Origin of the sequence: Pedobacter sp. R20-19 (genome assembly GCF_000708265.2) — a bacterium.
Lineage (GTDB): Bacteria > Bacteroidota > Bacteroidia > Sphingobacteriales > Sphingobacteriaceae > Pedobacter.
The window spans coordinates 1-115,343 of the sequence record NZ_JCKI01000001.1; the positions used below are offsets into that span (position 1 = coordinate 1).

Consider the following 115,343-nt stretch of genomic DNA (forward strand, 5'->3'; position numbering starts at 1 on the left):
CGTTCCTTCCGAACCGGGCTGCAAAGGTAATGATCTTTTTCGCTTCAGCAAATTTTATTTGAAATAAATTTTGCCACTTTTCTCACCTCAACACATCATTAACACGCTTTTCAGCACCAGCCCTTTCCTCCGAAGCGGGTTGCAAAGGTAGCAAAAATTAATACCCCTGCAAACGCATCGGCCCTATTTTATTCTTTAAAATCATAAGACCCTGTAAATCATCACGAAAAAAAATCAAATAAATAAAACATTTTCAAAGGATGGGTGTTTGCAGGGATTTTTAATAAGGTAAAGGGGGAAGATTTGCCTAAATGATTTTAAACCATATAGGCATAGAGAACATATAGGCGATAGGAATTTATTGGTGAAAAGAGGTTTAGAGAGCATGATGCAGATTAAAATCTTATAGTGGATAATAGATCATATCGGGAAATATTCAAAATGGGAAGTATGAGCTATTAATATTAAAAACATGAAGACCATACAACTTATTGCTATAAATAGATAAATTAGCAATATGCTACTAATACCATCATGGGGAAGAGACCTATTTGGTCTGCTATTTCCAAATTTATGCAACGCATGTGGCGCAAGCTTATTCCTTGGTGAAAAGTTAATTTGCACGAAATGCCTTTTTGATCTTCCATTAACAGATTATCATTTGTATCAGAAAAATAAAGTTATGAAGCAATTATGGGGCAGGGTACCTTTAAATGCAGCAATGGCGCTATTGTATTTCAGAAAAGGTGCAAAGGCACAACGGCTTATACATAGTTTAAAATATAATGGGAAAACAGATGTAGGAATACTACTTGGCAGTATGATTGGGGAAAGAATAAAGTTAAACTCGATCTATTCCGATATTGATTTCATTGTTCCTGTTCCTTTACATCATCAAAAGTTACGATCAAGAGGCTATAACCAAAGTAGTTTCATTGCTGAAGGCATTGCGCAAACCATAAACATTCCTTTTAAAGAAGAAATTTTAATCCGCACTATTTCAACAGAAAGTCAAACCAGGAAAAACAGGTTTAGCAGATATGAAAATATGAAAGCTGTTTTCAAAGCTCCTGAAACCGACCAAATCACTGGCAAACATATTTTATTAGTAGATGATGTTATTACTACTGGCGCTACCTTAGAAGCATGTGCAAATGCACTCTTGGTACAAGGAGCATTAAAAGTTAGTATAGCAGCGCTAGCATTCGCAGAATAATACTTATTTATTTCCCCCATAATGCACAATGCTAGCACTGTTGATCTCAATCTGAAATCATAACGAAAAATAAGAGATATTGGATGATCAATCAGTAATCCCATAAGAAAAGAGGAAATTCATTCCGATCATATTTTTTTCACTTTTTAAAAACAATCAGGATTCATATACGTTATTATATCGAGAGCGTTAATTTAGATGGTAAGGGTCGATACTTCTTTTAGGATATCGGCCCTTTACTTTATAAACAGGTTTTAAGATTAAAAATTTTCGATTCAAATAAAAAAAGAGCCTTACAAATAAATGTAAAGCTCTATATTTTCAACTTTTTAAAGTTTATATATTATTTATAAAGCGGAAATGCACTTACCAGGTTAATCACTTCAGCTTTCACTGCATTTAAATTTGCTTCATCTTCAGGGTTAGTCAATACCTGATCAATTAAATCTACGATCTTTTCCATTTCGGTTTCCTTCAAGCCTCGGGTAGTGATAGCTGCAGTACCTACACGGATCCCCGAAGTTACGAATGGAGATTTATCATCAAAAGGAACCATGTTTTTGTTTACCGTAATCTCTGCTTTCTCTAATGCATTTTCGGCAACTTTACCGGTTATATTTTTATTTCTTAAATCGATTAACATTAAATGGTTATCTGTACCGCCAGAAATAATGCCATAACCTTTTGCCACAAAAGCTTTGGCCATAGCCTGTGCATTGGCAGCAACCTGTTTAATGTAAACATCATATTCATCCGATAAAGCTTCACCAAATGCAATGGCCTTAGCCGCAATGATGTGCTCTAACGGACCACCCTGCGTACCAGGAAAAACAGCCATATCCAATAAGTTGCTCATCATGCGGATTTCGCCCTTTGGTGTTTTTAATCCCCATGGATTTTCGAAATCCTTACCCATCATGATCATTCCGCCACGAGGACCACGTAAAGTTTTATGCGTAGTAGTGGTTACAATATGACAGTGCGGAAGAGGATTAGCCAGTAAGCCCTTAGCAATTAAGCCAGCTGGATGAGAAATATCCGCCAAAACTAAAGCACCAATTTGATCAGCAACCGAACGAATAAAAGCATAATCCCACTCACGGGAATAGGCAGAAGCACCGCAAATAATTAATTTTGGTTTTTCAGCTAAAGCAACTTCTTCTAATTTTTTATAATCGATTAATCCAGTTTCCTTTTCTACGCCATAAAATAAGGGTTGATAAAGTTTGCCAGAAAAATTCACAGGTGAACCATGTGTTAAGTGTCCACCATGCGATAGATCAAAACCTAAAATTTTATCGCCTGCTTGCAAAACAGCAAGCATTACTGCTGCATTTGCCTGCGCACCAGAGTGCGGCTGAACATTAACCCATGCAGCGCCAAATAATTCTTTTGCTCTATCGATAGCGATTTGCTCCACCACATCAACCACCTGGCAACCGCCATAATAGCGTTTCCCTGGTAAACCTTCAGCATATTTGTTGGTTAGTACCGAACCAGCAGCTTCCATTACCTGCTTGCTGACAAAGTTTTCTGATGCAATAAGTTCTAAACCATGTTCCTGGCGGTTTAATTCCTTATCAATAAGTTCAAAGATTTTGGTATCACGTGTCATCCTGTATAGGTTTGTGTTTTTTTGGCAAAAGTAAGAAAATTAATCTTTAACACACAGATGAATATGTCAGAATTACAGGATAAATGTTTAATCATAAAAAGATAAAACTGCTGCAATAAAAACTTATTTGTGGTTAGAAATATAAAGAAAATAAGAAAGTTTAAACACGAAGTCTTGCAAAAAAGCCTATTTTTTTACTTATAAATGCTCCACCCGAAAGCTATAAATAGAATTATGGCAGTCTGGAAAAGTCGCTGTACTCAGCATCCAATCTTGATACTTGATTCTTGATACCCACTGCTCGATACTTGCTACTCGATACTTGCTACTTGATACTCACTACACCCTACCTCATATTAAGTCCCTAAAGAATTCGCTTCACTCAGTACCCAATCTTGCTACTTGATACTCCCTACTCGATACTTGCTACTCACTACACCCTACCTGATACTAAGTTCCCTAAAGAATTCGCTTCACTCAGTACCCAATCTTGCTACTCGATACTTGATACTCACTACACCCTACCTGATACTAAGTTCCCTAAAGAATTCGCTTCACTCAGTACCCAATCTTGCTACTCGATACTTGATACTCACTACTCAATACTTGCTACTCACTACACCCCAACCCTACCTCATATTAAGTCCCTAAAGAAATCGCTTCACTCAGTACCCAATCTTGATACTTGATACTCACTACTCGATACTTGCTACTCACTACTCGCTCCCCCCAACCCTACCTAATGCTAAAATTATTAAAGCCACTGCCAATAGTAATCTCCACCAACTGTTGCTGCAGCATTTCCAGAATAGCCAGAAAATTATAAACAAAATGAACTTTGTTTTCAGAATGTTTTAATACCAGGGCAAAATCAATTTGTTCATTAATGTTCAATAAATTTGCCATAACGTACTTCTGCTCCTCAATCGTATAGGGATATTGCACTACCGTATGTTTAACCTCTTCGCTGCGCAGTTCATATCTTTGCATCAGGCGATGATAAACTGTAAGCAACTTATAAAGATCAAGCGATAAAAGTTCATCCTGATGGGTGGAAGCTTCAGCAGCAAGACTAAGATCGTATTCAATGTTTCCTCTGCATTCTTGTTTCAGCCTGGCATCTTCCAAAACCTTCATTTCTTCAGCGGCAGACTTAAATTGTTTATAGGCAATCAATCGGGCAATCAAATCTTCTTCAGGATTAATTTCCTGACCAGATTCATCCAATTCCATCCTTGGCAATAACATCCTGGATTTGATACGCATAAGCGTGGCTGCAACCAGAATGAATTCACTGGCAACCTCTACATTTACCGCCAGGAGCTGATGGATATAAGCTAAAAAATCATTGGTAATTTTCGCAATCTCCACATCCTGAATATTTAATTCATCCCTTTCGATAAAAAATAATAAAAGATCGAATGGTCCTTCGAATACGGGAAGTTTTATCTCAAAAATCTCTGATTGCATTTGTAAAAACAAACATAATGAATTTTATATTAAAGCTTTAGCCATGTCGTTCAGGTTTAAAAAATTAAGTTAATCTGGCTTTCAGTGTATTGATTATTTTTTTACATGAATATTAAAACAAAAATACCTTACTTTGTATCTTGTTTTTACTAAAAAAATTGAATGCAAGTTAAAGCTGGCCCCCTATTATCTAAAATTAACTATCCTGCTGATTTAAAGCAGTATGGCGAGTCTGACTTAGAACAAATAAGCCAGGAATTACGTCAGTATATTATTGACGTGGTAAGCGTAAATGGTGGTCACTTTGGCTCCAGCTTAGGTGTTGTTGAATTAACAGTTGCTTTGCATTATGCCTTAAACACCCCTTATGATAAACTGGTTTGGGATGTTGGACACCAGGCATACGGCCACAAAATCCTGACTGGCCGCCGTGAATTGTTTCATACCAATAGAATTTATAAAGGCATTAGCGGTTTTCCAAAGATTTCAGAAAGTGAATATGACACCTTTGGTGTCGGCCACTCTTCTACGTCAATTTCTGCCGCTTTAGGCATGGCCGTGGCTTCGCAGCTAAAAGGAGAGACCAACAGACAACATGTTGCCGTAATTGGTGATGGTGCCATGACGGCCGGATTAGCCTTTGAAGGTTTAAACCATGCCGGGATTGAAAACAGCAATGTACTAGTCATTTTAAACGACAATTGCATGTCGATTGATCCCAACGTTGGTGCGCTCAAAGAATATCTAACCAGCATTACCATATCAAAATCTTATAACCGTTTTCGAGATGACATTTCAAATGTGCTCGTCGGCTTATCCAAGCTTGGCCCTAACGCACATAAATATGTAAAGAAAATTGAGAAAAGCATCAAAGGAACACTGCTAAAGCAGAGTAACTTGTTTGAAGCATTAAACTTCAGGTATTTTGGCCCTGTTGATGGGCATGATGTCACACGTTTAGCGCAAACCATAAAAGATTTATCAGCCATCCCAGGCCCTAAGTTATTACACTGTATTACGGTAAAGGGTAAAGGCTTTGCCTTGGCAGAAAAAGACCAAACCATCTGGCATGCACCAGGTCTTTTTGATAAGATTACCGGAGAGATCAAAAAAAGTGTTCCCGATAAACCGCAGCCACCAAAATATCAGGATGTGTTTGGTCACACCATGGTAGAACTGGCTATGGCAAATGAAAAAATTGTGGGGATTACACCTGCTATGCCATCGGGTTCATCCTTAAATATTATGATGAAAGCCATGCCCAGGCGTGCTTTCGATGTGGGCATTGCAGAACAGCATGCTGTTACCTTTTCTGCTGGTTTAGCAACTCAGGGATTGGTTCCCTTCTGTAACATCTATTCAAGCTTTATGCAAAGGGCATATGACCAGGTGATTCATGACGTCGCCATTCAAAAACTAAACGTCGTATTTTGTCTGGATCGGGCAGGTTTAGCCGGAGCAGATGGTGCCACACACCATGGCGCTTATGATATTGCCTATATGCGTTGCATCCCAAATCTCGTAATTTCTTCTCCTATGAATGAAGAAGAATTGCGAAACCTGATGTATACCGCCCAGCAAGATAACATGGGTCCATTCGTGATCCGCTATCCCCGTGGCAATGGAGTAATGCCAGATTGGAAGCGCCCGTTTAAAGCTTTAGAAATTGGTAAGGGTCGTAAAATATGTGATGGCGAAGAAGTAGCCTTACTAACCATTGGCCATGTAGGTAATTTTGCGGTAGAAGCACGCTCAGAATTAAACAGTGAGGGTATCTATCCGGCTCATTATGATTTACGTTTTGTAAAACCGCTGGATGAGCAAATGCTTCATGAGATTTTCTCTAAATATAAACACATCATCACCGTAGAAGATGGATCATTACCAGGCGGTGTCGGTTCTGCAATTCTGGAATTTATGGCAGATCATCAATACACTTCAAATGTCATTCGCCTGGGTATTCCCGATCAGTTTATAGATCATGGTGAACAACCAGAATTATGGGCAGAATGTGGTTATGATAAAAATGCAATAGTAACTGCGGTAAGAAAAGTTGCTGTAAAACGGACGACGAATACTATGGCAGGATAAAATAGTGGAGCAAAAGGCTTTATCCTCAATTAGCGTATTAAAATTAAATAAGCAAAAGAGCTCGATCTATGATAGACCGAGCTCTTTTTATAATATTTTATCTTTAATTGATCATGCCCCAAGAAAAGACTAATGATGATCTAAGCCAAATTAAAAAGCATTCTCTTCGCCTTTAACCATGTTAATCACGGTCATGAAAATAATTCGAACATCAAGTGCAGCAGTCCAGTTCTCCAGGTACCAAATATCATGTTCCACACGTTTCACCATTTTATAATCTTCTTTCGTTTCTCCACGGTAGCCATTTACCTGTGCCCAACCCGTAATGCCGGGTTTTAAAAAATGGCGCACCATAAACTGATCAACAATACCTTTGTATTGTTCAGTGTGGCTCAACATGTGTGGACGTGGCCCTACTACACTCATGTGCCCCATAAACACATTAAAGAATTGAGGCAACTCATCCAGACTGGATTTTCTTAAAAACTTACCAATTGGCGTAATCCGGTCATCATCTTTACTGGCCTGCCTTTTATCACTATCCGCATTCATCCGCATACTACGGAATTTAAAGCAATAAAACGGTTCATCATCGCGGCCGCTTCTCAATTGCTTAAACAATACAGGCCCTTTGCTTTGCCATTTAATCAACAGTGCTATAATAGGATATAACCAGCTCAACACGAATAAAATCACCATCCCACTGAAAACAACATCAATCAAACGTTTTTTGAAACGATTATGAATTTTCTCTAAAGGCTCTGAGCGCAGCGAAATCACCGGGAATTCATTCCCTAAATAACTTACCGTATAAGGAGATAATAAGGCACCACTAATATCCGGAATAAACTTTAACCGTACACACTGACGTTCAGCTTCCTGGGTCAGAATCAGCATATCACTCATCCGCTCTGGCGCGATGGTTACATAAATATCTTTAATTCCCTTTTCTACAGCCAACTCAAATTGTTTACCAACAGCGCCGCTTAGCTGACCATCTCTTTCCAGATAGTGATCAGGAACATCTGGAATAAAACCATGAAACTCGATGTATTTCTGTTTTTCAAAATAAGAGGCCAACTGCTCACCTGTAGCGTTGTTTCCCATAATAGCAACAGACTTTACGCCTCTTAAATGGTTAAACAACAAAAACTGAAAGGAAGTACCAATAAAACGATTAACCAAGAACAGAATACCTAAAGTACCATAAAATACGACGAGAAAAGACCTCGAAAAATCATTCTGTTTAGAAAAGAATAAATAAATGGAGAACAGAATGGCGTGTAAAAATACACTTCGCCAGGTCCCCCTATATATTCGCTCAATCCGTCTTGATCCATATTCCGTATAAAGGCCAAAAGAGGTTGTAGAAACAATCCACAGCAAACTACATACCACCACATAATGCCATTGTAATTCAGAATCGACTGTTTTACCTAAATAACTGGTGAATTGATAAGAAAAGAAATAAACAGCCAAAACCATTAATAGGTCAGTTACAGGCAATATGAATTTAAGGAGGTAAAGGTACCGTGTTTGCATAAAAACTTGTGCGTTAACAATAAAGTGCTACAAATGTTTTACCCATAGCAATAATAATGCCCTAATACAAACTCAATGTCAGGTTTATCTTGAAAACCTATTTAATCGATATGATTAGTTCACAGCAAAGTTACACTTTTTAGCTGAAACAAAATGAAAAGTATGATTGATACCTCATTTAGTAGAGCTATTTACCCGAATGGTAGAAGAAGAGCCATCATGAAGATAAGCTCTTTTGTGATTATATTATGAATATTGATGACCAAATTTGGTCATCATTTCTTTAGACACATCTTTTATTTCCTGTTCTTCCAATTTTGGATAAATCAACAATACCTGTTCATCATCCAACACAATAAAATGCTCAAGGCCTCTGATCACCGCTACTTTTCCTTTAGGTAAGTTAATCATGCAGTCATGCGTATCATGTAAATGAATATGTTCCGAATTACATACATTCTGATGTTCGTCCTGTTGAGCAATGGCGTGCAATGAGGCCCATGTGCCCAAATCAGACCAGCCAATATCCGCTGAAATGGTATAAATATTATCTGCCTTTTCCAAAATAGCATAGTCAATGGAAATATCTGTGCTTGTTGGATATTGATCAAGTATAATTTCGCCTCATCCGGGGTATTGTAAATCTCATTCCCCGATTTAAACAAAGTATCAATTTCAGGGGCATACTTTTCAAATGCCTTTTGCAAATTAGCCGCTTTCCAGATAAAGATCCCGGCATTCCAAAGGTAATTCCCACGCGCTATATATTCCTGCGCTTTTTCCAATACTGGTTTTTCCTTAAAAGCATTTACCTTATGAATACCATTACTTAATTCTTGATACTCTCTACCTGATACTTGATACTCACTGCTTGATACTTGATACTCACTACTCGATACTTCATACTCACCACCCGATTCTTGATACTCACTACTTGATACTTGATACTCACTACTGGATACCTCATATTCAATATATCCATAACTTGTATCCGGCCGGGTAGGGCTAATCCCTAACGTAAGTAAAGCATCATGTTCGGCAGCAAAATCCAATGCCTGATTAATCTTTTCGATAAAAATAGCCTTCTTTAAAATCAAATGATCTGATGGCGCAACTACAATATTCGCATCCGGGTTCTTTTGAAGAATTTTATAAGTGGCATAAGCAATACAAGGGCTGTAGTGTTTCGGCTAGGCTCTAATAAACTGTTATCTTGCAATACCTTCGGCAACTGCTCCTTTACCAAATCGGCATATCCAGCGTTAGTTAAAATTAGAATATTCTCATTCAAACAAACTTTCAGGAAACGTTTGTAAGTGAGTTGAAGAAGAGATGCTCCTGTTCCTAAAATATCAATAAATTGTTTCGGAAAATGATTGTGGCTCTTTGGCCAAAAGCGCGAACCCACTCCACCGGCCATAATGAGGACAAAAATATTATTTGACTTTTTCATTATGCAGATTTAATATAATCCAATACTCTCACAATCTTCAAACCAATCAGATAATGCCTCTTTTAAGGTAAACTGCAAATGATAGGGAGATTTGCTTAATTTTTCTCCGGAAATGTTCGTAGAAATCATAAGTTTCTTTACCCGATCAGGATGAATACCGGCAATCTTTTTTCCTAATAATCTTCCTCCAGTATAGGCTGTTCCGGCCGCTGACTTCAATGCCCACCCTGGCACCAAGACTTTCGGTGCTTTTACGCCCGTAGCTTCTGCCATCGTTTCACAGATTCTTTCAATCGTTGGTGCCGGAAAATAAGTGAGGTTGAAGGTATTTACGCCGGGTAATTCTTTTTGTGCCGTTTCAAATAAAATCCTCACCACATCCTTCACGTATACCGAAGCCTTGATCGTATCTTTTCTCCCAGGATAGAAAAAGAAACCTTTTTTCATAGATTCATATAACCTGGTGAAATTCCCACCTTCCTGTTTACCAAATACCACACCTGGACGAACAATAACCAATTTTCTTTTGGACGGGTCTTCAGCTTGCCACAATTTATGAATATATTCTGCAGTGAGTTTAGATATACCATATGGTGTATTGGGCATAGGCAAAGTATCTTCCGTTTTATATTCTTCTGATGCACCATAAGGCGCAATAGAACTGGTAAAAACAATCGTTTCAATATTGTTTTTCCTGGCAAAATCGCAAACATTTTGCGCACCATAAATATTCGCTTCAAAATATTCATGATCAGGATGACCAGGTGTGGTATGCACAGCTGCAAGGTTATAAATAATGCTATTAGCTGCATCAGGTATATTGACGGAGATGTTTTTTCGAATATCAAGTTCGGTAAAACCATCACTAACTTTTTTCCTGATGTCATAACTATAAACTTGATCAGGTAAAGCTAAGGTTTCATTAATGTAACGTTTTAGGTGTGTTCCAATGAAACCGGAACCTCCAAATATGATATGATTCATTTTTTTTAATTTACTTTATCCCAATATCTTTTATGCATAGAAAAACTCTTTCGTTGTTTTACTGAAAGTTTATCATGCATCATCCCCAATTTATATCCTAAAAATTTTGCACCTATAGATAGTAGCATCTTAGGCAATACTGATGGATTGTTTTTTAAAACATATTTTAATTCAGATTTTAAATATTTCAGACCTTCTCCCCCTGCTGTACCAAACTCATCCAGTAACCATTTATTAGTCGAGTGGAATACACCAATATCAAAGTAACGCTTAAATTCTTCCTTAGTAGTATAATCGTGAGAATGATAAACTTCTGCTTCTGCAACGTAAGCAATATTCCAATCTTTAATCAGCAGTTGGCCACCTACAATTACATCTTCCGCAAAAATGGTATGACTAGGGAATCCCCCAACCTCTTGCAATGCGGTTCTCCGGTATGCTGCATACGAGTTTGAACACGAAGCTGTCTTAATACCCAATTCATTCTTGTCGTTAATTGTTTTTACTCTGGAGACTGGAGTATAATTGAATAACCGGGCATGAGTCTCTAAGGTCTTAGCACCAATATGAGGTAACTGTCTGCCATAAGCAAGCCCTACTTTCTCATCATTAAAAGCATCAACCAAGTACCTAAATGAGGTAGCATCTTTTAAAATACAATCTTGAGTAAGGTAAATCAAAATATCAGAATCATGTGCTGCGTCTGCAAGTAACTGTCTTGCATAACCATGGTCAAAATTTTCTTTTTTAATGTTCAAAATTTGAAAACCAAAATCATTAGCAAGTTTTATAGTGTCATCGGTAGATCCCGAATCCAAAATTATTTTATTAGTGATATCTATACTTTGTATAGATATACTTTCTAAAACTGCTCGCCACATTTTTCCCGCATTATAAGTGGGTATAAGTATCGATATACTATGTTTCATTAACTCATTTTTTTTAGAAGTTTCCAAGTTTTTTCCGCAGTAATATCCCAATTGAAATTCCTTGAATGTGTTAAACCCAAATCAGAATATTTCTTAATCAAAGAGTCATTATTTACATAATTTAAAATCGCGTTTTCAATTTCTATGATACTAAATGGATCAACTTGAATTCCAGCATTTCCAACAACTTCTGGTAATGAAGTTTGATTTCCTACAATAACTGGACAACCACAAGCCATAGCCTCAAGAGGCGGCAATCCAAATCCTTCATAACTAGATAAATAACAAAAACACAATGCATTTGCATATAAGGCTGCCATTTCATTTTCTTCTACATATCCAGTAAAATGGACATTTTCCATTTTTTCTCCAAATTCAACATTATTGAATATTAGCGAATTCCCTTGTTTCCCCGCTATTACCAATCCGATATCACTTGGCAACTTATCTTTTATGTTATTCCATGCTTGAACAAGTCTAATTAAATTCTTTCGCGGTTCTATTGAGCCAAGTGCTAGTATATAGCGTTGATAGGGTAAATCAACTTTCTTATCTTGGTGTGATAAAAATGAATGATCAACACCATTGTGAACTACTGAAATCTTTGATTCGGAAATTCTTAACTTTTTGATAATTCTATCTTTCGTAAAATCAGATATAGTTAAAATATGTTTAGCATTATTAGCTAGTTTAGGCAATAAGAAATTATACCAAGACGTAAATTTTTTATTGAACCATTCTGGGTGATCTATCGTTACAATATCATGTAAAACCACTATTTGATTTTTATACAAGACAGGCCCTGTATTACTCGGACTAAACAATAAGCTTCCATTTAGTTTCCTAGGTAAAAATAATTGTTCCCAAATGTGCCCTTTAATTCCTCTTGAAAATTTCTGCGATGGAGATATCTGCTCAACTTTTTCTGGAAAACGTCTTAACAATTCGTATGTGTATCGTTGAACACCCGTGAAATTAGCATTCATACATCTTGTATTACAACTTATACTCATTATATTAATTTTATTTTAAAGTACTCGATTTCAGATTTCTTATTATTATATAATAAATAACTATTGATGGTAAAGAATAAATTGATAATAAGTAAAAATTCATAAAAATACCTGCAATATTCATAAATACGAATATTATAAAAAAGAATTGCAAATAGCTCTCTTTCCCATACGGTAACGAGTTGATAATTATTTTATATCTTCTAACTATATATCCAGTAAAAAGAGCAGATATGAATGGTAGTAAAACCACTCCAAACCAACCAAAGCTTGTATATCCCCACAATGAAACTGGGATTCTCAATCCTCCTGATGAAATCTCGGATATATCATTTGTATCATTCAAAATATACAATGTCCACGATGAAGGATTATACTTATAATTGAACGGAATAAGGCCACCCCAGTATGTCAAGCCGTATGTAAGTTCATATTTACCGTTTTCAAACCTTGCTAAAAAGTTTAATTGGTCAGTGATGTCTGGCGATCCGAAAGCAATGGCTTCAAAAAAATTGCTTCCTAGTTGATAATCTGAAAAGCCATTTTGGCTACTAAACATCGTTATGATATAATAGAGTGCGCTTCCAGAAACAACGGTCAATAGCAAGAATATAACATAGATAACGAAGGGAGTATTTCGTTTTTTAAGTGATATTACTATGGACATCGCTAGTAAAATCCCTGCAAGCATAGTGCTACGATTCAGACTAGCAACTATTAGTAAAACGCCCAAAACAAGAAAAACAATGTCTTTAATTTTTCTACGACTGATTACTTCCAAACATACTAGTGGTAAGCCTATTTCAACAAATTGACGAGAGGTACGATAGATATATGCTACACGATGGTATGGAGCTTGATACGCGCCTTTAAAAAATTTTGCAGCAAATGGGTCAGCTGCAAAAATAGGCAGAAAACCCATGATTAGATAACTTATGATTATGCCTACAATTCCAGACAAATATACATAGTAAATAATTTTCTTTAATCTATTCTGAACTTCGACATTACTTAAGGTAGTAGCAAAAAGGTTGAATTTTAAAAAAACATCCAAGAATTTTATACGGTATACTTTTGAACCAATATAAAGTCCTATAACATAACTTAACGCTCCAACTGTATTTATTAATGTATAAAGACTTAATATACTTTTCGATTGATATTGAGAAAAATCTACCACGCAAATCGGCACGAGGTAAGCAACAAAACATGCACCAATGCCAAAATGATTTACTATGTTACGTTTGTCAAACCAGATCAAATATGTACCTAGTAGAAAAATTGTTAAAGCAAGAAAATTTAAAACCGAAAAACTCAAATCGATAAATTTAGTGTAATGTTAATATAATATTATTATAATTGCTAACCATCTTATCTATATTAAATTTATTTAATACCTTGGTTCTTGCTTCCTTTCTTATGGAACTCAAAGAACCATAGTTTTCTATTATTTCTTTCAACTTAACTATTAAAGAAGTTAAATTACCTGGTTCAAAAATATAGCCATCATATCCATCGGTGACAATTTCTGAAGAACCACCGGTATTTGATACTAGAACAATCTTTTCATAGGCCATACCTTCGTAAATAGTAGTACCGAGGGGTTCACCAACTCCAGGAAGAGTGCAATTTGTAACTAAATCAATGCCATTATAGACTGTATGGATGTCATCTGTATGATTTAAGACTTGCACAAGGCCAGGATTGAGATTTTCAATCTTGGCAGTTATTGCATTCCTTAACAAATTATCATTTTCATATCTACCAATTAACAGTAATCTGATATGCGAATAATGAGGTAAAAGGGATAAAAATGCATCTATAATCATTAGATGCCCTTTATGTGGAATGATACTTCCAATAATACCAATAACAATGTGTTGGCTGCTAAAGTTAAATTGTTTTCTAAATGATAGCCTTTTTGTTTCATCGTGTTGGAATAATTTGGTATCTAAACCGTTGTAGAGAACAACAATATTCTTTGACTTATTGGCATATTTATTTTTTACGGCTTCAGAAACAGTAATTGTTCTATCGAAAAATTTGATACATAGTTTTGAAATGTATTCTGCGAATTTACCTGATCTATAATTTAAATCATGATTTGACCAAATAAAGCGTTTCTTCGTAAAAAACAATTTCAAAAGAATTACTAATGGTAAAACAAAAAATGAAGCGTTTACATTATTAGCATGAACAATGTTGATTTTTTCTTTATTAAGTATTCTGAAAGTTGAATAATTAATCTTGCAAAGTCTAAGAAAAGTATCAAAAATAATTTTGATTCTTGACGATCTCTTTGCCATCCAATTCAGCGGGCGTAAACTTTCCAGTTCAATAACCTTTATATTACTAGATCTCAGTAAATCTGAAAAGTTTCCAGGAGGACAAATTACAATAGGCTTAACAAACTTATTCCCATCAATTAATCTCTTCATTACTAATTCTGCACCGGAGTGATTTTCATAGCAAAATAAGTACAAAACTTTTATCTGACTGTCGATCATATTTAATTTCTATTTTTGAGGAATTTAGCAGGAATCCCTGACACTATAGTATAATTCATAACGTCCTTAGTTACAACGGAACCTGCTGCGACAATGGCACCATTACCAATAGATACTCCAGGTAAGATTGTAACACCACAACCAATCCATACATCGTTACCAATAGTTACTCCAGTTTTTCTAATATCCCATGCTTGATCACGAATAGGTTTATCTAGTGCTATGGAATGATTACTACATATGATATTCACATATTGTGAGATAAGGCTATTATCACCAATTTTAAGTGTGCCGCCCGAGGCTCTTATATTATTAAATTCGCCGATAGATACATTATTTCCAATAACTATAGCTGATCTTGGATTTAGTGATTTTGCATGTTCATTTGTACAAAGAATGAGATTGTTATACCCAACTGTAAAATTTCTTCCTACAATAATATCTTCAAGATTATCGTATTTAATAAACGATGAAGAGTGGATGTAAGACCGGTTCTTTGACTGGAATTTAAGAATATAATACAGACGTTTTAGCCAAGTAAGAAAGTGTCTTACCAAGAATATAATATACATCGACTATAATTTAAATTTTGTAAAAAGTTTAACAAAGGACTTATAATAGGAGAGATGCCTTGCTAGAGAAACATTAGTGAAAAAGAAAATCAATGCTGATTTCTTTTCTTTGACTGCTAAAATAGATAATTCTTCTAGAAGGACATTATTAAGTGCCTTAAGATAGTGATGGTGATCAAGCCATTTACTTAAGATGTGTTTTTTCGAAGCTATCATTTTTTTATAATTACCAGATATATTTGTTGAATGTAACCGATAGTTTGCAACGTTCACATTTAAGTATTTGAATTCATAAACTGCAGATATTTTTAGCCACATATCCCAATCTTCAATATAGCTTTGTTCATCATATAGACCAACGATGGCAAAGACTTCCGTTTTTAACATCGCAGTTAAAGCGGGTACATAGCAATTTAACAACAAAGAATCAAAAGAACAGTTGGAAATATCCTTTTCAGGCAATCTTCCTATCACATTATCATTTTCATCAACAATATCTGCCATACTAAAAATAAATCCGAGACTAGGATTCTTTTCAAAAAAGTCTACTTGATTCTCGATCCGATCTAGTTTCATATAATCATCTGAAGCTATTATGATTAAATACTTCCCAGTAACGTAATTTTTAATGCCTTTATTAATAGTCGCAGCCAATCCTATGTTTTTTTGACTATCTAATAGGAAGCGATTGCCTAAATTTAGTTCTTGTAGTATGCTTAGGGAATTATCGGAAGATCCATCATCTATTACTATTAATTCTATATTTTTATATGTCTGATTGATGATACTATTGATGCATCTCGTGATATATTTTGCATGGTTATAACATGGAACTATTACTGATACTAATGGCTTTTCTATAGAGTTTTCCATATTCGAGAAATTGATTATATCTGCTTAACGTTTAATCCTATTCATTATCAAAGACCTGATACCGATTCTCTTGTTTAATTCATAGTATGAAAGATACAGAGCAACAACCAAGATTACTAAAGAAACAATATAACTAATAAGATTCTGTTTTAACAGCATAAGTATAAGTACAGTTAAGACTAAAACTATTGCTTTTATAAAAATCTTTATGAAACTATTTTTGAGATGAAAGTTATAAAGTTTCCGTGTTAGAACTAAGACAGCAAAAAAGTAGATTATGTAACTAATCAATACTGACATTGCAAGCCCATTTAGCCCTCCGATTGTATATCCGGCAATATTACACGTTAGAATAAGAACACTTCCTGTAACTCCCTCAAATAAGAAAAATGTTTTTTTATCACCTTTAGCAAATGATATGTATCCCATTGCAAATGAAGCTGCTTTGAAAAGTAAGCCGAACGACACCCAATAAATAAAAGTAGTTATATCTAAAAACTGTTTAGAGAGTAAAATTTTAATTAACAATGGTGCGCTAAGTATCATAATAATCAATAAAGGCAAAATAATCAATACAACTATTTCTGCCTGTTGGTTTACAACCTCATTAATTTTCTTCTCATCATCACAAACTGCTGACAAGCGGGGAAAATAGTCTACAGCCATTGCTGTAAATATGACCCCCACATATTGGTTAGTTATACTTACACCTGCCCCATATAGTCCAACTTCTGCTATTGACCCAAATTTCCCTATATAAGAGTTTATTAAATAATTTACTACTGATCCAATTAGTGTCGAAACCATCATAGCTATACCAAGCTTTGCCATGCCAGTTCCTTCGCTTAAAAAACTATTGAATGAAATTTTTTGCGGTTCAAATTTGATTTTTCTAGAATAAAATTTGCTAGCACAATAAGAAAAGAAAGCAGCTGCTATTAGGGCGGGTATTATCCCTTTCTCACCGTAAAGGTAGTAAAATGGTAATGAGAGTATTAGTCCTCCTAACGAACCTACAAGTGATGCACGAGCCATATCTTTAAGATTCTGCATCCCTTGTAATAGTGTAATATTGCCACTATTCAAAATAGTGAATGTTACAGCCAGCGATAGCCAAATAAATGACATTGTATAAGATCCATTACCAAAAGTATATTTACTAAGCCAATAAGATCCAATAACCATCGTGAATAGGCCCAACGCCGCACAAAAATATATTAGAATATTAAATATTTTAACAGTTTTTCCCAAACCTTGAACATCTCCACTATTGTTAGCCTGGGAAATATCTCGGACTGCACTAAAGTTTATTCCTAAACTTGCGAATTGAACAATAAGTGTGAGACTAGCATTCAATAATGTATTGATGCCCATTCCGGCTGTTCCTAATAAAATTGCAACGATCTTTCCCCTAGCTATTGAAGTTAATATTTGAATAATTTGAACACCACCAAATAAAGTTGTCGTTTTAATGATTTGCCGATATGAAGATTTGCTATCGCTCATTAATGTTTGAATTTATTTTTCAAAATACTGATTGTCGTACAATACATGTTAAAGAAATGAATATTTTTAAGCATAATGTTCAATTTAAGCACCTCAATTAAATTATTGGGTTGAATCGTCTTAAAATAAATTAAATTCGTTTGGAATGTTGAGCTAATCTTCCAATTTGCATCTCTATAATCAATTAATGTCATACGATGTTTATTTGCTAACAGAATTAACTTAATCCGAACCAAATCGTAGAACATGTTCCTGTGTATTTTGTTGATTTCACTACTCCCGAAACCATTCTCTAACGCAAACTTTCTTAATTCAATACCTGTTTGCAAAATATCAAGTAAATTTAGACTCCATTTTTGAGTTATCGCATTCGGATTATTTTGTCTGTAGAAGAAAACTCCAGTGCTAAAGACAACTGTTTCGCTATGAAAATAAAACATACGTGTTGTATATTCATCGCTATTTAAACCAAATTCGAAAAAGCCAATTTTTTTCACAATTTCAATTTTCCACAGTACAAATCCATGGATTTGCCAATCTAGCGAAGCTACGAAGGCTTCTCTACCATTTATGGTTTCACTATCGTTCCTTGACGCAGTAGCTATTACGATTGAAGTATCCCCTCCATAAAAATATGACAAGACTGGTACAACTGCATCAGCGCTGAATTTTTTTGCCTGAATAAAGTTTTTTTCTAATAAATCTTCACTGAAAAGATCATCCTGGGAAGAATACATAAAGTATTCTCCTCTGGCATAAACCAGACCAAAATTTATTGCTTTAGAAGCAGTACCACCATTGGGCTTCGTCAATACCTTTATACGGTCATCTAATGCGGCATATCTTTCTAAAATATCTAAACTGTTATCCGTAGAACTATCATTAACAAAAATAATCTCAAAATTATGATACGTTTGCTTTAATAAAGATTTAATTGTTTCTTCAAGAAATAGGCTTCCATTATAAACTGGAATAAGTACCGTAATACCAACTTTATTTTCAACTAGCATGAAATTTATTTAATGCATCTATTACTATATCCAATTCCTCGGTAGTAATAACATTGCTTAGAGGTAGGCTCAAAACCTCGTTGTGTATTTGATCAGTAATAGGTAATTTCAGATGCAAGAATTCCTTATAGGCAGCTTGCCTATGCGGTGGAATTGGATAATGTATGACTGTTTGAATGTTAAGGTCATCTAAATACTGCTTCAACTCGGTTCTATATTTACATCTAATAACGTATAAATGCCATACATGTGAATCTTTATTAGCAGAAATTATGGGTTTGATAATATTGTTATTGTTGATATTTTTTGAGTAGTAATTTGCGACATCCCGACGAAGATTTGTTACTTCATCAAGTTTTGCCAATTTTACATTTAATAACGCAGCTTGAATTTCATCCAATCGGCTATTAACACCCTTGTATAAATTTTCATATTTAACATGTGATCCATAATTAAGCAATGCTTTTATAGTGTTAGCTAACTCTTCATCATTAGTTGTCACTGCACCGGCATCTCCTAAGGCACCCAAGTTTTTTCCTGGATAAAAACTAAATCCCGAAGCATCACCGAAGCTTCCAGCCTTATTTCCTTCTGTATCCATTGCTCCATGCGCCTGCGCACAGTCTTCAATAACTTTTAAATTGTTATTTTTAGCAAACTCCACTAGAGATTTCATATCACAAAGTTGCCCATAAAGATGAACAGGCAAAATAGCAACTGTTTTATTTGTGATCCTATTTTTTAAATTTTCAATATCCAAGTTATAAGTGTCAAGCTTAGGTTCAACAAACACTGGCACTAAATTATTTGCAGAAATAGCAAGTACACTGGCAATATATGTATTAGCAGGAACTAATACTTCATCTCCATCTTTGAAGATTCCTAACTCTTTGTAGGCACGTATAATTAATATTAAAGCATCTAATCCATTAGCTACCCCAATAGCGTATCGAGTTCCGCAATACTTCGCAAAGTTAGATTCAAATGAAGCTAACTCGGCTCCCATTATGTACCATCCCGAATCTAAAACTCTTTCAAATGCTTGAGTAAAATCTTCCCTATAGCATTCATTTATTTTTTTAAGGTCTAAGAATTTGATCATCTATTAATTCGTTATTTAAATATTTATACTTTTTGCCTTTGTTTCTATCAATTAGATCTAATCCAATTATTTCGCTATTCTTTGTGATATATCCTCTATGTATTGCTGGATTACCATACCAAACGGTATAAGGTGGGATATTCTTTGTGACTACGCTACCTGCACCAATGAAAGCATATGCCCCTATCTCTATACCTGCTATGACAGTACAATTAGCCCCAACTGATGCATGATGTCTTACATTTGTCTCCATAAATTGACTTGGATAAACTTTAGACCTCGGTATTAAATCGTTAGTAAATGTAACATTAGGGCCAATGAATACATTATCCTCTAGCGAAATTCCATCCCAGATCTGAACACCAGATTTTATAGTGACATTATTACCAATAACAACATCATTTTCGATAAAACATTGGGCGTTAATATTACAATTCTCTCCAATAATAGCATTAGATAGTATTACAGTAAACTGCCATACGTAAGTATTTTCCCCTACAGTTTCAGACTGGACATCAGATAGGGGATGTATAAATTTAGCCATTTTTATAGTTTAAAAAATCATCATAATTTCTAATATAGTCCAACTCAGAATAGGGCATAGATGCAAGTACAAGCAATACTGCACCTGATGAGAAATTGACTAAATCTCTCCATATGCCTGGTGTTACATACAAACCAAAATTAGGTCTATTCAAATTAATAGTTCTCTTATTTATACCATCATCAATGACTACATCAAAGCTTCCACTAGCAGCCACTATAAGTTGTTCCAATTCGTAGTGTGCATGCCCTCCCCTAATTTCACCGCCAGGCACATCATAAAGGTAATAAACTCGTTTTATATCAAACGGAATGTTAAGATTACATTGAACCGGAGTTAGGTTTCCGGCTCTGTTAAAAATCTTTTGAAGACCGATAACATTACAGTTGTAAATACTACTTATTTTCTTCATACCTTTTAAAATCACGGATGTAATCACTTTCATTATAATCGGTGGAAGCAACAATAAATGCTAAAGAATTCGTTGAAAAGTTATCCATATGCCTCCACAGTCCAGCCGGTACGTATAGCCCATAATAACTTCTATTCAAGGAATAGGTTCTAGTTGTCTTACCATCGTTGAATACTATATCGAAGCTACCGGAAAGGGCAATGATAAACTCTTGATTGGTTTTATAACTATGCCCTCCTCGTGTTTCACCCCCAGGTACGTCATAGATCCAGTAAGTCCTTCTTATAGTAAATGGAATATGATTATTTTCTTCTAAGAAAGATAAATTACCACGCTCATCGAGTATTCTTGGAAGCTGTATTATCTTTATTTCATCTAGACTCATCATCGTAGCATTTAACTTACCTACCTAACAACTTACTCAACCAAGACTTTTTAGCTTCATTCTCACCATATGAACCATAACCATAACCATAACCATAATACTTACTTACGATACCATTAACTATAATTCCTAAGTTATTCATTTTCTTGTTTCGATAAAGATCTTCTAAAATACTCAATTGATTTTTTTGCGTTACTTTTTGTCGTACAAGATACAAGGTTACATCTGCATATTGTGATAATAGCTGAGCGTCACTAATAACTCCTATAGGTGGAGCATCCATTAAAATATAATCAAATTCATGCTTTAGCTTTTCGATAAGGATACCTGTTTTTTCATTCATCAATGTTTCGGCAGGATTTGGAGGCAATGGTCCTGATGAAATAATAAAAAGTTTATCATTCATTGACAATGGTTTTATAATATCCGCATGGCTCATATCTGCAGTAATAATATAGTTAGAAAATCCAGTATTATTACTTACCCCAACTTTAGCTGATAATCCCGGCTTCCTTAAATCGAGTTCCATTAGGAGTACCTTTTTACCAGCTAGAGCTAAAATATTGCCTAAATTAATCGCAGTAAATGATTTACCTTCGCCAGACATACTGGAAGTAAGCAAGATAATTTTCTCATTCTCATTTTTTAGATAGAACGATAAATTAGTTCTTAATGCTCGAAATTGTTCAGATATAGCAGATCTTCCCTTGTTTGCTACTACTAAATTATCACTATCCTCATTATGACTTATTTCACCTATAATAGGAACGGATGTGTGATTGACTATATCTTCTTTACTAGAAACGGAAACATTAAATATTCCAACCAAAATTATAAAGATGCCTGGAATTACTATTCCTAAAATTAAACTTGCCAAGTAAACGATATTTTTCTTGGGAGTTATTGGCATCACTTCAGACTTAGGCGGGTCTATAGTCTTTGCGATAGCGATGTTAGAAGTTTTTGAAATAGCCGTTTCTTCAGCTTTTTGCATGAGGAAAATATAAAGCTCTTGTTTAATTTGCTGGTTTCTAGCAAGCTTTAAATAATCTTTTTCAATCTTGGGAACACCTCCTATTTGGCTTTCTGCATTTGAAAGTTGTGATCTTAATTTATCCCTAGTTACGATATACGTATTTTTTGTACTTTGAATATTAGCTAAAATACCGCTCCTTAAACCTGATATTTGCTGGTCAATATTCTTTATGAAAGGGCTTTCCTCGGTTACGCTCAACAGCTGCTTGTCCCTTTCTACTAATAGAGAATTATATTGAGCCATCAGTCCAGAAAACACCATGTCAGACGGAAGTAAGGAAGCTGGAAAAACACGAGTATTTTTACTCTCATCTTTGAGGTAATTCTCTAAGTCTGTTAATATTAGCACTTGTGTTTCAGCTTTAGCTAACTCTGAGCTAAATTCGCCTGAATTTTGAACTAATAGTTTCCCTTGTTCAGACATATCAGCAAGCTTATTCCCCTGCTTGAAATCTTGAACCCTATCTTCAACATCTCCTAACTCACCTGCAATTATGCTTAATCGATTTTGTATAAACTTTGTCGTACTATCTGCTATTGTATTTTTATCTTGAAGATTTGCAGTTATATATTGATGAATCAAAGCGTTTAAAATATCCTCTCCTTTTTGTGGTGATTCATTAGTTAATCCCAAATATATTATTGTAGAAAGTTTTCCAGAAACCGAAACACTTAGTCTTCTCATAAGCTCAGCAACACGTTGATCTACTGAACATACTTTGACTATACATTCACCATCGAAAAGTGTAGAGTTGCCCGAATTTGGTTCTAATTTTACTATACCAACACCGTTCAATTTGAATTCCTCATTCCAGCTAACTTCTTTTTGAAACCCACGACCGATAACATTTATTCTACTATTCTTTGCTCGCTCTATAGTCAAATCGATATTCCCTATAGTGTCAACACCCTTTATGATATTAAAGACAAATGGTGGATTGTATATCTCCCTAGTAGTTAGATTAGACTTCCTATTGTAAACAATATTGAGCTTCATCTTTCTTACCACCTGCTCCATTAAAAATCTCGTTTTAAGGATTTCGACTTCATTATCAACAGAATTTTTACCTCCAAATAATCCTCCAAAGTCCATAACAGCACCTGCACCCTGGCCAAGACTCCCACCTTTTTCATTATCAGTTACTAGAAGTTTCGCATTTATTTGATAAGTCGGTGCAGTGAGCTTTATATAGAAAAACCCTAAAAGTAGACATACTATTATGCTCACTAAAAATAATAACCATTTATCAATAACTTGTGAAAAAATCTTTTTTAAGTCTATTGTGTCTTCTTGTTCAGCTCCTATTGTTTTTTGAACTTCGACTAAATTATTCATTTGTACCTTATTTAAAACTAGATATTGCTAAAACAATTACTGAAACTACTGACGCGATTACACCAACGGTTTGTATCTGCGCTGAATTTGATGCTGAAACCTTGCGTTTATTAGGCTCTACATAGACGACGTCATTTTGCCTTAAGTAGTAATATGGACTATTAAATAGATTCGATGAATTTAAATCTAATCTCGCAAATTCTTTTTTCCCATTATTATCTCTGATTATCAGAACATTTTCACGCCTTCCATAAATTGTTAAATCTCCAGCGAGGCTTAACGCATCTAAAATAGAGACTTTCTCATTCGGCAAAGTATAAGCGGAAGGTGTATTAACTTCTCCTAATACGCTTACTTTGAAATTGGCAAAACGCAATTGAACATTAGGTTCTTTATAAACCACTGCTGCTTTTTCACGAATTAATTCTCGAGCCTGAAAAGTTGTTAGGCCAGCAACTTTAACTTTTCCAATTAAGGACAGCTCAACATCCCCATTACGATCTACTAAAAATCCAGAAACTTGTTGTGATGCAACAGCTGTAGTTGCTCCTCCTCCAAGTACAGTATTAGAAGCAGCCTGATTAACGATGGCACCACTTTGAGGATTTAAGGTAAAAACATTTATACTTAAAATATCATCTGGTTGGATAATAGGTTCCGTAAATTTTGTAGCATTTTCAAGTTGAGCTTGGTTTACAGTCTGAATATCCTGAAAATAGGCAATCTTTTTATTGCTAACACAGGATGTCAAAAAGAAAAGTACAACAAGCAATAGATAGTAATTGTACTTGTGACTGTATAAATTGTATTTATTCATAAGTTTTGGGGGGTAAGCATATTCGTGTAAGTTTTTAAGGCTTTATAATATCCTTTTGGGCAATATCAGCCTATGTGGAATTGCGCATAAGGGCGATTACAAACTTAATCATTTTAATGTAATATCAAAAAATGGATAGCTAACTGATTCACTCTTTAAATTGGAAGGGTATCAAATTATTGAAACATATACACAATGCCAATCTTCGCATGTATATTATTCACATCTTGTTTATTCCAGTTCCAGTAATCGCCAGGAGGGGTACTATCTTGCCATTGATATAGATAATTTAAAGATCTAATATAAGTCAATTGTGCATTAGCAACAAATCGCTTAAAATTCCAGGAGAAGGTACTCCCGATGGCTAAATCAATCCAATGTCTGTTGATATATTGTCTTCGGTCTGCGGAAGCAAATGCAAATTCGTAAAATAGGTCGTTATTATTGACTTTACGCTCCAATTGAAATCCAATTCTTTTGAGTCCTTTTACCCAACTAATATCTAAGGTCTGTAAGTTGCTTCCCGGGCCAATTCCCGCACCTAGAACTTGCCCCTTGTTGGTATATCCATCCAACACCTGGCCATGCACGTACCACGTAGGATAGTCTCTCAATTGAGTAGTAGCACTTCTTTCCAGTTGGGTAAGTTCTACGCCAACTTGAATAAATTCATCTGCTCTTTTTAATGGTATTAATTTTCGTACCCCAACAACGTACGCACGGGTGTGTTCTGGTTCCGCTAAGGCATCACGCAAATCATAAGAATGGTCATTTCGCCCAAATTGGAAATAAACCTCTGCTTTACTCTCTGTAAATACATATTTAGTAAAGAATGAAATATACTGATCTCTTTCTGCTGCATCTTCACTATAAGTTCCTTCAGATGTTACATAACCCACCTTCTCTACCTGAGAAAATATCGGGAAGTAGTCGCCAAATTTATTACCCATTTTTGATCGGTTTACAATAAACGTACGATCAAATCCTAAGTACAAACCTGGTACCCATTTAGGTTGATACGTCAATACCATGCCCGAAAAATAACGCCAATCATATGGCTTTTGAACCAATTCATTTCTGATGGCTTGTGGAACAGTAGGGTCACGATTCAAGGTATATCCAGATTGTTCCAACCGTCCACCAACAATTTGCGTTTCAAAAGATCCGATATAAGTTTTAATTGGCCGGGTGGTATTCAAGGTAATATGCCTGAAGCCTGATGCATTATTACTCATTAATAAAGAATTCCGAACACCTGGTCCCCACCATAAGTTTTCATTAGAAAACCCTGCAGATACAGGTCCAACATTTAATCGTATACTGCTCTGCCCTAAACTTAATTTAGAGTACTGTCTGTTACCCATGCGGTCAGGTAAGTCGATGCGGTTGTAATAGGCACCCGTTACTGGAGTATTCCAATAAACACCATTTGGCGCATCAGCTATACGTTGAAAAACACTATTTTGAGCAAACACATATTCCGGCCTTAACTGGATTGATAAAGGACCAATTTTAGCATAGATTCCACCAGAAATTTGAGTTTGGTATCCTTTAGCCTGCACCATAGATCCATCATTCATCCCATAAGGATGATGAGAATTGACTTGTTGCTGCCAGGCGATAGGCAAAGCATAAATTTGTGTCTTAAATTTAGGATTGTTATACAATAACTTTCTGAAATGAAGCAAAGAATAACTCGTATCCGGATCTAAAGCCACATCATTTCGGTCAGACATAAACATCGGTCTGATCATGTAAGAACTATTGGAAGTGTCCTTCCCTAAAAGCTGCTGCCTTCTATAGGCATCTTCTACATTTTCCAATAAACCTACGGGTAAAGTCTGTGCAGACACCCATGTACTTAGAAAGATCAGCAATAAAAAGGGATAAAATATCCTCATAGTCATGATATAGTTTTGTTACAAGAACGCTAAAATGCTCGCAAAGGTATGTAAACTTTCCCCTGCTAAGAAACTTTTTTGCAACTTAACAAAAACCATACCATATAAAATTCAACATCCGAATGTATTTAGTGATAAAAACATACAAATAATTCAGGTTTTGTACGATTAAATGCGTTTATTTGAAGAATATAATTTTCGCAAAAGATTAACCGGAAAAACCTTGAATATTCCCATTGCCATGCTACACCATGTAGCCGAACAACCTCACCCGAGTTTGCGAACATGGTGTATCACTCACAGTAAGTTTCTGGAATTTTTAAACTGTATTGAACAGAAGGGTTTGCAAACAACTACTTTTCAGGAAATGGTATCGCAAAAACTAACGTCAAAAGATTTAAAAAACAAAATCATCATCACTTTCGATGATTGTGCCGCCGAACTTTTAGATTTTGCAATCCCTGAATTAGTGAAACGCAAGATGAAAGCTGTTTTTTATATGCCATCCAATCATATTGATGGGCAAAACATCTGGGATATAGAGGAATTTGCCATGACCAGTGTGAAACTGATGAATCTTCAACAGTTGCAATACTTATTAACTTTAGGAATGGAAGTCGGCAGCCATGGCGAAAACCACATCAGGCTAAATCGCGTAAGCGAAGCAGAGGCCAATCAGGATATTAGCAACTCAAAGAAAAAACTCGAAGAGATACTTCAACACCCCGTCTATTCATTTGCTTACCCTTATGGAAAGATCCCCGCTCAGCATCAAAGCATGCTAATAAAGGCAGGTTACCACTTTGGCCTGTCCATTTATACCGCTGTTGAAACAAAGTACACCTTGCGTAGATTTGCCATCAATGAAACAGATGACCGGAAAATTATCAACATGAAATTGAGCAGACGATATCGAATAATGCGGGCGCTATATGATCCGGTTTTATTGATGAAAAACCGATTGTAGCAGCTCAATCTGCTATACTGGTAAAATAAATCAGCACTTTTACATTATTGGGAGAGGCTGGGTGGTAAAGCAAAATACGGATATGCAGATCTGCATATCCGTTCTAAAATAAAAATAATGACAGCTACAACTTGCGGTCTTTAATCTGAATAAGCCACTGTAAAAATCGGCTGATGAAGAAACTCACGGTAGCACCTATTGCAGCCAGGAGGATGGTTTGTGTTACGGTGGCTTGAATTTGTCCGATTAAACTAAAAGACACACCACCCAATACCCCCATTTTAGTCTCCATATTAATCATCTTTTACAGTGACCTTAACAATACTGGCAATAACAGCGATATACTGCGCAATGTTGAAGATCTTGCCAGGCAACCGCAGCGGCGAAGCCAGCAATACCGTAGCGGCGCTACCGGCTAGCTGGATGGATTTTTTAACCACTTGTAACCAGCCTTTCCCCGAAGGCTGAATCACATTATGTCGAATCTTTTTTTTCAATGGATTATACTTAACCTGTTAGTCAGTATACCTAAAAAACAGCTGCAGGGAGGGCACCAACCCCACAGCTGTCAGACTATTTTACAGTGGTAATCACCAGAAATATCTTTTCATGGGCATCCAGTGCAGGGTAAACCAAATCCTGCAAACGTTCCAGCGCAATGCGGCTATAAGTGCCTTGTCCTTCACCCGTAACTTTACTTACCGGAGCAATGCAACCCTGCAGTTCCCTTAAGGCAAAGTTTGCCGGGTGGATCAGGATAGCCTCACGATTGGGTACAATACTCAGCGCCAGTTGTAAACCATGCTGTGGATGATGCCGCTTAATCAGCAGGTACCTGCCTTCCGGAATACAGCTGATGTTGCGTTTGTTATTTCGCCACGGCAGTTCAATGCTTTCACAGATCAGTTTACCCTGATAACTGATTTTGCCGTTGGTACCATCTTTACCATAGCTGCGGCTCAATAATAGCTCCATTAAACGCCCTGGATTTTAGCAAGCGTTAAACCGTTAAAAGCCCCATTGCTTAGTGGATAATCAACTTGGTTAACACGCTGGTAAAAGCTGATCCCGAAAAGCAGGAACAAAGGGTTGGCATTGGCTGCAGCCAAATGGCAGTCCAGTCGCGTAGCCGCCACTGCAATATCTTTTACACCAATTACCTCACTTTCTACCACATCAAGCTGAAAATGCTCTTCTTCAAAATTAATGGCAGCAGAAGCAGCGCTTAATTTGTAGTGGGTAGCCCCCTGTGGCGAATTGATAAGGTCACGGGCACTAAAAGCCGGTAAAACAATAGACAATAAGCCAGTTTCACGGTCAATTAACGCTTCATATTGCACATTGATGGTAGTACGGATAGGCGCTTTGATATTAAACTCAAAGTCAGTTAACAATTCCGTTTCCGCGTCCAATACCATCCTTAAACCACGCTCATTGACCGAATCGGCTTGGATTACCTTAAGCATCTGGCTCATAAGTCGGTTACTCATACCCGGGTCGGCAAGTTGGCTGGTTAATGTTTTAAAAGCAATGCGCATAAACTTCCCAGCCTTGGTGGCCCGTCCAAATTCGGCCATGTTTTCCCTGGTGCGCTCAAACCTGGGGTCACCGGCAATACGGCTGGCGCTAACGCCGCCTTTTTCTCTTGCCAAATAACCGTCTCTTGTTTTGTAAAAGGTCAAATCCCCGATTCTTCCGTTTAATTTAATAATTCCTTCCTGACGTGCCATAATATAATAGGTCTTACATCTGCTTACAAAATTGCGGTAAAATGGAAAACCTCGGTTACTAAATGGAAGCATTTGCAGTTTATAATGGTTTTTATACAGCTTTGCATTTATAAGTAGTATTTAGCTTTGCAAGAATTAGATTTTATTTGGATATTAGAACTTATTAACCGTTATTCTTTAATTACTGCTTAAGGATGGATATTCTAAGCCAAAAGCCATTGAATAGGGCACCTCCAAACCGTTGCGGTCTAAACTCAACAACACATGAAAAGAGTATGTATTTATCCGAAAGATGTGAGCATTTTAACTGGTAAAAGCCTGGCACAAGGGCAAAGGGTACTTCGAAATTTGAGGTTTGTGTTAAACAAACGCAAAGACCAGTACATTACTTTTGAGGAGTATGCAGATTATTCAGGTATCGATCTCGAATTGATCAGAAAAATTTGTCTCATTGCCCCACTGGCCATGGCGGTAACTTGCTGCTAAAAAAACAAACCCGCCCCACATCCCCGGGTTTTGTTATGACTTTCATGCAGGTTTAAATGCAAAACAAATTGCTCTTTTTAGGTATTGAATGGCGTTTCTTTATTGATGCAATGAGGAAAGTTCTTTTAGCCCTTATAAATTCCTGACAAAAAGAAATAAGATTTTTGACGTAGCTTCAATTCATTACGGGAATAAAGATTCATTTTTGCATTTCGCAAAAGTGAATACCTTAAATACTGGGGTAGATTAGGGAAACAGACTGGTAACTATTTAAAAATAGATACGCCATGTTAAAGAGTCTGGTAGCAAATAGGAGCTAGTCTAAGCACCTATACCAAATAAGTATCACTTAAGGTTTAAAAATCCCTACCTTCCACATTTGCCCTTCATCATTGCTAACCTCATCCACTGCCAGAAACTGATACTGTTCATTTAATTTTTTCCATAAAACAGCATGTTCCGCATAATAGAAAATAGAAACAATCACATAACCACCAGGTTTAAGGTTTTCGGTGATACCTGAGGCCAGTTTATCAAAGGGTTTTTTAAAATAATAAAGACATTCATTAAAAATGATTACATCAAAGCGTTCAGTAAGCTTACTATAATCATAATCCATCTGCTCAAACCTGCGCTCCGGAAAACTCGCTTTGGCTTGCGTAACGGCCGTATCAGAAATATCTATCCCTAAATACCCATCCGCATCGTTAAGTTCAGGTTTCAGGTAATGATACAATACGCCCTGTCCGCAGCCCACATCCAAAACACTTCCCTGAACAAACTGCGTATAGAACTTTGCAATACTTTTATAGTGCAGGGCTTCCTGATCCGAATATAAATAATCCCATTTGCCACCCTTAAATTGGGCCTCCCAGATGTTTTTACCAACCGGGCTCCCAAAACCATACCGGTATAAAAACTTCCGCAGAAATCTTTGTTTAAAATAATTAAATGTCTTTTCAACGAGTAGCATAATACATCAATTTAGATAAGGTGTAGTAACAATCGGATCATCCGCGATGGATTTAAAAATCGCGGTATAAATTTCTAAACGTACTCCTGATGCCAACGGTAATTAAACCAGTATTTTGCGTAGTCACTGAAGAAGATTCTCTTCTGATAATGCCCCCAACTTCCGCACGTAAATTGTATTTTGGATTAATCAGGTATGAAACTTTAGCTTCAGTAAAGAATAGATTCGTTTTAATACCCTGTCCGGTATGTACACCATAATCCTGCACACGCGTTTCATAACTCAGAAAAATATTTTTACCATAATTTAAACCTTCAGGATCTTCCCCATAGTTGGCATAGATCATCTGGCCCTGAAAATCAAAACGTTTATAGCTATAATTAAGTAAACCTAAAAACTCCCTGAAATTGGCGCCAAAAGGATGAGCTAAGGGCTGGTTCATAGCGGCATAGTTAGAAACGCGGTCAAAATGAGAATACGTATAAGGCTTGGCGGTGTTAAATTCAGCCAGGTAATTTAAACGGGGAACCTTAAATAAATCTGATCCTCTAAAACCGACCTGAATGGCATGTTTGTTAGCCCAGTAACCAGTATTCGCAAAAACTTCCTTAGCGGTAAATTCATCAAACATAAACTGTCCATACAGCGTAGTTTTATCTAAAATTTCATATTTCAGGTTAATCCCTAAGCGCATTTTATCCGGCGAAGTGGTATTAGCACTCTCCACAGAACGCAGGAAGATAAAAGGATGAACATAATTAAAGTCAAATCCGCGTTTCCCCTCTTTCTCCGCATCAGCCCAGGTAACCGCCTGAAAAAAGCCTGCAGAAAAACGTTTGGTGATATTCCAGTCCAGATAATGTGCCGCCATCCATTTGCCACGGTCACCTAATCTTCTGTCTTCGGTAAAGCGCTCGGCACCAGGATCCAGCATATAGGCAAATATGGTTTGATATTGAACATTACCCAGTGAAGCCCTTAATCTCAAGAAAGAATAATTGGCAGCCACATCAGATAACAACATCGAACGGTAACCATCTCCAATAAAATTTTTGTCATAGCCTAAGGCAATATTTAAATGTTTATTAGGTGTAAAGGACAGTAAAGCTGTAGCATAAGACCAGTCTTTTGTTTTCCCATCCAGTTTACCCGTCATCTCACTCGGCACCACTTGATTGGTATTGATAAAGTCAGTTACATAATTGGCAAAAACACCCTGATTCTCATAAGCACTGGCATAAAAAGAGAATTGTTTACCAATATCACCACCAACCTGGAAACCCCTGGTATTTAACCACGTAGTTTTGCTTTCCTTAAATTCCTTTCCGATTTGAAAATCAGGTAGAAAATCAATATAAACATGATAGTCATCACCATTAAAATTAACCAGGTGTTCGTCCGTAAGCTTTCTCCTTACCCAGCTTCTTTTGTTCAGGCTATCAGTCCCAAGTTTCATCAACGATTGATACTGGCCCACTAACAGACTATCATCCCCATAAAAACCCCTGATCGAACTGTGAAAACTAGAGTTAATATCATAAACAGAAGTATTTAACTTCTGATAGAACTGATAGGAGTAAGGGATGTTTTGATTGGGCGTTTGTGCAAAACTACCTTTATTCAAAACAAAGGCAAGCAATAGAACAAATAATAAGGTTAATCGTGGAGTATTAGTTTTTTTCATTCGTATGATCAAGTTCTTCGTAAATAGAATTGTTGCTTTTGTATTCCTGCACCAGCTGCTTCATCATCACCACCACCTGGCGGTTATCATTTAATCGGGCACAGTTAATCAGTTTATAAATATGTTGTTCTACATCATTAAAGACATATTCCCTTACCTTCCCGATCATAATTTTATGGTGATGCGTAGGCATGGTATTTTCATTATCGTTCAACAGTTCTTCAAAAAGTTTTTCTCCGGGGCGCAAGCCACTATATTGAATTTTAATATCTTGATTAGGGATTAATCCCGCCAGTCTGATCATTTTCTTGGCCAGTTCTACAATCTTAACCGATTTACCCATATCAAAAATAAAAATCTCACCGCCTGCACCCATATTCCCAGCCTCCAGCACCAGTCGGCAAGCCTCGGGTATAGTCATAAAATAACGGGTAATTTCTGGATGGGTAACAGTAACCGGCCCCCCTTTTTCAATTTGCTGCTTAAATCTCGGAATCACTGAGCCATTTGAACCCAGCACATTGCCAAACCTGGTGGTAATAAATTTGGTAATTGGTTTTACATTCAGCTCATTAATATAACTTAACCCATTGCTAAAAATATGATTCTGGTTAATCAAAGTATTATTTAAAGACTGCACATAAATTTCAGCAATTCGTTTGGAAGCGCCCATGATATTGGTCGGATTTACTGCCTTATCGGTAGAAATCATCACAAATTTACGTACGCCATATTTTACAGAAAGATCTGCCAGCAGTTTGGTGCCCAGCACATTGGTCTTAATGGCTTCGCAAGGATTATCCTCCATTAAAGGCACATGTTTATAAGCGGCCGCATGGTAAACAAAATGAGGTTTGTAAGTTTCAAACAAATACTCCATCCGTTTCACATCCCGTACATCGCCCACAGCAGCGTGGTAATTGGCATTTTGGCTGGATTCTTCCAGTTCCAGGTAAAGTTCATGTAAGGCCGTTTCAGATTGATCATTTAAAATAATCAGACTAGGCTCAAACTTAAGCAATTGGCGTACAATTTCACTGCCAATAGAGCCAGCTGCGCCAGTGATCATAATTCGCTTGTTTTTAATTTGATTACGAATCCCTTCTACATCAATTTCGATCGTTTTGCGGTTCAGTAAGTCTTCAATATTCAGGTTCTGGATCTGAGAAGATTGCAGTTTACCATCTATCCATACATTAGAAGGGGGAATATTCAATACCACCACATCATAAGCCAGGCAGGCATCTACAATTTCATTTTTAACTTCGATAGGAATACTGAAAGACGCAAAAATGAGTTCATCAATTTCCCGGTTGGCAATAAGCAGTTTCAGTTCCTTTGCATCCAGTATCCGTACACCATCAATCGTTTTCCCCACCTTTCTCAGGTCGTCATCTACAAAAGCAACAATATTTTTATTAATGCGGTTATCATGATCAAATGTTCTTTTGGTTGCTACACCTGCTTCACCAGCGCCATAAATCACCACCCGCATCTTGTCCAGATTCAGGTTTTTAACATAAGTAAAAAAATATTTAATCAGCACCCGGTAGGTGATCAGCAGCACAAAACTAACTAAACCATACACCACAACAATGATGTTAGAGATCAGCATCTTATTCATGAAGGCCAGTATAGACACGTTCAATACAAATAAGCTGGCGCTGCTGATGGCAACCGCAAATAAAATACGTAAAGTGTCCTGAGCACTGGTATACCGGATGATACCACTGTATGATTTAACGGCCAGAAAAACAACAATATTGATGGCGATGGTCACCAATGCACTCCGGCTAAAGAAGATCACGTCTAAGTCAGTGATATCAAAATTATACCGAATAAAATAGGCAACTCCAAGGGAGATCAGGCAAATCATCAGGTCAATGATGAAAATAAGCCAGCGGGGTACTATATTAACTTTATTAAACACCGGATTTAATTAACTATTTTCTGCTTGGTTACGACCAACCAATTGCCTTTTGCCCTGAATGATCATGCGGGACACCACAATAAACGTACCTGTTATGACCAAAACGATCGCAAGATAAGATAATTTGTTAACAGACCAGTAAATTACCCATATGTTCACCATCAATTGCGCCAGAACATAAGCCAGGGCAACCCCTAAATGGGGAATTTTTTTCTCATTGGCCAAAAACTGATAAAAATGCGTTCTGTGGGCCTCAAAAACATTTTCTCTTCTGATGATTCTGAAAATCATAGTCGTAACCACATCCAAACCATAAACCAGCATCAGTAAGATATAACTAAAGTTCTGAGTAACCATCATCAGCTGAAGCATAAAAAAAAGGATGATGAAGGCAATACTCACACTGCCTACGTCACCTGCAAAACACCTGGCTACCTTTCGGAAATTAAAAAAGTTAAAAACCAAAACCGCAATAATGGCCACCAGAAGCAATTGGCCTTCAATAAAAAAAACAATCTCGGTATTGATATAGTAAAAAGTAAGCAAGGTAAGTAAAGCATAACCACCAGTGATGCCATTAATCCCATCCATAAAATTTACAGCATTAATACTGCCGATAACAAAAAATAAGGCCAGCACAATGAGATACCAGGGCAGATAGATCAGCCCAAGCTGGTAAAACATCAACGCCACGGCAAGCAGGTGCACGCTAAAGCGTAAACGGGCTTTCTGAGGTTTAAGATCATCCAAAAAACTAACCGCACTAATCAGGATCAAACCTAAGGTGAACCAGCCGTACTGAAAACCAGAAAACATAAATTCAAGCAGCAAAGCAATAGGGAAAATAATTCCGCCACCCCTAATGGTATGGACCGAATGAGAACTGCGGGCGTTGGGCTTATCAATAATATGATTTTGATCGGCAATGCGAAGATAAACCAGCATCACACCAAACAGCACAACGGTATATAAGATCAGGGTAAAATCAATCATATTTTAAAATGGTCAAGAACAGATTTGGCTTGCCAGTTGGTGATTGTCCTTGCCTTTTGATCTGTAAAAGTTAATGTATTTGTCATTTTATCCAGCTTCCGGCTATTGATCGGGAATTTTGAACCTAAAAAATCGCCTATGTACGCAATGGCCTTAATTAAACCATAGGGTATAGCCATGGGCTTTTTTTTACCAAGCTGTTTGGCAATCAGATGCGATATCTCATTAAACCCCGGATGATAACCGTCCGTTAAATGGAAAACGCCGCCCACCTGATAAACCTTTTCAATAAACATAGCCACATCATCAGTCAGCACCATACTCTTTTGTACATGGGGCACATTAATATCAAAATAATAACCTTTCCTAATGCCCTTAATCATGGCCCTTAGGTTACCCGGTGGATTTTTACCGGCCAGTAAGGGTAGCCGTAAGATGGTACAAACCACCTGATTTTTTGTACACCACGCTTCTACCAGCAGCTCAGCGGCAATTTTACTTTTCCCATAAGGATCAGTAGCTGCCAGCGGATGGTTTTCATCAATTAACACCCCTTTTTCCAGGCCATATACAGCGATAGAACTGATCAATACAAAATATTTTGGTAAATGTGCGGCACGGCTTAAAGCCTGCAGTAACCGTTGCGTACCCCCTACATTGATATTTTCAAAGGCTGCACTTTCTGCTGCTGTTCGGGGTACCGAATGGGCTTTACCAGCCGCATGAATCACCAGGTCTGAAGGTGGAAGTGCCGGAAGCTCTTGTTCAAGATCTGCAATGATTTCACCTTTGGTTCGGCCTAACCTAACAAGGGTTTCAGCAGAGAAATGATGACAAATCGCCTTGCCCAGAAAACCGTTCGCACCTGTTAATATAATGGTCATTTGGCAAATTGAATTAATCTTTTAGCTATTCGCTTGGGCATAAGCAAAATAGGCGCATTCAGATGATTGATCTTCCAGGCACGTAAAATTTCCAGGTTGCCTTGTACAATGTTTTTAATACTCGCATTGGTGGCACCGCCCAGCCGCATTTTAACAAAAGTAATATTGAGGTACAAGCTTTTATAATCATAAAGCTTAAAAAGCCGCAACATAAATTCATAGTCAGCGGCCAGGCGCATGTTTAAATTAAACAAACCTACCCGCTGATAAACAGCCCGCTTAATAAAAAGCGAAGGATGTGGGGGTACATGACCATCTTCAAAAAAGTTAGGATAATAGCTTTCAGAGGTCCATTTTCGAACCACCTTTTTAAGATCGTCAGATTTAACATAAACCAAATCCCCATAAACAACACTTAAGGCAGGGTCTTTGGTGAAAAAATGCATCACCTCACCCAGAACATTAGAGTGAGCATAAACATCATCTGAATTCAAAATTCCAATCACCTCACCGCTGCAAAGCGCAATGCCTTTATTCATCGCATCGTAAATGCCATGATCAGGTTCAGAAATAACCTGGCTAATAGAGTCGCCATAACTGCGGATAATATCGAGCGTACCATCGGTTGATTTTCCATCAATAATAATATATTCAACATCATTATAATATTGACCCAAAACACTATCAATAGCAGTTTTAATAGTTTGGCGATTATTATATACTACTGTGATGATGGAAATCTTCATTGTCCTAATTTATGGTATACCTGTACTGTTTCCTGATAACATTTCTCCCAGGAAAAACGACCGGCCTGTTGCTGCCCCTTTGCTTTAAGTGTGGCTTCATTCCCCTGGATACTAAAAATGGCTTGTTTAAAAGCTTCAAGATGTAGATCATCTACCAAAATACCGGCATTTCCGGCAACTTCTGGAATAGAAGATTTCCTCATAGCTACAAAAGGAGTTCCAGTTTTCATTACTTCAAGCAAAGGAATACCAAAACCCTCATACAAAGAAGGATAAATTAGGGCATAAGCCTCATTATAGACCTGGTTGAGCTGAACATTGTCTATGTTGGTCAACATGTTCCACCGGCCTGGAAGGTGTTGATTCAATAAACTGGTTTCTGTCGGTGTTAACCCCGAACCAACAATGCAAAAATCAAAATCAGGAAGTTCACTTAAAAGCGATACAGCAAAATTAAAATTTTTATAATAGGCCCTGGAGCCAATAAAAAGCAGATAGGGTCTGGCGTTTGCATGGCGCACCTGTTCTATTGGATAAAAGCTGTCTGATACACCATTATAAATAACAGTGATATTTTCTTCTTTTAAGTAGGGATGGAAATGAAGCAAATCACGTTTGGTATGTTCAGACACCACGATTATTTTTTCAGCAGCACGGATGGCTTTATTTTTCTGATGAAGGTGCAGATACCGGCGCAAACCGCTATAAAACTTTTCATGCACAAAATCATGAATCGTGATCACCTGCCGGGCATTGGGGTTTCGGGTAATGCGATTATAGCTCGAATGAAAAATAAATGGAGTTTTCTCCGCTGATAAGGGCAATACTTTAAAACGATCCAATAAAATGTGCCTCCCATTCCTTAACGGAAGCTCTTGATGAGGAAGGTTTAAGCCAGCACGAGAAATATTTTGATTGGGCCGTTCCGTAAAGGAAATATCATGCTGATCCCGCAATAACCTGGAAATGAGTTCAGTCCAGTAAGTAGAAATGCCGCCTGCCCTTTGCAAACTATAAATGATATTATCAAAATGTATTTTCATAGCGTACGCCCGGCTTTAACATGTGCCATCACCTTTTTCCTGAGTAGATACAAGGTGTAAAAATACACCACATTTTTACCCAATCCTATTTTGAAAATCTGATGCTTCCACATAGTTAAAAATAATGCTGGAAAGCTTTTTTGATAGTAGTGCAGAAAAGCTTGGATCATGTTCAGTTGATCTTCATGCAGTTCACTGCGATAACGGCTAAAGAAAGAATGCACCAGCTTGTAATTATCCACCAGTGGCTTCAGCATATAATCCGTATCTTTAAAATACCGGTTAAAACGACTCATAAAGCGCATCTTATCTACGTTTCCACTTACATTTTTTTGATGCTGCCGGTATAGAATAAGGTTTTCATCAATTAATAGATTCTTTCCGAAAGCAGCAATTACCAGGGCTACATAATAGTCGTGATTAACAGATTCAGTTGGAATGTGCTTAATCTTCCGAACCGCTGCCCGGTTTAAAATCATCGTACAGCCCCAGGCATAATTCTCATTAATTAATACTTTTAAATTAAGCTGAGGAGGTAAAGGTAAGCGGGCCGCGATCTTTTGATCCGCTTCATCTATAAAGCTCAGGTTAGAATAGCAAAGCAATGGAAAATCAGCACCATAAATAGATTCATTTTTCAATAAGCCGGCTAAAGACCGTTCCAGCTTATAATCCAGCCAGATATCATCCTGGTCTGCAAATAAGATATATGGTCTGTTGTTTTCATAAGCCCAGTCAAAAAGAGCAGAAAAATTACGGCAGGCGGTACCATGTGCCGAGCCATACTGAATATACTTAATGCGTTCATCCTTTTCACTATAGGCTTTAATGATATTTAACGTGTCATCTGTAGATTGGTCATCACGAATAATCAGTTCCCAATGGGGATAAGTCTGTCTTAAAATGCTGTCCAGCTGTTTATCCAGGTAGGCAGCCCCATTATAGGTTGCCATCAGGATCGTTAGTACCAGTTCCTCTTTCATCTTACTTAATGGCAAGCCGGTTTACAATAAAAAAGAAAGCCAAAAAAAACATGTGAAAGAAATTGGTAAAAGAACACATGAAAATACAAAAGATAAATAGAGACCATTCAACAATGTAATATTCACTGTTTTTTGCGATGTAATTCTTAAAAGAATTCATGGATAAAAATCCATAAAGAAAATTAAGTGCCACAACACCAAACCACCTGAAATCAAGAAACGGATCAACGATATACGTACCTATTTTAGTGTAAGAGCTATACAATGGTGGATAAATGGCATTTTTATCAATAGGCAAAACAGTGATAAGAGGTCTGGCAGAATACGCACCATAACTTACATAATCATCCCGCAAGGCGGTACTAACAATTTCGTTTCCGGCAGAAAAATTAACGGCCCCATACAAAGAAAGATAAGTTTCGATAATATTGGTTGGCTTGGTAATATCGCCGTAATCCCTTAAAAATTCATTAACAGACATTTCTTTATCGTCATCAGCCGAGCTTCCCCGCAATTGGCCCAGCACAATAAACAAAACGATACAAGCCGCACCAATAGAAAAGAGTTTGAACAGTGGAATCGTTTTATAGTAGCTATAGGCGATAAGCATAGAGAAGAAAAACAACACAATAATCTGCCGGCTGAAAAAGTTAAGGATGATAAAAACACAAACGAAACTAAGGGCTAAAAACTGCCAGAAACGAATGGTCTTTTTCTTATACAAAATATAGAACATGGCAGGCAATACCGAATTCAACACGATAAAATTATGCAAAGGGGTAACGTCATTCTCGTTAATATCCTGGTAAACAGCAGCATTTCCTAAATTCAATACAGGTAAATAACCCAGCTGGCCAACTTCCAGAATAAACACCCCTATACCAGCAACAAAAACCAGTAATAAAAAAGCCAGGCTTATCCTCGGGCTTAAAGGTGGCATATAGTTTTTCAAACTAAAAGAAAATGTCTTCATAGACACCAACCCACCAATAATAAAAAAGGCCACGCTAAAAATCATCATTAAAACAAACTGCCATTCATAGCCCATTTGCCTGTCTGAAAGAATCAAAAAGGAAAACCCGGCGATATACACGAAAATGCTGTAAATGGTAAAAGGATTAATAATTTGTCCGAAACGGATGATAGAGAAGATCGATAATCCCTCCGCAATCAACAAGAATGCGCCAAATGGAATCAGTTCTTCTGGGGTACAACCCCAGGAAGCATACCGCACCAGCAGGTACACATCTACAAATACAAGCGCACCAATAATCAGGATCAGGATGTAAGGTTTAATGCCCATTTATTTGATTGTTTTATAAATCCTGATACTCAATTTTAAAATTCCTTGTTTTAATAATGGCCATCCCTGAACAGGATTTTTTGCAAAACTACTGAAAATATAACGGAGACCCTTAGAAACACCAAGTGATCTGACTTCATGAAGGGCCAATAAATCCAGATTGAGTTGCTTAAGTGCTGCCATTTCTTTGGGATGATGCAAAGCAGAAAGGGCCTGATCCATATAGACTCGAACCACCACTTCGCCTAAAAACATATTTCTTTTATTGTTCATGGCACTATTGCCATGAACCCTGATCAATGCTACAGAACGATGATCACCATCGAAAATAAAACGCGGATGAAGCAGGGCAACCTTAAACCACAACATCCAGTCTTCGTTATTTTTCAAATGTTGATCAAACTGCCCTGCTGCTACAATCAGTTCCTTTTTCACCAAAGGGCTGTTTATGGTCAATACATTATTGGTGATTAACCTTTTAAAAAGATTGAAATCATGTAAGGTTTCGGTAGCCAAAAAGCCATCAGGATATTTCTGAACTTCTTTCCGACCCATAGCCTCTTCCATAAAAAACACCGATTTAGAAAAGATCAGACCTGCATCAAACTGCTGCGCCATGCCCACCTGAATACTTAATTTATCCTCACTCAATAAATCATCCGCATCTAAAAACTGGAGGTAAGCTCCTTTTGCGAGACCAATCCCAATATTTTTGGCCGCTGATGTGCCGCCATTATCCACCGGATGAAAAATGATGCTGTACTGTGGGTGTGCTGTAATAAACTGCTCCACCACTTCGGCAGTATCATCACTGGAGCCATCATCAACAATGATGCATTCCCAGTGAACATAGCGTTGTTTGATTACACTTTCCAGCGTTTCTAAAATCAGATGCCCATAATTGAAAGTGGGTATAATGATACTCACCAAAGGTTTGATCATAAAGCTTCCTGTATTTTTTCTTGAATCACCTGCCAACGATTTTCCCACTGATGGTGGCGAATCACATGATGATAATTCTGTTCAATCAGGTCATGATAATCTTCATAACGGGCTAAAATATCAATGATCTGGTCTCCTGCACGATCCATTTCAATTTCTACGATCGGAGAATATCCAAATAATTCTTCCATATCGGATGGCAAAACACCAACAATCAAACACTTAGCCGCCATGGCCTGCAAATACCTTAAAGTCATGGAGGAGATGTATTCTGCACGATTTGGATGGGTGATATTAGACGGTACACAGATCACAATTTTAGCAGCCGCCAATGCCGCTGAAAAACTCGGCTTATCAGGAAAAAGCAATTTCATCTCTGGCTTTCGGTAAACATGATGCTTTCCACTTAATGCCAATGGTCCAGCGATCTGATCGTGATAGGCATCATACATTCTGCCAAATTCAAGCACATCAATATCTTTCTCACCAAAAGCATTAAAATGATAATCCTGAACCGATAAGGCTTCAGGAAGCCAGAGCGCCCTGCACTTCACTTTAGGATATTTTTGGTTAAAATTTTTGAGCACCTGTTTAGACGAAAAGAATACATACCGCACGTTGAAAAAATCCAGAAGGGGAAAAATCCAGCGGTGAAACCTTGGCCAAACATCATACATGTAAACGAAATTTAACTGGGTAGTGAAAGCATAAGGTATCAGTAACCTGAAATCACCACTAATCATGGAAACAAAATTTACAGCAGCCTCATCACCAAATTTTAGCCGTATTTTAAATAAAGAGGGATATAAAGTAAGTTTTCTAACCAGAAAAGATTTAAACCGGGAGTGTTTAACCATAATCCGCCTGGTATCAAAATTGGAGGGTGCCTGCTCTATTGTACGATATAATTCATCAATACAATCAAGAAAGTATTCCTCATCATTGGATTGCAACAAGCGAAGTTTTATTCCCATAGAGTACAAATGTGCAAATTTTTATAAAACTTTAGTCTACGTTAATGTGATACCCTTGGGCGTTGATGTGTTTTTGCCAGAAACTCAAATTATACTTCCACCAGGCATGGCAGCCAAAGGGCAATTCATGTCCATTCATTTCAAACAAGACCTCTGGGTTAACTTCAAAGCTGAATTTAATGGCTTCCTTGATTTCTGGTAATTTAAAATCAGGGAAATTATGAGGAATAACTTCCGACCAGAAAAGATCTTCATTAATGATGGGTTGAAAGGGATAACCAGAATAGATATAAACCATTTGGTGTTTAATATAACGGTATAGATTAATGTAAAATGGCCGGTTGGCATCATCAAAAGTCCGGGTAAATTTCAGTTTCCTAAACCGGCTCACCACGTCATAACAGTGCCTCACATGTCGAAGACAAAAGCCGCCATTACCTAAACTCACTAGCGGGCTATCTGGCTGCGCAAAATCATGCCCTTCAAACAAGGGGGCTCCGATATTATCGTATCCCTTTTCACACCATTCCATCAGTTCATCTCTAAACACAAAGGCATCCAGCTGATGAATCAGCATAAAATCATAGGTTAAAAAACTGGCATATAAACCATCGTATTTCATTAAACGGTTATATGCCGGAATATCGGTAAAAAAATGATCCTCAAAAACCTGGTACCTCGCCTGGTGGTTAAGTACATAATAGTGGTGCTGAATAAAGCTTTCCAGACTTTTGGGTACAATAAAATAAATATCATGCTTAGCCAGTATCCGGAAACACTGATCCATAGAAATCTGTTCAAATGAACGAATCTGATCTGTATACACAGGAATAACAACACAAGCTTTCATAACTAAATTTTTTGTAAGAATTTTAAGGGTCCAAAGCCTGCCAATACCTCCAATACATTCTTGTTTTTCCAAACCCATACCTGCATGGCAAGATAAACCAAACCAGAGAGCAAAACGGTGATGACAACCACCACAATGGGCACAGCACTTATTTTTAACACCAGCATCTTAATTAGAAAAAAAGATGCAGAAGTAACAATGGCCTGTAAAGTTTCTAAAATGGGAAATTTAACGCGGAACAGCTTAAACGAGAAGAAGAATAAGAGTAGCGTTACACTAAATTCAGTGGCCAGTGAACTAATAGCCGCACCATTTTGCTTATAAATTGGAATAAGTAAAAAGTTTAAACCCAGGCTAACAAAAACACCAAATAAGGAGGCATATAGAATTTTTCGTTCTTGGTGCAGTGGCAGCAAAATCTGATGAGCAAAAATCTGTGCCATACCCACAAACACCACAATGAAACATAAGATTTGTAAGGAGCTTACGGCAGGTAAATATTTTTCACCGGCAAATAAGCGGATAATTTCTGCTGATAAACAATAAGTGCCCATGGCTATAGGGATACTTAAAAATACAACAAAGTTGATGGATCTATTTAAAAGTAACCTGGCTGTAACCCAGTCTTCGGCTTTGAAAGCAATTGTTAACCTGGGCAATAATACAGCAGATAAAACGCCAATAACAGCTAAAGAAATTTTACTGATGCGCATAGAGGCAGAATAATAGCCAACATACACATCACTGGTTAAAAAGCCAAGAATGATGGTATCAAAAACCAGGTAGATAGTGGTAATAATGCTATTAGAGAAAATAATAAAAAGCGGTTTCAGGTGATGCTTCAGCCTAAGGTCTTTAAAAGAAATGTTAACCAGCTTACTGACAGAATACATATTGGTAACAGCGGCCAGAACCGTAGCGACGAGGTTTAAGGCATAATAGGTATTCCGGTCAGCAGCAGAATGCACTAAAGCAAATAGCAATACAATGGTAAACAAACGGATTACTACCGTTCGGATAGCAATGTATTTAAATTTCTCTATCCCCTGAAAAAACCATTCTGCAATGAAAACATTCCCCAGTAAAATGGCCATGCCAATTTGATAAAGCTCAAAATTGGCAAACAACTTATGACTGGATAAGCTGATCACCAATAAAATTCCAATAGATATCAGTGAAGTAACCAGATGAATAAAAATAAGTTCAGAATACACTTTTCCAAGTGCAACAGAATCGTTTTTTACTTTCGCAATTTCCCTTACCCCATATAATGGAATACCGAGTGCAGAAAAAATTAGAAAATAGGTAATAAAGTTATCGGCAAAGTTTACAGCACCCATGCCTTCAGGCCCCAATATACGGGAAGCATAAGGGAAGGTAACCAGCGGAAATAAAATTTGAGAAACGGATAAGAGTGTATTAAAGACAATATTTTTCTTTAAGCCCGACATGCATTATTTAATCATCAATAAAAATCCCCGTCTCACCAATAACAGTACCGACATTAAAAATCCGGCCAGAAAAAAACCAGTAACCATACCCTGGGTTTTTGTGGTAGCCAGTTTGGTCAAAGGTAAAACCGGTGCATCGATCATTTGAATTAAAGGCATTTCTTTGCGTTGCGATACTTTCGACATCTCCAGATTTTTCACCAGTTCCGTCAGAATTGCCGTATTGGCTTGTGCATCCACCTGTCTCCGCTGAGAAGGCACTTTCAAGATCTGTCTGGCTGGATTAGGATTGGGATTGGCATCTGTTAAGGAAGCCATACCAGCCAGCGCACCATTTAATTCACGCTTAACAGAATCTGTTTGATGCTGAAGAATGGCAACGTTCTGCAATGATTTTTTAGTTTTGGTCTGCACATAAAATTCATTTACATTTTTGACAATTTCATCATCAAATGCCTTCGAAAATAACTCATCTTTAGAAGTAACCTGAACCTTTAAAATACTCAGTTTTTTATCTGGCTTGGTAACCACCAAATTATTCTTGCCAATCTCTTTCACCACTTCACCAAGAATACTATCCTGAGCACGGTTTAACTTTTCATTTTTATTGACCCTAAAATTGATGTTTTTCAAAATAGGATGTTCAGCCCATTTTGCCTTCAGGTTATTGAATTCAAGATAACGATCGATTAACAACTGCTTTTTCCCGTTAAAATCCGTTTCGGTTAAAAGCGACTTTTGAATCATATTTCTTGATTTGTATAATTCAATTAAGTTATCACCCTGAAATACCCCACCATTGCCAGAGGAACCAATCTCTATCCCCACCATTGAGGCCAGTCCGGCCATCTGCCCCAGGCTTCCACCTCCGTTGGCATCTTCCAGTGCAAAAGTACTGGCTGCCACATACTTGGGCTTTTTATAAGTGGCATAGAGGTACCCCAATACAACGCCGCATAAGCAACCGATCAGGATGATGAACCATTTTGACCGGAGATAAGATAACCACTCATTCGTTTTAATGGCTAATTCCTTCAGTGTAACTTCTTTATGATTGGTTTCAGACATGGCCTAACGTAATAAACTGACAATAATGGCAGCCAATGAGGCTATACCTGTTGATATTCCAATAAACGTGGCCGCGTTAAGCTTCTCACGTTCTGCTCTTTTAGGTACAAAAATCTCAGAACCCGGCTTTACCTGTGGGAAATTATTGAAGAATAGAAATTTCCGGTTGGCCGCAACTGATCCGTTAGAATAAACGATAAATGCGCCTTTTTTATAGGCATTATAACTGAAACCGCCGGAGCCGCTGATGTAGCCTGTAAAACTTTTACCTTTGGTGTAAACAATGCTGTTTGGTTTCAAAACTTCACCCGTTACACGAACGGTTTGAAGTTCTTTAGGTACCCGGATTACATCGCCATTTTCTACAATTAAGTCATTTCTTGATAATGGCTTATTCATAATTTTTTTAAGGTCAATCCCAACCAGATCACTTCTTAATATTTCAAGGTCCTTATCCAGGCTGGTGGTATCTCTGGCACCCGATTGCTTTAAGCGCTGTAGATTTAATAGTTTCTCCCTTTCTTCTCTTCTCGTTTCCAAACTATCCATGCGCAAATCTCCCTTGCCATTGCGCCTTAAAGATGCACCTTCAACATAAGCCAACGGACTTAATCCTCCGGCTCTTTTAATAATGTCTGAAATCCTTTCATCCTTTTTAGTGATGGTATAAATACCTGGATACAATACCTCACCTTCAATTTTAATCTGACGTTGGGTATGGTAACTTTCCGAACTTCTGATGGAAACAATATCAAATGGCTTCAGCGTAAAATCCTGGTCCTGTAGTTTTAAATCCGGATCTACTTTAACGGTAAATACTTCTGCCGTTTGCGCGGATACCGAAGTAGCATCGCTATTTTTGATCCTTCTGGAGATCTCAATTCTGTTCGGCGTGGCACTTTCTCTAAAACCGCCAGCCATTTGAATTAAAGATTCGAGATTCATACCATCTGCGTAGGTAAATGTTCCAGGCTGTCTTACCTCACCCTGTATCGTCACCCTGAATTCTTCACGCAGTTCAAATATCGATTTGATACTCACCCTATCTTCTCGCTGCAATTTAATATCAGGATCTGTACCTGCTAAAATTTTACCCAAATCAAAAGATACCAATGCCAGACTATTATCAGCATTTAACCTGGAAATATAACCCCGGTTTAAAAAGGCATCTTCCTTAATACCATCTGCTTTTTGAATCAAATTTTTAAGCGTCAGCTGATCATCCAGTTCATATTGGCCCGGACGAAAAACAGCACCTTCAATTTCAACGCGGTTGGCAAAGCGGTCAAGAATTTTTTCCACAATAAACTTATCTCCGTTTTTAGGTTGGTAAGTTTTAAAGTCAGACTCCGGAACATCTATAATCTTCCGTTCCCTGTTGGTATTTTGTAATACTTTTATTTGGGCTGAATAGGCATCATTAGAAAAACCACCTGCAAAACGTAAAGCGTCGGCCAGGCTTTCAGTATCTTTAATTTCAAAATAAGCCGGGCGTTTTACCTTTCCTGATAAGGCAATTCGTTTTTGATAAACTGGGATATTGACTACATCTTGGTCCTGTAATCGGATATTACCTTTTTGAATGCCATTTAACAGGAAGTCGTAAATATCAACAGCATAAATAACTTTATTGTTGCGGATAACCTGAATATTCCGGTAAGTTCCATTTTTATTCGGACCACCAGCACTACTCAATACATTAAAAAGGGAAGATAAGGAAGATACGGTATAGGAACCAGGCTTAACGGCTTCACCAACTACCGTAATCGTGATACTTTTAATATTTCCAAGTGTGATGGATACGGAAGTTCGGCCTGATTTAATAGCAGGATAAGTACTCGAAAGGGATGATTTTATTTTAGAAGTGGCCTGTTCAATGTTTAAACCTGCAACAGAAATAAGCCCAACGTATTGAACTTTTATAGTTCCATCCGGACTCACCTTTGATTTATAACTCACCTCGTTATCTCCGGTAATATCAATCAGTAATTCATCATCAGGCCCCACCACATAACTCTTTGGGGTGGCCATCCTTAAGTTAGGTTCAAACATTTGTGTACTAGCCCCAAAAAGCTCTTCACCAAATATTTTAAGATTATTAAGTTCATCTGCATTCGCTATAGCCTGCGCAGATAAAGCAGAATTAATTTTTTTAAGAGAATCAATCTTACTTTGTGCACTGTTTACCCTCGTCCGTTCAACATCTACAAAGGGCTTAGCTACAGCCTGACCTGTGGTGGTATTGGTATTGGTGGTCCCTGTTCCGTCTTGTTTTCTGATTTTATCAACCCTTAAACGCAACTTTTCAATTTCCGTTTGCGGCATGCCTTGTGCCAATGCAAGCTGCTCCAACTGTGCATCATTATATCCGATGGATTCTGCACGCTGCATCAACTCCCGAATTTTGGCATCACTCAGTTCATCAACCTTTACATCGGCATAATTGGTTTGAGCATATAAGGATGGAGAAAAGAGAAAGGCAATAAAAATTAAAGTCGCCTTAAGTAAATTTTTAAACTTCATGTGTAGGTTGTTTATGAAAACCTGTGCGAATGTTCTTTTTATCATTCGGATACAAATTTTCATCATATTGATATGCAATGTTACCCCAAAAATACAAAATTATTTGATTGCACAGGAAAGCATCTCAACATTAACACCTGTTAATGCCATTGCGAAAATGATAGCCGTTAATAGTTAGTGATGCTAAAGGATTTGGGGCATGGCCTCACCAAACAATTCTTTGTTTTTAAACGCATAATGTCCCAATAAATCATAAAGCTTTCCGCTTTGAACGGCTTCCGTTAAAGTATGAAGATGTTTATCATGGTGCAGGTCTGTTCCGGCCAAATCATACATGTTTTCTTTTAACAGGTATTCGGCCAGTTGTTTAACTTCTTTACCATAATAACCCACAATAGACAATAAATTAAGTTGTAGCAAACACCCTTTATCTTTAAAGCGGTTTAAACGTGTTTTATCTTTGAAATAGAAGGTATAACGTTCTGGATGAGCCAAAATAGGGCGGTATCCTTTAATTTCAACATCAAAAACCCGCTGGCTGATGTTAGGGCTCTCATTCAGGTATGACATTTCAATCAAAAGAAATTTTTGTTGAATAGGGCACATTTCGGCCTCAAGGTCAAAATCCTGATCGATCATATACTCTGCGCCCGAATCCAGTTTCAAAGTAACCTTTGCCTGATCCATAGCCAGTTGTAAGGCAAATCTGGCTTGGTCAATAGTCAATTTGGTATTGGGATACAATTCCTTAAAAATATGAGGGGTAGCAATCAGTTGATTGAAACCCAAATCCTCCAGTGCTTTCACAAACCGCAATGAGGTAGCCACATCGGGCGAACCATCATCAATGCCTGGAAGAATGTGCGAATGCATGTCTATTCCCAACCAGGAAATATCAGTAATTTTATTTTTTTTGCTAAAAAAGTTAAACATATGATCAGAATACGGAATTAGTTGTTAAAATTATTATTTGAGAAGCGAAAATTAGCTTTAACTCCCTAGACTTAGCCGCTATAATCTTTAAAATTCTCTTACTGAAACCTTTATCTGGTTTAAATTACCTATAAAAATACATAAAAAGAAGCTAATTCTATAAACACACTATTCTATATTATTTTTTCCCCTAACATATACGGAAAGAACATCCAAATAACGCTATAGTATTTGCTTTATTCTATTTACAATTATTCAAAGTAATTAAGTGTTCGGTAACCACCTTGTTTAAGGTATTCATCCTTTTTCATTAAATTCAGATCAGAGGTGACCATATCTTTCACCAATAAAGGCAAATCATATTGAGGGGTCCAGCCCAGTTTTGTTTTCGATTTAGTAGGATCACCTAATAAAAGATCTACCTCTGTAGGCCTGAAATACTTTGGATCTACCCGAACAACGGTTTGACCTGGTTTTAGCAAGTCTCCGTTTAAACCTAAATTCCGGATCACAGTTTCATCAACATCAATGATTACACCCTTTTCATGTGCATCTTTACCTGAGAATTCAATTTCAATGCCCAATTCGGCAAAACTCATTCTCACAAAATCGCGTACGGTGGTGGTTACGCCAGTAGCAATTACAAAGTCTTCAGCCTGCTCCTGTTGAAGAATTAACCACATGGCTTCAATATAATCTTTCGCATGGCCCCAATCTCTTTGTGCAGAAAGGTTACCTAAATATAGGCATTGCTGTAAACCCAGGGCAATTTTACAAGCCGCCCTGGTAATTTTCCGGGTGACAAAAGTTTCTCCACGCAAAGGACTTTCATGATTAAATAAAATACCATTGCAGGCAAACATCTGGTAAGCTTCACGGTAATTTACCGTAATCCAGTACGCATACATTTTAGCAGCAGCGTAAGGGGAGCGTGGATAGAAAGGGGTAGTTTCGCTTTGCGGAACGGCTTGCACCAGGCCATAAAGCTCAGAAGTAGAAGCCTGATAGATTTTTGTTTTTTCAGTCAAACCCAATATCCTCACAGCCTCAAGCAAACGCAAAGTTCCAAGGCCATCTGCATTGGCAGTATATTCAGGCATTTCAAAACTCACCTGTACATGACTCATGGCCGCAAGATTATAAATCTCATCTGGTTGCACTTCTTGTACAATTCTAATCAGATTGGTAGAGTCAGTTAAATCACCATAATGCAATTTGAAACGCACATTATTTTCATGCTGATCCTGGTAAAGATGATCAATACGGTCGGTATTAAAAGAGGAAGCACGTCTTTTGATACCGTGCACAAAATATCCTTTTTTGAGCAAAAATTCCGCAAGATAGGCACCATCCTGTCCAGTCACACCTGTGATTAAAGCAACTTTCATAACTTATTCTGATTATTAAATTGCAAACATACTGAATAATTCATTTGATTGATAGCAACCTGTGGCTTTTAGAAAATAGGAGTTAAACACATGATAAGATTTCCATCAGATGATTCAAATCCTAATTCTCAAAAAACACAAGGAGAAAAAGATTTAAGTGAGTGAATTTTGCCTGTTAAACCTGTTGCGCTTTTTACGCTTTTCATTTTCTTTTAAACGTCTAAGGGCGAGATAAGCGATTAAATTAGAAAAAACTACGGCAGCAATGCCAAGAATTTCAATTTTCGTAATCATAATAAAGGGATAAACTAAATTGGAAACGAAAAATCAAACACAATGTTTTATGATTTCATTAAAAATCTTTACAACCTTGCATCTACAGCCGCACGATCAATAAAAGATTTCGTATCAAAGATAATGGTGCCCTTATCCTTCCAGCTTTTGAAATCAATTTTTTGGAAAGCATGATGGGCTACGGCTAAAATGACAGCATCATACGCAATAAAATCATTTTCAGTAATCAGATCAATACCATATTCTAAATGCACTTCTGCATGGTTGGCCCATGGATCATGAATATCAGCCTGGATGCTGAAGGATTGAAGTTCTTTATAAATATCGATTACTTTCGTATTTCGGGTATCAGGGCAATTTTCTTTAAAGGTAAAGCCCAGAATCAAAACTTTAGCGCCCTGAATCTGCTTGTTACGGGCCACCAGCATTTTGATGATTTTATTGGCGACAAACATCCCCATATTATCATTCACTCGCCTTCCCGATAAAATGACTTCTGGTTTATAACCCAATGCCTCCGATTTATGGGCCAGGTAATACGGATCTACGCCAATGCAATGCCCGCCAACCAAGCCAGGTTTATAATTTAGGAAATTCCATTTGGTGGCGGCCGCGGCGAGTACATCAGAAGTATCAATTTCCATGCGGTCGAAAATCAGTGCCAGCTCATTAACGAAGGAAATGTTCACATCACGCTGTGCGTTTTCAATCGCTTTGGAGGCTTCTGCCACTTTAATACTCGGTGCCAGATGCGTACCTGCAGTAATGATGGTGGCATAAAGTGCATCAACCGCTTGGGCAATCTCTGGCGTAGAACCAGAGGTAACCTTTTTAATTTTGGTCAGGGTATTGATTTTGTCGCCCGGGTTGATCCGTTCAGGTGAATAACCACAAAAGAAATCCTGGTTATAGTGTAGTCCGGAAACCCGCTCAAGCACTGGCACGCAGTCTTCTTCTGTACAACCTGGGTATACGGTTGATTCATAAATCACAATATCTTCCTTTTTTAAAATGGAGCCGATCATTTCACTGGCTTTGAGCAAGGGTTGAAGATCCGGCCTTTTCAGGTGATCTATCGGCGTGGGCACAGTGATGATATAAATACAACAAGAAGCAAGATCGTGGAGATGAGAACTCAGGCTTAAACCTTTACCCTGCCCAGTAAGCGCCAATACTGCAGCAAGATCAGGAAGATTGGCTTCATGAGTAAGATCCACTAAATCACCAAGACTTTTCACCCTGCTTTCATTGATGTCAAAGCCAATTACACGAAAGTGTTTGGCAAATTCTACAGCTAAAGGCAGGCCAACATAACCCAGGCCAATGATGGCAATGTCTTTTTTGGTATTCATATGTTTTATGATCGTGCCAAAGATAGGGCATAATTTCCGGTTCTGAAATCTTCAGCAGTATAGATGAAGGTTAACCTAAACCAAAGGAGCCCGGATAAATCCGGGCTCCTTTGGTATTTTAGTATTTTATAGCAGTTAAATAGCTTCAGCTATCAAGCTGATTTAATTTGCTTCAAAAGATAAGAACCATAACCGCTTTTAACAAGTGGTGTTGCAATGGCCTTAAGTTGTGCTGCATCTATGAATCCCATGCGATAGGCAATTTCTTCAATACAGCCAATCTTTAAACCCTGGCGTTCTTCAATAATCTGCACAAACTGACCCGCCTGCATTAAGGAAGTAAACGTACCGGTATCTAACCAGGCCGTACCACGACTTAAAACACCTACTTTAAGCTTTCCGCGTTCCAGATAAACACGGTTAATATCGGTAATTTCATATTCCCCACGAGGTGAAGGTTTAATATTCTTAGCAATTTCAACCACTTCATTATCGTAAAAATATAACCCGGGTACCGCATAATCAGATTTTGGAGAAACAGGTTTTTCCTCAATAGAAATGGCCTTTTTATCTTCATCAAATTCAACTACGCCGTAACGCTCCGGATCAGAAACCTGATAAGCAAAAACAACGCCTCCATCAGGGTCTGAACTGGCTTGCAGTAATTTGGCCATGCCATCACCATGGAAAATATTATCGCCCAATACAAGAGCAACCTTATCAGTACCAATAAATTCTTCACCAATCACAAAAGCCTGCGCCAATCCGTTAGGCTCGGCCTGCACGGCATAACTCAGTTTACAGCCGATAGCAGATCCATCGCCAAGTAATTTTTCAAAATTAGGCAGATCATGTGGTGTAGAAATGATAAGAATTTCTTTAATCCCGGCCAACATTAAGGTAGACAATGGATAATAAATCATGGGCTTATCATAAACCGGCATCATTTGTTTGCTACAAGCAAGTGTTAGGGGGTGTAAGCGGGTACCGCTTCCGCCAGCAAGAATTATACCTTTCATATTTGAATTTTGATTTACTTATGAACGCTTAATAGCTAATGATTATTTTCTTTTAATTTCTGAATACATGCTACTAAACTATTTCTCCAGTAGGGAATAGTTAAGTTAAAGGTATTTTTTATTTTGCTCTTATCCATTACCGAAAATGCTGGCCTAGTGGCTTTGGTTGGATAAGCAGATCCCGGAATAGGATTTACTTTAACCACTGTGTCACTGATCTCAAAAATTGCGCTTGCAAAATCAAACCAGGAGGTTACGCCTTCATTGCTATAGTGATAAATCCCATAAGCATCAGAACCAGATTCAATAATATCAAAAATAGCATTGGCTAAATCAATGGCATAGGTTGGTGTACCTACCTGATCAGCAATAATATTTAATTCATCACGATCTGCACCCAGCTTCAACATGGTTTTAACAAAGTTATTGGCATATTCAGAATATAACCAACTGGTACGGAGAATGAAATGAGACTTTAATAAAGCAACAACAGCCTTTTCTCCATCAAGTTTAGTTTGTCCGTAAACATTAATGGGCTGGGCAATATCATCCTCTAAAAGAAGTTTCACCTCATTTCCTTCAAAGACAAAATCGGTAGAAACGTGAATCAGGGTTGAACCATGAGCTGCACAGGCAATAGCCAGGTTAGCCGCACCGGTTTCATTTACAGCTTTCGCCAGGCCCACTTCATCTTCTGCTTTATCCACAGCCGTATAGGCCGCACAATTAATTACAAAAGCAGGCTGCTCTTTCGATAGCAAAGCCTGAAGGCCATCCTGGTTTAGGATATTCGCATCAGTTTCTGATGGAAATATAATTTCGGTAAGGCCACGTCTGGAAGCTACTGTTTTCAGGCATTGCCCAAGTTGGCCTCCCGCACCAATAACTAATATTTTATCCATGATGCAATTCAGCAAAAGTTTTTAATAAGAGATCCTTTTCTGAAACAGACTGCTGATCCTGAGGAATCATCCAGTCGATGTTTAAATCAGCATCGTTATAGATTACGCCTGTTTCTGAGGCTTTATTAAAAAAATTATCACATTTATAAAGAAATTCAGCAGTTTCACTCAATACAGAGAAACCATGCACGAAACCCCTGGGAATATACAATTGCAACTTATTTTCTGCACTCAAACGCACAGCTACATGCTGGCCATAAGTAGGTGAACCCGGACGGGCATCAACAGCTACATCCAATACTTCCCCTTTAGTTACCCGAACCAGTTTGGCTTGAGCAAATGCACCGGTTTGGGCATGCAAACCGCGAATAACACCATAAGAAGAATAAGATTGATTATCCTGAACAAAGTCGCCAGATAAACCTGTCTTATCCTCAAAGGTTTGTTTATTAAAACTTTCAAAGAAATATCCCCTTGGATCATCAAAAACCCTGGGTTTAATGATAATACAGTCTTTTAATCCTGTTTGCTCAATTTCCATTATTTTTCGCTGTATTGCTTATCGTAATAAGACTGGTAATTTCCTGAAGTAACATTATTTAACCATGCTTCATTTTGAAGGTACCAGTCAACGGTTTTCGCTAATCCTTCCTCAAATTGTAAACTCGGTACCCAATCTAACTGCTTTTGAAGTTTAGTAGAATCGATAGCATAACGTAAATCATGGCCTGCACGATCAGTAACATAAGTAATCAGCTTGGCTGATTCTCCTTTTTCACGACCCAATTTCTCGTCCATAATTTCACAAAGCAAATGGATCAGATCTATATTTTTCCATTCGTTATGGCCGCCAATGTTATAAGTATCTCCGGTTTTCGACTGGTGAAAAATGACATCAATAGCCCTGGCATGATCTTCCACCCAAAGCCAGTCACGCACATTTTCACCTTTACCATATACAGGCACTGGTTTATTGTTTTTAATATTATTGATAGCCAGCGGAATTAATTTTTCCGGAAAGTGGTGCGAACCATAATTGTTAGAGCAATTAGAAATCACACAATCCATTCCATAGGTATCATGATAAGCCCTAACAAAATGGTCAGAACTGGCTTTTGAAGCAGAATACGGGCTATGTGGATCATAAGCAGTGGTTTCCGTAAACATGCCTTCTTCGCCCAATGCACCATATACCTCATCAGTACTCACATGGTAAAAACGTTTTTGATCGTATTGACCCTTCCAGTGTTCTCTTGCGGCGTTAAGCAAGTTAACTGTTCCAATAACATTGGTCATTACAAAAGCGGTTGGATCGGTAATAGAACGATCTACATGACTTTCTGCAGCAAGGTGAATCACGGCATCAAAGTTTTCTTTTTTGAACAATTCACTCATGGCATTTGCATCAGTGATATCCTCTTTTACAAAACGATAATTAGCTTCGTTTTCAATATCGGTTAAATTCGCCAGGTTACCTGCATAGGTAAGCTTATCTAGATTTACGATTTCGTAACTTGGATAGTTTTTAACGAATCGACGTACTACATGAGAGCCTATAAAGCCTGCCCCACCGGTAATTAGAATTTTTTTCACAGTATATTAAATGTTTTCAATCGGCTAAAATAACATAGTTATTACAAATAAACAATTATGTGGATGTACATTTTGATTTTTAAAGATAAATAACCATCAAATTTGAGGAGCTTGCTTAACCGGACCTTGTTTAAAATAGAGATGTACACCCAAATTTCAATAAGCAAAAGAATGCCATTTAGCTGGCATCCTGGCCATATCCTATGGCCGTCCTATTGCATGATGGTTGCATGTTGAGGCATATATAATGCATGCATAATAATTAAAGTTCGAATAAAATTTCCCTATTATAAAAACCCAGCTTTACATCGCTGCAACAGAATGCTCCAGTTCTTTGTACCACTCTTCTCCATATTTTCTAATCAGTGGTCCTTTCAAAAAACTATAAACCGGGATTTTTAATTCTCTTCCAAAAGTACAGGCATCATGACAGATATGCCAGCGATCGTAATTTAATACATCAAATTCAGGGTATTTAGTAATTCGGATAGGGTAGAGGTGACATGATATTGGTTTTTGCCAATCAACAATACCTTCTTCATATGCTTTTTCAATGGCACACTTGGTAATGCCGTTTTCAAAGAGCACATAGGCACATTCTTTATTTTTATCTACACAAGGGGTGGTCAGATCTCCATCCTCATCCACTACATAAGTGCCTTGTTCTTCAATAGCCCTAATCCCTTTTTCATTTAAAAGATGTTTGATCTTCGGATATATTTCTGTTAAAATAGCGGTCTCTTCCTGATCCAAAGGGGCACCAGAATCACCTTCTACACAACAAATACCTTTACATTTGCTTAAATTACAAACGAAATTCTCTTTTAACACATCTTCGTGCACCAGCACCTGTTCAACTTCTATCATCATTATTCTTTTGCCAAGGCATATTTTAAACCCGCAGCTGATTTTAATTCCATGGTTACAGCACCAACCAATATTTCCACCTGAGCTTTTACCGGAACACGATTCCCATCATCCGTTACCCACAAATATAAGCGACTATCCTTCTTAAAAATACGGCCAGGTTTAATGGATGGACTAAATTTGAGGCATCGTATATTGCCCAATTTACTTTTGATTGTTTCCTTACCAACATATTCTATTTCCAGTGCAGAGATTTCATCTTGCAGAAAGTAATTGAGCTTGAAGGTATCGCCTACTTTCATTTTACTAATATCTAAACTTCTGGCAAAATAATAGGCAGATACCAAATCGAAAGTCTGGGTAGTGGGGGTATTAAATGTTCCTCGGTTAGAAACCACTTTCTTTCCATCCTGATTAAATCTGGCTTTATCCTGTCTTTTATAACTGGCTTCCCTGATATTTTCCTGGTAGAAGTAAGGGAGCAAATCTGTTTTATCAATATAGGAATCATAACGATCCCTGATCTTATAAAAAACATCAAAGGTACCGGAAGTTTGCGCATCAACCGACAACCGGTATGTTGGCCTATTATCAAATTTTAAATCTGAATTGGTCACCTTGATCGTTGCCTCTGCAGCAGTGATAAATCCATATCGAAGTCGATACTGTAACACCTCCCCATCCTGAAAAACAGCCTCTTTTTTTAAGGGTAGCTGTTGGGCCTGGGTAACTAGAGTTGCAATAATGCTAATAAAAGTTAAAAATATCTTTCTCATTTGCTTGTGTGTAGAGGTGAATTCAATAATAATCACCTTAAAATATCCAATCCTGATGAAAGATATACAAAAAGCAAACCAATTTAATCTTTTCTTTTAAATACCGGAACGGTAGAGCAAGGTTCGCCAAACATGATACTTTTCACAATTGGTGTTAATAAATTGGTAATCTCAACATATGCAGATACTGGAATGTCTATATCACCACAACCTTTTATCACTACACGCTCGTTGGCATAATCTGCAATGTTGATTTTTGATAATGCCTTAGTCATCAGCACCGCTTCGAGGGTCTCAATACCACCAAAAACAACTTCATGCGCGTAAGGACTCATTTTATTAGCCAGCAACATGTAAGCCCAGGTAGGGACAATCGCATCAGCAGAACAAATAATGCCGACATTTTTATCTTGATATTGCGCCCAGTTATGGTCCTTTATAAATGCCCTGAAATCCTTTTCCCTTAACATTAATCCATGAAAAAGATTTTCCTTAATATCATAGATAACCCGCTCACCTGGGTGATAATAGTCTTCCAGGTTGAGGGTGATTAATCCGCTATTGGCTACTTTGTTGATAATGTTCTCTTGTATCTCCATGGCACTAAATAAAAAAACCGTTCCGAATATACTTCGGAACGGTTACAAAACTACGTAATTTCTAATTAATAGAATTTCACACGATTGTCTTTTATCTTCGCATTATCTTGTAAGGCCTGGAAAGCAGATTGTAAAGAACGCTGTCCTAAACTCATTAACATTCCTTCTTTTTGTTTAAACATGTTTGCAATGGGTGCCGGATTAGTAAATCCATCAACAGAAAACACATAAACACCACGCTCACCATCTACCGGAGCAGAAACTTTACCTGGCTGAGAACCAAATACACTACCCACTAATTTATTTTCTTGCGCAATACCAGGAAGAATTGGATTTGCAAAAACTATATTCTGAACTGGATTAACTGTACGCGACACCTTAGAAGCAATTTGAGCTAAGCTTGCTTTACCAGCACTATTGAATTTATCCTTCAACATTTTAGCTTTAACTGCATTGCGAACCATAGGCTCAATTTCTTTTTTAACCTGATCTAAAGTTAAAATACCTTTTGGCTTAACATCAGTTAGATGAGCTATCACGTAAGCACTAGCCATGGTGTAGATTTGAGGCAGTACATCACCTTGATCTGCAGCATAAGCATCTTGAATTAATTTACGTGGATTATCCAATCCAGGTGCAAAACCTTGAGTCGCTGTAATTTTATCAGCAACTGCCAATTTCAACCCCTTTTCCTTTGCGTATTTAGAAAAGTCTTTTCCTTTAACATCATTTAAGAAACTACTTGCTGCTTTGTAAGCTGCAGCTTGTGTTTTACTACTTGGAGCTAAAGCTTTCTCTATGTAAGCCAGTTTAGCCACTTTTGATGAACCAATTTGCTTCTCAATTTTAATAACATGTACACCAAACTGTGATTTAACAACTTTAATGTCACCAGCTTTTCCTTCAAATACAGCGTTCTCGAATTCTGGAACCATTGCACCACGTGCAAATGTACCCAATTCTCCACCCTTATCTTTAGAACCATCTACACTATAGGTTTGCGCCAATTGTGCAAAGTTACCCCCTTTTAAGATTAAGCCTTTTAAAGAGTCTGCCAATTTGATAGCTTTATCTTCTCCACCCATTTTTGCCGGATCAAGTAAAATATGGCTCGCTTTAACCGAATCTGGCGAGAAACGGGTATCAACAACTTTCAATAATTTATAAGAATTGTTTGATAAAACAGGACCATAATAACTTCCTGCCGGCAATGCAAAAACTGCTGAATCTACCGCAGGATCTAACTTGCCTTTTGTTAAATAAGTATATGGAACTTTAACTTCTGAATTGATCGCTGCAAAAAGAGAATCATTTTTAGCTACTTTAAAATCTGCTGCAATTTTATCTATCTGTGATTTAACAGCTGCTGAATCACCCGCGGTTGGATTGATGTTAAAGGAAACATATTCAAAAGAACGGCTTTCTTGTGGATTATTGAAACGGGCTTTGTTTTGATCATAATATTCCGTGTAATCACCATCCGTTAATTTTACCGATGCATCTGGAATACTGCTATAATCAAGGCTTACATATTTAAAGTTAGCCAGTTTATTTCTGTTAGTATATTCATCTGTTGCTTCAAGCGAAGTTACATAAACAGAATTACGGATTAAATTGGAATATTTAGTCTGCAAAGCCTGATTGGTAATTTCTTGCTGTAAAAGATTAGATTGTTGTAATGCCTGTGGCTCTTTTGATTTTAAAAAGTTCATGAGGGTTGCACGATCCAACTGTCCGGTTTGAGGATTGGCAAAATATTGTTTTACCAATGGGCTTGGATTTTGACCTTGTAGCAAGTCCAATAACTCATCCTCAGAAACAGTAAGTCCTAAACGGTCATATTCTTTAGTTAATAATACTTTTCCCAATTCAGCATTCCAGGCCTGATCTACAGCCATTGCAGTCATTTGTGCATTTACGCTTCCGCCGTATTGTTGTTTGAATTGATTTAAACTTTGATCTACTTTTGGTTGAAAATCATCAATACTGATGTCATTTCCATCTACAGAACCTACTACCTTTTGGTTTGCTGACCAGAAAGGCTTACCCACGTTAATTGCATCACCTACTAAAAATGCAACAATTGCAAAACCAATGGCGAAGACCAGGATATAGCCCGCACGGTTACGCAAAAATGTCATTAATCCCATATTGTACTTTATAAATTTATTTAGTTTTTTTTAAGAGGGCGCAAGATACAAATTTGCCTTAAAAAAGAAAACACAAAATTTTATTTATCAAGTGTTTAATTTTTAAGCAAATAGGATGAGGAAAATAGGGGATTAGAGAAGGGAAAAATAGGGAGCACAAATAAAAAAATGATAAATTGGGGAATAGAAAGAAATGAAACAAAGCATTCTAGAAATTTAAAACTAACTTATCCCTTTATTCAAACTCACTCATTCAAAATTTACTCATTTTCCCATTCAAAATTCACTCCCTCTATCATCATCTATGGCGCAACACCCTCCTGCATATTCAACTGCCCGCTGCCAGTCTCCATCTCATAGGTACTGAAATCCTGAGGAGCCTTAAAGTTTATTCCATCTCCAATACTTCCATCAGCACCTTTAACATACACCCTTTGGTTGGAATAAAAAATCTTCTTTGCCTCATCCCAGATTAATTCTTCAGAAGAAAAAGTATCACCCTTATCATTTTTAACCACTACGTTTTTCCTGAAGATGGTTTGCTTAATCTCATCTTTTCTGATGGCATAATCACATACCAGATTACCATCAATGGTTCCTTTAGGATTAAAGAAGTCGATATTAACGCCTTTAATCATCTCTTCATAAGCTACACCTGTTGATGGCGTAACCTTATCCATGATGGGAGCTTTTCCTCTAGCCTTTACCCTTGCCGAATCACTGTAGATAATTTCAACGCCAATTGTACGGTCTCTTGTAAAAGTTATTTTTTTGGCAGATATAGCATTAGCTTTTTTTAGGTCATCCTCTCCACATGCTACCAAAAAAAGCAGTAACCCCAGCACCAAACCATAAAGAAATGTTTGCAGCCTCATTAATCAACTCTGTATCTACGGAACCAGGTATCGTTAAGCGTGAAGCCTAAATGGAAGTTAATATATTGTTCTTTGACCAGATTATTAGTTAGTGTACCTCTTTGGCCAATCTCTGTAGTAAAATTGATTTTGTAGAAAGCTGAGCCTGCATTAGCTGTTGGAAGTGGAAAACCAAAGCCAAATGATGCACCCATTTGCTTAATATCCTGATTTCCAATTTTAACATAGGTTTTATCATAGCTAACACCTAAACGATAATCTACCCGTTTTAAATAACTGTTATATGAAGTATAATCTGGTGTCCATTGTCCCCCCAATGATGCGCCCCAGCTATCTTGTAAGCCAGAATTAACATTATTGATACTGGTTGCCGACCATTTACTCATTCTAAAATCAGCACCAATTAACCATTTATCATTTTGCTGTAGAGAGATTCCAAAGTTATGTGATAACGGCAGTGTTAGAGAAGATTTTGGATTATTCACTACATTTAAAGTATCTGTAGCAACATTTTCTGTACCATCTGCTGCCCTGGTATATTGTATAGCGTAGGAATTTTGCTGTGAATTAATTTTAGAAGAACTACTTCCAGAATAACCTAAGGTTAGTAAAGTTTTACTCCCTAAATTAAAATCATACTGAATTCCATAAGAATAATTTAGGCCGCCAACGCTGTTTTTATTTTGAAGCTTTGCATTAATTGCGCCTGTAGCATTATACTCCGTAGCCCTGGTGGTCAGTAAGTTTCCAAAAATATATTCAACGTTACCACCTATCCTTAAATGGTCTCCAAAACGATGTCCGTAACCAAAGTATGCTTTAGATAAACCACCTTCGCCTTCATAAAGCTGATTAACAGATTGGGTATCTATTTTAACAGTGTTTTTGTAAGAATATCCAAGATCAGAATAAGGCATAACACCAAAACTAATGGCTGATTTTCTACTTACTGGGATAGCGAAGGCCAAATGGCTAAACGTAGAGTTAAAACTTGATTCTGTTAAATCATTTTTAGATAAATTCGTCAGATTGGCACTCATTCCAATATCGATGGTGGTTAAAGTAATACCAGAATATGATGCCGGGTTTTGCATGTTGATATAATTAAACCCGGTTACTTTATTCACAGCAGTAGAAATACCACCCATAGCCCTCAGCTGAGGAAGTAATGAACCTTTAATATTTCCAAGGCCAAATCTCGAATATGGTGATGATGTGGTAACCTGCGCCTGAGCACCTAAACCACAAACTAAAACGAGTATGGCTGCAATATAATTTATTCTTTTGTACATTTTAATCTGCAATAGCTTCATTTAATCCTTTTAAAACCAAGTATGGATCTTTTATAATTTGAGGGGCAAAGATGCTGTTTTGTAATTGCTTAAACAAAAAATTAGCGTCGCCCCCTGTTATAATCACCTTTAAAGTACTTTCTTTTATATTATTTAAGGCTATATAACCTTCAATTTCATTTATAATTCCTTGTAAAACCCCATTTTTCATTGCAGAAATGGTATCGAAGCCTTCCGGAATTCCTTCATTCGCATCCCAATTTACTTCAGGCAACCTTCCGGTATATTCATGCATTGATTTAAAACGCATTTTTATCCCCGGACTAATACTTCCTCCGAAATATTCATTTTTACCAGTAAGCAGATCATAGGTGATGCAGGTTCCGGCGTCTATCACCAAACAAGCTGTTCCAAAACCTAAACCATTTGCACCTAAAACGGCTGCCCATCGGTCTAAACCTAAAGTATTCGGTGTTTGGTATCGGTTAATCACTCCATTTGTTAGTGAAGTTGAAAACCGGGTATAGTTTGTATGCTTTTTTAAGTATCCCTCTAAAGTTGTAATTCCCTGATTTACACTACTGATAATTGCTTTTTGAGGCGAAAATTTATCAATTAGATGTGCTAAATCAATAATACCTACTTTAATCAAGCGAAGATGATGGATAATTTCACGATCAGCAAAAACAGCTATTTTTGCCGATGAGTTTCCAATATCAATAGTTAATCTATGCATAGATACACTGTTATGCGATTATCTTCCGATCTGAAACCATACCTATACCAACCAGATTAAAACCTAAACAAGCTTTAATGCGAAACTTCATGCCACAAAGCTATTAATCTTTGTTAAGTTTTGTTCTAGTTTTTTGTTAAAAAAGGTTAAACAAAAAGAAAGTATTGTACAGAAAGAACAAATAAAATAAATAGCGTTTCATAGAACCATCGGATTTTGGCATTGCTAAAATAATAGGCTAAAAGCACTGCTCCAGGTGGCACACATAGTAAAAAATGCCAGGTGCGGAAATGGGGTTTCAGATAGAAACTTGCCCCTGCAACAATGAACATGAAGAACAATAATTGAAAGGCTTTGCGGGTACTAATAAAGCTTCTGAAGAAGTTCTCGCGAAGTTGGAGCGAAGCCAGAATAATAATAACCGTAACTGGAATGAGCACCAGGTAATCATTGTAATTGATTTTAAAAACGGAAGGAAATTTACTTCCTAATGGCCTCCAAATCTGATAAAAGGAAACAATATTATCTTTCCAGTAATAAAATACGGCCAGAAAAAAAAAGATGGTAAGAAAGCCCACAAGCCCGGCAACCCACTCACGCCAATTAAACGACCTAAAAAGCAAAAGCGCCAAAAAGATAAGCAGCAGCATGGCCATAAACGGAAAATAAATAAGTGTGCCCACACCAATGATCATTCCGATATCAAAAACGGTTGTAATAGAATTTGCACTTTTATTCAGTTTTAGAAATTTATCAATTAACCAGATAAGCAGAAAATTGGTGATTAATGCCGGACTTAAAACCATAAATGGCATAAATAAACTAGTACCCGTTACATACATTAAAGCCGGTAAGAAACTTGGCTTAGCAAGCAGATTATGATTATTGGCAACACGATTAAATATTAAAGCCTGAACAAAAACCAATGATGAGGCTATGAAAATATTAGCTGATGGGGAAAGTGCGTTGTCTAAATCTATGTTAATCAGCAACCTTGCAAAAGGCTCCAGGAAATCAAAATTCAGCTGTGCTGGCAACTCATGAAATATGGCAATACGCATAAAAAACGTGTAAGCCAATAATAAAATGAGGTTAATGGGATTTAGCTTTCTAAACTGATTAATCATGCCTTTTTCAAAGAGATGCAAAGTAAAGAAAATAATTTAAGAAAGATTAAGGTGGAAAAACTAAAGCTTAAAGACCAAAGCACAAAGCTTAAATTTTGTTTTGTAGTTTAATAACACTCCACCTTCATTAACTTATTTGCCTTATATGATCAAAATACCATACAATTGATCAAAACTTTTCTCTTTAAAAATTATAAAATTCTTTATCCATTAGGAATTAACTGCAATGATTTATTTAAATAGCTAAATATTTTACCACCTGAGACAGTTATGTATTTGGCAACCAATGAACCTTTTAAATTCCGGACTTTAAACACACCATTTGGAATTAAACCCTTGCGTATTTTTTCACCATATCATCAATAATCTGAGCCGTCTCATCCGGAAAATCAAACTCATGTTTTTGAGGGTTTGCTACCCACTCTCTAATCACTGGTAACCAGTTACTGGAGCTACCCCAAATTACAGGTAAACCAAATTGCTTTAAAGCATAAGCATTACACTGTTGCTCAAACTGAAAGCGCATAGGCGCAACAAGTAATTTTTTCTTCAAATAAAGCGCTTCTGATGGACCTTCAAAACCGCCTCCTGTAAATAAACCCTCACAAGTAGCCAAACTCTTGTTGAACTTTTCATTGTTCACCGGTTCTACGAATATATTTCCTTCCTGATATGCAACTTTACTATGTTTTGAAAAGACTTCCCATTTCACTTCTGGCAGTTGCATAAAAAGCTTCACCAGTCGTTTATCATCAATAGCAGGCAAGTAAACGGTATAATGACCGAGATTTTTAGTTTGCATGGCTCTTATTTCAGATCGGATAACTGGCGTATGAATAAAACTGTCATACCGATCAAAGTGAAAACCAATATGATGTTTGGTCGGTGCGTACCGACTTAAGATTAACTTCCCCCAGTCTAACGTTTTAGGGCGTGGAACTTTTTTAGATTTAAATGCTGCCTGATGGCTTAAAGAAACACATTCTATCCCCTGAAGCTTACAGGCCCAGGCACTTACAGGCTCAAAATCATTAACAATAAGGTTATAATCCTTTAACTGAAGCTGCTTCATATCTTTTCTGAAACGGAAAAGATTCATGCTTAACCAAGTTTTGAAATGGTCAACACCGCCCTTTTTTCCAAAGACAAAACTGAAACCATGTAGCTGATATTTTACCGGCTGACTCAATTTTACATCAGCTTGTGTTCCACTAACCAGAATATCGAGTTCGCCATATTTCTGCAGTAGCGGAATAATTTCACGGGCTCTACTAATATGCCCATTTCCGGTTCCCTGTATTGCATAGAGTATCTTCATTTAAGCCCTAATATCTCAAATTTATTGAGCAATTTCATATTTTATATGTTGCAAAAGAATATTTACATCTAATTTACTCTTCAAATCTTCTGAATCTGAAAGGATTCCATCATCTGTTTCATCCTTAACAAATTCTTTATAGTCATATTTAAAAATGTTCCAATTTTGATTCTGGTATTCTAATGCCGTTAAACTTTCTACCCAATCGCCACTATTCAGATAAGTTACGCTTCCATGATCCATAGCAATATCACGCTTTTCTGCCTGGTGAATATGGCCACAAACTACATATTCATAGCCTTTTTCTATAGCCAGTTCGGCAGCTGTTTGTTCAAAACTATTGATAAACTTCACAGCATCCTTAAACCTGGCTTTGATTTTTTTAGAAAAACTCATTTTCTCTCTACCTAAAGCCGTAAGCACCCAATTTACGAAGCTGTTAATAAGAATAAGGCTGTCATAACCAACTGCACCCATTTTTGCCAGCCACTTAGAATGTTGCATGGTTACATCAAATACATCACCATGAAAAAACCAGGCTTTCTTACCGTCCAATTCCATGATCAGTTTATTCTGGAGATGAAATGTTCCCATTTCCATGCCATCAAATTTACGGAGCATTTCATCATGGTTGCCTGTAAGGTAGTGCACTTGAACTCCTTCAGAAACAAATTTCATTAATTTGCGAACCACTTTCATATGCGACTCTGGCCAGTAGCGTTTGCTGAATTGCCAGATATCTATAATATCTCCATTTAAGATAAGGGTTTTAGGCTTAATGCTTTTGAGATACTTTAAAAGTTCTTTAGCATGGCAGCCATAAGTGCCCAAATGTACATCGGATATTACGACTACATCAACATTTCTTTTGTTCATAAATTAAAATTTGGGGGGACGAATGCTAGTACCGCTTCAAAAAAGCAGTTCAGATATAAAAATAATGCCTTACCAGTCTTCTTCCTCATCAAGTTTTACCTCGAAAGGGCTAAAGAAATAAAGTACAATTATTAGCAGGCATACGGCAAAGAATGATTCTAACATATCATCTGATTTACATTACAAATGTAAGACACTGTCTATCAACCAAATGTTACGCGATTGTTAAATTATTCTTCGTTATGATAAATTAAGTTAAAAGGATAGAGCATAAAAAAACCCATAAGATTTTATCCTTATGGGTTTTAAATAATGGTCGATCAGTTTACGCTTTTACTTCCACTGATTTTTTCTTATTCTCGGCATAAATACCGAATCCTAATGCTGCCAGCAAAAGAATTGATCCCGCTAGGGAAATGTTTTCTCCGGCATAATATGATGTTGGGTGGAAAATGAACTCAAGTTTATGGTTACCCGCTTCCAGTTTTGCCGCACGTAATACGTAATCTGCTCTGAAATAGGGTTTCTCCACACCATCAATATACATTTTCCATCCTTTATTGTAATAAATTTCAGAGAAAACTGCTACGACTTCTTTCGCAGTAGAATATTCGTAAGTTAAATGATCAGGATTATAGTTGGTTAATTTTATAAAACCTTCCTGTCCTGTACCTAAAATTTTGCTATCTACCAATCCTTTAAAGCTTTCATCTACAATAGCCTCTTTTCTAGCATCAAAACTGCTAATGGCTTTCATCTCCTCATCAGAATTTTTAACAAACTGTATGCTTTCTACAAACCAGGCATTGCCAGCAGCTGTAGGGTTACGCTGCATTTTATATGATCCTGTTTTTTGATCCTGTGTAATGATGTATTTTGTGTTCAGCATATCCAACACATCCTGATTGATGCTTTTGCTGAACTGATGCTGAATGAGCTCATCAAAACGTTTTAATTTAGCAGCATGATAACCACCAACTGTTTTATGGAATGATGAAGTACTGGCATCATTAAAAGTATTGATAGAGGCATCGAAAACCCTAAAGTTCGGATCTTTATCTGCAGAAATAAAATTATCTACATCTCTAGGCTGAAAATAATTGGAAACCGTTGTTTTTGGCTCAAAGTTTTTATTATTCAAATAGCGGCGATCTATCTGCCACATATCTACTAAAATGGAAAGTGCTAATAATCCGAAAGCCAATTGTGCATTTAATTTTTTTGTAATAAATGCCCAGATAATACCAAAACCTATTAAGATAAAAAAGAAGGAACGGAAAGCATCTCCACGACCAATAGCAATTCTATCTTCAACTAAACCATTCGCAATTTTCTGTGCAACACCTGCATTATTTTGCAAGCTCTGGGTTAAAGCTTGTACTATTTGTGCATGATTTGAAGCCTGAAAACTAAAGAATAGTGTAGGTGCAATAGCTACAATAAGTGCAAAACCACCTGTTATTCCGGCAGACCATGTTAGTTTCTTAACTAAAACTTTCTGATCAATATTGCCATCCTGTACTTCCTTAACTGCTAAAAGCGCTAATATAGGAACCATTAATCCAACTACAGCCAAGATTGATTCTACGGCCCTGAATTTATTATAAAGTGGGAAATAATCGAAGAAGATATTACTTACTAATGGGAAATGGCGGCCGAATGATAATAATATAAATAATATTGTTGTGGACAGAATCCACCATTTTAAAGGATTGCGAACGATGAATAATCCAAATACAAATAAGAAACAGATAATTGCACCAAAGTAATAGCCTCCTTGAGTAAAAGGTTTTTCACCCCAGTATTGCTGCATATTTAACTGTTGTCCCAATTGCTGAATAGCTTGAGTGGTTTGCGCCTGGTCTCCGCCCGTAATTTCAGCTACGGCTTTGTACATATTTCCATCAGGCTTAACCAGCTCTTCTACACCGGATGCACCGCCATATAAATCAGGTATTAAAAAGGTAAAGCTTTCACCAACACCCTGGCTCCATTGATACGCATACTCTTTTGACATTCCAGAGTCCTTATCAGTTGAAGTTTCTGCTGTCAGATTGGATTTACCGCGATTGGTTTCTTTGGCGTATTCTGCTGTTGACCATAGTAAACTTGCATTAATCATTATGGCAAGCACTACTGATAAAGCAAGAAAGCCAAATGATTTAATCAAATTTGAAATCGTTTTATTTCGATATGCCTGATAAAGCTCTACCAAAACGAAAACCAAAATAGCCAACAATAAATAATAAGTCATCTGCACGTGGTTGGTCCTGATTTCCAAGGCTAGAAACAGCGCTGTTAAACTTGCGCCATACCAATACTTCCCTCTGATAGTTAGCAGTATACTGGCTATAATTGGCGCAAAAAAACCAATTGCAAGCGCTTTACTACTGTGTCCACTAGCAATTAACACAAAATTGTAAGTTGTAAATGTAAATGCAATGGCACCTGCTGCAGCCAGCCATGGATTAACTTTTAATACGATAAATAAGAAATAAGCCCCAAAAAGAAGTAACAATACCGTACCTGTTGGATTTGGCAGTGCCTTCGTGATCAAAGCAATTCCATAAGTTGCGCCGTTATAGGCGTAAGGTACCCAGATTTGATATGCAGGCATTCCTCCAAACATTTGGTTGGTCCAGAGTGGTGCTTTGCCATCCTTTTCCTTAAAATCCATAATTTCCTTTTGCATGGCCTGCGATTGGATCACATCGCTCTGCGCTGGCGCCTTACCCTGTAAAACAGGACTGAAGTAGGCAAAAGTAATGACTACAAAAATTGCTATGATGGCTAAGTGAATGCCATTTTTGTTAAACCAGTTATTCATTAAGGTTTGTTTAAATTAAAGGAATGTCAAAAATAAAAAATTGGTCGGTATAAAAAAGGAATAAATTAAATGTGAGTAGAATAAAAAATTAGTTTTGCATAATCAAAACTTCAATTCAATCCGTTTATTATGAGAAAGTTTGTACTTACGATGCTAATATTTAGTTCTTGGTTGAGTGTTAAGGCTCAAATTGTAAGTTTAAACAAGGAAGAACTTAGTACTTTAAAGGCCGAGATTACAAACAATCCGCAGGCGAAGAAAATATATGCAAGCTTGCAAAAATCCACAACGATTTATTTAAATCAAAAGCCCAATCCTATTGATACCATAAGAACCGAGGGCTTATTAAAAGGCGACCCCAAAAAGGACAAGACTAAATTGGCCCTGCCTGACATGAATAAAATGTTTGCGCTGGCATTGCAATACCGACTCACAAATGATCGTAATTATTTAAATAAATGTATTTCATTTTTAAGTGCCTGGGCTAAAATTAATCATTCTAGTGGAGATCCGATTGATGACACCAACCTGGATAAAGCCATTGAGGCATATGATCTGATTAAAAATGACATTCCTTTAGCTGATAAAAAAAACATTGACGACTGGTTAAGCGAAACCGCCAAGGCGGAAATCAACAGTAAGCGTATGAAACCAGGAAAAGCGACTGCCATTAATAATTGGAATGCACACCGGCTAAAAGTAGTTGGAGAAATTGGATATGCGTTAAATAACCGTGAATTTATTGACTGGACCATAGATCATTTGAAAAGCCATATCAATATTAACCTATATGCCGATGGAAGCAGCCTGGATTTTAAACAAAGAGATGCCTTGCACTATCATCTTTACGATTTGGAACCCATGTTAAAACTTGCTATTATCATTAATCGGGGAGAAGGTACTAATTTTTACACCTATCAATCCCCTAACGGCTCTTCAATTAAAAAGTCTGTAGATTGGCTAATTCCGTATATCACAGGAGAAAAGAAACACGAAGAATATGTTAATACAACCGTTAAGTTTGATCATGACCGAGCCATGAATCATGAACCAGGTTTTGCAGCCGGAACGTTATTTGAGCCCAAACTTGCTATACCACTTTTAAAATCTGTAGTTTATTTTGATCCAAAATATCAAACCCTGCTTTATCAGCTATTGGATGGTCAATCAGATATAAATCTATTTGTAAATAAAATTAAGATAGAAAACATAAAATAAATAAACTTTCAATAATTTTTGAAAGTTTAATAAAATCATTATCTTTGTTTATGGAATTAGCAGCAGCCAAATTAAAATTTATCGAAGCCTGGGGAAAATTAGGCTCCGAATGGGGAATTAACCGCACCATGGCGCAGGTTCATGCTTTATTACTGATCTCTCCGGAAGCTTTAACCACCGAAGAAATTATGGAAAATTTAAGTATCTCCAGAGGGAATGCCAATATGACCTTAAGAGATTTAATAGGCTGGGGACTTATCGAAAAACAGCACAAGGCAGGTGAGCGAAAAGAGTATTTTTTTGCTGATAAAGATGTTTGGAACATTGCACGCCAGGTGGCTAAAGAACGTAAAAAAAGGGAGTTGGAGCCTGTACTAAAAGTGTTAAATGAATTATCTGCTGTTACAGGTGATGAAAAAGATCCCGAATTGATCACATTTAAAAAATCAGTTGCTGATATCAACAAACTCGCGGGTAATGTTGATAAGACATTGGAAACCATGTTAAAAGCCGAAGAAAGCTGGTTTTGGGGATCGGTATTAAAGGTTTTTAAATAAAGCTAAGTAAAATAGAATACAAACATAAGCCTTATATGATTATACGGCTTTATTTTTTAATCCAACCTTTCATTTTTTACTGAAAGTTTTAAAATTAAAGAAATGAAAACACTTCAGAAACATATTAGTTATCGTATTGCATATTTGTTATTCACATGGTTAGTTACGGCTTACATTCTTACTGCCTATGCACATTTACTTACCGATTATGTTCCTTTAGGAGGAAAATACAGGGAGTACCTGATTTGTGGCGGGCAGATAATTTTTCAAGGGCTAATTATTCTAGTCTATAAAAAAGAAAAGTTATGGGATTATCTGGGCAATATGATGACAATATCTTTTGCAGGATCAATTTTGCTCACACCTGGACTCATCGTTAATCATTTCATTGACATTCATCCTGTAATGTATATACTCTATTTTCTGTTGGTTGCGGGACTGATGTTTTTGGAACACATTAGAAGGAGCAAGTTGCTGCAACTAGGCTGGCTAATGAGTATCACCTGGGCCATTTATCGCCTAATTGTTTTAGGATTAATCTTTAATATTTAGAAATCATGAGTTATCAAAAAATTATTCTGGCAGGAGGAAATGGATATCTGGGTGGCTTATTGGCCAAACATTTCAGTAGCATCGCAGAAGAAGTAATTATCTTATCCAGAAAACCTCAGTTACAAAAAGGAAATATAAGCACCATTCTTTGGGATGGAAAAACTGCAGATACCTGGGTGGAAGAATTAGAAGGTGCAGACTTACTGATTAATTTATGTGGAAAAAATGTAAACTGTCGTTACACATACAAAAACCAAAAGGAGATCATCAATTCTAGAGTAGTGCCTACCCGTTTACTAGGAAATGCAATTAAAAATTTAACGAAACCTCCCAAGCTCTGGATTAATGTAACATCTTCCACTATTTACAGACACGCTGAAGATCATCCGCAGGATGAATATACTGGAGAAATAGGCAGTGGATTTTCTATTGATGTTTGCAAAGCCTGGGAAAATTCTTTTTTCGAAACAGAATTGCCACAAACCAGAAGAGTAGCTTTAAGAATGGGTATTGTATTGGGTTTGGCGGATGGTGCTTTCCCGAGGTTATTAAACCTGGTAAAGTTTGGATTAGGCGGAAAACAAGGAGACGGTAAACAATATGTTAATTGGGTACATGAGCAAGATGCAGTTCGCACCATTGAATGGCTATTTAATCAAAATGAAATAAATGGCGTTGTGAACTGTACAGCACCACACGCGGTCACTAATAACGAGCTGATGCAAACAATCAGAAAAGTTTATGGGATCTCATTTGGTTTACCTACACCGGCATGGTTGCTATCCATTGGCGCAGCAATTATCGGTACGGAAACAGAACTCATTTTAAAAAGCAGATGGGTTAAGCCTGCGATTTTACTTGATCACGGATTTGAATTTCAATACGGCAAAATAGATGAAGCTGTACAGGATATTTTAAGCTTTAAAACCTATAAGGTCTCTCAGACCTTATAGGTTTCTTAAAAAGGTATTATACTAAAAACCCTGAAGCAGGTTCAGGGTTTAATACTATTGTTTAACTTCTTCGTAATCTACAAAATCACCAAGTTTATCGGTTTTACCCGTTTGTTTTGGCGGCATGTAATCTATAGAAATCGAACCTTCGGGTTTCGATCGTCTTGGCTGCTGTTGTGTCTGGCCGCTTGCCTGTTGTTGCATTTTGCTCGCCAGGTTACCAAACAGCATAGGTAATATTAGCCGAATCAACATTCTGATGATCCAAAGTACTAATATGGCTATGAAAATGAACTTTATTAATCCCATTCCTTAATTTACTGTTATTACAAATATAGACGTACGAAGATTTATTTTGTTACTTTTTACGCCTTTGATTGCATTTCCATTACAATAGTTACGTAATAATGCCTGGTTAAGTTTTATTCTGCTACAATCTCAGCCACCCGGCCAACCTGACCATCATCTAATCTTACTTTGATTCCACGCGAGTGAAATGCAGATGAAGTCAGTAAATCTTTAACTATGCCATAAGTAATATTACCAGATCGCTGATCCTTTTTTAAGATGATTCCAACTTCTAATCCTGCGTAAATATCTTTTCTGTTTTGCCCGTTCATTATACTGTGCTTGTCTTTGGCAAATTTCTACATTTTGGCAGGAATTCGAAATTTATCTTCAACTATTTTATTTTCCAAACTTCTCTGCAAACATTTTCTCTAACGCAAACATTTCATCACGCAATTTTGCTGCCTGTAAAAAGTCCATATCTTTTGCTGCTTTTTGCATATCCTTTTTAGTGGTATCTATAGCTTTCTGCAATTCGCTTTTCCCCATGTATTGCACAATAGGATCTGCAGCAATGCTAATTTCAGCATTTTCTACATAAGCCCTGGCTTTATTATCGCTTGCTTTTTGTGAAAAATCTAAAACAGATGTTTGTTCCAGAATGGCTTCACGAGATTTACCTACTGTTTTAGGCGTAATGCCATGCTCAAGGTTATAGGCAATTTGAATATCCCGACGGCGATTAGTTTCTGAAATTGTTTTTTCCATACTCTCGGTTATTCCATCAGCATACATAATTACCCTACCCCGATCATTACGTGCAGCACGGCCAATGGTCTGAATTAAAGACTTTTCTGATCTAAGGAAACCTTCCTTATCAGCATCCAAAATTGCAACTAAAGTAACCTCTGGCAAATCCAGTCCTTCACGCAGCAGGTTAATTCCAACCAACACATCAAACTCTCCTAAACGCAAACCACGAAGAATCTCGACACGTTCTAATGTTTTAATTTCAGAGTGGATATATCTTGTTTTAATATTTAATCTATCCAAATATTTTGTAAGCTCCTCAGCCATGCGCTTGGTTAAAGTGGTGACTAAAATACGTCCGCCTTCTTTAATGGTGATGTCGATTTCATCTAAAAGATCATCCACCTGATTAATAGCTGGTCTGATTTCGATAACCGGATCCAGTAAGCCTGTTGGTCGAATGACTTGTTCTACTACCACACCTTCTGATTTTTCAAGCTCATATTCTGCAGGCGTAGCACTTACATAAATGGTTTGCGGAGCAAGGGCTTCAAATTCATTAAAGTTGAGCGGGCGGTTATCCAATGCAGCGGGTAAGCGGAAACCATATTCTACCAGCGATAACTTACGCGATCTATCTCCACCATACATGGCCCTAATTTGTGGAACTGTTACGTGACTTTCGTCAATCACCATCAAATAATCATCAGGAAAATAATCCAAAAGACAGAAAGGACGCATCCCTGGCGTTCTTCCATCAAAAAAACGAGAGTAATTCTCAATTCCGGAACAATAGCCCAGTTCCTTCATCATTTCAATATCGAAGTTGGTCCGTTCTTCCAAACGTTTGGCTTCCAGTAAATGCCGATCAGCAATTAACTGATTTTTTCTTATTTCCAGTTCTTCCTGTATGCCCCATATCGACTGATTGAATCGGTCCTTTGGCGTAACAAAAAGATTTGCCGGATAAATGGCCATATCTTCAAGTTTTTCAATTGTTTTGCCAGAAACCGGATCTATGGCAGAAAGTTCCTCAATATCATCACCAAAAAAAGAAATGCGATAAGCGTGGTCAAGATAGGCTGGATAAATATCAACCGTATCACCTTTAACCCTGAATGTACCTCGTTTAAATTCTGTAGTAGTTCTGGAATACAAAATTTCTACAAGGCTGTGTAAAAAAGCATTTCTTGAAATCCTTAAGCCTACGCCAAAACGGAACACCATTCGTGAAAAGTCTTCTGGATTTCCCATACCATAAATACAGGATATAGATGAAACAACAATAATATCACGCCTACCACTCATTAAGGAGGAGGTAGTACGCAAACGCAGTTTTTCTATTTCTTCATTAATACTTAAATCTTTTTCGATATAAGTATTGCTTGAGGCGATAAAAGCTTCTGGCTGATAATAATCATAGTATGAAACAAAATAGTTGACAGAATTTTCTGGAAAGAAGTTCTTAAATTCTCCATAAAGCTGTGCGGCCAGGGTTTTATTATGGCTTAAAATAAGTGTTGGCTTTTGTGTTTGCTCAATTACATTGGCTACCGTAAACGTTTTCCCAGAGCCTGTAACACCTAATAAAGTTTGATAATGTTCGTTAGCATTTACACCATCAACCAGCTGCTTAATAGCGCCTGGCTGATCTCCTGTAGGCTGATATTCGGATGTGATCTTAAATTTCATGTGTAAATCAAATGTACGATTTTAGGGCTTAAGAGTTAAACAGGCAAAAGTCAGGAATGTTTCTTTTATAGAAATGAAGAGAACCAATTAGGAATAAAGTTTATGTAAATTCAAAATAGAAGTTATGTAAATTCAAAATAAGAAGATGTATTTGTATTTAAATTAATAAAATATGTTTGTTAATAGGCAGATAACACATATAATAAAAAAGCAACAATCTAAATTTCCTATCTTATCTTTAACTGGCCCAAGGCAGTCAGGAAAGACAACTTTATTAAAAGAGTTGTTTAAGGATTACAGATATATTTCTCTTGAAAATCCCGATATACGTGCTTTTGCAACGGATGACCCTAATGGTTTTTTAAATGAATATAGTGTGAATGTAATTCTGGATGAAGTACAACGCATGCCTTCGCTATTTTCATATATCCAAACAAAAGTAGATGAAAGTAAAAAAATGGGACAATATATTCTCTCTGGCTCTCAAAATTTTCATTTATTAAATAGCATTACGCAAACCCTGGCAGGAAGAGTTGCATTATTTAAATTATTTCCATTAGATTTTGAGGAATTAAAAGCAGTAGAATTATTAGAAAACGACTTCCGAAAGCACTGTATAAAGGCTCTTACCCTGCTATATTTGATCGGGATATAGATCCGAAAGTATTTTACACCAACTATATTCAAACTTATGTGGAAAAAGATGTAACAGAACTTTTAAATGTAAAAGATTTAAAAGCCTTCAGAACATTTTTAGGCTTATGCGCCGGAAGAACAGGTCAGCTATTGAATATTAGTACTTTGGCCAATGATTGTAATATATCTCAACCAACTGCGAAGTCATGGTTATCCATATTAGAAAGCAGTTACCTGATTTTTCTGTTGCAACCATTTCATCAAAACTTTAATAAACGCCTCGTAAAAAGTCCTAAGTTATATTTTTATGATACTGGCCTATTATGTTACTTATTAGGAATTAGATCTCCTGATGAGATTATATTAAACAGACTTAAAGGAAATTTATTTGAAAATCTGATATTAGCAGAATTGCAGAAAAAAAACTACCATCAATACAAACATCTTGACTATTATTTTTGGCAAGACAGTAATGGAAATGAAATTGATATTTTGTTAAAAAACAATGGTGGTTTTGATGTTTTTGAAATAAAAGCGACTGAAACTATTTCTGCAGAACTATTTAAACAAATGGATAGATTCAGCGATTTAGCCGCACCAGAGGAAGTAAAAAAAACATTAATATACGGCGGAAGGCAAAACCAAAACAGAAGTAAATACCAAGTGCAATCCTGGAAGGACATTTCTTTACAAGAATAAGCAGTACATAAAACATCCTCGCTAAAATCATTCAGCGAGGATTTTTTTTATGAGGCAATAACTGTTAATATTTACTTACCCGCAGCGACTTTCATTGGGTTTAAACCAACAGACTGCCCCCTCACTGTGCCTCCAGCTTTAGCTTTAAATGTTTTAAACTTGCTTTCTTTAGCCTTTCCACCCCAGGTATTATTTGAGGTATCAATATCAGCAGTTTCTCTTAATGGATCGATCAGAATGGATTCAACTTCTTTATCTTTTACATAAAATTTAGAGGTTTTCAGCTCGTTGTGTCTCCAGATTTGCGCAGGAATCCGATCTATTTCTTTCGTTCCGTCCTTATATGTGAATTCTACAATAATCGGCATGACCAAACCTCCTCTGTTGCTAAAGCTCAATTCGTATAAAAACTTATTTTTATACTTATCCTGCACTGAATCCGGCACGGTTTCTAAAGACATCCCTGTTTCTACTTTGTTGGTTAATGTGGTATCAACACTAACTAAACCCCTATCATATTTATAATAAAAATCTTGTGCAGCAGGATTTTTATCGGCGTAGAAATTGTCTTTTCGCTCTTCGCGGTTTCTTATTTTTGAAATATCTTCAAAAGCATTTACAGCAGGTTTATCAATTTTAAGCATCCTAGATCTTGCTGCAGGTACTTCCTTCGGAAAATCAGCTTTAGCAAATTTCACACTATCCAATGCAATATCACAAGGATCGGTTCCATAAAACCATCCTCTCCAAAACCAATCTAAATCTTCGCCACTGGCATCTTCCATGGTACGAAATAAATCAGCTGGCTCAGGATGTTTGAAAGCCCATCTTCTGGAATATTCTTTAAAAGCATAATCAAATAATTCTCTACCCATAATCGTTTCGCGAAGGATATTCAAGCCAGTTGCTGGCTTAGAATAAGCATTCGGACCAAAACGAGCAATATTTTCTGAGTTGGTCATGATTGGTTCCAATTCATCCTTTGGTAATTTCATGTAATCAACAATGGTATATGCCGGGCCTTTTTTACTTGGAAATTTGTTATCCCAAAGCTCCTCTGTTAAGTATTCAACAAAAGAGTTTAACCCTTCATCCATCCAGGTCCACTGGCGCTCATCACTATTTACAATCATTGGAAAAAAGTTATGGCCAACCTCGTGGATAATTACTCCCAGCATACCATTTTTAGTACTTTCGCTATAGGTTCCATCTGCATCTGTACGGCCATAGTTAAAACAAATCATTGGATACTCCATTCCATTTGCAGCTTCAATACTTTGTGCAACCGGATATGGATATGGAATAGTGAAATCAGAATAGGTTTTAATGGTATGTGCTACCGCTCTTGTAGAAAACTTACTGTATAAATGATAAGCCTCTTTACCATAAAAACTCATGCACATTACCGTATTATTATTTGCCTGAATTTTTTGTGGCATGGCATCCCAGATAAACTTACGGGAAGATGTCCATGCAAAATCACGCACATTATTGGCATTAAATACCCAGGTTTTTTTTGCTGTTGATTTTTTAGTTTCGGCCGTTTTAGCTTCTGCTAAGGTTTGAATTTCTACCGGGGCCATAGCTGTTTTAGCTGTATTATATCTGCTTAACTGAGTAGGGGATAAAACAGCACTGTAATTAATACATTCGCCGGTTGAACCCACCAAATGATCAGCAGGAACAGTCATTTGTACTTTAAAATCTCCAAATGTCAAGGCAAATTCTCCTCTGCCAGTAAACTGATGATTCTGCCATCCCTGAAAATCGCTATATACACACAAACGTGGGTACCATTGTGTCATGGTAAATAAATAGTTTCCATCAGCCGGAAAATATTCATAACCTCCGCGGCCACCCACACTCATTCTATCTGTTATTTTATAATTCCAGTTGATGTTGAAGATGAACTTTTGTCCGGTTTTTAAAGCTACTGGCAAATCTACCCGCATCATGGTTTTATTTACCGTGTATTTTAAATTTTTACCAAGCGCATCAGTCAGTTTGGTAATGTTAATTCCATCGCCATTATCTCCCTTGGCACTTAACTGATCTAAACTTTGTGTTGTTCCAATTGCTGGCATTTTAGTGGCATCCTGGTAATTGGCACTTTTACTGGTGCTATGCTCATTTTCATCCAATTGCAACCAAATATAAGTTAGAGGATCTGGCGAGTTATTCGTGTAAGTAATGGTTTCAGCACCCGTTAGGAGTAGATTTTTCTCATCCAGTTCACACTTAATGTTATAATCGGCACGCTGTTGCCAATATTTTACACCAGGCGCACCACTTGCAGTTCGCTGCTCATTTGGCGTTGGTAAAATGGTACCCAATTGCTCAAACTTATTTCCATGGTTACTACCAGGATTATTCTGAATGTTTTGAGCCATGGCCAGGCTTCCAGAAAAAAGCAGCAGGCCAGATAATGTGAATAATTTATTTATCATTCTTTTAGTTAAAAGGAATTCTCTCTAAAGCCATTTTTAAAGCCAGGCTAAACACGGCTGCTGATATAAATAGAACCCAGCTGATTCTTTTTATTTTGGTGTAATTGAAAACAATAAATGTAACGATCAAAATGATTAGTACCATAAAAACCTGACCAGCTTCTAAGCCTACATTAAAACCAAACAAACCCCATCCAATATTTTGATCTTTTGCCAGCATCATCCTGATCGAATTTGCAAAACCCATTCCATGGATAAGGCCAAACCCCAGAGCTAGAAAATAATTTACCCTTACAGATTCCATGTTAAAATTCTTCCTGAATAAATTACTTAGCGCAGTGATTACAATAGTACATGGAATTAAAAATTCAACCCATTTACTATCAAACCTAATGATATCTAAAACACTTAAAAGTAAGGTAGCTGAATGACCAATGGTAAATGCCGTAACAAGAATTAATACCTGCTTGATATTGGTATAACTGTAAATAGCTACAAGGGCTAAAATAAAAAGCTGATGATCCAAAGCATCAAGGCTTATAATGTGTGCCCACCCTAACTTAAAGTAAAAAATAAAATCCTGTAAAGGCATGAATTAATTAGTTTTGATGAAAGCGAGGGCATTTAAAGATATAAAATTATCTATTTTACCGGATAAAATTCAACGTACATTAAAAAAGAGCAGCAAAACACCAAATTTGTTACGCATTTTGAAATTGAACCGCTTAATAAGAACCGTTAAGCACACAAATCTCCTCATGATAAGCACATTTATATCCTTAACTTTGCTTTCATAACTTGATAGTTTTATGTTTAAACTTAAATACCTTCTACCATTATTACTTTTTATTTATATCAATCTGGGCGCAGGATTAAAACACCCACTTCACGTAAGTACTACAGAAGTAAGTTTTAATGCAAAAGAAAAATCATTGGAAGTTAGCTGCAGGATATTTACTGATGATTTTGAATCAATTTTGGTTAAATTATATAAGAAAAAAACTGATCTATCAGCACCTGCCATGAAGGATAAAATGGATGAGCTGGTAAAAAAATACTTAACCAGTCACCTTCAAATTAAAGTGAATGGTAAACCAATGGCTTTGAAATATATCGGTTTTGAAATCGATCATGAGGCAACAAACATTTACCTGGAAGTTGATCAGATCTCATCATTTAAAACCGCCGAAGTAACCAACACGATATTATATGATCAGTTTGATGATCAAATGAGCATCGTACATCTTGTAAATGGGAAAGTCCGCAAAAGCAGTAAAATACTTTTTCCAGATAAGACCTTTATGGCAAACTTTTAGATGTATTTTTTGTAATTAATATTAAATTGACGTTAATATCGTTAACTTTAATATCCCGTTTACATGAATTTCATCTCTGTGGGAACACTATTAATAATCTTAGTTATACATTGTTCAATGGTTTAAATAAGTATGAATTTAATTGTATTCTCTACAATTCTAACGCCTCGGATAAAATATATCTTTAATTTTATTTTTAAAGATATCCTTAAAACAGAGGTTGAATTTACAGGAAATAGTCAGCATTTTTTAAATAGCGTACAAGCAAAAATAAGTTATGGCGATGCTCCAATAGCTGATGAATTGTTTTTTAAGAGTTCCCATTTACTCTTTTCTAATAAACTGGAAGAATTTAAAATTAAAACCATTCCTTTTGGAGAATACCAGGCGCCTTTTCCTGTTGAAAATTCCATTTTACCCTTCGATGTTTTTGCTGCCTCATTTTTTATAGTGAGTAGATATGAAGAATACCTTCATCATCAGAAAACTGACGAAGACTTTACTGCAAATAAGAGCTATCAATTTAAATGGAAAATTTTGCAGCGCCCTGTTATAGATGAATGGGCTTTAATTTTAAGGAATATCATCCAGACCAGATACCCTCAGGTTAAATTTAATGAAAAGCACTTCGTTCAGCAGCCTACCATTAACTTTAATATTCCAGCAAGCATTCCGACTGGCTTATTAAAAAAAGCAAAGTTTTTCATCAATACATTTTCCAGCAAAGAGAACAATTTTATAAGTGCCAAATTTGATCGCTTAACAGGCTTGGAAGTCCAAACGGAAGATGTATTACCTGAAATCGCTATACGTTTAGCCAAAAAAAACATTAGCCCGGTTTATTTTGTGGCTTTCCCTAACATTCCAGATGATTATATTAGTACGGATAACGTTTCTCAGGTTCTGAAGAACGGATCTGTAGGCTTATTGAGACCTTGTTCAGGTGATCAACAGAAAATCAGCAACATTAAAGCTGGTTTCTCCAAACTCAAAAAAATTCTTCCGGAGCAAATAAACCTGTATAGCCAACAGCTTGAAGTGCTAAAATTTCCAATATGTTACCTTAATCTCTTAAACAGTTCAGTAATTTCTGATTATTCTATGGGTTATGCTGAAACTCCAGGATTTCGTGCAGGTACCTGCACTCCTTTTAGCTGGTATGATCTGCAGTTGGAAAAAGTTACGCCTTTAAATGTGAAATCATATTGTTTAACAGATTCAGCACTTAAGCAGCTTAATTCTATGGAAGCTAGAGAAGTCATCGAGCGTTTAGTTGGTTCAGTGAAATTTGTAAATGGAACGTTTATTAGTAGTTGGCAACTGCGAAGCCTTTCTAAACTCCTCAAATACAAAGCACTTAACATTGCGTTTAATCAGCTGCTAGAATACGCAGGAAATCCGCTTACCAATTGATTTTGCAGGCGATAGGGAGCAAGTATTTTTTTACTTAAATGGAAAACAAAGATCAATAGCAATTGGCTAACATTAACAGAACAAAAATGGTAAATTTAGACAATAAATTAAATAACGTTAAACCTATAGAGAGCCCTATGATTTTTAATCTCAGTAAAACTAAATCAATTGCCAATACCTTTATAGCTGAACTTCGGGATGAAAATATCCAGAAAGATTCTATGCGTTTCCGCAAAAACCTAGAGCGTGTTGGAGAGTTTTTTGCTTATGAGATCAGTAAATCTCTGAATTATACCAATAAAGAAATTACGACTCCTCTTGGTGTTTTACCGTGTGATGTTTTAGCCCAACAACCTGTATTGGCCACTATTTTAAGAGCCGGGTTACCCTTGCAACAAGGTCTTTTAAACATTTTTGACAAGGCAGAGTGCTGTTTTATATCGGCCTACCGAAAAGTAAAAAAAAGTGGAGATTTTGTTATTCAAATGGATTATATTTCATCCCCAGATTTGGATGGACGTGTGCTGATTATGGCAGACCCTATGTTAGCTACCGGACAAAGCATGGTAATGTGCTGTAAGGAATTAATGAACCGTTATAAAATTGCAGAGTTACATATTGTTGCCGCCATTGCGAGTGCAGAAGGGGTAATGCATGTACGTGCTAATCTTCCTAAAGCCAAACTCTGGCTAGGCGCAATTGATGAAGAAATGACGAGCAAATCTTACATCGTACCCGGCTTAGGCGATGCTGGAGACCTGGCCTATGGTGAAAAGGTTTAGTTTTTGAATGTTTCCAGCTATAATTAAATTCTATTGAATATCTTATTTGTTTGCAGTCGCAATAAATGGAGAAGCTTAACCGCAGAAACCATTTTTAAAAACCATTCTGATCACCAGATAAAATCTGCCGGAACTGAACCTTCAGCCAGAATTAAAATCAATGCAAAAATGATTATTTGGGCAGATCTGATCTTTGTGATGGAAAAAAAGCATCGACAAAGGATTAGTGACCGTTTTCCTGTAGAAGTTAATAAAAAAGAAATAGTTACCTTAGGTATTCCGGATGACTACCAATATATGGATGAAGATTTAATTGAAGAACTGACCACTAAAGTTTCTGATTACTTATAAACCAGCTGATAAGTCCTACCTTTATCAATAATTATGCTTCAAAACAAAAAACATATTTTTTTCGACCTCGATCACACCATCTGGGATTTTGATCGCAATGCGGAAGAAACACTTAATGAACTTTATCATACCTATGATTTGAAGGCTCTAGGCCTACATTCCTGTTCGGATTTCATTCTCACCTATACCGAAAATAACCACAAACTTTGGACGGATTATCATCTGGGGAAAATCACTAAAGATTTTCTAAGGGCTGAGCGTTTTAGTAAAACATTTGTCCAGTTAGGAATTAGTCCTGATGTGGTGCCGCATCAGTTTGAAGAAGATTATGTTAATATTTCACCCACAAAAACAAATTTATTTGATGGTGCAACGGATGTTTTAACTTACCTGAAAGAAAAGTATACACTACACATCATTTCGAACGGGTTCAAAGAAACTACACTGACTAAGATGGAGCTTTCCAACCTGAATCCTTACTTCGAAAATGTTATTATTTCGGAAGATGTTGGGGTAAATAAACCAAACCCACGCATTTTCGAATATGCACTAGAAAGGGCAAAAGCTAAAAAAGAGGAAAGTATCATGATTGGCGATAGTATAGAGGCTGATATTTACGGCGCTTTAAATTTCGGCATGGAAGCCATCTTTTTTAACCCCCTAGCAAAGGAAAAGCCTGAAGATGTAAAGAAAGAAATTACGCATCTTAAAGACTTAGTTAATCTATTTTAGGGCTATTAACGTATATTAAATATGAATACAGCAAAAGTTAGGGTTTCTTTAATTCATATTATTGGCTCCTATAAATCTAAATTATCTTCCTATGCTGATGATATTTTCCAGCTTACCCCACCAATAGGCGGTTGGAGTTATAGTGAAGTATATGCTCATATTTTTGATGCCAGTCTGCTTTCTTTAATTTCTTTAGATGATAGTATTACAGGAAAAGGGAAAAAGGAACCTACGCATTTTATAGTAAAATTAATCTTGCTTTTAGGCTCACTTCCTCCGGTAAAAAAATATGAAGTACCTAAAAGGCTTGCAGGCAGGGTAAAGAAAATTAATAAACCTGAGGCTTTAGATTTCATTATTGAATTTGAGACTGCCCTGGGAAAATACTATCCCAAAATAGCCACTGCAGATTTACAGCTAAAAACTAAACATCCACGTTTAGGCTACTTAAATGCCAAGCAATGGTTGAGATTTATAGAAATACACCTTAAACATCATCTCAAACAACTCGAACGAATTGAAAAGAGTTTTAAAGGTTAAGATATTTTAGCATATTTGATTAACCATAAAACGCTCACAATGAAGAAGTTTTTTTACCTATCAGTAATTATTATTTTTTGCTCATGCAGTAATAAGCAAAAAGAAAGTAATCAAACCATTGCTCAAACGCCTAATGGCTTGGAAGGCCTTCAAAAGAATGCTTCTTCACCTGCTGTACAGTCTGCCAAAACCAGTTTAATCTATAATCCTGCACATGGCAAACCAGGCCATACCTGCGCACTTGCTGTAGGTGCACCTCTTCAACAATCTACAGCAACCCAACCTCAAAAAAACATCACTAATATATCACCTGTAACCGTTTCTACGCCTATAGCTGTAAATACTTCCGGAAAGAAATTAAATCCAAAACATGGTGAACCAAGTCACCGATGTGATATTGCAGTTGGTGCACCATTAGACTCCAAACCGGCAGCTATTGCAAAAACGACAGGTGCTAGCTCAACAGTAAGCCAGCCGGCACTAATAAAAGTGGCAAAGGGTATGAATCCTCCACATGGGCGGCCCAACCATAGATGCGACATTGCAATAGGCGCACCTTTAAATTCAAAAACCATTTAACCTCAAACAACTATAAAAAAGCCTGATGCTCAGCCAGTTGAAAGTAAAACCATGGAAACTAGCCAGAGTGGAGCAAAAATTAACCCAAAACATGGTGATCCTGGTCACCGATGTGATATCGCAGTTGGCGCACCACTCACTTAATTAACGCTTTTTTTTACATCTTTGCGCTAATGAAATTACCTAGCATAAAAGGTTTTGATGAAGAGGCGTTTAACAAGTACTTAAAAAATACGGGTTGGTTGATGTTTGGTAAAGCATTAAGTTTAATAGTAAACCTTTTAATCGCCCGTTATTTAGGTCCAATTTTATTTGGAGATTTAAGCTTCGGATTATCTTTAGTTGCTATTTTGGCCGCCGTAGGAGGTTTAGGACTTGATACTTTTATTATCCGCGAAGTGATTCAAGAACCATCCAGAAGAGATGAAATTTTAGGCACCTCACTTGGATTACGTATGATCACCAATGGCTTATTAATTCCCATTGCAATTGTAATTTATTTAATCAGTCACCATTTTTCCAAAAATCCTGGAGAACCTTTAACCTTACTTATTGCGCTACTTGCCTTCGCTTCTTTCTTCAAATCGTTTAATGTAATTGATTCCTATTTTCAGTCGCAGGTTCAATCTAAATATGTGGTTCAGGTACAGAATGTGAGTCTCATTTTGACCTCAATTTTTAAAATCTTGATTGTTACAATGGGTTTGCCTTTAATCTATATTGTTTTTGCATACGTAGTAGATGCGATAATTCTGGCTATAGGTTTAATCATTGTCTATCAAAAACGCGGATTGAAAATATTAAACTGGCACTTCAACCAACAAAGGGCAAAAACATTACTTATCAAATCTTCTCCATTAATACTTTCAGCCGTAATGGTAACCATTTATATGAAAATAGATGTGGTAATGTTAAAAAGTGTAGGCAGTAAAGCAGTAGGAATTTATAGCAGTGCACAAAACTTAAGTGAGGCTTGGTACTTTATCCCTAGCGCAATTGTTACTTCGGTATTCCCGGCGCTGCTTAATGCTAGAAAAACAGATTTATCACGCTACCAAAAACGATTGGGGAATTTATATGATTTATTGGTTTACATTAATATTCCAATAGCAATATTCATTAGTTTTTTTGGTTCTGATATTATTCATATTGCCTACAGTGGAAAATACGATGGTGCCGGGCCTATGCTTTCTATTCATATTTGGTCTGGCATTTTTGTTTTTTTAGGGATGGCAAGTTCTCAATACCTTATTGCAGAAGGATATACCAAAATCTCTTTCTACCGAACAGCAGCTGGCGCCGCTGCAAATATTCTTTTAAATTTATGGCTTATTCCCAAATATGCAGGTGTTGGAGCATCAATTGCTACATTAATCGCATGTTTTATTTCAACTTTCTATGTTTTATTAATTCCTAAAACCCGCCAACAGGGGATAATGATGTTAAAATCATTATTTTTGATCACCGCATTTCAAAAAATATTTAAACGTTGAGCACTTTAAAAGCACTAGCAACACTAATGGCAAAGCCAAACAGGCTTAAAGCATTACTATCATACGGACATAAAGGTTACTTAAACAGCATTGGATGGTTTACGGCCTTTGATCAGAAACAAGCCGTTGACGGCAAAGGCAAGGCACTACCCTGGGTAACCTATTCCTTCATCGATTTCATTAAGGAAAGAATAACGAAAACCCAGCATATTTTTGAGTATGGCTCTGGAAGTTCAACTATTTTTTATGCGGAAAGAGCCGGAAAAGTGACCTCTGTAGAGCATGACAAAGGTTGGTTTGATAAAGTGAAAGGCACCAGCCCAGCTAATGCTGAAATGATTTTCTGTGAATTACATCGGGATGGAGAGTATGCCAGAAAAGCAATGTTGCTGGATAAGAAGTTTAATATCATTATTGTTGATGGACGTGACCGTGTAAATTGCTGTAAATACAGTTTGGAAGCATTATCTCCTGATGGTGTAATTATCTTAGATGACAGTGAGCGCGAAGTCTACCAGCCAGCTCGTTTATTATTAAAGGAAAATGGCTTTAAAGAAATTAGTTTCAGCGGAATTTCTCCTGGACTTTTTTACGAAAAAGCAACTTCGGTTTTTTACAAAGCAAGTAACTGTTTAGGTATCTAATATCATTATATATGTTAAGCGAGGAAGTTAAAACAGCTTACGACAACTTTTACACCAACAGTGATGTCGCCTGGCGTATGCTTGGTGCTAAATATAAGGCACAAAACATTGTGGATGTTTGTAAAAACATCCAGCCAAAAAAAGTACTCGAAGTTGGTGCTGGTGATGGGAGTATTTTGCATTTTTTGAATGAATGGAACTTCGCTACCGAACTCTATGCTTTGGAAATTGCACAGAGTGGTGTTGATATTATTAAGAACCGAAAATTGGCCAACCTTAAAGAAGCACAAACTTTTGATGGTTATAAAATCCCTTATGCAGATGATACTTTTGATCTGATTATCCTGGCTCACGTTTTAGAACATGTAGAGCATGAAAGGATACTTCTGCGTGAGTTGAAACGGGTAGCTAAGTACATTGTAGTTGAAGTACCAAAAGACTATCGCTTTGGCGTGGATATGAGAATGAAACACTTTCTGGATTACGGCCATATCAATATGTACACACCAACATCGCTTAGGTTTTTATTACAAAGTGAGGGACTGGAAATTCTGGAAGACAAAGTTTCTATGACTGCGCCAGAAACTGTTAAATTTAACGAATTCATCAATAGAAAAGCACCAAAAACGTTTTCTAAAACGCTGAAAATTGAACTGGAATATAAGATCAAAAAAACATTAGGTAATTTGCTTGGAAGGAAAAAACAAGAGCAGTTTGCCAATGCATACACTGTTTTAACAAAAAAGTCTGATCTAAATTTGCATATATTTTAGATTTGAATGTTAGGAGGATTATTCCTTTTTTACCATTTAAGGAAATATAATAATAACGTTGTTTAAATAGAAACTTAAAATTCGTTCAAACGCTTAACTTATATGAGCCTTATATTCCTTATATAGTCAATAATAAAATGCATCGCATTTTTATCATATAAGGCATTGAAGGAATGTAAGAATAACGTTGTTTTGATCCCACCTTAAGATTTGTCTGGACACTTTCCTTATATGAACCTTATATTCCTCATATGGTCAATAACATAAAGTGAGCATTTTTACCATCTAAGGCATTAAAGGAAATTTAAGAATATAAGATATTTGAGGAGGCAACTAACCTGAATTATATTTTACATAAAGTATCAGCTTATATTTTCTAAAATCTCATCCTAGAAGAAAATAATCTATATTGAACTATAAATCATCTCTTTTAAAAGTACATCCCTTATTAATTTAATCAAAAAGGAATGTTATTAACCAGAAACTATTTAAAGGATTTAGTCTACAGAGTAAATGGAGCGGCCATTGAAGTGCACAAAACATTAGGTCCTGGCTTGTTAGAATGTACTTATCATAAATGTATGATTCACGAATTGAAATTGAGGAATATAAATTTCAAGTCGGAGTTTGTTATTCCGATAGATTACAAAGGATTTGAAATTGATGCGCAATTAAAATGTGATTTGCTTATTGAAGATATATTGGTAGTTGAACTCAAATCTATAGACTATGTAGCCCCTATTCATGTAGCACAACTTTTACTTATATGAAACTATTATCTTCCCCAATCGGACTAATGATTAACTTCAATTGTACACACATCTTTAGTGAAGGGCAAAAAACATATGTAAATGAAACATATGAATCAATTTATTAATATATTTTTGCATTCAGCCGATATCATATTAAATCGGATAAAGGTTGCCTTTGAAATGATTGATATAGGTAACGAATAAAATCGAAACATGCAAAATCTTGCCCCAATAGCCCTTTTTGTTTACAATCGTCCACAGCATACCGAACGGACACTAAAATTTTTGCGACAAAATGAACTTGCCATTGAAAGTAGATTATTCATCTTTTCTGACGGGGCAAGAACAGCTCAGGATGAAGACAAAGTAGCAGAAGTAAGATCTATTGTAAAAAAAATCGATGGCTTTAAATCGGTTAAGGTTGTTGAAAAAACAGAAAACTCAGGCTTAGCCAACTCCATAATTGCAGGCGTAACCAAATTAATTACTGAATACGGAAAGGTTATCGTTTTTGAAGATGATTTAGTAACCTCTCCGCATACACTTACCTATTTTAATGAGGCCTTAAATCGCTATCGTAATGAAGAAAAAGTAATGCATATTGGGGCTTATATGTATCCTCTAAAGGCAAATGACCTTCCACAGTCTTTCTTTTTCAGGGCAGCCACAAGTTGGGGCTGGGCAACATGGGAGCGTGCATGGAAAAATTTTGAACCAAACATTGATATCCTAATCAATAAGTTCGATCATCAAAAAAAGGCCGCCTTTTCTATCGATAATAAAATGAACTTTTGGAAGCAAATGCAGGAGTTTAAAAAGGGCAAAAATAACAGTTGGGCCATTAGGTGGTACGCTTCCATATTTTTAAAGAATGGTTTAACACTAAACCCATCACAATCATTGGTGAACAATATTGGTCACGATGGTACTGGTGTACATTCAGGTATCAATGATATCTATAACGTGGTGATTAATCCTAAACCGATAACGGAATTTCCAGATATTATTCAAGAAGATAAAAAAGCCTATCAAGTCATTAAAAGTTTTTTAGCGAACAGAAAAGGAAATCTAGTGATAAGAGTAAAACGTTTTATGAAAGAGAAGTTAGCACAATATTTTTCCCACTAACAAATATTTCTTTGTATTTTGGAGGAATCAAACTATTCATCATGAGGTTCCTTTTATCCATTCTTTTACTTGTCTCGTTAAACACTTTCGCTCAAAACCCACCTAAACCTTACGGTGCTTTACCATCAAAAAGGCAATTGGCATGGCATGATGTAGAAATTTATGGCATCATGCATTTTACGCCTACCACTTTCGAAAATAAGGAATGGGGTTTTGGAGATGCCGATCCTAAAATTTTTAATCCAACAGATTTTAATGCAACGCAGATTATTAAGGCCGCTAAGTCAGGCGGACTGAAAGGTATTGTTTTAGTATCGAAGCATCATGATGGTTTTGCCCTTTGGCCAACTAAAACAACAGATTATAACATTACCAAAAGCCCGTTTAGAAATGGTAAAGGTGATTTAGTTAAGGAAATAGAGCAGGCTGTGCGTAAAAACGGATTAAAGTTTGGGGTTTACTGCTCTCCCTGGGATAGAAATAATGCACTTTATGGAACGGATAAGTACTTAGCCATCTATCAATCACAGCTCAAAGAATTATACGCCAACTATGGAGAACTTTTTATGAGCTGGCATGATGGTGCAAACGGAGGCGATGGATTTTATGGGGGAGCCAAAGAGAAAAGATCTATTGATAATACGACTTATTATGATTGGAAAAATACCTGGGGCATTACCCGGAAAATGCAACCTATGGCTAATATCTTCAGCGATATAGGTTTAGATGTTCGTTGGGTTGGAAATGAAGATGGTCATGCTGCAGAAACCAGCTGGGCAACTTTTACGCCAACGGCGCCCGATGGAATAAATGAAGCTGTTCCCGGACAGGCGAACTACCCACAAAGCCCGGAAGGAATTCGAAATGGTAAATTTTGGATGCCTGCCGAATGTGATGTTCCCTTGCGTCAGGGTTGGTTTTATCACCCTAAGGAAAAGCCAAAAACACCAGAAATGCTATTCGATTTATATTTGAAAAGTGTTGGCCGTGGTGCAGGTTTAGATTTAGGCCTGGCACCCGACCCCAGAGGCCAGTTACATGATGACGATGTTGCCGCTTTGAAAGGATTTGGAGATATGGTTCGAAATACATTTGCAAATAATTTGGCTAAAAATGCCAGCATTAAAGCAAGCAATGTACGCGAAAAAAAATTCAACCAATCCCTTCTTATTGATGGAAATAAACAAAGTTATTGGGCTACAAATGATGATATTCATACGGCCAGTTTAGCATTAGATTTAAAAGCCAAACAAACTTTCGACATCATTAGCATGCAAGAATTTATTCCGCTTGGACAAAGAATTGAAGCTTATAACATTGAAATCTTTGAAAACAACCAATGGAAAAAAATTTTTGAGGGTACCAGTATTGGCGCAAAACGATTGATTAAACTCGATCAACCTGTTAGTGCAACTAAAGTGAGAATCAACATTACGAAGTCACCGGTTTGTATTACCTTAAGTGAAATAGGGCTATATAAGAAGGCTTTATAGATCCTTTTTAGCTTGAAGAATAATGTAAGGCGACAAACTTTTACTCTCGAAAGGAATAATTTTAGTTAATATTTTACCTGTTAACCAAACTGCTTTTTTAAAAAGCCTTACGGTGGCAGGTTTTTGATTTTCGTTTTCTAGCCATACACTAAAACGACCGAAATAACCTGATTCAACATTTTTTAGTCCAGCTTTTTCGCAAATCGATTTTAGCAATTGTGGGTTCATACTATTGATATTGTGTTTATCATAGTTTTCCTTATCGAAGTTTTTTTGGAACCAGCCATTCACGGCATTAAAGTTCGGCAAGGTAATAAATAGTGTACCACCAGGTTTAACAAAATTGATATGACGATTAATGATATCAGCAGTATCATTAAAGTGTTCAATTAAACCACAGCTTAAAACCAAATCATATTGTTGTTCAGGATGATAACTAAACAAATCTGTTTCAATAATCTGAATATCTTGTTCAGCCAAACCATTTTTCTTCAACAGCTCATTAACTACAGGCGGATGAACGAAATAATCTAAAAGCGTAACTTCTAACTTTAAATATTTCTTTAGGAATACGGCATAATAACCTGGAAAACCTCCCAATTCAATAGCTGTTGTTACCTGATTTTCCTCCACAATTTCTGTCAATTGGCGATGAAATAAATAATTTTCGGGTAGCTGTACAGCAAGTCCCTTTTTACTTTCCCAATAATTTACCCAAAAAGCCCTGTCAGTTAATAAATTTGCCATGTTTTAAATATTCCAATGCCAAAGAAACGGAAAAAGAACAGTAAAATCGAAAGGTAGTATTGCTAAATCGTTATCGATCATTTTATAAGCAATAAAGCAATCATCATAATCCGTTTTATAATTTTGAAGCACCACTAAAGATATCGCTATCTTACTAATACTATTATTTGCACATTAGGCGTTAAAGCAGAGCAAGAAGCACAATCGGTTTGATTTTGTATTTATTAACAAAAAAGTCATCAGAAAAACAATTGTTTCAAGTACTTTAAAAGCGTCACTATTTTCAATTGAAGTGCAATAAAAATATAATATTGAAATTGCATAACAGATTTTATATTCATAAACAATAAAATGTATTTTTGATCGATTTGAGAGTTTTACACCTAAATACCTATGATGGAAATGGCGGAGCAGGAAGAGCCTGTTTGCGGTTAAGTGATGCACTACAGGCTAGTGGCATTGATTCGGAGGTTTTGGTCTATTATAAATTTGGTCAGAATCCAAAAATCGATACTTTTTCAGTTTCTCCTATCCAAAAAGTCAAGGCAGTTTATAATATCCTTTCTGAAAGATATTATGCAAAATGGTTAAGCAAATCAGTTAAAACACCTTTTAGCTTACAGTGGTTCGGCCGATCAGTTAAAAACCATCCAAAAGTGAAAGATGCTGATGTTATTCACCTGCACTGGGTTAATCATGGTTTTCTTACACCCAAATTCCTCGCTGAACTGGATGAACTAGAGAAACCTATCGTATGGACTTTTCACGATAGCAATGCTTTTACAGGTGGTTGTCATGTTCGATATGGATGTGAAAATTTTCATCAACAATGTGGCAATTGTCCGATTTTAAAACTGAGCAATCAGGATGATCTGTCGCATAAAACCTGGCTGCGCAAACAAAAAGCTTACAGGAAGCTGAATTTCCACATTGTAGCACCAAGTAATTGGATGGCTAAATCAGTAAAATTCAGCAGCTTATTAGCCACAAGAGATATTGCCGTTATTCCAAATACGATAGAAACACAGATTTTTAAACCTTATCTAAAATCTGAAGCAAAGAAAATTTTAAAAATCGATCCGGAAAAATTTGTGATGATGAGTGGTTTCATGCCCTCAAAAAATGATAAACATAAAGGCACACCTTATTTAATTGAAGCCTTACAAATCTTATCCCGCCGCCCCGGAATTAAAAAAGAAAATTTTGAATTGGTAATATTTGGCAATAAAGACAATACAGAAATGCCGGAATTTCCCTTTAAAACCACATTTCTCGGTACAATCAATAATGATGAACATTTGGCTAAATGTTATTCGGCTGCCGACGCTTTCATTACCCCTTCGCTTGAAGATAATTTGCCTAATACAGTGATGGAAAGTTTAGCCTGTGCCACTCCCGTAATTGCCTTTACCACAGGTGGAATCCCTGACATGGTCAAGCATATGCAGAATGGCTACCTGGCTGCTTATGAAAATGCTGAAGATTTAGCTAATGGAATGGAATGGCTATATCACCGCCCAAATAAGGAGGAGCTTCAAAAAGCAGCCAGACTTAGTATCCTAACTCATTTTTCGGAAGAGGTTATTGCTGCTGAACATATCCATTTGTATGAAACACTGATAGATTTACAACCGAAGTAAATTATGGTATTAGCCAATAACCACCTCAATAACATGAAAGCGTTAACATTAGAGATTTTTGCTCAGGGCTATCAGTTGATTGTAGATGCGAAATGTTTTACCCAATGCCCGAACCCTTAAAATCAATGGATCAGTATGCCTAAATTAACAGTAATAACCATTGTATATAACAACGTGCGGGATATTGAACGGACTATCACTTCTGTATTGAAGCAAACCTATAAAAACATTGAATACATTATAATTGATGGAAAATCAACAGATGGTACATTAGCGATTATAGCCCAATATAAAGAGCGGATCTCAAGAATTATATCTGAACCAGACAAAGGAATTTATGATGCCATGAACAAAGGCTTGGCCCTTGCAACTGGCGATTATATCTTATTTATGAATTCTGGAGATGAAATTTACGACGAGCAAACCGTAGAAGATGTTTTTGATTCAGCTCCAGGTGCCGATATTTATTATGGTGAAACAGAAATGTTCAACGATAACTGGAAAAGTTTAGGTCGCAGACGACATGAAGCACCAGAAATTTTTAACTGGAAAAGCTTTCAGTTTGGAATGAATATCAGTCATCAGGCTATTTATATCCGGAAAAGCATCACTGAACCTTATGATCTGAAATATAGGTACAGTTCTGATATCGACTGGATCATTAAATCAGCAAAGAAGGCATCGAATATTGTTAACGTACACCGTTATGTGGCCAAATACCTGGTTGGCGGTATGAGCAAGAAAAAACATAGGGAGAGCCTGAAGGAACGATTTGAAATTTTTACAAAATATTATGGATTAATTCCAAACATTTTAAACCATATTTTCATTGCAGGAAATTTAGCAATTTATTTTATAAAACACAGAAGAACAAATGATTAGCAATACATGTATTCGAAATATAGTTAATATTTAAATACATAATAGCTGATGTTATTATAATAGCTTGAACCAAGGTATAGATTTCCTTTTTTTCGATGCCTCATATAGTTAAAAACAAGGCGTTAATATATTTTATTAACCATATAAGTAAATACCCAAGCAAATCTTTAAATAGCAATTAACATACATTATCCTTATATTTTCTTCAATAGACCTCAGTAAATCAGTATCCAAAAACATCTAATCTTAAATTTATAAAAACAAAATTTCCCTCAATTTTGTCTTAAATACATCACCTATTTAAAACAGAAAAGATTATGGGACAATTAAGTAACCGCACTATTGCTGTACTTTCAGAAAGCGGATTTGAAGAAGTTGAATTAACCGAACCCGTTAAAAGGTTAAAAGAAGAAGGCGCAACCGTTCACATCATCTCCTCAAAAAGTGGAAAAATCAAGGCTTGGGATCAGGATCATTGGTCGATAGAAGTTGATGTAGATAAAACCATTACAGAAGCAAATGCTGATGACTATAACGGTTTATTGTTGCCTGGAGGAGTGATCAATCCAGATGAATTACGTGTAAATGAAGATGCCATTGCCTTTGTAAAATCATTTTTTGCAGATGGTAAACCAGTAGCAGCCATTTGTCATGGTCCACAAACATTAATTAATGCAGAAGTGGTTGAAGGCAGAAAGCTAACTTCCGTAAAAAATATTTCAAAAGACCTGATTAATGCGGGTGCATTATGGAGTGATGAAGAAGTTGTTGTAGATCAAGGATTAGTAACCAGCAGAACACCTAAAGATTTACCTGCATTTAATGATAAAATTGTAGAGGAATTTGCAGAAGGAGTACATGAAGGTCAACACGCTTAATTTTTTTTTACGCTCTTTCTAAATTCACTCAAAAGCGGTTGGTAAATTTACCAGCCGTTTTTAGTTTTATAACTTTACCTGCCTGATAATATTTTTGATATTCAACTCTATAATATCTGTCATGTTTTTACATTTCAAATAATTCGTATCCTTAAAATAATCACTCATACCTTGTTTCAAAATGGCAATATTTTCAGAAGTGGTTAATTCTTCTTTATTTGAAACATCCCGAAGATCAGTTAAGCGGTGTCGCTCACTTCTTACCCGGTGAACAATGGATGACCGTTCTTCCTGCTGATATTGTAACACCGTTTTTTCAGTAAGCTGTTCCATACTCATTTTTACATAGGGTAAGTTCTCTTTAAAAAACTGAGGCAAATATACTTTCAAATTACCTTCATAAAATTGCTGATCAAAATCAATCGCCCTGATTCTGAATTGAATATCATCAAAATCAGGTGTAATCTGTACCACAAAATTATAGGCCCTCATATCTCCAAGAAGCATAATTAAGCAACGCTCATTAAACTTTACAAATTCTTTTGCAATACGTGTTGGATTAAATTCAGGAGTATATAACTGACCTTTTGTAAACACATCCCCAGGAATTCCGGCGATATGCTCTTCCACTAATGTATCCCCATCTACAAGATAATTCACCTGGTTTGGCGAAAGAATTTCCTCCATTTCCAAGCCATAGATACGGGAAGCATCAGCTTTTTTAATATAGAAATAGTCATATACATCATTCAACCGATTTACAATTCTAATCCGGAAAGGATGGGTATTTCCAAAGGTGCAGTATTCAATTTTATCAATGTATTTATGTTCAACGATACGAAGATTTCCAGATGCCTTAAGGTTGGCATAAATTTCTCTCAAGCCATTGTGTAAAGTCTCGATTAAATCCTGCGCATAAATTGGTCCTTCCCAAAGCGAATCTTTCCCAAACTTATCCATTAGAGGGAAGGCCTCATTAAACTGCATTAAATCATGATAACTAATGGGTAGTTTAGCCTCTCGCTGATAACTGCGCAGATATTTCTGTAGAGCAGGTGTAACAGGGAAAATTGGTTTCTTCTTCAGGATTTTTACGTCTTCGTTTTCCATTGTTAAGCAATGTACTATTTTAATAATTTAACCACAAAGAAATTAAGGAAAGCACTAGGAACGCTAAGACAAGAGTCTAATTTTATGTTATTTAAATATTACGGCTTACATTGCAGTTGAAATTGCTAATTCGGATAACTAAACGGCAAGCCTGCCAAATACCTGCTGATTCTACGATAAGGATAATCACCCGCCCCTTGCGCAGCAAACTGAACAATGATGGTATTGGTTTTCGGATCGATATAAAGTCTTTGTCCACGCATTCCTTCCGCTGCGAAATCACCACGCTCACCTACTTGCGGAATCCACCACAAGTAATGATGTGCTGACTTTTGCCAGCCTTTTGCAGATGCAGGTTTTTCGCTGCCTATACTGATCGATTTTTTTACCCAGTCTTCCGGCACCACCTGATGATGATTATATTTCCCATTGTTTAAATATAAACGACCAACCTTCGCCCAATCAATAGCGGTAACCTGAAAGCGACTAGCCGTATTAACTAAACCCTCCTCATAATCTAAGCCCCAGGTAGCGTTATTTTGAGCACCTATTTTCTTCCACAATTTGTCTTCAGTGTATTGGGCTAACGTTTTTTTAGTTGCACTTACAATTGCCCAACCCAGCAGAATCGGATCGATACTTTTATACTTCCATACTGTTCCGGGCTTATTCACCAGCTTTACATTCATTAACTCGGCTTTCATATCATGTGTATAATAGTATTTTGCTTCATCAGAAAAAAAAGCTTTAACAACTCCGCCAAATGCATCTTTAAATTCCAACCCGGATTTCATATCCAATAGGTTTTTTAAGGTTATATTATTAAAAGCAGGATTAGCCTTTAACTCAGGAATATAATCTGTAACCTTTTGTGATAAACTCTTAATCACTCCATCTTCCATCGCCTGACCTAAAAGAACAGATACCATACTCTTGGCACCAGAAAAAACAGTGGTTAAAGTAGTATCACTATAACCCTCGCTATATTTTTCGTATAAGATGCTATCGTTTCTAATTACGATGAAGGCATTTAATTTACCCTTTTTAAAATATTTAGTAAAAGGAATGAATTGATGATTGCCATCCCGAACCTGGAACGTATCAATATCCTTTCTCATTCTTTCCGCCCTAAAAAAATGAAATGCTGAATCACTTTTGTGAATAATGGCTTGTGGAAAAGCTTTATAGGTCATTGCATCAGGTGTACGATACCACAACACCCTGGCTAAATAAGGTTGCCAGATGAATAAACTGGCAAAGAACAAAATAATTAAGCTGATTAGATAAAGCAGGGCACGTTTAAAGGTTTTCATGGGTATTCCATTAGGCCAACAAATATAAAATATTAGCTTCTGTTACCGTATTCCAACCTTAAAGAATTTGCAGTTTATGCTGCAGGCTTATACTTCCAACGTCGATGGCTCCATAACCAATAAGCTGGTTCTTTGCGGATAATATCTTCTAAAAAACGCGTGTGCATTTCTGTAATTTCAAATTCACTTGTTTCAGCAGGATTTAAGCATAAAGGAACACAATCTACCTCATAATACCCTCGCTTTAAAACCTTTACCTTTAAGTAAAATATTGGCCTGTTTGTTTTTTTAGCAATCTTTTCAATCCCCAGCTGAATGGAAGCCTGCTGGTGTAAAAAGGTAGTCCAGTAATGCGATTCATCTCTGGATGGTGCCTGGTCGTTTCCAAAACTAAACATACTTGGCTTATCTTTAACCGCCGCTAAAGCCCGCATAGTTTGTCTCATAGCAACAAGCTTATTCCCGAAACGACTTCTTACCCCTTTAAACCAGTGATCAAAAACCGGATTACTCAAAGGCTTATAAATAGGATGATGTGCGTAAGGGAAATTTAAACCAATACCTAGCGTACCCCATTCCCAATTTCCGTAATGTGCAGAACAAATGAGAATGCTTTCACCCCGCTTTAAATATGCTAAAGCAAGTTCCTTATTTTTAAAAACAAACCTTTTCTCAATCTCTGACCTGGAGATATGGCTCATTTTTACCACTTCAAAAATCAACGAAGCCAAATAGCGATAATATTTCTTTTCAATGCTGATAATTTCCGATCCTGTCCTTTCTGGTAAGGCATTCTGCAGGTTCTCGCGAACAACCTTTCTGCGATAACCAATAATATGATAAAGCAATAAATAAACACCATCGGCCAGGAGATATAAAAAAGATAAAGGGAGTAAAGACAATACACCCAACAGCAATATACCCAAATGAGAAACGTACTTATTGATCACAGAAGATTAGTTGAAGTACAAAACTAAAAATGGCATAAAAAATTTATGCCATGTAAATGTTAGATTTAAATTATAGCTTTCAGTTTGAAATTTAGCTGACAAAAAATAACAAGTGTGATTAATTTTTACGATGTTATTTTATGCATTATTAAATAATCATTAACATATTTTTATACATTTGCGCCATCATTGGGGGTGCCTTGTTTGTTATAAACACAAAAACGGGCTGAGATCATACCCATTTTATGGTGAAAGGAAAAGGTGAATGGTAAAGGATTCTGCGTGTTGCATAGACCTTAAGCCCTAAACCTCTAAGCCCTTAACCTTAAATGCACCTGATCCGGATAATGCCGGCGTAGGGATTGGAGTTATGGAAGTTTAACTGAAATTGGAAGTACCCCTATTTCCGATGGGTTTAACTAAAAACAAAATATTGAAAAATTTACTTTTTACAGCGCTTGTTGCAATGCTACCTTTTTTGGCATCAGCACAAAATTCTGTTACCGGGCAAGTAACAGACAACAATCAAAATGCTTTGCCTGGTGCAACCATTAAAATTAAAAACCGCAAAACTGCAGTACTTAGCGATGCCAATGGAAATTTCACACTAGGTAATCTATCCAATGGAAATTATACCCTGGTGGTGAGCTATGTAGGTTACAAAACTCAGGAAAAGCCTGTCACGCTTTCTGGTAATACAGCTTTAAACTTCAGTTTAGTACAGCAAAACTTCCTTGCAGATGAGGTAATCGTTCGGGCTACCAGGGCAAATGAAAAATCGGCTACTACTTATAAAAATGTGTCTAAAGCAGAGATTGAGGAAAATAACTTCGGACAGGATTTACCTTTTATTCTGCAAAACACACCAGGAGTAGTGGTTAATTCGGATGCTGGTGCAGGTGTTGGTTATACAGGAATCAGGATTCGTGGAAGCGACAATAGCCGGATCAATGTTACAGTTAACGGTATCCCGGTTAATGACAGTGAAAGTCAGGGTACATTTTATGTTAACATGCCAGACTTTGCTTCTTCTGTAGATAATATTCAGATTCAGCGTGGTGTAGGTACCTCTACAAATGGTGCCGGTGCTTTTGGTGCCAGTTTAAATATTCAAACTACAGCTAGCGAATTGGAGCCATATGCAGAGATTAATAATACCTACGGAAGTTTTAATACCTGGAAAAATACAGTTAAAGTTGGAACAGGATTAATCAATAACCGCTTTAGTTTTGATGGCCGACTTTCAAGAATTAGTTCTGATGGATATGTTGACAGAGGCGCATCTCTATTGAAATCGTACTTCATGTCTGGTGCCTATCATGGCAATAAGGATTTATTGAGAATAAATGTTTTCGCCGGCACAGAGAAAACATATCAGTCATGGAATGGTATCCCAGAATCAAGATTAAATAATGATGTTGCCGGGATGCAGGCTTATATAGAGCGAAACGGTTTAAATGCTGAAGATGCGGCAAACTTGCTAAATGCTGGCAGAACTTACAATAGCTTCTTGTACAATAACCAAACTGATAATTACAAACAAAACCATTATCAGTTACTTTACGCAAGACAGTTTTCTGATCAATTTTCATTTAATGGTGCCCTGCATTATACCCAGGGAGAAGGTTATTATGAAGAATTCAGGGCTGATAATAAACTGAGTGATTATGGTTTAAATCCGGTTATCATTGGTCAAACAATCATTACCAATACAGATTTAATCCGTCGCCGATGGCTTGATAATGATTTTTATGGGGTAACTTATGCTTTCAACTATGTACCACAAAAGAACTTAAACTTTACACTTGGTGGCGCATATAACGAATATCAAGGTGCACACTTTGGTCAGGTTATATGGGCGCAATATTCATCTAACGGAAATATCGACAGGCATTATTATGATAATGAGGGCTTTAAAACCGACTTTAACGTTTACGGAAAGGTAAATTATAGCCCGATTGAACAATTAAGTTTATTTGCTGATTTGCAATATCGCCGTGTTTATTATGATATCTCCGGAACAGAAAATAAATTGAACACCTTAGCGATCAATGATCAGTTAAATTTCTTCAATCCTAAATTCGGTGCAACTTATTTTATTAACCCTAAAAGCAATATTTATGCTTCATTTAGTGTAGCCAATAAAGAGCCAAACCGTGATGACTATGTAGATGCAGCGGCTGGTGTTTTTCCAAAGTCAGAACGATTAAATGATGTAGAATTAGGTTATCGTTTCAAAAATAACCGCTTTAATTTTGGTGCGAATGCATATGGTATGTTTTATAAAAACCAACTGGTAGTAACTGGAAAAATTAACGATGTTGGTGGAAATTTTCGCCAGAATGTTGATGATAGTTATCGTTTAGGGATAGAGTTGGATGGATCATACACCATCAATAAATTTTTCGCACTGAATGCAAATGCAGCTTTTAGCCGAAACAAAATCAAGAATTTTACAGAATATTATGATGATTATGACAATGGTGGACAAGTAGTTAATCAATATTCCTTAACTGATATTTCTTTCTCACCTGCAGCTGTGCTATTTGGTGAATTTGTTTATAAGCCATTAAAAGGCTTAGCCCTTGCTTTGCAAAGTAAATATGTAAGCAAACAGTACCTGGATAATACACAAAACAATGATAGAACCATTAATGGCTATTGGGTGAGTAATGCACGTTTAGGATACAATTTCAAATTTGCTGGTGTAAAAAATATAAATCTGGGTTTACTGGTGAATAACCTTTTAGATAAGAAATATGAAAGTAACGGCTATACTTATGGTTATCTTTCAGGAGGAAGCCGGATTACAGAAAATTTTTATTACCCACAGGCTGGGACTAACTTTTTGCTGAATTTAAATGTAAAGTTTTAGTTCATTATCATATTTTTAATTCTTTACTAGAAGGAATGTAAGAAAATATAAGATTGAACTCCTCATCTTAAATTCCCTTACATTCCTCATATGATACATTTGTTTTGATGCGTTTATGAAATGCTTATAGAAACAACTGCTTGATAAAAGAGCTATTACCTTGAATGCACTTACAGTCCTTATATGGTAAATTTTGCATTGATATAACATTCCTTATTTGGTTAATCTGATATATTTATACCTTCGGGTTTATATTCACCTGATCTGAATCGCATTATTATGAAATACATCGAGAAGCTGCAATACATCACCCATGATATCCCGCAATTAACGCATATTGAACAGGTTCAATTGGCTTGCGAAGCTGGGGCAAAATGGATTCAATATCGCTGCTTAAGTAAATCCGATGAAGCACTCCTGAATGACATTCATACCATTGCTGAAATTTGTGATGATTGGGGAACAACCTTAATCGTAACCAGCCATATTCATTTAAATGGCAAAGCGGATATTCAAGGATTTCACATCGAAGATATGGATGCTGATTTTGTAGCATTGCGTAAATTGGTTGGAAATGATATTACTTTAGGAGGTTCAGCACATACAATTGAAAATATGATCAGATTGGCGAAGGAAGGCGCAGATTATATTGGACTTGGTCCTTTTGCAACAACCAATACCAAACCCAATGAGTTTGCACTTTTGGGCATTGAAGGATACGCTTCACTTATGCCACAGCTTGAATCTCTAAATATTAATATACCTATTTTGGCTGTTGGAGGGATCAAAATTTATGATGTAGAAGCCTTAATGCAAGCCGGAATTTATGGTGTTGCCATTTCTGAAGCGATCCATTCTGCAGATGATTTCATTGAAGCTTATCAGGATTTTTATGATGCGGTGAAATTTAACGGAACTTAACCATTACTAACTTTTTATTGGCGATGTAAATGTTAAATTTGGATTCATCCAAATCTAAAAACATGCACTCAACCTCTTATTTGCCCTCATGGAGTTTAGCTAAAAAGATTTCCTTTCGCTTTTTTTTCATCCTTTTGGCCTTATTCATTTTTCTGAATAATAATGGCGCCTTTTTATACGTACAGCATCTTTTCCATTTTCCAACTTTATGGTTGCATCAAATTATCCCTTGGTTTTCTGCAAATGTTTTAAACTATAATTACGACTTTTCTATATTTACAAATGGGAGTGGCGATACATCATACAATTATGTCCTACTGTTTTTTATTTTTCTATTGGCTGTTTTCTGTAGTTTAATTTGGTCAATTTTAGATAGAAAACGAAAAGACTACAGTAAATTATATTACTGGCTTATTGTTTTGGTTCGATTTTATTTGGCCTTTACATTAATGCTTTATGGTTTTATTAAGGTTGTTCAACTGCAATTTCCTCAACCAAGTTTATCAAGGTTATTACAACCACTAGGCACTATGTCACCAATGGGTTTAGCCTGGACATTCCTTGGTTTTTCTAAAGGCTATAACATATTTATGGGCGTAATTGAAATACTATCCTTGCTGCTTCTCTTTAAAAGGACAATGATTATTGGAGCATTTTTATCGCTAGCGGCGAGCGTTCATGTAATGGCCATAAACTACTTTTTCGATGTGCCCGTTAAAATATTGTCTACAGCTTTGGTTGTAATGTGCTTATTTATTCTAGCACCTTACTTAACTACCATTTTGCGTTTTTTCTTAACCTACCAACCTCAGCAATTGTCTCCATTACAAATTCCTGTATTTAAAAAAAGATGGCAGCTCATTGCTTTTAGGTCATTTAAATATTTGTTTATCGTTTGGACGATTGGGTTAATGATTACCAATGCATTTACTCAGCAATATACTTATGGATCATTGGCTCCAAAGCCACCATTATATGGTATTTTTAATGTAGAAAGGTATATTCTTAATGGCAAAGAAATTCTGCCTCACCATGCTGATCAAAACAGGTGGAAACAAGTGGTTGTTGACTGGAAAGACTACATTAGTATTAGAACAATGGATGATAACAAAGTGTATTTCAATACCACTGTAGATGTAAAAAAAAAGCAAATAGAAATTAATTCTAAAAACACTGAATCCACTCAATATAAGTTTAAATACGCTTTTACAAATGATAGCACTTTAGTTTTTAAGGGATTGAAGAATCAAGATTCTTTGTCCGTTACGCTAAAGAAATACAACGTAAAAAATATTACCTTAACTAATAGAGGATTCCATTGGATAAATGAATTCCCTTACAATCGATAACGATATTTTAAAGAAATTGGGCAAACCCAAAAAATTGAAAATCGTCATTCTAAAATCTTAAATTAGCTTATCTTCGCAATATGTCATCACACCACATTGTAAAAGAAAAACAAGAGCCAGCTTTATATATTGATGAGCTTGGCAATTTCAACGAAGAACTTTTAGGTCAGCTTTTAGAGTGGAGTCCAACACTTTTGGTAAATGGCGAAAATTATGATAAAATTTTTTCGCTTGGTTTAAAGGTTGATGTGCTGGTAAACGGAACCGCCGAAAATGTCCAGGAAGATACCAAGATTATTCAGGGCCCTGTTGATGCCTTAATGGTTGCCATCAATTACCTGTATGAAGAAAAATATCCTGCAGTAAATGTCATTGCCCGTAAATTTGATCTGGAAAAATTTGCCGGTTTTGAAGATCAGATTAACCTCGTTATTTTTACAGAAAAAGCAAAGCACTACCCTATTAAATCTGGTTTTTCAGTTTGGAAGCCTGCTGGAAGTGAGTTTTTAATTCATGGAAACCGATACCTTGAAGTAACCAACCTAATGCAGACTGAAGAAGAAATTTTTGTTGTAGTTAAAGATGGCTTCGTAGAATTTACTTTTTCCGGACAACCCATTTTTATCAGTGAACCAATATGATTACATTAAGAAAAGCCAAAGAACAAGATATTGAGATCATTCGTGATATTGCCGCAGCAACATGGCCATCCACCTATTTAGACATTATTGGCCAAGCGCAAATTGATTACATGCTGGAAAAAATGTACAATAAAGGAGAATTGTTAAAGCAATTTCTTGAAGGGCATATTTTCCTGATCGCGGAAGACAACCAGAACCAATATGGATTTGCAGGCTATTCTATCATTAATCCTGAAGAAAAGATCTACAAACTTCATAAGCTTTATGTGCTACCATCAGCCCATGGAAAAGGCGTAGGCAAGCTTCTGATTAATGAGGTTTTTAATCAGGTTAAAAACGCAGGTGCATCAGCTTTACAACTGAATGTAAACAAGTATAATAAAGCAAAAGATTTTTATTTGAAGGGTGGCTTCACCATCAAAGAATCGATGAAACTAGATATCGGCGAAGGCTTTTATATGGATGATTATGTAATGGAATACCAATTTTAATCATCCAGACTTTTCATAAAAAAGCCGCAGCATTACAAATTACACCAATTTTTTTTGGATAAAATCTGCATAGCTGCGGCTTATCTGCATCTAACCTTTGGTGAGGATTCACCAATCAGTATATTACTTTAATTTTGGTATTCGGGTTGGTGTATCTGTACCATTTACAATAGAAGTTGCACTTTTGGCAATCGCCTTAATTGTTGATAAAATATTCTCAACATCCAATGTGCTGTATTCATCTTTTACCGTATGATAGAATTTATCTACATCAATCTGATCGGTACTAATAGTATGTGCCGGCACACCCAAAGCTGCTAAAGTAGCATTATCACTTCTGTAAAATAAGTTCTCTTTAATATATGGATCTGGATGGAAAGTAAATTCGGTACCTGCTAAATTTTTCTGCAATATTTTTCCAAAATCTGATTTATCATAACCGGTAATAAAAGCAGTATTTTTTCCAAACTTAGAATCCTTGCCAATCATTTCAATATTAAACATGGCTACCACATCATCAGGATTTAATTTCTCAGAAAAGTATCTGGCACCAAAACCACCGATTTCTTCAGCAGTAAAGGCTACAAAGATCAAGGTACGCTCATTGTTTTTCTGTGCTTTATAATATTTAGCGAGCGCAATCATGGCGGTTGTACCAGAAGCATCATCATCTGCACCATTTGCAATGCTATCACCCTCTACACTTTTCATCACACCCAAATGATCATAATGACCAGAAAAAACCACCAGTTCTTTCGATTTTGATTTACCAGGAATCATTCCCGCCACATTAAACAATGGCATTTGAGTTACCTTGCTTTTAAAAGTGGCCGAAAAATCTGTTGCGGCATCTTTACCTAAAATGAAAACCTGTACAGCGCTGTTGGTTGCATTTACATCTTTTTCATCAACAGTAGTTGGTTTGCTGAAATGATCTTTATAACGGTTAAAAAGATCGGCAAACTTATTGTCGACTAAAACGATCTGGTTTTTATTAGTATTCAGCATGGTTCTGAACTGCGCTACAAAAGGCTTTTCAGGATCTAATTTAACAATAGTGGTGTTGGATTTATCAAGCGTAACACTTTCTGTGGTAACGCCGGTAACCATTATGTTTTCTAGCGCAATTTCTTGTCCGTCTATTTTAACACTGGTACTTTGGTTAGCAACCTGGTATTTGTTAAAAGTTTGGCGGAATGTTTTTTCACCTGTTAAGGGCTGCAGACCGATTTTTTTAAATTCAGACTCAATGAAAGTAGCAGCCTTATCAATCCCAGGGGTAAAGGTTGCACGCCCCTGCATTTCATCGCTGCTTAGAGTTTTAATTAGATGATCGGTATATTCACGAGTGATGATTTTATCGATGTTCTGTGCACTGAGCTGTAAACTGGCCATGCCAGCAAGCGTTAAAAAGAATATTTTCTTCATAGACTATAAATTTTGATGTTATTTAGATTTTACCTGTGTGTTTAACCAATGATCCCTAAACTGCTGCATGGCCGGAGTTAATGTTCCTCCGTTTTTTTCTATCGCTATTATTTCCAAAGCCGGATTTTCTGCAAAAGTTAATTGGGTTGTTTTTTGTTCTCCACGATAAAGATAAGTGATTGAAATGGTATCTCCAGGTTGGTGTGTAGCAGTAATAGCATCAATTTCTGAAATATCTGTTATCGTTTTTCCGTCCATGGTTAAAATGATATCCCCAACATCTAAGCCCGCCAGATAAGCCGGTGAGCCGATGAGTGTTTGTGGCAAAACCACTTTACCATTTACGGCATTTAACCGACCAAAGCCAGCATATGCCTTGCCCGGGTTGGCTTTACGCAGCACGAAACCTGCATTTAGCAAAAGCTTTGCATAATCGTTTTTATCTGTTCCGTAAACATACTTACTAAAAAAATCTTTTGCGAATACTTGATTTTTAGTCAGTTCAGCTAAAGTTTTTTCTAAATCAGGGATAGTATAAGCGATTTCAGGTTTTCCATAAGCTTTCCAGAGTGCACGCATGTAATCATCAAGTGTGAGTTTAAATTCAGCACGTAAACGAAGATCAAGTGCTAAGGCCGTTGCTGCACCATAAGTGTAGTAAGAAAGAAAAGTATTGGCCGCATTGGTTTGATCAATCGCGACTCCCGCATCGGCAAATACAGCATATCGGCTAGCTTGTACCGGAGAGAAATTTTTAGCACCCGGAGTATTTAAAACGGCATTCACCATTCCATTAAAAGCCTGAACAGCATTATCAACTGTTTTTAATCCAGATCTGGTGAGTAGTAAACCGCCGTAATATTGTGTAAATCCTTCTGCCAGCCAAAGTTCGCCACTGATATTTGAATGTTCAAAATTGAAAGGCTCCAGCGTTTTCGGACGAAGGCGCTCTACATTCCAGCTGTGAAAATATTCATGGGAAAAAGTACCCAATAAATTCGCTTCATAGCCTTCTATTTTTGGTGTACGCTGAACAATAGAAGTAGAGTTTCTATGCTCCATTCCATCACCGGCATTATCCGGGTATACATCATCAAGAAAGTAATAATTGCCAAAATCATAGGTTGGAAATTCACCCCAAACGGCAAAATGCTCTTCCACCATTTTCTTCAGCATTTCTGCATAGTGATCAATAGTAGCCTGCGTATCATTGGAGTGAGTAATCAAATGAATAGTCTGTACTTTTCCATCCTTATTTTTGACCTCCCATTTTGCTGTTTTATAATCTGCAATTTCTATTGGGCTATCCATGAAATACTGGAAATTAGGCGCAAAATAAGTATTGTTAGCCAAAGGTTTAAGCTGAGTGGCTACTTTCCATTGCTGTTTGCCCGCATAATCGAACTTTACTAATCTCGGACGATCATCCATTCCCACTGGAAAAGCAAAAGTTGCCGGAATGTTCATATGGGCATGCGTTTCATCGAAACCAGCATAAGTGCCATCAATCCAGTTTCCAAATAGGGTATAAGTTACTTTTACACCATTACCATGAGCTGGAATTTCATAAACATCACCCGCAGATTGTTTAATGTTCAAAACTTTACCATTTGCATCAAAAGCTTTTAGATTATATACGTTTTTACCAAACTCATGTGTGGCGTATCGCCCAGGAGATGAGCGGCTCATTCTCACCGTTAGATTTCCGGCTGGAACATTAGGAATGTTCATGGAGATTTCAGCTTCGTGATGAATCGCATTTGAAAACGAAACGGTATAACTAATTTCATTTTGAGCTAAAACGCAAAGCGAAAGCACACTAAATATAGTTGTGCCTAAAAATTTTTTCATAAAAAAGGTTTGATGGGCTTAAATTACTAAGAATGCAGCAGCTAAGGTGTAAAATAATTGATAAATAATAGATTTAACTCATTAAGCTATCGGTTAATCCTGATCCCAATCGTGTTTTTCTAAATCCCGATACGCTTTCCCTTTAATAATTTCCTTTCGCTTGGCTGATTCTGAATCTACCCATGTTTCATGAATGTTATCGGCCACTTCCAAATGGAAATCTTTATCCTTTTTAGATTGATAAATAGATACTTCATCTCCGTCAGATGTGGCATAATCATAAGGTCCGCGAGCACTCATCAGCTTAACAAATACAGGCAAACATTCGAAGAAAATAAAGAGCAAGCCAATAAAAGTCACAGCCGTAGCCGTATTGCTATCACTCGAACCATCCACATTAAACTTTAACTGACCAAGAGCCCAGTTCCGATCAGCAAAGCCGGCAAGATCTGCCAAACTATCCAGTTGTTTTTTGGTGTATAGTTTTTCGGTAAACAAGCCATCAAATTCCTTGCGTTTATCTACAAAAGATTCTGATTTATTAATGCTTGCTTTTAGCGAATCCAGCTCTACCTCACGTTGTTTAATTTCAGCTTCTTTCCGTTTGGCATAAGGCCCATAGCCCATTACGCCAGAGGTTTCTGCCGTTTTATTGCCAAAAATTTCGAAGTTTAACTTCTGCCGATCGGCCTTAATTCCTTTCTCCAAAGAATCACGTGTGGCCTTTTGCTTATTTAAACGGCCAAATTCTACCTGATATTTGTTTTCAAAAGCTTTATTTAAGGTATCTATTTTAGATCGTTGCCCGTTCAGGTAACTTACCTTTAAACGTTCCTTAATTTCCTTGTCAAAAATCTTAAGCTCAATTGGCCTGGATATCACCATCCCGATCATAATTGCCAATAAAATACGTGGGGTTGCCTGTAAGAGCTGTTTACTGGTGCTGGCACTTTTATTAATACTGGATACGATGTACCTATCCATGTTAAAGATAGCCGCACCCCACAAAAACCCAAAAACAATTGCAAAAATAACAGCCAAATCATCACCCTTAAAAACGAAATACATGGCGTATCCACCAGATAATGCTGCAAATAATCCTGTAAAAAAGATGGTGGCACCAATGCCTGTATATTTATTTTGCTCTGATGGATACTTTTCCAGGGTTGGAATATGTGCGCCAGAACAAAACCAGAAGAAATGATTAAGCTTGTCCATTTTATTTTATAGTTAAACGCCTAAGGGCTAAAGTTGTTACAGCAAAACATAAGATTATATGGCATTTTTTTGATGTTATCCGTAAAATTGAATTTCCTATATTTGCATAAACACAAAAATCAAAATGAAAGAAATATCGGTACAAGAACTAAAAGCGAAAATTGACAATAAAGAAGATTTTCAATTAATCGATGTTCGTGAAACATTCGAATATGAAGTTTCCAACCTGGATGGAGAAAACATTCCGTTGGGCGGAATTTTAATTGAGGCTGATAAGGTTTCAAAAGATAAACCGGTAATTATTCAATGCCGTAGCGGAAAAAGAAGTGCAGCCGCAGTTATGCAGTTAGAAGCACAATACGGATATGAAAATCTTTACAACTTAAAAGGTGGGATTTTGGCCTGGCAAGAGGCTTTTGATCCGAATATGCCTGTATATTAAAAATATATCGTCATTGCGAGGTACGCAGCAATCTCACTTGAAAAATTAGATTGCTTCAGCTCGCTCATACCTAGCTTCGCAATGACGAGTATTCTACAATCATTCTCTCAATCAATCGCTCCAATATTCAATCATTTCCTCATTCAACCATTAAATTGTGGGTAAAAAATTCGCACTAAATATATTTTATAACCTGGCCATTATTCTTTCCATTTTTGGTTTAGTATGGTGTTACAACAATGCCAAATACCTCCCTGCCGGATTTTTAGTGGGTGTGGTTTGTTGTTTATTTTATTTTAAATATCAGCTAACTAAAGATATCCGAAAATCTTTTAAAGAAAAAGATCCGAAGTAATCCCTTGCAAACCTAAACCTGGCAATTGCGTTAAAGTATACTTTCCGTTTTCAAACTTTGGATCTGTAAATGGATTGTTTTTGGTTAACCAGGGGCCATCTAAATCTGCCCAGTTACAAAGTGGTGCAAGCGCAGCGGCAGCAAGTGTGGCGCAGCTGGTTTCACTCATGCAGCCAATTAACACTTTCATACCAAAGTTACGTGCTTTCAAAATCATTTGATGGCCTTCATACATTCCACAACTTTTCATCAGCTTTACATTAATACCATGATAAGCACCTTTCAGTTTATCCATATCGGCTAAACGTTGTACGGCTTCATCTGCCAGTAGTGGAATAGGGCTTCGTGCTGTTAACCATGCATTTCCATCAGGATCATTTTTATCCATAGGCTGCTCAATTAAAACCACCCCTTGTTGATGAAGCCAATAAATCAGGTCTATGGCTTTAATGCGATCCGTCCAACCCTGGTTAGCATCAACGTAAAGCGGAACATTGGTTATGCTCCTAATGGTTTGAATAATTTCCCGGTCATTATCCCGTCCCAACTTTACTTTAATGACTTTAAACTGCTCAGCATCCTTCAACTTTTCACGAATGACTTCTGGAGTGTCAATCCCAATAGTGTAAGATGTTACCGGCATTTTTAAGGGATCTGCACCGTAGATTTCGTAACAAGGTTTATTTAAAATCTTACCATTAATATCATTTAAAGCAATATCAATAGCTGCTTTAATGGCAGGCTGGCCTGGTGCTATACCATCCAGATAGGCAATAATTTCTTCAAAATTAAAAGGATGTTTAAACTGGCTTAAATCAACTTGTTTTAAAAAGGCTTGTGCCGTTTCATAACTTTCGCCCATATAGGGCACCATTGAGGCTTCGCCATATCCAAAAACCTCACCATAATTAATTTTCAGCATCATTAATGGTGTACTGGTGCGTGTAAATTTAGAGATAGAGAAAGGGTGTTTCAACTCTAATTCAAATGGTTTGTAACTAATCTTCATGATCAATCGTCTTCTTAATAAAGAGATTAGAAATTTGATAAAATCTAATCGCATGATGAATAAAACATTTAGCTATATTCATCCAATAACTACTAAATGCGCTGTTTATGAAAAACCTTCCAAGATTACGGTATTTTATTTATTTATCCCTCATAATTTTAAGCGGATGTACCACAGGAAAAAATGCATTGCAGAAAGGCGATTATGATGCTTCAGTTGCAAAAGCTGTAGGCAGATTACAAAATTCGCCTAAAAATGCAGAAGCCATGCAGGTGTTAAAAACAGCTTATGAGCTTGCATTCCAGGATCACCTTCGAAAAATTAATGAAGCTAAAATGTCAAATGATTTATTTAGATGGGAATCAATTATGTACGATTATCAGAAAATTAATCAACTGGCTGATGATATTAATACCTGTCCGGCGTGTTTGGTTATTGTTCCTAATCCCATAAAATACATTAAAGAATTAGCCGATAGTCGTTACAATGCTGCGGTAGCCCGCTACAACTCCGGCACAGCTTACCTGAATGAAAACAATCGCCTTTCGGCTAAGAAAGCTTATTATGAATTTGAAAAGGTACAAAACCTTCAACCAAATTATAAAGATGTTAAAACCAAAATGGATGATGCTTTCTGGGCTGCAGTTACCCGTGTGGTAGTTCAACCAATTATCATTAGCAGGGGGCCATACAAGCTTAGCGGAGATTATTTTCAGCAACAAATTGACCAGTTCGTGAGCAATTACTCCAGAAATAAATTTGTGATTTTTTATAGTGAAGATCAGGCAACGACCGATAAGATAGTTCCAGATCAGGTATTAAGCTTAAATTTCGATGATTTTGTTGTTGCCCAAACTTATGTAAAGGAAAGGGTAGAAAAACTTAAACGTGATAGTATTTTGGTAGGAGAAACAAGAGATAAAAAACCCGTGTACGGAACAGTGACAGCGACCTTAAGTATTTTCGAAAAAAATATTTCTTCTTCAGGCTTATTGGATATGACCATTACAGATTGGCAGAGCCGGAAAATTATTAAACAGCAAAAATTTCCAGGCACTTTTGTATGGAGAGACAGTTGGGCAAGTTACCAGGGCGATGATCGTGCACTGAATAAAAACCAATTGGCTATGACCAGAAGAAAAGAGATTCTTCCACCACCACCCGCAACCTTATTTTTAGAGTTTACCAAACCGATTTACAACCAACTGGTGGAGAATATCACCTATTTTTATAATAATTATTAGGCTATTTGTATTCACTGATCAGCTTTCCATAGCAAGTAGATGCTTCGCACCTCAGCATGACAGTGAATCACATCGGTAATTTCGCGTACCTCCTCCTGAACTTGATTCAGGATTTTTTCAAACCCTTGGTTGGAGGCTCAACAACCAGGGAAATCGTTTCATTTCGTAATTCAAACGTTAAAATAAAACATCTTCCATAAGCCCTAAAAATATAATGGCTAATATTGCAGTGATGAATACTGGCTTATACAATCCCTTTCAAAATTTCGATTTTTTATACAAGAAATGTTTCTTAAGTGGCAATACTTTTAATTCGCCTGTTATTCAGGTGCCACTTATTACAAAATGGTTGCTGGCACAGGCAGGCTTAACTGGAGAGGAGCAAATTCAATTTTTAGATGAAAGCATCCGGTCATACAATACACTTGTAATTCCGGTAAACAGTGAAGTGAATGAGCAATTTTTAAACCCACTCGAAAATAAAATAGAAGATGCTTTCGCAAAGGGGTATGCCGGCGTGACCACCTTAACCGAACTGGAAATATTCAACTGGATTGGTAAGTTTTTATATGGCTTTGTGTACATCGAAATGCATTCGGCCCTGCGGAAGGAAATGACGGCAGATGGCTTAAATATGTCTCAATCGCTGATGATGAAATTTGCCAACCTGAATTTCATGTTACAAAATTTGTACACCAGCATTGAATTTGAAGATTTTGCTCCATGGTCAATCACAGTGGTAAAACTTGAAAATGAGGAAACGCCATTTAGCTTCCGCGATGAAATAAATACCCTTACTTTCTCCTTAAAACTAAAAGATTTTGGCATTATAGCCTGTCTGCAGGATAATGGCACGAACAAAAGGTTTCATCAGGAGATTATTAATGAGATAAGCGGGAAGGCTTTAACAGCCGAACAATTTGAGGAATTAACTGCCCGGTTTTATTATTCAGCTTACCTGTTTAACCGCTTACCGGAATATACAATTATGCCAGTTGAAGGCACCACATACTTTGAAGCCATGCCACTTCGTGGAAACATGAGCAAACCTTTGTTTGATGTTTGGCAACATAAGGTTTATGCCCAGGTATTGGAAAACTTCTGGAAACCATGGGGTTATGTGCAATTCGAAATTATTAAAGATCCCAATAATCCCATGAGCTTTTTCAAAAACCCTTGTTTACCTACCGCCGGATAAGGCAGCTATAAAATGCTGAATAATGTTGGGTACAAAAATTACGGTAAAAATTAATCCGGTTAAGGCCCCAAAAAAGTGCGCATCATGATTAATGTTATCCCTTGAATTTTTAGAGGCATACATGCAATAAACCAGATACAAGCCGCCGAAAATCACCGCAGGTATTCCAATTGGGATAAACATGATGTAGATTTTAGACATCGGATTAAATAAGATATAACTGAAAAGTACAGCACTAATAGCGCCTGATGCACCTAAGCTATTGTAATGAAAATCATCCTTATGTTTAAAAACGGTAGGTAAATCACTCAACACTAAACCTAAAAAATAAAGTAAGCCAAACTGCCAGCTGCCCATCATTTGTTCAAGGGTAAAAGCAAAGGCATAAAAGGTAAACATATTGAAGAACAGGTGCATCCAATCTGCATGGATTAAGCCACTTGTAATTAAAGTGAAAACCTTATGCCCTTTTGAAACGCTATATGGATGCAACATAAACTTGCCATATAGGCTTTGATCATAAAAAGCATAAAGGCTGGTAACCAGTGTAAAAACAAAAATGATAGAGGCTACCGGAGCCACGTTTAAGTATTCCATTTGGATTATTTTAAATTGAGTTTCACAGTTGTCATTAACCTGGCAACCGGATACCGATTATGTGTTTTCTCGTAATAATCAGAATTTTTATAGACAAAATCAAGCTGAGCCGCAGCGTTTTTTGAAAAAGTAGTATCTAAAGATTTCTTTTCCTTCAATTGAGCCCTTAACGAAGGATTACTTTTTAAAATCCCTTCGGCTGTATCTTCAAAAACATAAGCTGAATAATGTTCTTTCATATCCAGAATGGAATCAAAAAAGTTCCAATTAAAGAAAGAATCTGTCGCTTGTGGCTCAAGTGTTTCTACAATGTACCGGTTATTCTTTTGGTTTACATATATGATGACATCACCAGCATAGTATTGAAGCTTTTGTTTCTTCACACTAAGTTTCACTCCAGTGTGTAGATAATGTCCTTCATAAGGCTTCGAACCCGTTTTCATATCTTCAATATAATAACTTTCCACTTCAATTTGAGTATCACTTTTCAGTTCCCGCATTTTCACCTCATTAAGCTTCAAAAGCGCAATCACTTTATCCCAGGCTTTAGGTATAATGTAGGCTAATGGTTTTTGCACAGCAATAGCAGGCTCAAACTTATTCCATTCCTGAATGGTTTTGGTATATGGTTTATTTCTATCGTAAAATAATCGGTTAATGCCGCTTACCGCACTTGGTTTTTGCCCGGCTTCAAAACCTTTAAAAGTAATATTATTAACCTCGTTTTTGTTCAACTGCCAGGTTAAAGGAAATTCAGTCTGCCTGGCAACAAACTCATCCGCCCTTTGTTTATTTTCCAGAATCAGTTTTGCATCACGCTGAATAATATCTATATAACTTTGTAGTAATTTATAGGTGGCATCAACACGCAAATCATAAGCTTTTAACATGTGTGTTTCTGGCATAAAGCCGATCACATTATGCAGTGTTGCATACCCAGTAGAATATCTTGGAGATTCTATAAATCCGGTAATTCCACTTTCAGGCGTTTCGCCAATTGAATTTACATAAGGAATCATCGGATAACCATGTTTTGCCATGGCTTCATACAAACCTGGCACCAAAGTGCTGGTTAAATATCCCGACAAAATGCTATTTAGCTTATCTTTCTGCGTCGGAATCAAGGTCATCACATATTGATAATCGGCACCATTACTGGTGTGGGTATCTACAAAAATTTCTGGCTTCCAGGTATTAAAAATCAATTGAAACGCAGCAGAATTTTTGGAATCTGTTTTAATAAAATCACGGTTTAAATCCAGATTCCTCGCATTGCCACGAAAACCATAAGCCAACGGACCATTTTGGTTGGCTCTGGAGGTTGAGGTTCTGTTAAAACTGCCATCGATATTATAGAGTGGAATGATACAAATAACCACATCTTTTGGGAGCTTGTTCCCTTTCAGTAAATCTCTGCTTAGCATCATGGAGGCATCTATTCCTTCAGGCTCACCCGGATGAATGCCATTGTTAATGAGCAAAACAGTTTTCTTTCTTTTTTTGATGGCTGCCGGATCAAAAACCTGATCCTTTGATAAAACCAACAACTGTAACGGCTGACCAAAATCAGTGTTACCATAGCTAAGAAGTTTTGCCTGTGGGTACTGTTTTGCCAATAACTTATAATAAGCAATGACTTCAGGATAAGT

At 36.7% G+C, this 115,343-nt stretch carries 109 protein-coding genes and 1 pseudogene (1 of these 110 running past the window's edge); 35 read left to right on the top strand and 75 right to left on the bottom strand.

The genetic code is table 11. The features are described from left to right. Positions 1 to 682 precede the first annotated feature (682 nt). Positions 683 to 1,216: a ComF family protein gene (locus AN34_RS00005; protein ID WP_231625457.1), complete on the top strand. Its 534-nt coding sequence runs from the start codon at positions 683 to 685 to the stop codon at positions 1,214 to 1,216. Positions 1,217 to 1,559: 343 nt separating this feature from the next. On the opposite strand, the gene glyA is transcribed toward AN34_RS00005, so the two are convergent. Beyond that, on the bottom strand, positions 1,560 to 2,831 hold the full coding sequence (gene glyA / locus AN34_RS00010; protein ID WP_029280979.1) for a serine hydroxymethyltransferase: 1,272 nt from the start codon (positions 2,829 to 2,831) through the stop codon (positions 1,560 to 1,562). 735 nt (positions 2,832 to 3,566) lie between these two features. Next, positions 3,567 to 4,301: a ScpA family protein gene (locus AN34_RS00015; RefSeq protein WP_029280981.1), complete on the bottom strand. Its 735-nt coding sequence runs from the start codon at positions 4,299 to 4,301 to the stop codon at positions 3,567 to 3,569. A 162-nt stretch (positions 4,302 to 4,463) separates the two neighbouring features. Between AN34_RS00015 and dxs the strand changes: the two genes are divergently transcribed. Continuing rightward, the gene (gene dxs / locus AN34_RS00020) at positions 4,464 to 6,392 is read left to right on the top strand and encodes a 1-deoxy-D-xylulose-5-phosphate synthase (RefSeq protein WP_029280983.1); all 1,929 of its coding nucleotides are present in this window, start codon (positions 4,464 to 4,466) and stop codon (positions 6,390 to 6,392) included. Positions 6,393 to 6,542: 150 nt separating this feature from the next. Here dxs and AN34_RS00025 read toward each other — a convergent pair whose 3' ends face one another. The 20 genes and pseudogenes from AN34_RS00025 to AN34_RS00110 form a co-directional block, all read right to left on the bottom strand. Then, complete coding sequence (locus AN34_RS00025) at positions 6,543 to 7,934, bottom strand: undecaprenyl-phosphate glucose phosphotransferase (protein WP_029280985.1); 1,392 nt, start codon at positions 7,932 to 7,934, stop codon at positions 6,543 to 6,545. Positions 7,935 to 8,180: 246 nt separating this feature from the next. After that, positions 8,181 to 8,345 carry a hypothetical protein gene (locus tag AN34_RS22055; RefSeq protein ID WP_157263131.1) on the bottom strand — a complete coding sequence of 55 codons (165 nt, stop codon included), beginning with the start codon at positions 8,343 to 8,345 and terminating at the stop codon, positions 8,181 to 8,183. Next, positions 8,342 to 9,103 (bottom strand): sugar phosphate nucleotidyltransferase, encoded by a 762-nt coding sequence (locus AN34_RS22060; RefSeq protein WP_369818075.1) that lies wholly within the window; start codon positions 9,101 to 9,103, stop codon positions 8,342 to 8,344. The genes AN34_RS22055 and AN34_RS22060 overlap by 4 nt, the downstream gene beginning before the upstream one ends. Then, positions 9,049 to 9,387 (bottom strand): sugar phosphate nucleotidyltransferase, encoded by a 339-nt coding sequence (locus AN34_RS22065; protein WP_369818066.1) that lies wholly within the window; start codon positions 9,385 to 9,387, stop codon positions 9,049 to 9,051. The genes AN34_RS22060 and AN34_RS22065 overlap by 55 nt, the downstream gene beginning before the upstream one ends. A 9-nt stretch (positions 9,388 to 9,396) precedes the next feature. Further along, the gene (locus tag AN34_RS00035) at positions 9,397 to 10,371 is read right to left on the bottom strand and encodes an NAD(P)-dependent oxidoreductase (protein ID WP_029280987.1); all 975 of its coding nucleotides are present in this window, start codon (positions 10,369 to 10,371) and stop codon (positions 9,397 to 9,399) included. A gap of 5 nt (positions 10,372 to 10,376) precedes the next feature. Next, complete coding sequence (locus AN34_RS00040; RefSeq protein ID WP_029280989.1) at positions 10,377 to 11,300, bottom strand: glycosyltransferase family 2 protein; 924 nt, start codon at positions 11,298 to 11,300, stop codon at positions 10,377 to 10,379. Further along, positions 11,300 to 12,286 (bottom strand): glycosyltransferase family 1 protein, encoded by a 987-nt coding sequence (locus AN34_RS00045; RefSeq protein WP_051666082.1) that lies wholly within the window; start codon positions 12,284 to 12,286, stop codon positions 11,300 to 11,302. Before AN34_RS00045 ends, AN34_RS00040 begins: the two co-directional genes overlap by 1 nt. 37 nt (positions 12,287 to 12,323) lie before the next feature. Further along, a complete protein-coding gene (locus AN34_RS00050; protein WP_029280993.1) occupies positions 12,324 to 13,631 on the bottom strand; it encodes an O-antigen polymerase in 1,308 nt (435 codons plus the stop codon). Positions 13,632 to 13,641: 10 nt separating this feature from the next. Further along, on the bottom strand, positions 13,642 to 14,820 hold the full coding sequence (locus AN34_RS00055) for a glycosyltransferase family 4 protein (protein WP_082468279.1): 1,179 nt from the start codon (positions 14,818 to 14,820) through the stop codon (positions 13,642 to 13,644). 8 nt (positions 14,821 to 14,828) lie between these two features. Next, positions 14,829 to 14,999: pseudogene (locus AN34_RS22070) on the bottom strand (DapH/DapD/GlmU-related protein); the annotation flags it as partial. Positions 15,000 to 15,395: 396 nt separating this feature from the next. Continuing rightward, on the bottom strand, positions 15,396 to 16,265 hold the full coding sequence (locus AN34_RS00065; RefSeq protein WP_051666085.1) for a glycosyltransferase: 870 nt from the start codon (positions 16,263 to 16,265) through the stop codon (positions 15,396 to 15,398). A gap of 24 nt (positions 16,266 to 16,289) precedes the next feature. Then, a complete protein-coding gene (locus AN34_RS00070; RefSeq protein ID WP_029281008.1) occupies positions 16,290 to 17,771 on the bottom strand; it encodes an oligosaccharide flippase family protein in 1,482 nt (493 codons plus the stop codon). Then, on the bottom strand, positions 17,771 to 18,781 hold the full coding sequence (locus tag AN34_RS00075; protein ID WP_029281010.1) for a glycosyltransferase family A protein: 1,011 nt from the start codon (positions 18,779 to 18,781) through the stop codon (positions 17,771 to 17,773). The genes AN34_RS00070 and AN34_RS00075 overlap by 1 nt, the downstream gene beginning before the upstream one ends. Next, positions 18,771 to 19,883: a DegT/DnrJ/EryC1/StrS aminotransferase family protein gene (locus AN34_RS00080; RefSeq protein WP_029281013.1), complete on the bottom strand. Its 1,113-nt coding sequence runs from the start codon at positions 19,881 to 19,883 to the stop codon at positions 18,771 to 18,773. The genes AN34_RS00075 and AN34_RS00080 overlap by 11 nt, the downstream gene beginning before the upstream one ends. Further along, complete coding sequence (locus AN34_RS00085) at positions 19,861 to 20,427, bottom strand: acyltransferase (RefSeq protein ID WP_029281015.1); 567 nt, start codon at positions 20,425 to 20,427, stop codon at positions 19,861 to 19,863. Before AN34_RS00085 ends, AN34_RS00080 begins: the two co-directional genes overlap by 23 nt. Continuing rightward, a complete protein-coding gene (locus AN34_RS00090) occupies positions 20,420 to 20,839 on the bottom strand; it encodes an FdtA/QdtA family cupin domain-containing protein (protein WP_029281017.1) in 420 nt (139 codons plus the stop codon). Before AN34_RS00090 ends, AN34_RS00085 begins: the two co-directional genes overlap by 8 nt. After that, positions 20,823 to 21,227 carry an FdtA/QdtA family cupin domain-containing protein gene (locus tag AN34_RS00095; RefSeq protein ID WP_231625458.1) on the bottom strand — a complete coding sequence of 135 codons (405 nt, stop codon included), beginning with the start codon at positions 21,225 to 21,227 and terminating at the stop codon, positions 20,823 to 20,825. The genes AN34_RS00090 and AN34_RS00095 overlap by 17 nt, the downstream gene beginning before the upstream one ends. A gap of 13 nt (positions 21,228 to 21,240) precedes the next feature. Further along, positions 21,241 to 23,595: a polysaccharide biosynthesis tyrosine autokinase gene (locus AN34_RS00100; RefSeq protein WP_029281022.1), complete on the bottom strand. Its 2,355-nt coding sequence runs from the start codon at positions 23,593 to 23,595 to the stop codon at positions 21,241 to 21,243. 7 nt (positions 23,596 to 23,602) lie between these two features. Beyond that, positions 23,603 to 24,412 (bottom strand): polysaccharide biosynthesis/export family protein, encoded by an 810-nt coding sequence (locus AN34_RS00105; protein WP_029281024.1) that lies wholly within the window; start codon positions 24,410 to 24,412, stop codon positions 23,603 to 23,605. A gap of 176 nt (positions 24,413 to 24,588) precedes the next feature. Then, complete coding sequence (locus AN34_RS00110) at positions 24,589 to 26,313, bottom strand: capsule assembly Wzi family protein (protein WP_197285459.1); 1,725 nt, start codon at positions 26,311 to 26,313, stop codon at positions 24,589 to 24,591. 172 nt (positions 26,314 to 26,485) lie between these two features. On the opposite strand from AN34_RS00110, the gene AN34_RS00115 reads away from it, so the two are divergent. After that, the gene (locus AN34_RS00115) at positions 26,486 to 27,280 is read left to right on the top strand and encodes a polysaccharide deacetylase family protein (protein WP_029281028.1); all 795 of its coding nucleotides are present in this window, start codon (positions 26,486 to 26,488) and stop codon (positions 27,278 to 27,280) included. Positions 27,281 to 27,404: 124 nt separating this feature from the next. Here AN34_RS00115 and AN34_RS21515 read toward each other — a convergent pair whose 3' ends face one another. The 4 genes from AN34_RS21515 to AN34_RS00130 all read right to left on the bottom strand — a co-directional run bounded on the left by AN34_RS21515 (position 27,405) and on the right by AN34_RS00130 (position 29,010). Beyond that, positions 27,405 to 27,572 carry a hypothetical protein gene (locus AN34_RS21515; RefSeq protein ID WP_157263133.1) on the bottom strand — a complete coding sequence of 56 codons (168 nt, stop codon included), beginning with the start codon at positions 27,570 to 27,572 and terminating at the stop codon, positions 27,405 to 27,407. Between the two features lies 1 nt (position 27,573). Continuing rightward, positions 27,574 to 27,777, bottom strand: coding sequence for a hypothetical protein (locus AN34_RS00120; RefSeq protein WP_029281030.1), 204 nt, complete (start codon positions 27,775 to 27,777; stop codon positions 27,574 to 27,576). A gap of 76 nt (positions 27,778 to 27,853) precedes the next feature. Next, positions 27,854 to 28,255, bottom strand: a complete 402-nt coding sequence (locus AN34_RS00125; protein ID WP_029281032.1) for a DUF5675 family protein — start codon at positions 28,253 to 28,255, stop codon at positions 27,854 to 27,856. Continuing rightward, complete coding sequence (locus AN34_RS00130; protein ID WP_029281034.1) at positions 28,255 to 29,010, bottom strand: hypothetical protein; 756 nt, start codon at positions 29,008 to 29,010, stop codon at positions 28,255 to 28,257. The genes AN34_RS00125 and AN34_RS00130 overlap by 1 nt, the downstream gene beginning before the upstream one ends. A 264-nt stretch (positions 29,011 to 29,274) precedes the next feature. Here AN34_RS00130 and AN34_RS00135 point away from each other — a divergent pair, with 264 nt between their 5' ends. Continuing rightward, positions 29,275 to 29,496, top strand: coding sequence for a hypothetical protein (locus AN34_RS00135; RefSeq protein ID WP_036676284.1), 222 nt, complete (start codon positions 29,275 to 29,277; stop codon positions 29,494 to 29,496). Between the two features lie 349 nt (positions 29,497 to 29,845). On the opposite strand, the gene AN34_RS00140 is transcribed toward AN34_RS00135, so the two are convergent. From AN34_RS00140 to AN34_RS00300, 34 genes are all read right to left on the bottom strand, one after another. Then, positions 29,846 to 30,469: a trans-aconitate 2-methyltransferase gene (locus tag AN34_RS00140; protein WP_029281036.1), complete on the bottom strand. Its 624-nt coding sequence runs from the start codon at positions 30,467 to 30,469 to the stop codon at positions 29,846 to 29,848. Between the two features lie 52 nt (positions 30,470 to 30,521). Continuing rightward, a complete protein-coding gene (locus tag AN34_RS00145; RefSeq protein WP_029281038.1) occupies positions 30,522 to 32,153 on the bottom strand; it encodes a gliding motility protein RemB in 1,632 nt (543 codons plus the stop codon). Beyond that, positions 32,140 to 34,083: a nucleoside-diphosphate sugar epimerase/dehydratase gene (locus AN34_RS00150; protein WP_029281041.1), complete on the bottom strand. Its 1,944-nt coding sequence runs from the start codon at positions 34,081 to 34,083 to the stop codon at positions 32,140 to 32,142. The genes AN34_RS00145 and AN34_RS00150 overlap by 14 nt, the downstream gene beginning before the upstream one ends. Positions 34,084 to 34,092: 9 nt before the next feature. After that, entirely contained in the window at positions 34,093 to 35,076 is a 984-nt protein-coding gene (locus AN34_RS00155) for a glycosyltransferase family 4 protein (RefSeq protein WP_029281043.1), read from the bottom strand. Further along, positions 35,073 to 35,960 carry an NAD(P)-dependent oxidoreductase gene (locus tag AN34_RS00160; RefSeq protein WP_029281045.1) on the bottom strand — a complete coding sequence of 296 codons (888 nt, stop codon included), beginning with the start codon at positions 35,958 to 35,960 and terminating at the stop codon, positions 35,073 to 35,075. Before AN34_RS00160 ends, AN34_RS00155 begins: the two co-directional genes overlap by 4 nt. Further along, positions 35,957 to 36,706 carry a glycosyltransferase family 2 protein gene (locus AN34_RS00165; protein WP_029281047.1) on the bottom strand — a complete coding sequence of 250 codons (750 nt, stop codon included), beginning with the start codon at positions 36,704 to 36,706 and terminating at the stop codon, positions 35,957 to 35,959. Before AN34_RS00165 ends, AN34_RS00160 begins: the two co-directional genes overlap by 4 nt. Further along, positions 36,703 to 37,749, bottom strand: a complete 1,047-nt coding sequence (locus AN34_RS00170; protein WP_029281049.1) for a glycosyltransferase family 1 protein — start codon at positions 37,747 to 37,749, stop codon at positions 36,703 to 36,705. Before AN34_RS00170 ends, AN34_RS00165 begins: the two co-directional genes overlap by 4 nt. Beyond that, positions 37,746 to 38,732 (bottom strand): glycosyltransferase family 2 protein, encoded by a 987-nt coding sequence (locus AN34_RS00175; protein ID WP_029281051.1) that lies wholly within the window; start codon positions 38,730 to 38,732, stop codon positions 37,746 to 37,748. The genes AN34_RS00170 and AN34_RS00175 overlap by 4 nt, the downstream gene beginning before the upstream one ends. A 1-nt stretch (position 38,733) precedes the next feature. After that, positions 38,734 to 40,035 carry an O-antigen polymerase gene (locus tag AN34_RS00180; protein WP_029281053.1) on the bottom strand — a complete coding sequence of 434 codons (1,302 nt, stop codon included), beginning with the start codon at positions 40,033 to 40,035 and terminating at the stop codon, positions 38,734 to 38,736. After that, positions 40,036 to 40,977, bottom strand: coding sequence for a glycosyltransferase family A protein (locus AN34_RS00185; RefSeq protein WP_157263135.1), 942 nt, complete (start codon positions 40,975 to 40,977; stop codon positions 40,036 to 40,038). Continuing rightward, the gene (locus AN34_RS00190) at positions 40,974 to 41,951 is read right to left on the bottom strand and encodes a glycosyltransferase (protein WP_029281058.1); all 978 of its coding nucleotides are present in this window, start codon (positions 41,949 to 41,951) and stop codon (positions 40,974 to 40,976) included. Before AN34_RS00190 ends, AN34_RS00185 begins: the two co-directional genes overlap by 4 nt. Before the next feature lie 31 nt (positions 41,952 to 41,982). Further along, a complete protein-coding gene (locus AN34_RS00195) occupies positions 41,983 to 42,801 on the bottom strand; it encodes a DUF5672 family protein (protein ID WP_157263137.1) in 819 nt (272 codons plus the stop codon). Positions 42,802 to 42,803: 2 nt separating this feature from the next. Next, on the bottom strand, positions 42,804 to 44,252 hold the full coding sequence (locus AN34_RS00200) for a flippase (RefSeq protein ID WP_029281062.1): 1,449 nt from the start codon (positions 44,250 to 44,252) through the stop codon (positions 42,804 to 42,806). Between the two features lie 3 nt (positions 44,253 to 44,255). Then, a complete protein-coding gene (locus AN34_RS00205) occupies positions 44,256 to 45,320 on the bottom strand; it encodes an LPS biosynthesis protein (protein ID WP_029281064.1) in 1,065 nt (354 codons plus the stop codon). 3 nt (positions 45,321 to 45,323) lie between these two features. Further along, the gene (locus tag AN34_RS00210; RefSeq protein ID WP_029281066.1) at positions 45,324 to 47,843 is read right to left on the bottom strand and encodes an SLBB domain-containing protein; all 2,520 of its coding nucleotides are present in this window, start codon (positions 47,841 to 47,843) and stop codon (positions 45,324 to 45,326) included. Positions 47,844 to 48,026: 183 nt separating this feature from the next. Beyond that, a complete protein-coding gene (locus tag AN34_RS00215) occupies positions 48,027 to 48,776 on the bottom strand; it encodes a tyrosine-protein phosphatase (protein WP_029281068.1) in 750 nt (249 codons plus the stop codon). Between the two features lie 251 nt (positions 48,777 to 49,027). Then, positions 49,028 to 50,164, bottom strand: coding sequence for a GDP-mannose 4,6-dehydratase (gmd, locus tag AN34_RS00220; protein ID WP_029281070.1), 1,137 nt, complete (start codon positions 50,162 to 50,164; stop codon positions 49,028 to 49,030). Between the two features lie 153 nt (positions 50,165 to 50,317). Then, on the bottom strand, positions 50,318 to 50,458 hold the full coding sequence (locus AN34_RS21520) for a hypothetical protein (protein WP_157263139.1): 141 nt from the start codon (positions 50,456 to 50,458) through the stop codon (positions 50,318 to 50,320). Between the two features lie 68 nt (positions 50,459 to 50,526). Then, positions 50,527 to 51,810 (bottom strand): nucleotide sugar dehydrogenase, encoded by a 1,284-nt coding sequence (locus tag AN34_RS00225; RefSeq protein ID WP_029281072.1) that lies wholly within the window; start codon positions 51,808 to 51,810, stop codon positions 50,527 to 50,529. A gap of 152 nt (positions 51,811 to 51,962) precedes the next feature. Beyond that, positions 51,963 to 52,829, bottom strand: coding sequence for a glucose-1-phosphate thymidylyltransferase RfbA (gene rfbA, locus AN34_RS00230; protein ID WP_029281074.1), 867 nt, complete (start codon positions 52,827 to 52,829; stop codon positions 51,963 to 51,965). A 35-nt stretch (positions 52,830 to 52,864) separates the two neighbouring features. Further along, a complete protein-coding gene (gene rfbD / locus AN34_RS00235; protein ID WP_029281076.1) occupies positions 52,865 to 53,731 on the bottom strand; it encodes a dTDP-4-dehydrorhamnose reductase in 867 nt (288 codons plus the stop codon). Beyond that, positions 53,724 to 54,272 carry a dTDP-4-dehydrorhamnose 3,5-epimerase gene (gene rfbC / locus AN34_RS00240; RefSeq protein WP_029281078.1) on the bottom strand — a complete coding sequence of 183 codons (549 nt, stop codon included), beginning with the start codon at positions 54,270 to 54,272 and terminating at the stop codon, positions 53,724 to 53,726. The genes rfbD and rfbC overlap by 8 nt, the downstream gene beginning before the upstream one ends. Continuing rightward, positions 54,272 to 55,324, bottom strand: coding sequence for a dTDP-glucose 4,6-dehydratase (gene rfbB, locus AN34_RS00245; RefSeq protein ID WP_029281081.1), 1,053 nt, complete (start codon positions 55,322 to 55,324; stop codon positions 54,272 to 54,274). The genes rfbC and rfbB overlap by 1 nt, the downstream gene beginning before the upstream one ends. A gap of 303 nt (positions 55,325 to 55,627) precedes the next feature. After that, entirely contained in the window at positions 55,628 to 56,191 is a 564-nt protein-coding gene (locus tag AN34_RS00250) for a DUF3109 family protein (protein WP_029281083.1), read from the bottom strand. Between the two features lie 2 nt (positions 56,192 to 56,193). After that, on the bottom strand, positions 56,194 to 56,967 hold the full coding sequence (locus AN34_RS00255) for a DUF3108 domain-containing protein (RefSeq protein WP_029281085.1): 774 nt from the start codon (positions 56,965 to 56,967) through the stop codon (positions 56,194 to 56,196). An 83-nt stretch (positions 56,968 to 57,050) separates the two neighbouring features. Next, positions 57,051 to 57,566 (bottom strand): DUF2480 family protein, encoded by a 516-nt coding sequence (locus tag AN34_RS00260; RefSeq protein WP_029281087.1) that lies wholly within the window; start codon positions 57,564 to 57,566, stop codon positions 57,051 to 57,053. 65 nt (positions 57,567 to 57,631) lie between these two features. Beyond that, the gene (locus AN34_RS00265) at positions 57,632 to 59,716 is read right to left on the bottom strand and encodes a SurA N-terminal domain-containing protein (RefSeq protein ID WP_029281089.1); all 2,085 of its coding nucleotides are present in this window, start codon (positions 59,714 to 59,716) and stop codon (positions 57,632 to 57,634) included. Between the two features lie 302 nt (positions 59,717 to 60,018). After that, positions 60,019 to 60,591, bottom strand: coding sequence for a hypothetical protein (locus AN34_RS00270; RefSeq protein ID WP_029281091.1), 573 nt, complete (start codon positions 60,589 to 60,591; stop codon positions 60,019 to 60,021). After that, positions 60,591 to 61,883, bottom strand: coding sequence for a hypothetical protein (locus tag AN34_RS00275; RefSeq protein WP_051666188.1), 1,293 nt, complete (start codon positions 61,881 to 61,883; stop codon positions 60,591 to 60,593). The genes AN34_RS00270 and AN34_RS00275 overlap by 1 nt, the downstream gene beginning before the upstream one ends. 1 nt (position 61,884) lies before the next feature. Beyond that, on the bottom strand, positions 61,885 to 62,619 hold the full coding sequence (locus AN34_RS00280) for a type III pantothenate kinase (RefSeq protein ID WP_029281095.1): 735 nt from the start codon (positions 62,617 to 62,619) through the stop codon (positions 61,885 to 61,887). 146 nt (positions 62,620 to 62,765) lie between these two features. Beyond that, positions 62,766 to 63,746 (bottom strand): DUF6427 family protein, encoded by a 981-nt coding sequence (locus tag AN34_RS00285; protein WP_029281097.1) that lies wholly within the window; start codon positions 63,744 to 63,746, stop codon positions 62,766 to 62,768. A gap of 328 nt (positions 63,747 to 64,074) precedes the next feature. Next, positions 64,075 to 65,064, bottom strand: a complete 990-nt coding sequence (locus AN34_RS00290; protein ID WP_029281099.1) for a glycosyltransferase family protein — start codon at positions 65,062 to 65,064, stop codon at positions 64,075 to 64,077. A 21-nt stretch (positions 65,065 to 65,085) separates the two neighbouring features. Then, the gene (locus tag AN34_RS00295; protein WP_029281101.1) at positions 65,086 to 65,940 is read right to left on the bottom strand and encodes a UDP-2,3-diacylglucosamine diphosphatase; all 855 of its coding nucleotides are present in this window, start codon (positions 65,938 to 65,940) and stop codon (positions 65,086 to 65,088) included. Positions 65,941 to 66,265: 325 nt separating this feature from the next. Further along, entirely contained in the window at positions 66,266 to 68,767 is a 2,502-nt protein-coding gene (locus AN34_RS00300; RefSeq protein ID WP_029281103.1) for a YfhO family protein, read from the bottom strand. A 129-nt stretch (positions 68,768 to 68,896) separates the two neighbouring features. Here AN34_RS00300 and AN34_RS00305 point away from each other — a divergent pair, with 129 nt between their 5' ends. From AN34_RS00305 to AN34_RS00320, 4 genes are all read left to right on the top strand, one after another. Further along, positions 68,897 to 69,985 carry an alginate lyase family protein gene (locus AN34_RS00305; RefSeq protein WP_051666089.1) on the top strand — a complete coding sequence of 363 codons (1,089 nt, stop codon included), beginning with the start codon at positions 68,897 to 68,899 and terminating at the stop codon, positions 69,983 to 69,985. 50 nt (positions 69,986 to 70,035) lie between these two features. After that, positions 70,036 to 70,542 carry a GbsR/MarR family transcriptional regulator gene (locus AN34_RS00310; RefSeq protein ID WP_029281107.1) on the top strand — a complete coding sequence of 169 codons (507 nt, stop codon included), beginning with the start codon at positions 70,036 to 70,038 and terminating at the stop codon, positions 70,540 to 70,542. A gap of 102 nt (positions 70,543 to 70,644) precedes the next feature. Further along, the gene (locus AN34_RS00315) at positions 70,645 to 71,094 is read left to right on the top strand and encodes a hypothetical protein (RefSeq protein WP_197285460.1); all 450 of its coding nucleotides are present in this window, start codon (positions 70,645 to 70,647) and stop codon (positions 71,092 to 71,094) included. Between the two features lie 5 nt (positions 71,095 to 71,099). Continuing rightward, entirely contained in the window at positions 71,100 to 72,047 is a 948-nt protein-coding gene (locus AN34_RS00320; protein WP_029281111.1) for a TIGR01777 family oxidoreductase, read from the top strand. Positions 72,048 to 72,101: 54 nt separating this feature from the next. Here AN34_RS00320 and AN34_RS00325 read toward each other — a convergent pair whose 3' ends face one another. The 3 genes from AN34_RS00325 to uvrB all read right to left on the bottom strand — a co-directional run bounded on the left by AN34_RS00325 (position 72,102) and on the right by uvrB (position 74,777). Next, positions 72,102 to 72,356 carry a DUF4834 family protein gene (locus tag AN34_RS00325; protein WP_029281113.1) on the bottom strand — a complete coding sequence of 85 codons (255 nt, stop codon included), beginning with the start codon at positions 72,354 to 72,356 and terminating at the stop codon, positions 72,102 to 72,104. A gap of 113 nt (positions 72,357 to 72,469) precedes the next feature. Further along, positions 72,470 to 72,667, bottom strand: a complete 198-nt coding sequence (locus AN34_RS00330) for a YwbE family protein (RefSeq protein ID WP_029281115.1) — start codon at positions 72,665 to 72,667, stop codon at positions 72,470 to 72,472. Between the two features lie 67 nt (positions 72,668 to 72,734). Further along, positions 72,735 to 74,777 (bottom strand): excinuclease ABC subunit UvrB, encoded by a 2,043-nt coding sequence (uvrB, locus tag AN34_RS00335; protein ID WP_029281116.1) that lies wholly within the window; start codon positions 74,775 to 74,777, stop codon positions 72,735 to 72,737. A gap of 172 nt (positions 74,778 to 74,949) precedes the next feature. Between uvrB and AN34_RS21850 the strand changes: the two genes are divergently transcribed. Both AN34_RS21850 and AN34_RS21855 read left to right on the top strand, forming a co-directional pair. Continuing rightward, positions 74,950 to 75,432 (top strand): ATP-binding protein, encoded by a 483-nt coding sequence (locus AN34_RS21850; protein WP_231625459.1) that lies wholly within the window; start codon positions 74,950 to 74,952, stop codon positions 75,430 to 75,432. Positions 75,433 to 75,470: 38 nt separating this feature from the next. Continuing rightward, a complete protein-coding gene (locus AN34_RS21855; protein WP_231625460.1) occupies positions 75,471 to 76,112 on the top strand; it encodes a DUF4143 domain-containing protein in 642 nt (213 codons plus the stop codon). A 71-nt stretch (positions 76,113 to 76,183) separates the two neighbouring features. Here AN34_RS21855 and AN34_RS00345 read toward each other — a convergent pair whose 3' ends face one another. Together AN34_RS00345 and AN34_RS00350 are read right to left on the bottom strand one after the other, a co-directional pair. Beyond that, the gene (locus AN34_RS00345; protein ID WP_029281118.1) at positions 76,184 to 78,559 is read right to left on the bottom strand and encodes a M1 family metallopeptidase; all 2,376 of its coding nucleotides are present in this window, start codon (positions 78,557 to 78,559) and stop codon (positions 76,184 to 76,186) included. A 4-nt stretch (positions 78,560 to 78,563) separates the two neighbouring features. Then, positions 78,564 to 79,151 carry a HupE/UreJ family protein gene (locus AN34_RS00350; RefSeq protein ID WP_029281120.1) on the bottom strand — a complete coding sequence of 196 codons (588 nt, stop codon included), beginning with the start codon at positions 79,149 to 79,151 and terminating at the stop codon, positions 78,564 to 78,566. Positions 79,152 to 79,368: 217 nt separating this feature from the next. Here AN34_RS00350 and AN34_RS00355 point away from each other — a divergent pair, with 217 nt between their 5' ends. The 13 genes from AN34_RS00355 to AN34_RS00415 all read left to right on the top strand — a co-directional run bounded on the left by AN34_RS00355 (position 79,369) and on the right by AN34_RS00415 (position 90,555). Continuing rightward, complete coding sequence (locus AN34_RS00355) at positions 79,369 to 79,875, top strand: DUF6702 family protein (RefSeq protein ID WP_029281122.1); 507 nt, start codon at positions 79,369 to 79,371, stop codon at positions 79,873 to 79,875. 132 nt (positions 79,876 to 80,007) lie between these two features. Then, entirely contained in the window at positions 80,008 to 81,288 is a 1,281-nt protein-coding gene (locus AN34_RS00360) for a hypothetical protein (RefSeq protein ID WP_029281124.1), read from the top strand. A gap of 137 nt (positions 81,289 to 81,425) precedes the next feature. Further along, positions 81,426 to 82,070, top strand: coding sequence for a uracil phosphoribosyltransferase (upp, locus tag AN34_RS00365; protein WP_029281126.1), 645 nt, complete (start codon positions 81,426 to 81,428; stop codon positions 82,068 to 82,070). Positions 82,071 to 82,103: 33 nt separating this feature from the next. Then, positions 82,104 to 82,421 (top strand): low molecular weight protein tyrosine phosphatase family protein, encoded by a 318-nt coding sequence (locus AN34_RS00370; protein WP_029281128.1) that lies wholly within the window; start codon positions 82,104 to 82,106, stop codon positions 82,419 to 82,421. Between the two features lie 33 nt (positions 82,422 to 82,454). Then, a complete protein-coding gene (locus AN34_RS00375; RefSeq protein WP_029281130.1) occupies positions 82,455 to 83,153 on the top strand; it encodes a YjjG family noncanonical pyrimidine nucleotidase in 699 nt (232 codons plus the stop codon). Positions 83,154 to 83,174: 21 nt separating this feature from the next. Further along, the gene (locus tag AN34_RS00380) at positions 83,175 to 83,693 is read left to right on the top strand and encodes a DinB family protein (RefSeq protein WP_029281132.1); all 519 of its coding nucleotides are present in this window, start codon (positions 83,175 to 83,177) and stop codon (positions 83,691 to 83,693) included. A gap of 39 nt (positions 83,694 to 83,732) precedes the next feature. Continuing rightward, on the top strand, positions 83,733 to 84,272 hold the full coding sequence (locus AN34_RS00385) for a hypothetical protein (protein ID WP_051666092.1): 540 nt from the start codon (positions 83,733 to 83,735) through the stop codon (positions 84,270 to 84,272). A 173-nt stretch (positions 84,273 to 84,445) separates the two neighbouring features. Next, positions 84,446 to 85,765 (top strand): flippase, encoded by a 1,320-nt coding sequence (locus tag AN34_RS00390; RefSeq protein ID WP_029281136.1) that lies wholly within the window; start codon positions 84,446 to 84,448, stop codon positions 85,763 to 85,765. Continuing rightward, positions 85,762 to 86,409, top strand: coding sequence for an FkbM family methyltransferase (locus tag AN34_RS00395; RefSeq protein ID WP_029281138.1), 648 nt, complete (start codon positions 85,762 to 85,764; stop codon positions 86,407 to 86,409). The genes AN34_RS00390 and AN34_RS00395 overlap by 4 nt, the downstream gene beginning before the upstream one ends. A gap of 11 nt (positions 86,410 to 86,420) precedes the next feature. Beyond that, the gene (locus AN34_RS00400) at positions 86,421 to 87,182 is read left to right on the top strand and encodes a class I SAM-dependent methyltransferase (RefSeq protein ID WP_029281140.1); all 762 of its coding nucleotides are present in this window, start codon (positions 86,421 to 86,423) and stop codon (positions 87,180 to 87,182) included. Between the two features lie 467 nt (positions 87,183 to 87,649). Then, a complete protein-coding gene (locus tag AN34_RS00405; protein WP_231625461.1) occupies positions 87,650 to 87,952 on the top strand; it encodes a GxxExxY protein in 303 nt (100 codons plus the stop codon). A 195-nt stretch (positions 87,953 to 88,147) separates the two neighbouring features. Continuing rightward, complete coding sequence (locus AN34_RS00410; RefSeq protein ID WP_029281142.1) at positions 88,148 to 89,062, top strand: glycosyltransferase family A protein; 915 nt, start codon at positions 88,148 to 88,150, stop codon at positions 89,060 to 89,062. 41 nt (positions 89,063 to 89,103) lie between these two features. Next, the gene (locus AN34_RS00415) at positions 89,104 to 90,555 is read left to right on the top strand and encodes an alpha-L-fucosidase (RefSeq protein WP_051666094.1); all 1,452 of its coding nucleotides are present in this window, start codon (positions 89,104 to 89,106) and stop codon (positions 90,553 to 90,555) included. Here AN34_RS00415 and AN34_RS00420 read toward each other — a convergent pair. After that, positions 90,550 to 91,302 carry a bifunctional 2-polyprenyl-6-hydroxyphenol methylase/3-demethylubiquinol 3-O-methyltransferase UbiG gene (locus AN34_RS00420; RefSeq protein WP_029281146.1) on the bottom strand — a complete coding sequence of 251 codons (753 nt, stop codon included), beginning with the start codon at positions 91,300 to 91,302 and terminating at the stop codon, positions 90,550 to 90,552. The genes AN34_RS00415 and AN34_RS00420 overlap by 6 nt on opposite strands. Before the next feature lie 368 nt (positions 91,303 to 91,670). Here AN34_RS00420 and AN34_RS00425 point away from each other — a divergent pair, with 368 nt between their 5' ends. The 3 genes from AN34_RS00425 to AN34_RS00435 all read left to right on the top strand — a co-directional run bounded on the left by AN34_RS00425 (position 91,671) and on the right by AN34_RS00435 (position 94,702). After that, the gene (locus tag AN34_RS00425; RefSeq protein ID WP_036676410.1) at positions 91,671 to 92,942 is read left to right on the top strand and encodes a glycosyltransferase family 4 protein; all 1,272 of its coding nucleotides are present in this window, start codon (positions 91,671 to 91,673) and stop codon (positions 92,940 to 92,942) included. A gap of 135 nt (positions 92,943 to 93,077) precedes the next feature. Then, positions 93,078 to 93,824, top strand: coding sequence for a glycosyltransferase family 2 protein (locus AN34_RS00430; protein WP_029281150.1), 747 nt, complete (start codon positions 93,078 to 93,080; stop codon positions 93,822 to 93,824). 317 nt (positions 93,825 to 94,141) lie between these two features. Continuing rightward, positions 94,142 to 94,702 carry a type 1 glutamine amidotransferase domain-containing protein gene (locus AN34_RS00435; protein WP_029281152.1) on the top strand — a complete coding sequence of 187 codons (561 nt, stop codon included), beginning with the start codon at positions 94,142 to 94,144 and terminating at the stop codon, positions 94,700 to 94,702. A 66-nt stretch (positions 94,703 to 94,768) separates the two neighbouring features. Here the strand turns inward: AN34_RS00435 and AN34_RS00440 are convergent, their stop codons facing one another. The 3 genes from AN34_RS00440 to AN34_RS00450 form a co-directional block, all read right to left on the bottom strand. After that, positions 94,769 to 95,812 carry a hypothetical protein gene (locus AN34_RS00440; protein ID WP_029281154.1) on the bottom strand — a complete coding sequence of 348 codons (1,044 nt, stop codon included), beginning with the start codon at positions 95,810 to 95,812 and terminating at the stop codon, positions 94,769 to 94,771. Between the two features lie 125 nt (positions 95,813 to 95,937). Further along, a complete protein-coding gene (locus tag AN34_RS00445; RefSeq protein WP_029281156.1) occupies positions 95,938 to 97,125 on the bottom strand; it encodes a serine hydrolase in 1,188 nt (395 codons plus the stop codon). A gap of 74 nt (positions 97,126 to 97,199) precedes the next feature. Further along, positions 97,200 to 98,075: a lysophospholipid acyltransferase family protein gene (locus AN34_RS00450; protein ID WP_029281158.1), complete on the bottom strand. Its 876-nt coding sequence runs from the start codon at positions 98,073 to 98,075 to the stop codon at positions 97,200 to 97,202. 433 nt (positions 98,076 to 98,508) lie between these two features. On the opposite strand from AN34_RS00450, the gene AN34_RS00455 reads away from it, so the two are divergent. From AN34_RS00455 to AN34_RS00475, 5 genes are all read left to right on the top strand, one after another. Further along, a complete protein-coding gene (locus AN34_RS00455) occupies positions 98,509 to 100,950 on the top strand; it encodes a TonB-dependent receptor (protein WP_369818067.1) in 2,442 nt (813 codons plus the stop codon). Between the two features lie 279 nt (positions 100,951 to 101,229). Then, on the top strand, positions 101,230 to 101,871 hold the full coding sequence (locus AN34_RS00460) for a thiamine phosphate synthase (protein ID WP_082468281.1): 642 nt from the start codon (positions 101,230 to 101,232) through the stop codon (positions 101,869 to 101,871). Positions 101,872 to 101,933: 62 nt separating this feature from the next. After that, positions 101,934 to 103,220, top strand: a complete 1,287-nt coding sequence (locus AN34_RS21860) for a hypothetical protein (protein WP_231625462.1) — start codon at positions 101,934 to 101,936, stop codon at positions 103,218 to 103,220. Between the two features lie 80 nt (positions 103,221 to 103,300). Beyond that, positions 103,301 to 103,861, top strand: a complete 561-nt coding sequence (locus AN34_RS00470) for a hypothetical protein (protein WP_029281167.1) — start codon at positions 103,301 to 103,303, stop codon at positions 103,859 to 103,861. Further along, complete coding sequence (locus tag AN34_RS00475) at positions 103,858 to 104,352, top strand: GNAT family N-acetyltransferase (protein ID WP_029281169.1); 495 nt, start codon at positions 103,858 to 103,860, stop codon at positions 104,350 to 104,352. Before AN34_RS00470 ends, AN34_RS00475 begins: the two co-directional genes overlap by 4 nt. Positions 104,353 to 104,475: 123 nt before the next feature. On the opposite strand, the gene AN34_RS00480 is transcribed toward AN34_RS00475, so the two are convergent. The 3 genes from AN34_RS00480 to AN34_RS00490 all read right to left on the bottom strand — a co-directional run bounded on the left by AN34_RS00480 (position 104,476) and on the right by AN34_RS00490 (position 108,849). Further along, on the bottom strand, positions 104,476 to 105,780 hold the full coding sequence (locus AN34_RS00480; RefSeq protein WP_029281171.1) for a M20/M25/M40 family metallo-hydrolase: 1,305 nt from the start codon (positions 105,778 to 105,780) through the stop codon (positions 104,476 to 104,478). 18 nt (positions 105,781 to 105,798) lie between these two features. After that, positions 105,799 to 107,631 carry a M61 family metallopeptidase gene (locus tag AN34_RS00485; protein WP_029281173.1) on the bottom strand — a complete coding sequence of 611 codons (1,833 nt, stop codon included), beginning with the start codon at positions 107,629 to 107,631 and terminating at the stop codon, positions 105,799 to 105,801. 93 nt (positions 107,632 to 107,724) lie between these two features. Beyond that, the gene (locus AN34_RS00490) at positions 107,725 to 108,849 is read right to left on the bottom strand and encodes a DUF4407 domain-containing protein (protein WP_029281174.1); all 1,125 of its coding nucleotides are present in this window, start codon (positions 108,847 to 108,849) and stop codon (positions 107,725 to 107,727) included. Positions 108,850 to 108,973: 124 nt separating this feature from the next. On the opposite strand from AN34_RS00490, the gene AN34_RS00495 reads away from it, so the two are divergent. Together AN34_RS00495 and AN34_RS00500 are read left to right on the top strand one after the other, a co-directional pair. Further along, positions 108,974 to 109,291, top strand: a complete 318-nt coding sequence (locus AN34_RS00495) for a rhodanese-like domain-containing protein (RefSeq protein WP_029281175.1) — start codon at positions 108,974 to 108,976, stop codon at positions 109,289 to 109,291. A 157-nt stretch (positions 109,292 to 109,448) separates the two neighbouring features. Further along, positions 109,449 to 109,646: a DUF6358 family protein gene (locus AN34_RS00500; RefSeq protein ID WP_029281176.1), complete on the top strand. Its 198-nt coding sequence runs from the start codon at positions 109,449 to 109,451 to the stop codon at positions 109,644 to 109,646. On the opposite strand, the gene AN34_RS00505 is transcribed toward AN34_RS00500, so the two are convergent. Continuing rightward, positions 109,624 to 110,655 carry a dipeptide epimerase gene (locus AN34_RS00505; protein WP_036676292.1) on the bottom strand — a complete coding sequence of 344 codons (1,032 nt, stop codon included), beginning with the start codon at positions 110,653 to 110,655 and terminating at the stop codon, positions 109,624 to 109,626. The two genes, AN34_RS00500 and AN34_RS00505, sit on opposite strands and share 23 nt — an antisense overlap. A gap of 107 nt (positions 110,656 to 110,762) precedes the next feature. Here AN34_RS00505 and AN34_RS00510 point away from each other — a divergent pair, with 107 nt between their 5' ends. Continuing rightward, on the top strand, positions 110,763 to 111,899 hold the full coding sequence (locus tag AN34_RS00510; RefSeq protein ID WP_029281179.1) for a hypothetical protein: 1,137 nt from the start codon (positions 110,763 to 110,765) through the stop codon (positions 111,897 to 111,899). A gap of 214 nt (positions 111,900 to 112,113) precedes the next feature. Further along, positions 112,114 to 113,097: a hypothetical protein gene (locus AN34_RS00515; RefSeq protein ID WP_029281181.1), complete on the top strand. Its 984-nt coding sequence runs from the start codon at positions 112,114 to 112,116 to the stop codon at positions 113,095 to 113,097. Here the strand turns inward: AN34_RS00515 and AN34_RS00520 are convergent. Both AN34_RS00520 and AN34_RS00525 read right to left on the bottom strand, forming a co-directional pair. Further along, a complete protein-coding gene (locus AN34_RS00520; protein WP_029281183.1) occupies positions 113,080 to 113,694 on the bottom strand; it encodes a rhomboid family intramembrane serine protease in 615 nt (204 codons plus the stop codon). The genes AN34_RS00515 and AN34_RS00520 overlap by 18 nt on opposite strands. A 5-nt stretch (positions 113,695 to 113,699) precedes the next feature. Next, positions 113,700 to 115,343 carry the 3' portion of a M14 family metallopeptidase gene (locus AN34_RS00525; protein ID WP_029281185.1) on the bottom strand. It continues 96 nt past the right edge of the window, so the window shows 1,644 of its 1,740 coding nt (coding positions 97-1,740); its start codon lies off the right edge, out of view — the gene reads right to left on this strand; it ends in the stop codon at positions 113,700 to 113,702.

Excerpts from the sequence above, each read along its gene's own strand:
- AN34_RS00005 (WP_231625457.1), top strand. The coding sequence starts at position 683 with ATGAAGCAATTATGGGGCAGGGTACCTTTAAATGCAGCAATGGCGCTA.
- glyA (WP_029280979.1), bottom strand. The coding sequence starts at position 2,831 with ATGACACGTGATACCAAAATCTTTGAACTTATTGATAAGGAATTAAAC.
- AN34_RS00015 (WP_029280981.1), bottom strand. The coding sequence starts at position 4,301 with ATGCAATCAGAGATTTTTGAGATAAAACTTCCCGTATTCGAAGGACCA.
- dxs (WP_029280983.1), top strand. The coding sequence starts at position 4,464 with ATGCAAGTTAAAGCTGGCCCCCTATTATCTAAAATTAACTATCCTGCT.
- AN34_RS00025 (WP_029280985.1), bottom strand. The coding sequence starts at position 7,934 with ATGCAAACACGGTACCTTTACCTCCTTAAATTCATATTGCCTGTAACT.
- AN34_RS22055 (WP_157263131.1), bottom strand. The coding sequence starts at position 8,345 with ATGATTAACTTACCTAAAGGAAAAGTAGCGGTGATCAGAGGCCTTGAG.
- AN34_RS22065 (WP_369818066.1), bottom strand. The coding sequence starts at position 9,387 with ATGAAAAAGTCAAATAATATTTTTGTCCTCATTATGGCCGGTGGAGTG.
- AN34_RS00035 (WP_029280987.1), bottom strand. The coding sequence starts at position 10,371 with ATGAATCATATCATATTTGGAGGTTCCGGTTTCATTGGAACACACCTA.
- AN34_RS00040 (WP_029280989.1), bottom strand. The coding sequence starts at position 11,300 with ATGAAACATAGTATATCGATACTTATACCCACTTATAATGCGGGAAAA.
- AN34_RS00045 (WP_051666082.1), bottom strand. The coding sequence starts at position 12,286 with ATGAATGCTAATTTCACGGGTGTTCAACGATACACATACGAATTGTTA.
- AN34_RS00055 (WP_082468279.1), bottom strand. The coding sequence starts at position 14,820 with ATGATCGACAGTCAGATAAAAGTTTTGTACTTATTTTGCTATGAAAAT.
- AN34_RS00065 (WP_051666085.1), bottom strand. The coding sequence starts at position 16,265 with ATGGAAAACTCTATAGAAAAGCCATTAGTATCAGTAATAGTTCCATGT.
- AN34_RS00070 (WP_029281008.1), bottom strand. The coding sequence starts at position 17,771 with ATGAGCGATAGCAAATCTTCATATCGGCAAATCATTAAAACGACAACT.
- AN34_RS00075 (WP_029281010.1), bottom strand. The coding sequence starts at position 18,781 with ATGCTAGTTGAAAATAAAGTTGGTATTACGGTACTTATTCCAGTTTAT.
- AN34_RS00080 (WP_029281013.1), bottom strand. The coding sequence starts at position 19,883 with ATGATCAAATTCTTAGACCTTAAAAAAATAAATGAATGCTATAGGGAA.
- AN34_RS00085 (WP_029281015.1), bottom strand. The coding sequence starts at position 20,427 with ATGGCTAAATTTATACATCCCCTATCTGATGTCCAGTCTGAAACTGTA.
- AN34_RS00090 (WP_029281017.1), bottom strand. The coding sequence starts at position 20,839 with ATGAAGAAAATAAGTAGTATTTACAACTGTAATGTTATCGGTCTTCAA.
- AN34_RS00095 (WP_231625458.1), bottom strand. The coding sequence starts at position 21,227 with ATGATGAGTCTAGATGAAATAAAGATAATACAGCTTCCAAGAATACTC.
- AN34_RS00100 (WP_029281022.1), bottom strand. The coding sequence starts at position 23,595 with ATGAATAATTTAGTCGAAGTTCAAAAAACAATAGGAGCTGAACAAGAA.
- AN34_RS00105 (WP_029281024.1), bottom strand. The coding sequence starts at position 24,412 with ATGAATAAATACAATTTATACAGTCACAAGTACAATTACTATCTATTG.
- AN34_RS00110 (WP_197285459.1), bottom strand. The coding sequence starts at position 26,313 with ATGAGGATATTTTATCCCTTTTTATTGCTGATCTTTCTAAGTACATGG.
- AN34_RS00115 (WP_029281028.1), top strand. The coding sequence starts at position 26,486 with ATGCGTTTATTTGAAGAATATAATTTTCGCAAAAGATTAACCGGAAAA.
- AN34_RS21515 (WP_157263133.1), bottom strand. The coding sequence starts at position 27,572 with ATGGAGACTAAAATGGGGGTATTGGGTGGTGTGTCTTTTAGTTTAATC.
- AN34_RS00125 (WP_029281032.1), bottom strand. The coding sequence starts at position 28,255 with ATGGAGCTATTATTGAGCCGCAGCTATGGTAAAGATGGTACCAACGGC.
- AN34_RS00130 (WP_029281034.1), bottom strand. The coding sequence starts at position 29,010 with ATGGCACGTCAGGAAGGAATTATTAAATTAAACGGAAGAATCGGGGAT.
- AN34_RS00135 (WP_036676284.1), top strand. The coding sequence starts at position 29,275 with ATGAAAAGAGTATGTATTTATCCGAAAGATGTGAGCATTTTAACTGGT.
- AN34_RS00140 (WP_029281036.1), bottom strand. The coding sequence starts at position 30,469 with ATGCTACTCGTTGAAAAGACATTTAATTATTTTAAACAAAGATTTCTG.
- AN34_RS00145 (WP_029281038.1), bottom strand. The coding sequence starts at position 32,153 with ATGAAAAAAACTAATACTCCACGATTAACCTTATTATTTGTTCTATTG.
- AN34_RS00155 (WP_029281043.1), bottom strand. The coding sequence starts at position 35,076 with ATGATTGATTTTACCCTGATCTTATATACCGTTGTGCTGTTTGGTGTG.
- AN34_RS00160 (WP_029281045.1), bottom strand. The coding sequence starts at position 35,960 with ATGACCATTATATTAACAGGTGCGAACGGTTTTCTGGGCAAGGCGATT.
- AN34_RS00165 (WP_029281047.1), bottom strand. The coding sequence starts at position 36,706 with ATGAAGATTTCCATCATCACAGTAGTATATAATAATCGCCAAACTATT.
- AN34_RS00170 (WP_029281049.1), bottom strand. The coding sequence starts at position 37,749 with ATGAAAATACATTTTGATAATATCATTTATAGTTTGCAAAGGGCAGGC.
- AN34_RS00175 (WP_029281051.1), bottom strand. The coding sequence starts at position 38,732 with ATGAAAGAGGAACTGGTACTAACGATCCTGATGGCAACCTATAATGGG.
- AN34_RS00180 (WP_029281053.1), bottom strand. The coding sequence starts at position 40,035 with ATGGGCATTAAACCTTACATCCTGATCCTGATTATTGGTGCGCTTGTA.
- AN34_RS00185 (WP_157263135.1), bottom strand. The coding sequence starts at position 40,977 with ATGATCAAACCTTTGGTGAGTATCATTATACCCACTTTCAATTATGGG.
- AN34_RS00190 (WP_029281058.1), bottom strand. The coding sequence starts at position 41,951 with ATGGGAATAAAACTTCGCTTGTTGCAATCCAATGATGAGGAATACTTT.
- AN34_RS00195 (WP_157263137.1), bottom strand. The coding sequence starts at position 42,801 with ATGAAAGCTTGTGTTGTTATTCCTGTGTATACAGATCAGATTCGTTCA.
- AN34_RS00200 (WP_029281062.1), bottom strand. The coding sequence starts at position 44,252 with ATGTCGGGCTTAAAGAAAAATATTGTCTTTAATACACTCTTATCCGTT.
- AN34_RS00205 (WP_029281064.1), bottom strand. The coding sequence starts at position 45,320 with ATGTCTGAAACCAATCATAAAGAAGTTACACTGAAGGAATTAGCCATT.
- AN34_RS00210 (WP_029281066.1), bottom strand. The coding sequence starts at position 47,843 with ATGAAGTTTAAAAATTTACTTAAGGCGACTTTAATTTTTATTGCCTTT.
- AN34_RS00215 (WP_029281068.1), bottom strand. The coding sequence starts at position 48,776 with ATGTTTAACTTTTTTAGCAAAAAAAATAAAATTACTGATATTTCCTGG.
- gmd (WP_029281070.1), bottom strand. The coding sequence starts at position 50,164 with ATGAAAGTTGCTTTAATCACAGGTGTGACTGGACAGGATGGTGCCTAT.
- AN34_RS21520 (WP_157263139.1), bottom strand. The coding sequence starts at position 50,458 with ATGATTACGAAAATTGAAATTCTTGGCATTGCTGCCGTAGTTTTTTCT.
- AN34_RS00225 (WP_029281072.1), bottom strand. The coding sequence starts at position 51,810 with ATGAATACCAAAAAAGACATTGCCATCATTGGCCTGGGTTATGTTGGC.
- rfbA (WP_029281074.1), bottom strand. The coding sequence starts at position 52,829 with ATGAAAGGTATAATTCTTGCTGGCGGAAGCGGTACCCGCTTACACCCC.
- rfbD (WP_029281076.1), bottom strand. The coding sequence starts at position 53,731 with ATGGATAAAATATTAGTTATTGGTGCGGGAGGCCAACTTGGGCAATGC.
- rfbC (WP_029281078.1), bottom strand. The coding sequence starts at position 54,272 with ATGGAAATTGAGCAAACAGGATTAAAAGACTGTATTATCATTAAACCC.
- AN34_RS00250 (WP_029281083.1), bottom strand. The coding sequence starts at position 56,191 with ATGATAGAAGTTGAACAGGTGCTGGTGCACGAAGATGTGTTAAAAGAG.
- AN34_RS00255 (WP_029281085.1), bottom strand. The coding sequence starts at position 56,967 with ATGAGAAAGATATTTTTAACTTTTATTAGCATTATTGCAACTCTAGTT.
- AN34_RS00260 (WP_029281087.1), bottom strand. The coding sequence starts at position 57,566 with ATGGAGATACAAGAGAACATTATCAACAAAGTAGCCAATAGCGGATTA.
- AN34_RS00265 (WP_029281089.1), bottom strand. The coding sequence starts at position 59,716 with ATGGGATTAATGACATTTTTGCGTAACCGTGCGGGCTATATCCTGGTC.
- AN34_RS00270 (WP_029281091.1), bottom strand. The coding sequence starts at position 60,591 with ATGAGGCTGCAAACATTTCTTTATGGTTTGGTGCTGGGGTTACTGCTT.
- AN34_RS00275 (WP_051666188.1), bottom strand. The coding sequence starts at position 61,883 with ATGTACAAAAGAATAAATTATATTGCAGCCATACTCGTTTTAGTTTGT.
- AN34_RS00280 (WP_029281095.1), bottom strand. The coding sequence starts at position 62,619 with ATGCATAGATTAACTATTGATATTGGAAACTCATCGGCAAAAATAGCT.
- AN34_RS00285 (WP_029281097.1), bottom strand. The coding sequence starts at position 63,746 with ATGATTAATCAGTTTAGAAAGCTAAATCCCATTAACCTCATTTTATTA.
- AN34_RS00290 (WP_029281099.1), bottom strand. The coding sequence starts at position 65,064 with ATGAAGATACTCTATGCAATACAGGGAACCGGAAATGGGCATATTAGT.
- AN34_RS00295 (WP_029281101.1), bottom strand. The coding sequence starts at position 65,940 with ATGAACAAAAGAAATGTTGATGTAGTCGTAATATCCGATGTACATTTG.
- AN34_RS00300 (WP_029281103.1), bottom strand. The coding sequence starts at position 68,767 with ATGAATAACTGGTTTAACAAAAATGGCATTCACTTAGCCATCATAGCA.
- AN34_RS00305 (WP_051666089.1), top strand. The coding sequence starts at position 68,897 with ATGAGAAAGTTTGTACTTACGATGCTAATATTTAGTTCTTGGTTGAGT.
- AN34_RS00310 (WP_029281107.1), top strand. The coding sequence starts at position 70,036 with ATGGAATTAGCAGCAGCCAAATTAAAATTTATCGAAGCCTGGGGAAAA.
- AN34_RS00315 (WP_197285460.1), top strand. The coding sequence starts at position 70,645 with ATGAAAACACTTCAGAAACATATTAGTTATCGTATTGCATATTTGTTA.
- AN34_RS00320 (WP_029281111.1), top strand. The coding sequence starts at position 71,100 with ATGAGTTATCAAAAAATTATTCTGGCAGGAGGAAATGGATATCTGGGT.
- AN34_RS00325 (WP_029281113.1), bottom strand. The coding sequence starts at position 72,356 with ATGGGATTAATAAAGTTCATTTTCATAGCCATATTAGTACTTTGGATC.
- AN34_RS00330 (WP_029281115.1), bottom strand. The coding sequence starts at position 72,667 with ATGAACGGGCAAAACAGAAAAGATATTTACGCAGGATTAGAAGTTGGA.
- uvrB (WP_029281116.1), bottom strand. The coding sequence starts at position 74,777 with ATGAAATTTAAGATCACATCCGAATATCAGCCTACAGGAGATCAGCCA.
- AN34_RS21850 (WP_231625459.1), top strand. The coding sequence starts at position 74,950 with ATGTTTGTTAATAGGCAGATAACACATATAATAAAAAAGCAACAATCT.
- AN34_RS00345 (WP_029281118.1), bottom strand. The coding sequence starts at position 78,559 with ATGATAAATAAATTATTCACATTATCTGGCCTGCTGCTTTTTTCTGGA.
- AN34_RS00350 (WP_029281120.1), bottom strand. The coding sequence starts at position 79,151 with ATGCCTTTACAGGATTTTATTTTTTACTTTAAGTTAGGGTGGGCACAC.
- AN34_RS00355 (WP_029281122.1), top strand. The coding sequence starts at position 79,369 with ATGTTTAAACTTAAATACCTTCTACCATTATTACTTTTTATTTATATC.
- AN34_RS00360 (WP_029281124.1), top strand. The coding sequence starts at position 80,008 with ATGAATTTAATTGTATTCTCTACAATTCTAACGCCTCGGATAAAATAT.
- upp (WP_029281126.1), top strand. The coding sequence starts at position 81,426 with ATGATTTTTAATCTCAGTAAAACTAAATCAATTGCCAATACCTTTATA.
- AN34_RS00375 (WP_029281130.1), top strand. The coding sequence starts at position 82,455 with ATGCTTCAAAACAAAAAACATATTTTTTTCGACCTCGATCACACCATC.
- AN34_RS00380 (WP_029281132.1), top strand. The coding sequence starts at position 83,175 with ATGAATACAGCAAAAGTTAGGGTTTCTTTAATTCATATTATTGGCTCC.
- AN34_RS00385 (WP_051666092.1), top strand. The coding sequence starts at position 83,733 with ATGAAGAAGTTTTTTTACCTATCAGTAATTATTATTTTTTGCTCATGC.
- AN34_RS00390 (WP_029281136.1), top strand. The coding sequence starts at position 84,446 with ATGAAATTACCTAGCATAAAAGGTTTTGATGAAGAGGCGTTTAACAAG.
- AN34_RS00400 (WP_029281140.1), top strand. The coding sequence starts at position 86,421 with ATGTTAAGCGAGGAAGTTAAAACAGCTTACGACAACTTTTACACCAAC.
- AN34_RS00405 (WP_231625461.1), top strand. The coding sequence starts at position 87,650 with ATGTTATTAACCAGAAACTATTTAAAGGATTTAGTCTACAGAGTAAAT.
- AN34_RS00410 (WP_029281142.1), top strand. The coding sequence starts at position 88,148 with ATGCAAAATCTTGCCCCAATAGCCCTTTTTGTTTACAATCGTCCACAG.
- AN34_RS00415 (WP_051666094.1), top strand. The coding sequence starts at position 89,104 with ATGAGGTTCCTTTTATCCATTCTTTTACTTGTCTCGTTAAACACTTTC.
- AN34_RS00420 (WP_029281146.1), bottom strand. The coding sequence starts at position 91,302 with ATGGCAAATTTATTAACTGACAGGGCTTTTTGGGTAAATTATTGGGAA.
- AN34_RS00430 (WP_029281150.1), top strand. The coding sequence starts at position 93,078 with ATGCCTAAATTAACAGTAATAACCATTGTATATAACAACGTGCGGGAT.
- AN34_RS00435 (WP_029281152.1), top strand. The coding sequence starts at position 94,142 with ATGGGACAATTAAGTAACCGCACTATTGCTGTACTTTCAGAAAGCGGA.
- AN34_RS00440 (WP_029281154.1), bottom strand. The coding sequence starts at position 95,812 with ATGGAAAACGAAGACGTAAAAATCCTGAAGAAGAAACCAATTTTCCCT.
- AN34_RS00445 (WP_029281156.1), bottom strand. The coding sequence starts at position 97,125 with ATGAAAACCTTTAAACGTGCCCTGCTTTATCTAATCAGCTTAATTATT.
- AN34_RS00460 (WP_082468281.1), top strand. The coding sequence starts at position 101,230 with ATGAAATACATCGAGAAGCTGCAATACATCACCCATGATATCCCGCAA.
- AN34_RS21860 (WP_231625462.1), top strand. The coding sequence starts at position 101,934 with ATGCACTCAACCTCTTATTTGCCCTCATGGAGTTTAGCTAAAAAGATT.
- AN34_RS00470 (WP_029281167.1), top strand. The coding sequence starts at position 103,301 with ATGTCATCACACCACATTGTAAAAGAAAAACAAGAGCCAGCTTTATAT.
- AN34_RS00475 (WP_029281169.1), top strand. The coding sequence starts at position 103,858 with ATGATTACATTAAGAAAAGCCAAAGAACAAGATATTGAGATCATTCGT.
- AN34_RS00480 (WP_029281171.1), bottom strand. The coding sequence starts at position 105,780 with ATGAAGAAAATATTCTTTTTAACGCTTGCTGGCATGGCCAGTTTACAG.
- AN34_RS00485 (WP_029281173.1), bottom strand. The coding sequence starts at position 107,631 with ATGAAAAAATTTTTAGGCACAACTATATTTAGTGTGCTTTCGCTTTGC.
- AN34_RS00490 (WP_029281174.1), bottom strand. The coding sequence starts at position 108,849 with ATGGACAAGCTTAATCATTTCTTCTGGTTTTGTTCTGGCGCACATATT.
- AN34_RS00495 (WP_029281175.1), top strand. The coding sequence starts at position 108,974 with ATGAAAGAAATATCGGTACAAGAACTAAAAGCGAAAATTGACAATAAA.
- AN34_RS00505 (WP_036676292.1), bottom strand. The coding sequence starts at position 110,655 with ATGAAGATTAGTTACAAACCATTTGAATTAGAGTTGAAACACCCTTTC.
- AN34_RS00510 (WP_029281179.1), top strand. The coding sequence starts at position 110,763 with ATGAAAAACCTTCCAAGATTACGGTATTTTATTTATTTATCCCTCATA.
- AN34_RS00515 (WP_029281181.1), top strand. The coding sequence starts at position 112,114 with ATGGCTAATATTGCAGTGATGAATACTGGCTTATACAATCCCTTTCAA.
- AN34_RS00520 (WP_029281183.1), bottom strand. The coding sequence starts at position 113,694 with ATGGAATACTTAAACGTGGCTCCGGTAGCCTCTATCATTTTTGTTTTT.